Here is a 109,904-nt window from a genome sequence, read left to right on the forward strand (position 1 = left end):
GGGGGGGGGGGGGGGGGCGGCCAGTTCGAGCCCAGCCTATAGATGCCGTGCCATCCCGCTTCCCCTCCACCACTGGCCTTCGGTCAGCGGTCCCCCTCCCCGAGCCAAGCTCGGGGAGGATTTGAAGGCTCCCCACGCCAGCCCATGCATAAATCCTGCCAACACGTGAATATCGCCGGTTTTCATCGCATTGTTCCATGCTATGGGAGAACAAAGACAAAGCGGCGCCCCAAGCTGCGGTTTATGTTTGCAGGAATGTTGCAATGAACGATGTAGCCCCCCTTGGCCTGCTCAGCGGCACCGCGGCGGACCCTGCCGTGTCCACCGATGGCCTTAACGTCGTCTCGATCGCCAAGAGCTATGACAAGAAGGTCGTGCTCTCCGATGTCTCGCTGCAGGTCGCCAAGGGCGAGGTGCTGGGCCTGCTCGGCCCCAATGGCGCGGGCAAGACCACCTGCTTCTATTCGATCATGGGGCTGGTGAAACCCAATTCGGGTCGCATCATGCTTGATGGGGTCGATATCACCCCGCTGCCGATGTACCGCCGCGCGATCCTGGGCCTTGGCTATCTGCCGCAGGAAACCTCGATCTTTCGTGGCATGACGGTCGAGCAGAATATCAAGGCGGTGCTCGAACTGGTCGAGCCCGAAGTCGAGGCGCGCGCGGCGCGGCTGGAGACATTGCTTGAGGAATTCGGGCTGACAAGGCTGCGTGAATCCCCCGCGATGGCGCTGTCGGGTGGCGAACGCCGCCGCTGCGAGATCGCCCGCGCGCTCGCCGCCAGCCCCTCCATCATCCTGCTCGATGAACCGTTCGCAGGCATCGATCCGCTTTCGATCGCCGACATCCGTGACCTCATCATCGAGCTCAAATCGCGCGGCATCGGCGTGCTGATCACCGATCACAACGTCCGCGAGACGCTCGACATCGTCGATCGTGCCTGCATCATCTATGATGGCAAGGTGCTGTTCGCCGGCACGCCAGAGGCGCTGGTGGCCGATGAGAACGTCCGCAGGCTGTATCTGGGCGAGGGCTTTGCGCTGTGATCGCATCCGTCGCAGGTGACGAAGGACTGACCTGATGGCGCTCGGCCCGCGCCTTGACCTGAGGCAGAGCCAGTCGCTGGTGATGACGCCGCAGTTGCAGCAGGCGATCCGGCTGCTCGCGCTGTCGAATATCGAGATCGAAGCGTTCATCGGCGAGGAACTCGAGCGCAACCCGCTGCTCGAGCTGGGCGGCGAGGACACCGGCGGCGATGTCGCCTCGAGCGGCGTCGATGCTACGTTCGACGCGCCCGCTGCTCCTGCCGATGGCGATCCGGCGGGCAGCGACGAGCTGATCGGCGCAGGCATGGGCGAGATCGATCGTCCGCTCGATATCGACCTGGGCGGCGAGGTGTTTCATCACGACTGCGCCAGCGACGGCCCCGACCGGGTGGCGGGTGAGGCCAGCGGCGGGCTCGACGGGGCGCTTTCGCTCAACGATATTTCCACCGGCGGCGGTGCCGACAGCGACGGCTGGGAAGATTCGCTCGAATACGATCTCACGCTGCGCGAGCATCTGCACGCCCAGGCGGGGATGGCGATGTCCGGCGTCACATTGTTCATCGGCCGGCACCTGATCGAGCTGATCGACGAGAACGGCTATCTGCGCGGCGACCTGCTGCAGGTGTCGCACCAATTGGGCGTGCCTCTGGGCGAGGTCGAGACCGCGCTGGCGGCGATCCACACGCTCGAGCCTACCGGCGTCGGCGCGCGCGATCTGGCCGAGTGCCTCGCGCTGCAGGCAAAGGAAGCCGACCGCTACGACCCGTGCATGGCGCGGCTGATCGACAATCTCGAGCTGCTCGCACGCGGCGCGCTGCCCCAGCTGAAGCGGCTGTGCCGGGTTGACGACGAGGACCTTGCCGACATGATCGCCGAGCTGCGTCAATATGATCCCAAGCCGGGCAGCCGCTTTGGCGGGGCGAGCGTCGAGGCGGTTGTGCCCGATCTGTTCGTGCTCGAGCGCGAGGGCAAATGGATGATCGAGATCAACAGCGCGACGCTGCCGCGGCTGCTGGTCAACCGCAGCTATCATGTCTCGCTGTCTGGCGGGCGGCACGATGCCAAATCCAAGGCTTGGCTCAGCGAATGCCTTGCCGAGGCCAACTGGCTGCTCAAGGCTCTCGACCAACGCCAGCGCACGATCATCAAGGTGGCGAGCGAGATCGTCAAGCAGCAGGAAGGCTTCTTCCGCAACGGCGTCACGCAACTGCGCCCGCTCACCCTGCGCAGCGTCGCCGACGCGATCGAGATGCACGAATCAACCGTCAGCCGGGTGACCAGCCACAAATATCTGAGCTGCGCACGCGGTCTGTTCGAACTCAAATATTTCTTCACCAGCGCGATTCAGGCGACCGATGGCGGCGATGCGGTGTCGGCCTCGGCGGTGAAGAGCCACATCAAGACGCTGATCGACGAGGAGGACGCCAAGAACATCCTCTCCGACGACCAGCTGGTCGATCTGCTGAAGGAGCGCGGGTTCGACATTGCGCGGCGGACGGTGGCGAAGTACCGCGAGGCGCTCGGCCTTGGCTCATCGGTCCAGCGCCGCCGCCAGAAGAAGCTGCAGGGCGCACGGTGAGCTGGTCTCCCGTTCCGCTTGCGGGAGGGGCAGGTCCGGCCTACCGGACCGGGGTGGGCCTGAAAGCACGACGTTGGCGCAGGCCCACGCCGTCTTCGCCTGCGGCTCAGCCACCCCTCCCGCAAGCGGTAGGGCAGAAAGAACCTACTGCAGCGTAACCCTTGGATCGTCGCTGTCGCGGCGGCCGAAGAACTGCATCAGCTGGACCAGCAGATCGGCGCGGGTAGTGAGGCCTTCGGCTTCGAGCAGCGCCTGTTTGGCGGCTGCATCGAATGGGGCGATCTGCGCGATGCCGTTGACCAGCGAGCGGTCGTCGAGCCGCGCCACCGAATCCCAGTCGACGCTATAGCCCTGCGCATTGGCGAACCGCTGCGATTCGCGTTCCAGGCTCGCGCGCTCGATGCTGGAGAGCGCCTGGTCGTCCTCGTTCTCGTTGATCAGCTCCGCCTCGATCTGGCGGAACGGCGTTGTCACGTCCAGTTCGCGCAGCACGCGGAACCGGGCAAAGCCCTCGAGCACAAGATTGTAGCGGCCATCATCGAGCGCTTCGACATCGACGATGCGGCCCACACAGCCCATGTCGAACAGCGCGGGCGGATCGCCGGGGCCGCGCGGCTGGATCATCCCGATCTGCCGGTCGCGCGCCATCGCATCGCTCACCAGCGCGCGATAGCGCGGCTCGAAGATGTGCAGCGGCACCTGCAGTCCCGGAAACAGGATCACCCCGGTGAGCGGAAAGATGGAGATGCGCTGGGCGACCATGACGGGCTTGCTGGTCATCCGAACAACGCGGCGGAAAGCTTGCGCCGCGTCGCTGATACCCAGGGATCCTCGAGCCCGACCGCCTCGAAGATCTGCAGCAGCCGCGCGCGGGCCGCGCCCTCGTTCCATTCCTTGTCGGCCTTCACGATGGCCAGCAGATGCTCCGCCGCCTCGTCGCGTTCGCCGCCGGCAAACAGCGCGACGGCCAGATCGACGCGCGCGGCGTGATCGTCCGGCGTGGCATTGGCGGCTGCACGCAGACCTGCGATTTCGCTGTCATCGGCCTTGTCGGCGACCAGCGCGATGGCTGCCTTGGCGCGATCGAGCGCGGGGTCGGCGGTGATTTCGGGGGGCAGATCGGCGAGCAGCCCCTGTGCCTCCTCCACCTTGTTGGCGGCGACCATTGCGCGCAGCAGGCCGGAAATGGCCGCAACGCTGTCCGGCACCATGTCCAGGATCTGCGCGAACATGCCCATGGCCTGCTCGGTGTCGCCCTCGGCCAGCACGTCTTCGGCCATCGCGATCAGCGGCGTGATATCGGGCGCGCCGGCATCGTCGCCATCACCCGCCTGGACGGGCAGCTTCTCGAGCAGCTGGTCAAGGATGCCGCCAAGCTGCGCCTCGGTGCGCGCGTTGGTGAGGTTGGCGACCGGCTGGCCCTGGAACATCGCATAGACGGTTGGGATCGACTGAATCTGGAACTGCGAAGCGATGAAGCGTTCCTCATCGACATTGACCTTGACCAGCATCACGCCCTTGTCGGCATAATCGGCCGCGACCTTCTCCAGCACCGGGGTCAGCGCCTTGCACGGCCCGCACCATTCCGCCCAGAAATCGAGGATGACCAGCTTGGTCATCGATGGTTCGACCACGCTGGTGCGGAATGCCTCGACGGCCTTGTGCTCTTCGGTCGTCAAACCCATGCTTGCCAAGTGAACTGCTCCTGCTGTTGCGCGTGCCGGGCGGTTCACCGCCCCGTCGCGGGTTGTGCCCCGCTTTGTCCTGGCACCTTATCCGAAACACCAAGATGGTGCGCAAGCCGCTTCTGCCAAGGGTGAAACAATGAATCGTCGCCAAATGCAAATTTGGGGCTTGCCGGACCCAAAACCCGATGCTAACTGCGCGCCTCACCTGCTGGATCGCACGTCGAACCAGCCGCCGAGCGGGCGTAGCTCAGGGGTAGAGCACAACCTTGCCAAGGTTGGGGTCGAGGGTTCGAATCCCTTCGCCCGCTCCATTTTCTTCCTAAATTTTCGACGTTTTGGCCTCAGGCGATCAGGCCTGAGGTGGGATACGAGCGCACCAAGGTGGCACTCGCGTATCCATTCGTATCCAATGCTTGCCAAGCCAGCGGCGATAGTTCGCGAGTGGGTATCAATACAATCGCCGCTAGGCTGCAATGCACCCGTCAAATGCCGCGCTGGCTGTCGCCGCGTTTCGTTCACCATTGCCGATGGGGATATGGCTGCATGGGGCGGGCAAGGGTGTCGGCCTTCAGGCGCGCTTCCGGTTTCACCACCCATAGGCATCAACGAAGCACGTTCGCTGTTCGTTGTCATGAGATCCGAGCAGGCGGAAAATGCCTCCTGCTTGAGGTCGGTGGCGCAAGGAATTTGCCTTGAAGAACCGACGTTATTTGAAACCTTTATCTACCAGCAGCGCGGTAACATCGGTGTCCGAGCAGGCCTCAAGGCTGAGCAGCGCCTGATAGGGATCGCCGACAAGGCCAAGCAAGGCCGCAAATGCGGGCTCGGTCTTCATGCCATTGCTTCGCTGCGCCATGACCGCGTCGCGAAAAACGCCTGTGCCAAGCGCAAGCAACCTCTGCTCCACAAGGAAATGCCGCCATCCATATTGCTCGGATACCGGAGACGCCTGACCAAACAGTTCGATCGTCCAGCCAGCGCCGGCAAAACTGGCGACGACGGGCCGATCATGCGCGATCCTCTGCCACATGCGGAACTCGGCGTGCGTGCCAAAAGCGTTCCACACCGCGCGCGTGAAGCCATCCGGATCGGGGGCGAAGCAGACAATATCTATATCGCTCGCTGGAAGGTCCAAGCCCAATGGCGGCGTTCCCACGACATGCGGATCGAAGGCAGCCAGCTCAGGCAAAACCCCCAATCGGTCCAGAGCCTCCAAATAGTGCGGTCGGATCATCGAGACACTGATACGACGAGCCCGCGTGTTCCGTAAAGGTCTGTGCCGGATGAAGTACGTCCGCCAGGGAGCAACCGATGGAACATCCATCGGCCGGTTTCGGGCGGCCAACCGATGCTGCATGCCAGGCGCGCAGTTCGAGGCCAGCAGGGACTGTGACGGACCATGCCAGCCAGAGAATTCCTGCGGCTCTGAAACAAGATTTTTGGTTTGCGGACAGCAAGCGGCCCGCGTCTAAAACAGGCTGAGCTTTATCATTACCCGAAGCGCCCCCGGGCGGGGCGGCTTGCTCAGGCATCGACTTCAAGCGTTGGGGCAACTGGATGCATTCTCTGTCGGAAATCCGGAAATACACGCAGGCGGCATTCATTTGTGCCGCGTTCTTGCTGTTGAGCTTGCAGGCGTGTTCATCGCCCAAATCCGCAGCCCCAGGTGCCGTTGATCAGGCGAGACTTCTCAATGCTTCATCCGAGCCGGACAACTGGCTCGCAGGTGGCGGCGGGTTCGATGAGCAGCATTACAGTGCGCTCGACCAGATCAACGCACAGAATGTTGCACGATTGGGTCTCGCATGGTCGTTTGAAGTCGATACCAATCGAGGACAGGAAGCGACCCCTTTGGTCATTGACGGCGTCATGTACACGTCAACGGCTTGGTCGAAGGTCTATGCTATCGATGCACGTACGGGCAAGCAGCTGTGGCAGTTCGATCCGCAGGTTCCCGGTGATGCAGCCTACAGCACCTGCTGCGATGTGGTGAATCGCGGCGTGGCTGTCTGGAGGGGGAAGGTTTTTGTCGGTACGATCGATGGGCGGCTGATCGCGATCGATGCGAGGACCGGCGATCAGCTTTGGTCCGTACAGACCTTCGACCGCTCCCATCCCTACGCGATTACCGGCGCCCCCCGGGTCTTCAAGGACAAGGTCATCATTGGCAATGGCGGTGCGGAATTCGGCGTGCGCGGCTATGTGACCGCTTATGATACCGAAACCGGCAAGCAAATTTGGCGTTTCTACACTGTGCCAGGCGATCCGTCGAAAGGGCCCGACGGTGCTGCATCAGATTCGGTGATGCCAATGGCGACCAGAACCTGGGCGGGCAAGTGGTACACGATGGGGGGAGGCGGCACCGCCTGGGACTCGATCGTTTATGATCCCGAATTCGACCAGGTCTATATCGGCGTGGGCAACGGTGCACCGTGGAACCGGCAGGTCCGCTCGGACGGCAAGGGTGATAACCTGTTCCTGTCCTCGATCGTCGCGGTCGATGCGGACACCGGCAAGTACAAATGGCATTATCAGCAGATACCTGGTGAAAGCTGGGACTTCACCGCGACCCAGCCGATGATGCTGGCCACGCTTTCGATCGGCGGAAAACCGCGCAGGGTGCTGATGCAGGCGCCGAAAAACGGCTTCTTCTATGTTCTCGATCGAAAGACCGGCAAGCTGCTCTCTGCCAAGGCATTCGTCCCGCAGACCTGGGCCGACCATATCGATTTGGCAACTGGGCGTCCGGTCATGAGCGAGAATGCCTATTACCAGAATGGCGCGAAAGTCATGTCCCCGGCTTCGGTCGGCGGCCACAACTGGCAGCCCATGTCCTACAGCCCCCGCACCGGGCTGGTGTACATTCCCACCGTCCGCTGGAGCATGCGATATGACCAGGACCCTGCGTTCAAGTTCCGTCCCGGCGCTGAACTGAACCAAGGGGCAGCGATCAGCCTCGATCCTGCTGCACCTTGGGGCACCGGCGCATTGATTGCCTGGGATCCGCTCAGACAGCGCGAAGTCTGGCGGGTCCCACAACCCGAGATGATCAACGGCGGCACGATCGCGACGGCAGGCGATCTGGTGTTTGCCGGCGATGCGCATGGCACGTTCAGCGCATTTGGAGCAAGGGACGGTAAAAGGCTGTGGTCGTTCAAGCAGCCATCGGGCATCCTCGCAGCGCCAGCCAGCTACAGCATCGATGGCGTTCAATATATTGCGGTGTTGGTCGGAAAGGGCGGTGGTGCCATGGGCCTGCCGGATGTCAATCGTCCCCGGATTCCGAGGCTTAACGGCCGGATGCTGGTGTTCAAGCTGGGCGGAAAGGCCGTGCTGCCCCGGGTCGATCTCGATCTTCCGCCAGCCAATCCGCCCGGGCAGACATTCTCCCTGGCCACTGTCGCCTTGGGCGGGCGGCTGTATGGCGATAAGTGCGCGCGGTGCCATGAGGGGGTCGCGGCGCCTGATCTGCGTCGCTCCAACGCGCTGTCCGATGCGGAAACGTGGAAGGCCGTCGTTTACGATGGCGTGCTGACCGACACCGGTATGATCGGCTTTTCAAAGCTGATGTCGCAGGCGCAGGTCGAAGCAATCCGGGCTTATGTCGGCGATCTGGCGCTCGAACTTCAGAAGGAAGCGAAGACAGCACCCGGCAAGGGGGCAACTGCCAAGGATATGGCACGCGCAAAACCGCAATAGGGCACTGCGGACCGCGCGGCGTCGATGAGCAGCTTGGTTTTCGCCTGAAGCCGGTCACCCCGCCTGATTTGAACATCGAGCCAACAGGACACATTGCCATGCCCTTGCCTTTGTCGAAGCGGCCAGCCTGGGCCGAAATTGATCTCGATGCACTTGCAAGCAATGTGCGCAAGATCAGAAGCCTGATCGGGCCCGATGTCAGGTTCTATGCGGTCTGCAAGAACAACGCTTATGGATGCGGCGCTGGCGAATGCGCAGCGACGATGCGTAACGCGGGTGTTGACGCTTTCGCGGTCTCTGACCCTGAGGATGCAGAGCGTATCCGCGATGCCGGCATAAATGCTCCGATCCTGCTGTACGGCGCGACGACACCCGATCAGGCCGAGGCGATTGCTGACCTCGGCTTGATCGTCACTATCCACGACCGACACGGGCTTGAGGCATTCGAGCAGCTGCAGCGTTCGGTTCAAGTCCATGTGGAAGTGGATTGTGGCTATGGCCGCCTTGGATTTGTCCCGGAAGAATGGCCCGCCGTGTTTGAACGGTTGAAGCAAGCACGTCACCTTGAGATCATGGGCCTGTACACGCATCTGGTCAGGGCCGAAGACAGGCTGGCGATCGATAGGCAGGTCCGACGATTGAAGCAGGCCATCTCAGCTGCGCGTGCGGCCGGCTTTCAGGACCTCGAGACAATGGCCGCAAGCAGCCGCGTTCTGCTGGGCTATCCTGAGCTCACCTGGACAGCGGTCAATCCCGGGCGTGCGCTCTACGGGATGATGGAGCAGCCCTGGCTTGACGGTCTGACTTTCGACCCCGTGATCCGGTCCATCAAGTCGCGCGTCTTGCAGGTCAAGACACTGCCTGCGGACTTCGAGGTCGATGATGCCCGGCACACGGCTGATCCGGGCAGGCTGAAAACAGCGGTGATTGCCTTCGGTTTCAAGGATGGCCTGCCTGCGCAGCCGGACGGGGGCACCGTGCTGGTGCGCGGGCAGCGCGCCCGCATCATTGCAGGGCGCGCGACAGAGCACACCATTCTCGACGTGACGGACATTCCCGATGTCGTCCCGGGTGATGAGGTCGTGCTGGTCGGCGTCCAGGGCGGCGACCGGATCACCGCAGCACAGGCGGTTCAATTCTATGGCATGCCGATGATCGAGCTGATGGCGCGCATGTCGCTCAGCGTCCCCCGGATATACTCCGGTGGTGCATGACGTTTTCTCTGCATGGCCTGGCTCGCGTGTGATTGTCTCGCGGCACGAAATCGACCAGACCTTTGGGTGACTTTCAAGGCAGTCGTTCTGACTGCCCGGATTTGGGTGACGGGAAAAAATGGCGAGAACAGCATTCATTACAGGCGCGACATCCGGCATCGGTGAAGCAGCGCTCAGGACGTTCGCGCGGGCCGGCTGGAACGTTATCGGCACAGGCCGCCGATCCGATCGGTTGCACGCTTTGCGTCAGGAGATCGGTGCGCAGATGCATGGCTGCGTATTCGATGTGCGAGATGAAGCCGGGCGCGATGCGGCACTGGCGGCATTGCCACCCGCGTTCAGCGAAATCGATCTGCTGATCAACAACGCCGGTCTGGCGCTCGGCACCAATGGCGCCGATCAATCGGATGTCGACCAGTGGAAGACGATGATCGATACCAATGTTACGGCTCTCGTATCGCTGACGCACAAACTGCTGCCCGGCCTGATCGGGCGGCGCGGCGCTATCATCAACCTGTCGTCGGTTGCCGGAAGCTACCCCTATGGCGGCGGCAATGTTTATTGTGGCACCAAGGCCTTTGTCACGCAGTTCTCGCTGGCGCTTCGCTCCGACCTGCATGGCAAGGGCGTTCGGGTCACGTCGATCGAACCGGGTATGGTGGAGACGGAATTCACGCTCGTCCGCACCGGGGGGAATGATGCCTCGTCCAGCGCCTTGTACCAGGGTGCAAACCCCATGACGGGCCAGGATATAGCTAACACCCTGTTGTGGGTCGCACAGTTGCCGCCGCATCTGAACATCAATCGCCTTGAGCTTATGCCCGTGAGCCAGTCGTTCGCCGGGTTTCAGGTTGCGCGGACCGAAGCGGGCTGATCGGGCGTCGCAGCGCTGAGTTCCCGACGTCGTCGGGGGCGCATCGCTGGTTGAAGAAACCGTGAAGGGAAACGTGTCATGATACGAACATTGCTGGTCGCCGGAGCAGCAGCTGGACTGGGTATTGTTCCAGCAGCCGCTGCGCCTGCCGAGCCGTCCGACCAGGCCATGTTGCGCCTTGCCGATGCACAATCCATCGCAACCCGCGCGCTGCAGGCTGCAACCGAAAAGCAGATGAATGTGGCGATCGTGATCGTGAACCGCGAGGGCCGGGTCATTTTGGCTCAACGCATGGACGATGCCTCGTTCATGAACATGGCGCTGGCCGAAGCCAAAGCAGCGACTGCTGCCGCTGCCGGCGTGCAGACGTCGTTGCTGGAGGATGCCGTGGACCAGGGCAAGCCCTCTTTGCTGTCCGTGCCCGGATCTGCGATGATCGGTGGCGGTGTGCCCATCGTGCGGGCCGACAGGATTGTGGGCGGAATCGGGGTCAGCGGCGGATCGCCGAAGGATGATGAAAGCATCGCAACGGAAAGCCTCGGCCCACAAGGATAAGGCCGGATCTGGCAAGCAGTGTTCCGCGCGGCAAGGTCCACTGGCGCATGGACGCGGGCGCCAGGATATGATCGGTTGCCGGCTTGGAAACGCTTGGTCCGATACCTGGCCCACATTCCTCTTCGATCGGGCGGGGCGAAGGTGACGGCCCCATTAGCCAGCTAGGAACCCAGCGTTAGATTATCTGGCGTCGAGCCCCAAAATTAGTGGTTTGCGCAGACGGGCACCTTTCCGACACAACCCTCAGCAGAGGGGAAATGGCCTCTCCTGCGCCAACGACAGGGGGTTTGCGGTCAGTCCTGGCGACGTCGGTATGCCCATGAGCAAACTCCGCTCGATGCAAGGCTTGACGGTCGGTGGGGGTGACGGACCATCTGCACCATCACATGGCGCCAACCACTTGATGTCGGGTTCGATCCGGACCCGACATCCGTCGATCGCAACAGGAACGCCACCATCCTGCCGGTGACCGCAAGCGAACACCGACGCGCTATCTGCGGTGCGCTGGGCTTGGTTTTCTGTAAGGAGAAGGACGAGGTTATGCTCAACAGAAGAGAGATCATTCAGGGGACCAGCGCAACCGCAGTCTTGGCCTGGGCGCTTCCCGCGTTGGGAAAAGCGGGTGACGTCCCGGCGCTCCTCAAGGACGCGGAAGCGCTTTACAGGGAATCGGTCGTCATCGACATGCTGTGCGACGAGTATCGGGACGCCAGCGGGCTCGAGCAGATCAAGCAGGCGGGCCTGACAGTCATGAGCACTACCCTGGGTGTACGCCGACCTGAAAAGCCTCGCGGTAGCTATATGAGCAATGGCTTCGAGCTCGACAGCGCAGTCGAGGATTGCGTCGAGTGCAACAAGTTCATCAAGGATAACAGCACCCTGCTAGCACCGGCGAGATCTGCGGCAGACATTTTGCGCGCAAAGCAGGAAGGGAAGACAGCAGTCATGCTCAATTTCCAGAACTGCCCGATCGAAGGCGAGCTGGACAATATCGACATGTTCCACAGCCTCGGCATCCGCGCGATGCAGGTCACATACAACGAGCGCAACCTTCTCGGCGACGGCGCGACCGAACGAACAAATGCCGGACTTAGCGATTTCGGTATCGCCGCCGTGCAACGGATGAACGAAGTCGGCATCCTCGTGGATTCATCGCACTCTGGACCTCAGACCACGATGGATACGATCACCTTTTCCAAGCGCACGCCAATCATCTCGCACGCAAACTGCGCCGCACTGAATGAGCATCCGCGCAACAAGTCCGATGAGATTATCAAGGCGCTTGCCAAGAAGGGCGGGGTCATGGGCCTGACAACGGTCAACACCATGGTGAAGCGCGATTTCCCAGTGACGATGGAGGACTGGCTGAATCATGTCGACCACGTCGTAAGGCTTGTCGGCGTGGATCATGTCGGCTTTGGCACCGACACGCTGGTGCGCGGCTGGCCGACCGACCCCAAGCTCAAGGAAGAGTTCCTCAAGGCGTATGGCGAACCACATTTCAAGGCGAGCTATCGTTTCCGCTATCCCTTCGGGACCGAGGGAATGAACGATGCCCACAAATGGAAATATGCAACTGCGGGCCTGATGAAGCGGGGATATAAGGACACAGATATCGTCAAGATTCTCGGCGGCAACTGGATGCGGGTGATTGGAGACGTCATCGGCTGATGCAAGTGCGCTGGCTGGTCTTGCCGCTTGCGACAAATGCCTGAGGTCGGACCGCCACCAAGGCTGATCAACTTCCCACGCGGAGCGAGGGGAACCGACGGTAGCATCTTGGGCACGCACGATGGCGCCCGGCCTGCCATGCAGCTTGCCGGCGTAACGCAGCAACAGCTCTCGGCCGATCCATCAGCGGTTTCTTGCGCCTGGTATTTCTAGATTGGCGCGGGGCACATAGAGCAGCGCGATCTCGATATCCCGACAGGCTAATGACCTTGCTGCCAACCGATATTTCCCTATAAAATCAATTCGCATCTCGGGGGATGCCGAGACGCGCAGGCTGTTGCAATTCAGCCAAATGTTGGCCGAGGGACAAGGTCTAATGCTCAGGGAAACACCCAATCTGGACTGGCTGCGCGTGTTCGCCGAAACGGCGGCAACCGAGAGCTTCGTCCTGGCAGCGGCGAGGCTGAGCGTAACGCCTGGCGCGGTCAGCCAGCGGATCAAGGCGCTCGAGGCCTTTCTGCGGGTCGAGCTGTTTCAGCGTTATCCGCAAGGAGTAAAGCTGACAGAGGCGGGAAGGCGTTATGCCCAGCGTATCTCTCCGGCGCTCGACCTTCTGGTGTCCGCCACCCGGGAAATCGCTTCGACCGGAGGCCCCAAGACGATCCGCATGTCGATCCTGCCAGCGCTGGCCCAGCTCTGGCTCGGCCCGAGGATGGAGAACTTTTATTCGCTCCATGCGAACATGAACGTCGAGATTTGGGCCGATGCGACCGTGATCGATATGCGCACGTCCAATTTCGACATCGCCATTCGCTATGGCCAGCCTCCCTTTCCCGGTTGCGAGTATCGCGCGTTGCTGTTCGACGAGCTTGTTCCCGTAGCCAGCCCCAAGCTGATGATGGCAACCGATGCCGACCATCTGGGCCTCCCGATTGGAGCGCCCCTGATGCTGGATATTTATTGGGAGCATGATTTTACCGATTGGCTCAATCGGACCAGCCAGATCCGACCGGAAAAGCTGAGCACGCAGACCTTTTCTTTGTATTCCATGACGGTCGATGCGGCCGTCCAGGGAAGCGGTTTCATGATCGGTCACACCGCACTGATTGGCGGGCTGCTGGAAGAGGGCAAGCTGCAACAGCTTTCCCAACTGCGTGTTCCTTCCAACAATCAGTTCTATCTGCTGACGAAATCAGGCGCGCCGTTGTCCGAGGCGGCCGAAACCTTCGTCACCTGGGTAGTGGAGCAGGCCAGAGCTGGGGAGGCCCAGCCATCGCCGGGCGTTGCAGGTCTGGAGAGTGATGGGGCTGCTGATGTCGCCGAAGCCGGGAACTGACAGTCCTGGCCGTGCAGCCGCCGGATCGCAATCCCGGCAGTACCGCCGCAATGGGCTGGTCCCGGCGGGTTCGTGAAGCCTTTCAGACCGCGATCTGCCCGAGCGATTGCAGCGCTGGCACATAAGGCCGGTTCAGCGCCCGTGCTACGGCAAGGTTGGTGACCTGCCCTGCGTGAATGTTCAGGCCCTCGAGCAAATGAGGATCGTGGCTGAGCGCTTCGAGACCCCTGGCGGCCAGCGCGAGTCCGAAAGGCAGTGTCGCATTGTTCAGCGCTTCGCTCGAGGTCATCGGGACGGCACCGGGCATGTTGGCAACGCAGTAATGAATGATGCCATCGACTTCGTAGGTTGGATTTTCATGCGTCGTCGGCGTTGAGGTTTCAAAGCACCCGCCCTGATCTATGGCGACGTCTATCAGCACGGCCCCTGGCTTCATTTTGCTGAGACTTGCGCGGCTGACCAGTCTGGGCGCACTGGCCCCCGGCACCAGCACAGCACCGACCGTGGCATCTGCCTCGGCAAGTTCTTCCTCTATGTTGCCAATCGTCGACATCCGTGTCCGGACCCGCCCGCTGAAGAGTTCGTCCAGCTGGCGCAGCCGTGCAACCGAGCGATCGATGATCGTAACCTCTGCGCCCAGCCCGACTGCCATGCGCGCTGCATGGGTTCCCACGACGCCACCGCCAATGATCAGCACGCGGGCCGCCTTGACGCCCGGCACGCCGCCGAGCAGCAGGCCGCGGCCGCCGGAATGCCGCCGAAGCGCTGAGCCTGCAGCCTCGATCGAGAGGCGGCCAGCGACCTCACTCATGGGTGCCAGCAAGGGCAGGGCACCGGAGCGATCCGTGACTGTCTCATAGGCGATTGCCGTGCAGCCCGAATCGAGCAAACCCTTGGCCTGTGCGGGATCGGGAGCAAGATGCAGATAGGTGAAGAGAATCTGGCCTGCGCGCAGCTGAACCCACTCAGACGGCTGCGGCTCCTTGACCTTGACGATCATCTGAGCCCTCTGGAACACTTCGCCTGCGCTGGCGACGATCGTCGCGCCCACTGCCGCGTAGGCATCGTCTCCAGCCCCGATGCCGGCACCGGCACCGGTCTCCACCACCAGCTGATGACCGTTGGCGACATACTCGCGAGCGGACCCGGGCGTCAGTCCTACGCGATACTCATTCGCCTTGATCTCACGGGGTACGCCAACCAGCATGTTGCTTCCTTCCTTGTGTGCATCCGCAGATGGCGCCGACTGTCATGGGCGCACCGAGGCTGGCTCGTGCGGTTCTCGCGTCGTGATCATCCGGGTTTGAAAACGCGCGCTGCCTGGCCACGACGCGACGCAGACATGGGGCAGCGCGGACGATCGCGCCTTTCAATGACGCATGAAATGCAAGGTCTGGAACCGTTGCCTGAACAGGCTTGTCCGCTCGGCCACCGAGGACGGGTCGCTGCAGGTGAGAGCCTCCGTCACGATATCCGCGAGTTCGGGCATGTCGGCTTCCGTCATGCCCCAACGGACGATTTCGGGTGTTCCGAACCGCAAGCCGTTGAAATCGCCTGCAACGGGCGCGATCGGCAAACCGATTCCGGACGCAAGCACATTCGCCAGACGCAGGCGTTGGGCTGCCTTATGGCCGCCCCCGAAACGTTCGGCGCACACAGCCAGCTGGTGCGAGTCCGTAAAGTTGCGCGCGGCCCCAAACACCGGAATGCCCTTGGCGTCGAGTTCCTTGGCGAGTTTCCGCGCGGTCGCCCGCATCTGCCTGGCATAGCCCGGACCGAACTCTTTCCAGTCGAGCAGCGACAGGGCCAGCGAGGCAGTCTTCGCCACATCGAAATTGGCCGTCAGGCCAGGATACGCGATCCGATCGATCCGAGCGGCCAGCTCGGCATCGTTGGTCATCAGCAGACCGGATGGCGGGCCCCCCAGGCTCTTGTAAGTGCTGCAGCCCATCAAATGGGCGCCCTCCTCGAGCGGCTGCTGCCATTCGCCACCTGCGATGATCCCGCACAAATGCGCCGCGTCGAACAGCACATAAGCCCCGACATCGTCTGCAATCTCCCGAATTTCACGTACGGGGTGCTTCCACAGGTTCAGGCTGCCACCGATGGTGATGAGCTTGGGCCGGATCTCCCGGGCAAGACTGGCAAGGCCATCGACATCGATCGTATAGGCATCTGCATTGATCGGCGCGGAATGAACCTGAAGCCCGTAGAGGCCGGCTGCTCCTGCGATGTGGTGGGTGACATGGCCGCCGATGGTATCGGGCGGCACAATGATCTTGTCGCCCGGTCTGCACGTGGCCATGAACGCGTAGAGGTTCGCCATCGCGCCGGAAGCGAGCCGGAATTCGGCATAGCGTGCGCCGAACACCTCGGCCGCCAGTTCGGCTGCGATAATCTCTATCTGCTCGATGGCCTCAAGGCCCATCTCGTATTTGGCACCCGGATAGCCGAGCGACGGGCGACTCCCAAGACCGCTGGACAGGACCTGCTCCGCCCGGGGGTTCATGACGTTCGTTGCGGGATTGAGGTTTATGCAGCCGACATCATGGATCTGCCTGTTTTCGGCGATCAGTTCGAACAGCCGTCCATCGATTGTGTCCGCCGTGCTTTCAAACACCTTGGACGCGACCTTCTGCACCAGGTCTTCGCTGGCGGCCCCGACCCAGGACCGTCTCACCAAAATAGCCATATCTTCTCTCTTTCGTGCGAATTGTCCACTCTGACACCGTCAGGCGGCGTTGACCGACGCATGCTGTGGGAGGGGGTGGCGCCTCAATCAGTCGGTGCGAGCAGACAGTCGTCCGCAAGCGGCTCGACAGCGGACAGGTCGCGGTGATGACGGAAGTCTTCCCGGCTGGTCTTGGTGTAGGCATTGCTCAGCGGGTTGAGGATCAGCGAGAATATGCTGCGGTTGGACGGCGAGATATTGGCGGGCGAACCATGGACGAGGCAGTCGCCGAAGATCAGAGCTGTTCCCGCTTCGCCCGTGGCCGAAACCAGCGAGCAGGATTTGGAGATTTCCCGGACCTTGTCTTCCTCGACGACCCACAGCGGGTAGCTCGTGGAGACCGTGTCGTGCCGGGTGGCGACGCTGCCGAATTTCTGCGACCCCTTGAAAAAATAGAGCGGGCCGTTGAATTCGGTCACGTCATCCAGAAAGATGTGCAGGTTCAAGGCGAGAGGTTCCGGACAGCCATCATCTTCATGATGGGTCGAAAAATCCTGGTGCCACTGCCAGAGCTCGCCGTCGAACGCGGCCTTCACGTTGATTTTGACCTGCTGAACGTACAGGTCCTTTCCGGCAATCTGCTGTGCCGGCGAGACCAGGCGGGGGTGCCGGACAAGCCGCGCGAAGGTTTCATCGCGCAGATGCAGGCCCATTGCAGTCCGCACTACACCGCTTTTCTTCTCCCGGATGTTCCCCGGATGATCTTCATCGAATACCCGGTCCATCGCACTGCGAATCTCGGCAACCTCTTCGGCCGAGAACAGATTGGGGATCACGAGAAATCCGTTATTGTTGAACTCCTCAAGTTGCTCCTGCGAAAGATACATGTCCTGCTCCTTTATAGGCACGTTCTGTTTCACTGACCGGTGCGCCAGAGGGTAATCCAGCCTGCGGTTAATTCTCATCGCACTTCGGCGTATCGGCGCATGTCATCAAGCCAGTAATACTGGTCCCTAGGATTAGACTTTATGATGCTTCGATCGCGGCAGGAACTGAGGCCGCTGCGTTGACCATATCGGAGGGAAAGGCAGCGCCGGGCTTTGGCTCGCCGAACAGGACGGTTGGCACATGCCGATAGCCCAATAGCATGCGCATGATGCCATGCGCACAATGGCTGGGCTGAAGGACGGACTGGAGCGCCGCTGGCGTCGCCTTCAACAGGTTGAACCTGCGGCAACTGACCCAGCGAGAGATTTTCTGAGGCTTTGAGCCAAGTTTAATGGTTTGCGGGTTGCCGGGGCTTCGACTTTGATTGACCCACGAAATGTCCCCTTGAACGGCAGGCCAGCTTGTGCCGCCTCAGGCTGCAGGATGTTTCGGAAGGTTACCATAAGGGGCGGCGGCTTGCCGGGCTTTGGCCGGAATGCGTCAATGGAGCCTGCCCGCGAACGGACTGTGCAAAGGAATGAGGATGACGAGTTCGATGCCTTGGGATGTTGCTGCGGCTGGATTGTCCGGGAGACGCACCCGGTCCGTTGCAACGCTGCGGCGCATGGCCTCAATGGGGGCACTTCTGCTGTGCGGAGCGGCGGTTCTGCCTGCTCATGCTGAAACTGCTCAGACCGAAGCGCCCTCGGCGCAGGCCGAAAGCGAGACGGCGCGGCTCAATCAATGGTTCGATGCGAAGTTCGAGGAGCAGATGGCCTTCAGTCCGATGTGGTATTCCTATCGGGGCGAGAAGACGGCCTATGACAAGATCGACGATCTTTCGGAGGCCGGAATGCTCGCGCCCGTCGAGTGGCGCCGCAAGTCCGTCGAAGAGATGAAGGCGAAATTCGACCGGGCCAGGCTAACCAAAGACGCACAGGTCTCGTATGATCTATGGATCAATCAGTACGAGCACGCGGCGCTCGCTTATAAATTCCGCAGAAATGAATATGTGTTCAATCAGATGAACAGCCCGCATGCGTGGCTCCCCCAGTTCCTGATAGCAATCCACAGGGTTGATGAGCTGTCGGACATGGATGCGTATGTCGCGCGTATTGGCGGGATTTCACGGGGGCTCAAGCAAAGTCTCGAGCGCGCAAAGCTGAACGCCGCAGCGGGCTCACGCCCTCCCCGATTTTCCTACGATCTGGTGCTCGACCAGTGTCGAGACCTGATTTCCGGAGCGCCGTTCGGCGGGGAGGGCAGCAGCGCTCTATTGACCGATGCCCAGGCCAAAATCGATGCGCTGGTAAAAAATGGGAAGCTGGATCGCAAAGGGGCCGAGCGCTATTCCGCGGCGGTGCGCGAAGCGCTGATCAAGGAACTGGCACCTTCGTATCGCGAGATCATAGCATGGCTGGAGGCTGACCGGTCGAACGCGGATACCATTGCAACAGGTGTGGGCAAGAACCCCGGTGGCAAGGAATATTACGAAGCCCAGCTCGTGATTTCGACCACGACGGATCTGAACGCAGACCAGATCCACCAGATCGGCATCTCCGAGGTGGCGCGGATCAAGAATGAGATGGAGGCCATCAAGGAGCAGGTCGGTTTCAAGGGATCGCTGAAGGAATTCTTCGCCTTCGTCCGCGACGATGATCAATTCTACTATCCCAACACGGATGAGGGGCGGCAAGCCTATATCGATGCCGCAACGAAGCATCTCAACTACATGACAGCCAAGTTACCGCAGTATTTTGGAATTCTGCCCAAGGCCGAAGTCGTGGTCAAACGGGTCGAGCCATTCCGCGAGACCGCTGGCGCAGCGCAACATTACCAGTTGGCTTCGCCCGATGGGTCGCGACCGGGGGTGTATTATGCTCACCTTATCGACATGAAAGCGATGCCGATCCCGCAACTGGAGGTGATCGCCTATCATGAAGGAAATCCCGGGCATCACATGCAGTTTTCGATCGCGCAAGAACTGACCAATGTCCCCAAGTTCCGGACGATGCTCTATTACAACGCGCTTCAGGAAGGGTGGGGGCTCTATTCGGAATATCTGGCCAAGGAGATGGGCGGATATAAGGATCCCTATTCCGACTTCGGGCGTCTGACGACGGAAATCTGGCGCGCCATTCGGCTGGTGGTCGACACCGGGCTGCACTCCAAGGGGTGGACCGAGCAACAGGCGGTCGCGTATTTCAGCGAGAACTCGCCAGCTGCCGAGGGCCAGATCCGATCCGAAGTGCAGCGTTACATCGTGATGCCCGGCCAAGCGACGGGTTACAAGATCGGCATGATCAAGATGCTGGAGCTGCGCAGGAAGGCAGAAGCCGCGCTGGGCAAGAAATTCGATATCAAGGGCTTTCACGACACGGTGCTGGGGGCAGGGCAGATGCCGCTCGATATCCTGGAGCGCCGGATCGACGATTGGATTGCGGCGCAACAGTCGGTTTGATCCAGAAGCGCTACGTCAGGCCAGAGGCCCTGCAAGCCTTGATGGCGGCAACCCGCGGCCCTGACCATTTGCGACAGATATTCCTGAAGAAAGGGGCCAAGATGATGATCGCATGGGTTTCTCGATTGGCGCTCGTCGCCCTGATGGCGACTGCGCCTGCCGTGGCGCAAGACAATGGGCCCGAAGCCAGACCCATCTACAAACGCGACCAGTGGCTTCCGAAATCGGTGCCCACCTCGGACGATGGCCTGCGCATCCCGGTTCCGGCTGATTTCAACGCGCCCAAGGGGTCGTTCGTGCTCGTTGGCGGGCGGTTGTTTGACGGCACCGGGGCACCTGCGCGACCGGCGACCATCGTGGTGGAGGGCAAGACCATCACTGCGGTCCTCAACCCCGGTGATCGTAACTGGCCCGAAGGCGCCGTTGTCTTCGATGTTGCCGGCAAGACAGTGATGCCGGGCCTGATCGACTTGCATACCCATCTCACCTTTCTGGATACTGCGAGCGCCAGCAGCGTTTTTTCGGCGGCGAATCTCAGCAGCGCGGAATCCGCCATGCGGGCCGTGCAGCGCATGGCTATCTATCTCCAGGCCGGGATCACCAGCGTGCGGGACGTCGGCTCACATGGCGATGTGCCGTTCGTGCTCAAGCGCCGCCAGGCGGAGGGTTTGATCGCCGGCCCCCGCATCTTTGCCGCCGGGCAACTGATCACCCAGACCGGTGGGCATGGTGCGATACATGCGTTTTCGCCGGGATCGCCCGAGGTGACCAACGGCAACCCGAACTCTATGGCGCGGATTGCAACCGGCCCTGACCAATGGCGCGAGGCGGTGCGCATCCAGTTCGCCAAGGGCGCCGACCTCATCAAGCTCGCAAGCGAGTATACCCAGGAAGAAGTTACGGCCGCAGTAGACGAGGCTCATTCGCTGGGCCTGCCCGTGACGGTCGATGCCGAGACCCAGTATATCGACATGGCGATCAAGGCTGGGGTTGATTCGATCGAGCATCCTTTGCCGCGCAGCGACGCTGCGGTCGCGCTGATGGCGAGGCGCGGGATCGCTTCGGTGCCGACGCTGATCCCCTATCGCCTGATTTCGCGCAGATCGGGCGGCTATTATGGCACGCCTTCGCGCCGGTTCCAGTTGAATGAGACCACCATCATGGAGATGGCCAAGAAAATGCACCGCGGCGGCGTCAAGATGGGGATCGGACTGGACCTGATCCTGGATGCTCCGGCTCATCTGCCCGGCGCCTATATCAACGAGCTGGAGAGCTTCGTCGATCTAGGATTTACCAAGCCAGAGGCGCTGGTTGCGGCGACCAGGACAAGTGCCGAGATCATGCACATGGGAGACCGGATTGGGACGATCAGAGCTGGAATGCTCGCGGATATCATCGTCATCGATGGCAATCCCGACGAGGATTTCGCAGCTTTGCGAAAGGTGACCACGGCCTTTGTCAACGGTCGCCTCATGTTGCAGGACGGCCGCATCTATGTTCCGGCCCATGAAGAGGTCCCTCTCCCTGGTGCCAGGTAAGCGGATCTGCGGACCAAAGCGCAAGACACCCCGTCTGCGTTTGCCGTGCGCCTGGGACTGACCGCTCGCTCGCTCTGGGTCCGTCGATACAACGCCGATCGCTTGACGATCCATTGCCTGGACGAACCGGATCGGAGCCCCGACACGATCAAGTATGAAGATGCTGCGAGCAACGGACGCCGTTTGGCGCTGGGGAGTTTCACCGCGATCATCGCGCGAAATGTGTCTTGCGGCGGGCCTGTAAAGGCGGCGTAGATTATCTGGCGCAAAGAGCCAGAATTACTGACTTTATAATAATAAAGGTCGGGCTAACTTTCGAATGATGTAGCAAAATCTCGCTCACCGATCGCATCGGGGCAGGATGTTCTGTTGTTTAAGCAGGGCACTGACAGCAACGGCGCGTATATAATAATTTGACAGAGCTTAAGAAGCTGAATGAATAAATAAAAATTAAGGGGATTGGGACCATGATAAAGACCAAAGCAAGTAACAGGCTTTTGGCTACCATATCGATGGGCGCATTTATGTGTTCGACCGCGGCACTCGCCAATGACCAAGTGCCGGAGCAGGGCGACGCGAGAACGCGCAATCCAAGCGAGATCGTCGTGACGGCGACGCGCCGCGACACTACGATCTTGCGCACGCCGGTCAGCGTCAGTGCCTACTCCCAGGAAGATCTCGATGTGAGGGGCGTGCGCAACATTGAGGACCTCGCGCGCATGACTCCGGGGCTTTCGCTCAACCAGGGGGCGTTCGGCGCCAGCTATCTTGTGATCCGCGGGCTCACCTCCGTGATCGGCGCGACGATGAACGGCGTCTATATCGACGACACGCCTGTCCAGGTTCGCTCATTGAGCACGACATCCAACTTCTATCCCGCCATGTTCGACCTTGAGCGCATCGAAGTGCTGCGTGGCCCCCAGGGCACCTTGTTCGGCGCTGGCGCCATGGGCGGTGCCATCCGCTTCATCACTGCAAAGCCGAGCGTCAGCGAGTATTCCGGTTATGGGCGTGCCGAGCTGGCGACGACCGAAGGCGGCGCGCTGAGTTACGAGGCGGGGGCTGCCGTTGGCGGGCCCCTTGTCGAGAACAAGATCGGATTTCGGGCAAGTGGCTATTATCGCCGCGACGGCGGCTATATCGATCGCGTCCCTTACATCCAGAATGGGGGCACACCCAAGCAAAACGCCAACTCGCGCGATACCTATGTCGGCAACTTCGCGTTGTTGCTCAAGCCGACCGAAGATCTGACGATCACGCCATCTGTCTTCTACCAGAAAGCCAACCGGAACGAGAGCGACCAATTCTGGGAATGGCGACCCAATGTCGATCTGCCACCATTTCCGGCATTCACCAGCGGCGAAAGCATTCCCTCCTTTGGCCGGGACCGCGCCGTTCTTTATGCGGTCAAGGCGGAAGCCGATCTTGGGCCGGCAAGGCTGATCAGCAATACCTCATACCTCGATCGCAAGGTCGTGAACAGCGACGATGGCACCGGTCTTCTGCTCGATATACTCGGTCTACCCGCCGCGGGATTCGGCTTGCCGGGCATCATTGATGAACGTCTGTCGGTCGACGTCACCATAAGGCAGCGGACGTTGACCCAGGAGCTGCGCCTGGTGTCCAACCCCAGCGCGAGCCCGATCAGCTATTCGTTCGGCCTGTTCTACCAGAACGCGCGTCAGAGCGCGGTCGAATTCAACAGGGCTGCCAGGCCCGATATTTTCTACATCCCTTCCATCAACGGCAATGTCAATTTTGGCAATGACAGAGCGCTGGACCGCCAGTTTGCCGTTTTCGGGCAGGTCGACTACAAGCTGACCGACAAGCTCAGTGTCAGCGCCGGTGCGCGCTATTCGTACATTGAATTCGATTTTCGCGGTGTAACGGGCAACAATGTGCCCACCGATGTGGTCACCAGCGGAAGCACTGCAGAAAGCCCGATTACGCCCAAGTTCGGGATCGAGTATCAGGCCACCGACGATCTGATGGTCTATGCCAGCGCAGGCAAAGGGTTTCGTCCGGGCGGCTCCAACGTCGTTCCAACGCTACCCGACCCCGCATGCACCGCCCAGCTCAGAAATCTGGGTTATGAAGATGTACCAAGGCAGTACCGTTCGGACAGCACGTGGAGCTATGAAGTTGGTGCGAAGGGGCGCGCTGGTCGCTGGCTGACCTTTGCGGCGAACGCGTTCCAGATCGACTGGACCGATGTTCAGCGAAGCCGGACCGTGGTCAATTGTGCTTCGCCGTTTATCGACAACCTCGGCAAATCGCGCGCCCGGGGCGTGGAGGCGCAGTTCACGATCACGCCTGTCACCGGTCTCTCGCTCGATGTGAACTTCAGCTACACCCGGGCGACCGTGCAGGAGACCCTCATCCGTCCCGCTATCCTCAATCCTGACGGGTCGGTGGCGAGCCCGGCGGCTAACATCGTCACCAAGGGGGATCGTTTCGCGCCACCCTGGATCGTTTCGCTCGCGGGCAATTACGAGACCAGCCTGGGGGCCAGCGGGTTGACGGGCTATGGCCGTGTGCAATGGGATTATCGCAGCGGCCTGGACAACCCATCGGGCAATCTCGGTTTCGATCCGCTGTATGCGCGCGTATTCACCCGAAACTTTGTGGCCGCAAGACTGGGAGGGCGTGCCGGCAATACGGATATCTCGCTGTTCATCAATAATGTCCTGAATTCACGCGACGAATTGTCGAGGCTGGGGATAGGTCCCGGCCAGCGGCTGCTGCGGCAGGTCTATCGGCCGCGGACATTCGGGGTCACCGCGAGCTACCGGTTTTGAGCCGATCCTGGCGCGATGCGGTTCCGCACGGCCTGGACGATCAGCGACACTCAGTGATTGTCTCGCAATCGAACGGTCAGGCTGGTCGGAATGGTCGCCGCCGTGGGAAGCAATATCTGCCAGAAGGATTGAAGATGGCACAAGCCCGTCTTGGTCGCGGCCACAGAACGAGCGTTGCATGATGGTCACGCAGCCCCCGGTCAATCTGAAGGACTGGCTGGTCTGGGACAATCACGGTTGCTTGCCTTTGCGGCCGTTCGATACCGTTTTCCTTCCGCAACTTGCCCGCTATCGGCAGGCGGGGGTCGATGTCGCCATCGTCAATATCGGCTTTGGCGACCATGGTATCGAAGACCACATCCGGATGATCGCCAATTTTCGTCACTGGCTCAAGCAACATCCCGAAAGCTATGTGCTGATCGCGACGGTGGACGATATCGAACGGGCCCGGCGCGAGGGTAAGCTGGCGATCGCGTTCAACATGGAAGGCGCCAACGGTGTGGCCGATCAGCCCAGCCTGATCAGCCTGTATTATGATCTTGGCGTCCGATGGATGCTTATGGCCTACAACCGCGCCAACCGGGTCGGCAGCGGCTGCCATGAGGAAGAGGACCGCGGGTTGACCGCGTTCGGGCGTATCGTATTGGACGAGATGGCCCGTGTCGGCATGGTGGCCTGCTGTTCGCACACTGGCCATCGTACGACGATGGACGTGATGCATTACGCGTCGCGACCGGTCATCTTCTCGCACTCCAACCCGCGGGCGCTGCACGACCACCCCCGCAACATCCGTGATGAAGCCATGCGGGCCTGCGCTGCGACCAAAGGCGTGGTCGGGATCAACGGCATCGGTATTTTCCTAGGCGAGAACGACAATTCGACTGAAACCTTCGTGCGCCACGTCGATTATGCGGTTCAGTTGATCGGTGCCGAGCATGTTGGGCTGGGGCTGGACTATGTCTTCGATGCCGCTGAACTGGATGATTATCTCGTCAGCATGGCCTCCACTTTTCCCGAAGGCTTCAGCTATCAGGCCGGTATGAAGATGATCGAGCCCGAGCGGCTGTCGGACATCGTCGAAGCTCTCGTGAAACTGGGGTACCCCGAAGCCGCCATTGGCGGGATTCTGGGCGGCAACTTCATGCGCGTGGCCCGCGACGTCTGGCGACCTGCCTAGGTCTCGGCGATGCAAAGCCGGGACACCCGGGGCTGGTGTCCACCACGGCAGCAACCCGCGTGAACACTGCCCCGGGCGCAGACTCCGCTTGTGCTAGTCGATCGCTGCCAGAGTGTAGAGGAACTCGGCATAGGCCATGACCGAGTCGACGAGGCCTGCCACCTTGGGGTTGGTGGACTCGATCAAGAGATATTCATCGGGCGCATGGGCATAGCCGCCAGTACCCAGCCCGAACCGCCCCACCGGAACGGATACGGGTGGCTGGGTGAATGTCCCGCCAGGCCAGCTTCCCGCAAGCCTCACGGTGAGATCCGGTCTGATGCCCAGCTTCCTGTACGTTGCCATCGCAGTGCGGATGAGGCGGCTGTTCTCGTCGGTTTCGGTGGGATCGTAACCGCCACTCACCTTCATCTCGACATCGGCAAAGCCTTGCTTGTCGAGATGCGCGCGCAGCTTCTGAACGGCCTCGGCGCGCGTCTGATTGGGCACCAGCCGGAAATCGAGCTTGGCAACCGCACGGTTGGGCAGGATGGTCATGCCGCCGGGACCGGTGTGGCCCGCGACCAGCCCTTCGATATTGACGGTCGGCGCCTGGGCCAGCCGGATAAGCGCATCCGGGAAGGGGAGGTCGTCGATCCAATGGGTGATACCAAAGGCATCTTTCATCTGCCCTTCGGTCACGGGCGATATCGCTTGTGTGATCAGGGATTTCTCGCGCTCGGTTAGCAGGCGGACATTCTCGAACCAGCCTTCGATCGCAGGGGTATTGCCGTCAGGCGTAACCAGTGTCTGCAGGGCCTGCACCAGTCGCCATACCGGAGAATCGACTATGGCCTTCAGGCTGGAGTGAATGTCGTTCTTCGGTCCTCGGCCCCATTTGTTGCCACTGGCGATCAACTCCAGCTCGATGATACCCTTCGCGCCCAGTTCGACTGCGGCATTTCCCTCCAGCCCCTGCATGGTGGTGGGCATGAAGACGCCGTCGCACGACCGCAGCGCGGCGAGCACACGGGGCGTTGTGACGAGCTGGCGGAAATTGGGAGAGCCGATCTCCTCCTCGCCTTCGCAAATGAGGACGAGATTGACCGGCAAGGTGCGCCCAGCCGCCCGGATGGCATGCAGAGCGGAGAGAAACGTCGCCTCGGGGCCCTTGTGATTGGCCGACCCCCTGCCGACCATCGTGGTGCCAAGCCCCTTTCGCTCGACAAGCCTGCCCTCAAGCGGGGGAGAGGACCATTCGGCGGGAGTGAATTGCTTGACGTCATACATGAAATAGAGACCCAAGGTGCGTGGCGCCCCCACGTCGATCTTGCCAAACACGCCCGGATGCCCGTCTGTCGGGATGATCTCGACATCGGTGAATCCTGCATCCCTCGCCAGTCCGGCGAAATAGGCGGCGCCCTCGGGCATGTTCAGGTTTTCGGCAGCGATCGATGGCAGTGCTATCCAGTCGCGGATGCGCTTGATGGCCGTATCCTTGCCTGCCAGCGCCGCAGCGCGCACATCCGATAATGCGCCCGATTGCGCCAGAAGGGGTAGCGGTTGAGCCAGGGCAATGCCGGCGCCCAGCAGTGCGCCGGTTTGGATCAGGTCGCGACGGTTGAGGCAGTCGAAGTCATCGAAGGTCATAGGAAGCCCCTTGGAAACACAGCAATGGGCACCTGGTTTCGGATGATCGGGCGGCCAATACAAACCTGAATGTCTCAGGCTAAGCCTGAGCTTTTCTATAGGCCTGGCCGCGCGATGACATCGACAGCAGAGATTTCGACGGCACAGGTCGATCATGCCGCTGACCGAATTCAGCCAGCCCACCGTTCCAGCATGAGAATAACTACCCTTGAGCGATAAGATTAGTGATTTGCGCCGTCGCTGGCTTTCTCCGAAACTCTGTCGCGATGGCAAAACAGAAACGCTGGTTCGACGCGCTCAGCCCAACCTAGCCCGGGGCCGTGGTTGACCGGCGGAGCGACCTCTCTGGCGCTGAGGAAGGCGCCAGGTTCGCTGGCAAAGGCTGGTCCTGTGAATTGTGTGCGGGCGAAACGCAGCTTCTTCGCGATGTGCTGCGGGCATATTGCGGCGTCATCCATGACGATGGGCAGCAAAGAGAATTTCCAGGAGGCAATATTGCTGCATTTGAATGGCGTTGAGCATGTTTATCCAAACGGAATGCGTGCACTCGATGGGGTCACAATCTCGATCGGCAAGGGAATGTTCGGGCTACTGGGACCAAATGGTGCTGGAAAATCCTCGCTGATGCGGACCATCGCGACGCTGCAGACACCGACCGCCGGCGCGATCAGGTTCGGCGATATCGACGTGCTGGCCGAGCCAGGCCGTCTCAGGGCGACTTTGGGCTATCTGCCGCAGGATTTCGGGGTGTATCCCCGCGTTTCCGCTTACGACATGCTCGATCACATGGCGTCGCTCAAGGGCGTCATCTCGGCCGCTGACCGGCGCGCGACAGTGGAATCCTTGCTGGTCCAGACCAACTTATGGGGTGTCCGCACCAAGGCGATCGCGGGATTTTCAGGCGGAATGCGCCAGCGCTTCGGGATCGCGCAGGCGTTGATCGGCAACCCCGAACTGATCATTGTCGACGAGCCGACCGCTGGTCTCGATCCGGAAGAGCGCAACCGCTTCTATAATCTGCTGGTGGAAATCGGCGAGAACGTCGTGATCATCCTGTCCACTCACATTGTCGAGGATGTCGCCGATCTGTGCCCGCGCATGGCGGTGCTTGCGGCGGGGCGCATCCAGCTTGAGGGCGCGCCCGGTGATCTGATCGCGCGCAGCCGCGGCACCATCTGGGCCAAGACGATCGAGCGCGACAGGCTCGACGACGTCAAGCTTGGCTATGAGGTCATCTCGACCCGGCTGTTTGCAGGCCGAACCATCATCCACATTCTGTCTGAAACGGACCCCGGCAACGGCTTTGCGCCTGTCGAGGGCGGGCTGGAAGACGTTTACCTGTCGACCTTGACGCAAATCCGCCGCGCCTCCGCGCAACCAGCCGTTTGAGGGGCACGTTGATGTTCGGTACGATCGCGCGCTTCGAGCTGCGTTACCAGTTCCGCAACCCGGTGTTCTGGGTTGCCACCGTCCTGTTCTTCCTGCTGACCTTCGGCGCAACGACGGTTGAATCGATCCGCCTCGGCAGCGGCGGCAATATCTTCACCAATGCGCCGACCGCGATCGCCCAGATCATGCTGACAATGTCGCTGTTCTTCATGTTCGTGACCACCGCCTTCGTCGCCAACGTGGTCGTGCGCGACGACGAGACCGGCTTTGGCGGGATCATCCGCTCAACCAAAGTCAACAAGCTTTCCTATATGCTGGGTCGGTTCAGCGGCGCGTTTCTCGGCGCTGCGGTGGCGTTTCTGGCGGTGCCGGCAGCGATCTGGATTGGCACTTGGATGCCATGGGTTGATCCGGAGTTGATCGGCCCCAACCGGCTGCAGGATTATGCGTTTGCCTTCCTCGTCATTGCTCTGCCCAACCTGCTGATCACCTCGGCGATCTTCTTTGCGGTCGCGATCTGGACCCGTTCGGTCACCTACAGCTATCTCGCGGTGATCGTGTGCATGTTTGCCTATTTTGCACTCACGGCCATGCTGCGGAAATGGCCCGATGTGTCGCTTGCGGCCTATTTTGAGCCATTCGGCACGATCGCATATGGCCTGGGCATCCGCTACCTGACCCCGATCCAGGCGAACACGCAGTCACTGGAACTGACCTGGATGCTGCTCAGCCACCGCCTGGTGTGGATGGCCTTGTCGATTGCGCTGGTCATCATCGCCGTCTGGCACTTCCGCTTCGCCGAACGCGGCACGTCGCCGCGCGGCGCCCGGCGTCAGGCGGCGCGCGAGGCGAAGCTGGCCGCCGTCAGTCCCCTGGTCGTCCGGCAGCTTCCGGACAGCATGCCCGAGCGCGGAGTATGGCATCAGCTGCGCACGCGCACCCTGCTGGAAATGAAGCTCGTCTTCAAAAGCCCAGCCTTCTGGGTGCTTGCACTGGTCGGATCAATCAACCTGCTGCTCACGCTGACGCTTGCCGGCCGCTTCTACAATGTGCCTCCCTGGCCGCGGACGTTTGTGCTGGTCGAAACGGTTCGGGGTGCTTCGGCCCTGATCACGGTTCTGATGGCGATCTATTTTGCAGGGGAAGTCGTATGGCGTGAACGCGAGCGCCGGATCAACGAGATCATCGACGCGACAGCGGTCCCCAATTGGGTTTTTCTGGTCTCCAAGCTTTGCGGGGTGGCAGGTGTCCTGATCGCGCTCAGCGTCGGGGTGGTGCTCGTCCAATCGATAGCGTTTCAGCTGGTGCGCGGGGTCGCCGATATCGAACTTGGCCAGTGGTTGGCGTGGTTCGCCGCGCCCAACATCTTTTATGTCATCCATCTGTCTGTTCTGTCGATCGTGGCCCAGGCTGTCAGCCCGAACAAGTTCGTCGGCTGGGGCATCATGCTGCTGTACCTCGTATCGACGATCGTTTTCGCCGGTCTGGGCCTCAGCCACCCGCTGCTCAATTACGCCGAAGCCTCAAACCCGCTATCGGACATGAATGGCGATGACTACGGCGGCGCCACCGCCTGGGCGCTGCGGTTCTATTGGACCGCCTTTGCCGCAATTCTCGTCATCATCGGTCATCTGATGTGGCGTCGTGGTACCGCCGTGACGCTTGCCGGGCAGTGGCGCACGCTGCCCGCGAGATTGCGCGGCATGCCCCTCGCAATCATGGCCCTCGCGCTGGCGATAACCGCGGGGATGGGCAGCTATCTCTATTACAACATGAACATCGCCAACCATTATTGGGCAGGCGGCGATGCCGAAGACATGCGCACGGCGCGGTATGAGAAGGCGTATGCGCGCTATCTGGGGCGACCGGAGCCGACGCTCACGGATGTCAGGCTCGATGTGGAATTGAGGCCTTCCCGGCGATGGGCACAGTTTGACGGACGCTATCGTTTCAGCAACGCGACAACCAGACCGATCGAACTGCTCCACGTTCGCATCCCCGCCCCGACCTTGCGTGTCGAGGCGATACACGTGCCCGGCGCAACGCTGGTGAGCGACGACAAGGAAAATCTCCACCGCATCTACCGATTTGCCAAGCCTTTGCAGCCGGGCGACCAGGGGACGCTGACCTTCAGAACCGTGCAGGAGAAGCGCGGGCTATATGCGCTGCCTTCAAACCTTCAGGCGTATGAATTCGATGCGCAGCCTGCGGCCAACGGGGCGTATCTGACCAATTTCGCCTTCGCACCGGCGCTCGGGATGAGCGGTGCCAATTTCCTGCAAGGCAACAAGCAGCGGCGCAAATACGGCCTGTCAGCCGGAAAGACAGCGCCCAGGCTCGGCGATCCAGCGGCCCGCAACAGGAACTTCGCGAGCGTCGATCGCGTGAACACGGACATTACGGTCACAACGGATGCAGACCAGACACTGGTGGTGACAGGGGCGCGGGTATCCGAGACTGTCGCCAACGGCCGTCGGACAGCGAGGTTCGTATCTCCCATCCCATCGCTGAACTTCATCACGATCCAGGCCGGTCGCTACGCGCAGAAATCTGTCGATGCCGGTCGCGGCGTCCGTGCCAGCGTTTATTATCACCCCGAACATGCGATGAACATTGACCGGATGCTGAACGCGATGGTCGACTCGCTCAATTACTATCGCGATAATTTCGGTCCCTACCAATATGGCTACGCGCGCATCATCGAACGGCCCGATTACGGTGGTGGCGCGAACTCTGCACCCGGGACGGTGGGCTACTCCGAAAAAGTCGGCTTCATCATGGATTTCCGCGATCCACATCGGCTCGATTTCCTCGCCTACCTCACCGCGCACGAACTGGCGCACCAGTACTGGTTCCACCAAGTGATGCCCGCGGACATGCAGGGAGCCGAGGTTCTTACCGAGACATTGGCGCAGTATTCGGCGCTGATGGTGATGAAGAAGAACTTGGGGGCCGATCAGATCCGCCAGTTCCTCAAATACGAGCAGGATATCTATCTGCAGGGCCGCCGGCTGGAAGCAGCCGAGGAACAGCCGCTCGCCAAAGTCTACAGGCAGGGATACATTCACTACAATAAGGGCTCGCTGGTCATGTATCTTCTGCAGGATCGTCTGGGCGAGGACCGGGTCAATGGGGTGTTGCGCAGTCTGATAGAGCGGTATCGGTCCAAACCTGCGCCTTTTGCCAGTTCGAGCGACCTGGTGGATGGGTTGCTTGCGATTGCCCGCACGCCTGCCGAGCGCGAACTTATCCGGGACCTGTTCTACCGTATCACCCTCTATGACCTCAGGGTCAGCCAGGCGACGGTCCGAAAGATGCCGGACGGCCGCTATGAAACTCTCATCACGGTGGCAGCAGGAAAGTCCTATGCCGATGGCAAGGGCAATGAGCGTGAAGCAACGTTCAACGAGCAACTCGATATCGGCGTATTCCGCGCCAATCCCGACGATCGGGGATTCACCCGCGAGAAGGTGATATCATTGCAGCGCCTGCCGATCCGCTCAGGCCAACAGAACATCCGCATGATCACGACGAGCAAGCCAGCCTATGCCGGTATCGATCCGTACCTCACGTTTGTCGACCGCAACGTCAGCGACAATGTGGTGGCGGTGACGGAAAGAGGTCGATAGCCTCACTTCGGCGGAACGACATCCGCATCCAAGGGTTCCACCGCCGTTGAAGCTCAATGCCGGCATGCGCGGAGCCCTGCTTGTCGAGGCACGTCAATCGTCTGCGCGCAGGGCAGAGGCGAGCATTCGGGCAAGGCGTGCGATGTGATCCTTGTCAGATCGCCCACCCACGACCGACAAACGCCAGTATAGCGGAGCTGCGATAAGGTCCGCCGCGGTTTCGCGGTCTACGGATGGCGAGAGCTCGCCTCTCTCGATGGCTCGATCGAGCAATCCGTTGATTCGTTCGCGTCGTGCGCGCTGGAATGGCCGTATGGCCGTTTCGAGCGCTGGAGTTCGCTCGATCTCGGCATGGAGGTCCGTAATGATCCGCCGCATCTTTGGGTGTCGGAGCACCCGGCGAAGCGCGAAGAGCAACGCCTTCAGATCGGCTTCGAGAGACCCCTGATCGCCAACATCGGTGATCGTCAACCCGACACGCGACAGAAGGTCGCCTGCCATCACCGATTTTTCGGGCCAGCGCCGATAGAGTGCGGCCTTGCCGACGCCAGCCGAGCGGGCAACACGCTCGAGGCTTAGCCCTGAATAGCCAGTGCGGGCCCATTCCTGGAAAAAGGCGCGGGTCAGCGCGTCCGTGACGTCAGCACGCATGACTGCTGCGCCGCTCAGAGTGCGGATTCGGGTTCCGACATCGTCGGAACGGTTGCGTTCCATCCACAGATCCCTAAATATGGTCGGAACGCAATCGTTCCGACCAACTGGAGATAGATCATGAGTGAAGATATTGAAAGCTTTTCGGCCATGCTTCGCAAGGCGCTCGGGGACCGGATCGACCGGGACGCCAGGTCGTTCCCGGACATGATGGACGAACACGCCGTGATGGAGTTTCCCTATGCGCTGCCCGACCTGCCTGATCGGCTCGATGGCCGAGAGGCCGTCGCCCGCCACCTTGAAGGGCTGGGCGGCCTCATCGCGTTCGACAGGATGGGCGAACCGACCGTGCATCCCACGACCGATCCCGCCGTGGTCATCATCGAGTTCGAGGGCTTCGGTCGCGGGGTGGCGACAGGCGCGCCCTATGATCAGCGCTATATCTCAGTGATCCGCACCGAGAACGGCCGCATTGTTCTCTATCGCGATTACTGGAACCCGATCGCCGTGCTCCGTGCAACAAAGGGCGCGGCGTTCGTCGATGCCCTTGTGGGGGGAGGCGCCGGCCATGAATGAGCGGGTTCTCGTAACCGGCGGCACGGGGAAGACAGGTCAGCAGGTCGCCAGCCAGCTTGCGCTGCGCGGGATCGAAGCGCGCGTCGCCACGCGCGACCCATCGTCAGCGAACCAGGTCCGGTTCGATTGGGGTGACGCGACGACATACGGTCCTGCGCTCGAGGGCGTTGGCGCGGTCTACCTTGTTGCGCCGACCGATCAGACGGAACAGCTGTCCGCTATGCATCCCTTCCTCAAGCGGGCGGTATTGCAGATCCCGGGACGACTGGTGCTGCTGAGCGCTTCTTCGCTCGAGGCAGGTGGGCCGATGATGGGTGAGGTTCATGCCTGGCTGGACGCCCATGCGCCGCTCTGGACGGTCTTGCGCCCAAGCTGGTTCATGCAGAACTTCACGACCCAGCATTTGCATTCGATCCTTCATGAGGGGTGCGTGTACTCCGCGACGGGGGACGGACGCGTGCCGTTCATCGATGCCGCCGATATCGCTGCCGTTGCAGTAGAGGCCCTGACCAGTTCCGCGCTTCCTTCCAGCGAGCATGTGTTGACAGGTCCGGAAGCCCTTACCTACGCCGAAGTGGCAGATGCGATCAGCGCAAGAATCGGCAGACCTGTCCGTCATTGCCGTCTGACGGTGGACGCGTTGGCGGACCGGTACGCCGGATCTGGTATCCCCCGATCCTATGCCCTCACGCTTGCCGGCATGGACGAGGCAATCGCGCAAGGGTCCGAGGACCGGATCACTCTGGAGGTGGAGCGGATAACGGGGCGGCCAGCGAATAGTCTTGCAAGCTTTCTGAAGGGTCAAAGCGCTTTGGCCTGAAAAAACTTGGGACAGGCGCGGCCGCGGCGTCTGCTATCCGCTCGCCCGCCCGCGCCGTCTTGCTGCAGCCCGGGCCGCCAGCGCGCCCCCCAGTATGAAGAGGGGCGAAATCAGCATGAAGATTCCAAGCCCTATATTGGCCCCGCCTTCGCCCTTCCGCACAAGCTGGTCCAGACTTGGCAGACTCCACACGATTGCGGTGAGGATGCCGGCTGTCAGCCATGCAGCCCTGCCTGCGTTGGGCAATATCGAAATGGCAATGAAGGGCAAGGCCACCAGAACGACATGAACCGCCAGAACCGACCGGGTTATCCCCCATGTTCCGTCCCCGCTCGCAACGATTGCATCGGCATTCGTCAGGGCAACGGTGCCGAGCCCGATGAGGACGGCGACCAGGCATCCAGATAGGATCTCGCCGAGCCGTGATTTCGGTGATCTCTTCATATTTCCATCCTGTGATTGGCGAAGTGCCCCGTTCCGGGCTGCTGCACAATGACCGAGGCTAGCCAGGGCCTTCAGTCGTCTCGCGCTGTGTTCCGCGGCATATCTCTCGCGATTGACGACAATCGGAAGCCATTCTCCTCGCTCGCCCCGAACCAGCGGCCTCTCACCGTTCGCGCGCTCGTAATGGAAATATCGCTCGGTCGGTCCAGAGGCGAGGGCGTGCCTAGCAAGGGCCTGAAATCGGAGCCACCAGAGCATGGCATATCGTTTCTGGCGTACGGCCAGACGCGGATCGCGGTTCGGCGCAAAACCGGCACGGCTGGGGTTTTGCAGCGATGCGCATCCCCGACAGCAGACCATATCCCGTCAACGCAACACGTGGAGATTACGCCGTGCAATGGGAATACAAACTTGTCACCGAAACCCTGAATGCCGATCAGCTGAACGAATTCGGTGCGGATGGTTGGGAACTTGTCATGGTCGTCTCACCCGCCCATTATGTCTTTCATTATTTCTTCAAGCGCGGATTGAGGGACTGATATGATCCCGCTCCTTTCTCCCGCACCACGGCATGCCCCGATTCAGGTTGCACGCGTGAGGGCCGCACTCACATTGTCGATGAAGGTGCGGACCCGCGGGTCGACGAGGCGTCTGCTGGGATAGAGACAAAGGATGCGCACGGTTTGGACGCCGAGCTCAGGGAAAAGCCGGACAAGGTGCCCGGCTGAAAGATCGTCATCGACAAGGAAGGCTGGAAGCAGCGCGATCCCGAGGCCCGAAAGGGCAGCCATGCGGATTGCTTCTGCGCTGTTCATGCGCAACCGCCCGTGGGCCAGCACCTTGTCGGCGTGTTCGCCGCCCGGATGGTCAAACCATTCCTGCGTTCGTGTGCGGGAACGAAACAGGATGCAATCATGCCCGCTCAGAGCTTCCACGTGTGGAGGATTGCCCCGGCGCTCGAGATAGGATGGGGCGGCACAGATCCACACCGGATATTCGGCAACGACCCGCGAAACGATACCGTCCGGCGCGCTTTCTCCTCCTATCCGAATGGCAAGATCGAAGCCTTCTTCCACGAGATCGACGGGACGGTCGGAGAAATCGATATCGATGCGGACATCGGGCCAGCGTTCAAGATACTCGCCTACCAGCGGCATGATCACGCGCCGGCCAAAGGCGTCCGGAACACTCAGGCGCAGCAGTCCCCGCGGCTTGCCGTCCGGAACGGCGATGCTCGCTTCAGCCTCGTCCATGGCTTCGAGGATGGCCCTTCCGCTCTCGCGGAATCGCTCGCCTTCTGATGTGAGGCTTACAGCGCGGGAGTTACGATGCAGCAGTCTGACACCGAGCCGGGCCTCGAGACGGGCGACAGCCTTGCTGGCGGCCGACCCGGTGAGGCCCATCGTCCGGCCGCCACGGGCGAAGCTTCCCGCATCAGCCACCGCCATGAAGATGACGATCTCGTTGAGGCTGCGTGCGGTCACAATCCGCGTTCCGCGCTACTGATATCGGTCATCACAATCCATCCTTCACCTCTCGTGATCCTGCCGCTGCTGCTGCCATGTGTCTACTGATGTGGAACTCAAAAGCAGCGGTGATCCGTGCCGATCGGTCACAGTTGAGCGGACATCCGTTCACGGCGCGAGCGGCTAATCGGGGCGGGTGACATGGCATGGGCCATGTGGCCTGACGAGGAGCAAATCGACATGACCAGACCTCTAGTACGCCTCAATCCGCCGGCGCTTTGGGACGCCACTGGAAACCATCATTCGCAAGGGACACTGATCGAGACCGGACGGCTGGCCATCTTCTCGGGCCAGATCGCCGCACAAAAAGGCACTGATCACGTGCCTGCTTCGCTCAGAGAACAGACCGATATCGTTTGCCGGAACCTCAGGCTGTGCCTTGAGAGCATTGGGGCATCGCCTTCCGACATCGTCAGCCTGCGCGCCTATATTGTCGACTGGACACCGGATAAGGCTGCAGAGGTGTTTGAGCCGCTTGTTGCCTTTCTCGGCGATACGATGCCGGCAATGACCGGCATCGGTGTAAACGCCCTGTTCTCACCCGAACTCAGGATCGAGATCGAGATGGTTGCCCGTGTTCCTGATCAAAGCTGAACGGGCCGGCCCAAGCCGAGCGATGTATGCGACTGCTCCGGCAGCCTTTGAATGAGGGCGCTATGGGGTGCCATTGCCAACTTGCTGCAAGGCGCCGGGTCAAGGGCATCCATCGATTGCCAGGCGGCCAAGCGCGGCGCTGCCAGCGTATCGGCAGCCGGTTGTAAGGCTTGCCTCCGGCTTGCCAGCGATGTGTCCACCGGCCTTTCGTTGAACAGGCGCAATGCCGCCGCGGAAAGCAGGACTTGCAGCAAGAGCTCTATCGACGCAGGGAATGTCGGACAAAGCGCACCACCTCGTCCAGCAGTTCGGCATCCTCCGGCGTCCCGCCAAAGCCGCCATGCGGCATAGCCTCGAACACATGCAGGTCAGCGGATATGCCCGAGCGCCGCAAGGATCTGTGCAACCGCACGGCGTTCGACAGAAACAGGTCGCGGGTCCCGCTCTGGATGAACGTCGTCGGGAAGCCATCAAAAAACTCGGCAAAGAGCGGGGAAAGGTAAGGGTGGGCCAGATCCGCGCCATGCGCATACAGCAGGTTTGCCGGCATCAGAGGGTTTGGCAGAACGACGTCCACGGTGCTGTTCACGTTGAAGCTGTCGCCGGATTCCGTCAGATCGATCTCCGGCGAAAGCAGCACCAGCCCTGCAGGCATCGCCTTGCCCTCGTCATGCGCACGCAGAACCGTCGCCAGCGCCAGGTTTCCACCTGCGGATCGGCCGCCGATCACGACCCTATGCGCGCCATACCGCGCGACTGCGCTTTCATAGACTGCGAGACAATCATCAAGGGCCGCCGGGAAAGGATGGTCGGGCGGTGTGCGATAGTCGATACCGTAGCAGCACATCCCGTGCGCGATTGCCTGGCTGCGTGCGCTCTCGCGGCAGGCTTCTCCGCTGCCGAACACAAAGGCACCGCCATGCAGGTCAAGGTAGACGCAATTGTCGAAGGCTTCCTCGGACGGTGTCGCGATATGCACCGTCGCACACCCGATCTGGGTTGTTTCGACCTCGACCGCTCCTGATTGGCCGCGATCCCTGATCGCAGCGGCATAATGGGAGTCGGCAGCATGTTTCATGCGGCGCCAGGCTTCGGGATCATTTGCGCTCGGCATGGCATACAGAGCGTTAAGCGGAGTGCCATCCGGTCCGACAGCGGCGCGCAGCCGCTCTTGCGCTTCGGGACTGATGGAAGCGGGCACGGGGATAATGCGCTCCCCGACCTTCACACCTGGCTGTTCGGCGGCATTTCGGCTTTTTGACATCATATGCTCCAAATGTTTGCGGGACGGTCCGATCGTCAGTCACCGCAACCGGTAATCTTCGGGGGCGTCAGACAACTGCAAAACCCGATCATTCAGATTGTTCACTCGAAATCTCTGGCGTGCACGAGGGGCCCCGACTTGCGTGTCGTCCAACAGATACCTGCGGTAATGATCGCGAGCGCTGCGCTTGGCACCAGGTTGGCGGGCGTGCCGACAATCTCGCCGCGGCTGCCGAGATCGCCTCCAACGTCGAGGTGGAGCGTTGTTGCCAGGACGAGGGCGCTGACGTTGTAGACAGCGTGCAGCACGACGGCCACCTCAAGGCCTCCCGTCCTCCACGTAATGGTCGCCATCGCTCCGAACAACACAAGGTAGGAGCCCAGGATGTAAGGGTCGAGCGTGCCGTGAAAGAGGGAGAAAAGAACGGTCGTAAGGGCGATGCCGAGGATTGCACCGGGCAGGGAGCGTCGTGTCCAGCTACCGATAACGCGAAACATCAGGCCGCGCACCCCGTATTCCTCGCCAGCGGCGGCGAGCGGGATAAGCGTCATGCCGATGACGAAGAATGCGACGAGGTCGCCTGTGCTCCACGGGATCCTGTCGTCAGGAACCATTGGCCCGACAGACATGGCGACGAGAACAAGAGGACCAAAGACGAGCAACGCGCGACCAAAAACGCCGAACCGGAAGCAGCCTGCCACCGAGTGCAATGAGCGCGCGGGGACTCCATAGAGCCAGCGCTGGAGCAGCATGCTGTACGGAATGAGAAGGGCGAGCGAGATCGCCCCGGCAGCGAACTGCACAGGGGTAAAGCCTGTGCGTCCAAGGATGTGAGTGTCGATTGCAGCAGCCATTGCGAGGCACGCCTGCGCAAAGATGATCAGGCCTGCCAGGAGCAGGACGATCGCGGCAACTCCGCGGTTAAGGCGTCGTCCTTCACCTGCGTAGATACGATGGTACTCAACGCCCTCAGGCACTCCGCTCGCTTCGACGGCCTTATCGGGTCGCGTTAGCCAGCTCTCACCTCGTCCGGACATTTTCTCGTTCCCTTTCATGCATCCGACGCAGCTACCAAGCGACGCCATGCGCTACCGCAGCGTCGCTTTCCAACCCTCGGCCGGGGTCGTCGAAACAACGACCGGCAGTCTGCCGAAAAGTTTGCGTGCGCTCGCGACCAGTTTACGCCCGTCGAGGCGACTGGCCTGATCGGCAAACCGGAAGACGCCTGAGTCATTTCTCAATGGTCGTTTGTGCGTCCTCAATGTTGCGTGAACATGGCGCCTCGGGGAAAGCCATCACGGCGTGTCGGACATTGTCAGATCGCCTTGCGACCACGGTATCGGCACCTGTACGGCGCCGCGGTGCGACAGGGCCTGTTTGCGGGCAGAGGGCAGTCACCACCAATCTGCCGTGCGGTGTGTTGCTCACGTCAGAGTGGCTTCACCTTCCCTCAGCGTGAGCACCTCGACCCCGTCCGCCGTTACTGCCACGGTGTGTTCGAACTGGGCAGAGAGGCGACCGTCACTTGTTCTGACAGTCCAGCCATCGCTGTCGGTGACCACCTGCCGCCGCCCGGCATTGATCATGGGCTCTATTGTGAACACCATGCCTTCGCGCAGCCTGAGCCCGCTGTTTGGGCGGCCGAAATTGAGCACCTGCGGTTCCTCGTGCATCTCGCGGCCAATTCCGTGCCCGCAATAATCCCTGACAACCGAACATCTGTTTCGCTTCGCATGTCTTTCGATAGCGAAGCCAATGTCGCCGAGGCTGGCGCCGGGGCGCACCTGACGGATGCCCGCCCACATGGCCTCATTGGCTATGCGGACGAGCCGTCTGGCAGCCCCCGAGGCATTTCCGACGACCCAAGTCTTGCTTGAATCGGCAATATAGCCGTTCTTTTCCAGCGTGATGTCCAGGTTGATGATGTCGCCGTCACGAATGATCTCATTCGCATCGGGCACGCCATGACAGACGACATCGTTGAGCGAGCAGTTCAGCACGAAAGCAAAACCGTACTGGCCCTTGCTGGCCGGGCGGGAGGCGAGGTCGACAGTGATATATCGCTCGACCAGATTATTGACTTCGAGTGTGGACATGCCCGTCAGATCGAGACCGTCGAGCATCTCGAACACTGACGCCAGCAAGCGCCCTGAAATACGCATCAGCGCAAGTTCGTCAGGTGTCTTGACCATGTCAGGCCGCCGCGCGCTCGTCTAATTCGGACACCTGAACGCTCGCCAGCTCACGACTGATGATATCATTGAAGGAAAGTGCTGGGTTGGCTTCGGCGAGCCTGCCGATCTTCATCCAGAATTCGGCTTGCGCGTTGATCGACCGGCACATCACGGCGCTGGCCCGCCGCACCTCTTCGTGCAGTGCGTCATCGATTTTTACTATACCCACGCTTGTCTCCATTTATATACGAATCATATACGATCTGTATGCTCTATGGTCAACCGAGTCTGGAGCCGATCGCGACCGCTTGTTTCGGCACCGGAACACTCTCTGGTGCCGGGAGGCTCGTTCCGAGTGCTTGCCGGGACGCTGGCGAGCCATTTTCCTGCACCGGATAAAGCGTGCTCACCCGTCATTCAGGCTCTGGCCAGATCGGGATCGCCAGATGGCCGCGTATGGCGGCGAGACCACTCCGCTGATCAGAGCCAACACAGGTCTGCGCGCGGCAAGGTCCGCTCGAGTGCATGACCCGAACCGATGGTTGAACGCAATTCGTTGAGCGCATTTGCCGCTCGTTGATGCAATGGGAAACGCTGTGAGAATCTTGCTGATCGAGGACGAGCCGCGACTTGCCGAATCGGTATGTGCGGTCCTCAGAAAGGAGCGATTTGTCGTCGATCATGTCGATCGGTTGTCGACCGCCAAAGAGGCCAGTCAGATCGCCGGATTTGATCTGGCATTGCTGGACAGAAAACTGCCGGATGGTGAGGGATTGTCGCTCGTCCCTGCCTTGCGGGCCCGCAATCCCGGTATCCGCATCATCGTTTTGAGCGCGTGCGGCGAGATTGCTGACCGTGTGGCCGGGCTTGACGAGGGAGCGGACGACTATCTGGTCAAGCCGTTCGCGATGGACGAGATGCTTGCGCGCATCCGGGCTGTTCGCCGGCGCCCGGCAGAGCTGGAGGGTGCCGAGATCCGGGCGGGGTCCGTGGTCTTCGATCTCGCGAACGAGGAGGTCGAGGTAAAAGGGGGGCGCCTCGACCTTCCTCGCCGCGAACTGCGCGTCCTTGCCGCACTGATGAAACGGCGCGGCAGGACAGTGCTGCGCGAAACGCTCGAGCAGGCCGTGTTCGGGTTTGATGACGAGGTCCAGTCCAACACGTTGGACTCGCATATCTCGCGACTGCGGAAGAAATTGACGAAATCGGGAGCGGAAGTCGAAATCCACGCGATCAGAGGTGTCGGCTATCTGCTGCGGGAGGCAGCATGACACGGCCTTCATCTCTCAGGCGCCCACTGATCATTTACCCCCTCGCCGTCAACTTTGCGATCCTCACTATCTCTTTCGCCATCATCATTGCGATAGCGATCCGCTTCGACAGCGGCGGCCCCTACACGGACGAGCAGATCATCCCGGTCATAGCCCGCGCGATCGAGCGCGATGAGAACGGGCAGCTTGCGGTCGAAATGACCCCTGAACTGGCCCAACTGCGCGCCGAGACGCCACAGTTATGGTTCCTGGCGGAGGACGATACCGGTCGCAGTGTCAGCTTCGGACCCGTTCCGCGGCATTATGATTCCCTCATCGGACGACTGAGCGATCTGTCCTTCGCTCAGTTGCGCGATCGAAACCCGCCCTACAAACTTGCTGCCGTTGTCAGAAGGCAGACGACCGATATCGGAGTACTCACGATCCTTGGGCACGGTGCCCTTTCGGATCTGAACCTGACAGTGATCCTCGCTTCAAACGTCATTGTCCTGCCGATTTTCGTGGTGCTGGCGCTGACCTCGCTTCTGGTGACGCCATGGATAGTGCGGCGGTCACTTGCAGGGGTTCATCGCATCGCCCGCGAGGCGGAGGCGATTGATGCGCATGCGCGCGGGCGTTCTCTGAGCGAAGATGAGGCCCCTCGTGAAGTTGCGCCATTGGTGAGTGCATTCAACGCAGCCTTGCGACGGCTTGACGAGGATCATGAGCGCCAACGGCGCTTTTTGGGCCTGGCAGCGCATGAACTGCGCACGCCGGTCGCAGTGTTGCGCAGCAAGGTGGAAAGCTCCGAGAACTCCGAGACGCGTTCGCTCGCGGGCGATATCCAGCGCCTCGCGACGCTGGCGGAGCAGTTGCTGGACCTTCAGCGCATGGAGAATGACGAGCGCTGCGATCGTATCGATATCGCAGCGCTCATACGCAACACGGTTGCGGACCTCGCTCCGCTCATGATCGCCAGAGGTAAGACGGTCGCGGTGGAGGTCGCCGCAAACCAACCGGTGCTGGGGGATCCTGCGGCAATTGAGCGTGTGGTGATGAACCTCGTACAGAACGCGGCGCAGCATGGCGGACAGCATATCATCGTTCGTGTGCGGGACGTCGGGTTCGAAGTCGAGGATGACGGCCCCGGGATCCCGCCGGACGAGCGCGAACGCATCTTCGAACCGTTCTACCGGCTGCGGCCCTCTGCTGCCGGCAGCGGGCTGGGTCTCAGTCTCGTGAAAGAGGTGATCGCTCGCCATGACGGCCGGGTGGACATCCTCGATGCGCCAGGAGGCGGCGCGATCGTGAGGGTTGAACTGCGTGGCGGACACTCAGGGCGAGATACGCCCGAGGCGAAAGGCAGGGCTTAGGCTTTGCCTCTTTGGAAATGCCCAGTGGCGTGGCTGAAGTCAGGAAAGCGCCGAACCCGCGACCTGCAACTCGTTGTCGACCATTTTGAGCTGGACCCAATCCGCCACGCTCCGCCGCGAAATAAATGGCCTGCGAGACGTCTTTAGTACCGGTCAAACGTTGCGCGCACCGGCGGAGTGAACCGGAGGGAACGGGGCAAACCGCCCCCTCCGGCCTCGCACCGGTGTGCGCGATGAGCGAATTCACTGGCCCTGGCTTGCACAACAGCCGAGATGTCTGCCCTTAGCGGCGACGACATTCGCGGTGGCTCGGGTCACGGTCGCAGCGCCAGGCACGGTCGCGCTCCGCCTGCTCCCGATCAAAGCGGGGGCACTCCCGTCGGCTCGGGTCGCGGTCGCAGCGCTGGGCCCGCGCCCGGTCGGAAATGATCTGGGCGTTGAGAGCCGTCTCGCTGGCAAGGTTGGCTCTCGCGGCACTCCTCAGATCACCGCCATTGGCGTTGCAGGCAGCGAGAGAGGCGCCCAGCAAGGCAGCCAGGCCCAGGCTACGGACAGGTCGCAGGATATTCTCGTACAGATAGGGGGGCATCATTGATCCTTTCAGTTGACGCATCCTTGTCGCGGCGGTCGGACGACAGTCGCGAGATGCGGTTCGGGCTCAACTGAGAGGCGCAGATTGCGTGAACATTGCGTACTGCAGGTTTTGCGACGACATGGGGGAAAGCGGGGCGGGTGGTCGATCCCGGGCACAGATCGGGTCGATCAATGGAGATGGGCAGCGAGCCGGTCGGCCACATGGCGCAGCGCGGGATCGCTCTCGCGGCGCCGGAGCCATGCCAGTGAAAGGCTGATATTCGGGACAGCAACAGGTGGCCTGAAGACCGAGAGACCGGGTGTGCGGCTCACCAGTTTTTCCGGCGCCATGGCGATCATGGGCGTGCACCGCAGGAGCGGTATCACCATGCCAAAGGTCGGAACCACCACGCCAATGCGCCGCCTGAGCCCACGCGCGGCAAGTTCGCTGTCGAGTGATGTGCGCGCATCGCCCCGGCCCGAGACGACGATGTGGGGAAACGACATCCACTTCTCGAGCGTGAAACCGTGCGCCGCAGGATGATCATCGCGCATGGCGACCACATAGGCCTCTTCCGTCACAGGCGCGCAGAAGAGATCGTCGTCGCCGGTCTCGAACACCGAGACGGCAATGTCGGTTGAGCCGTCCTTCAGTGCACGTCTGGCGTGCGCCGCCCCCGTCCACGGCTGCAGGACGATGTTTATGCCGGGGGCGGACAGGGCGAGATCGGCGAGCAGGGGCTCAAGGACAAGCAATGCGGAGAGATCGGCCATCGTCAGTCTGAGTGTGGCCTTGAGCTCGTCAATCGGCACTACAGGAGTTGCGATGATCGTTGTCGCTGCCGCGAGCAGTTCCTTCAGCGGCTGCCGCAGACTGTCGGCTTTTGGTGTGGGGCGCATCGTTCCACGGCTTCGCTCCAGAAGCTGGTCGCGAAAAAGGTGGCGGCATCGCTGGAGCGCTGCAGACATTGCCGGCTGCGACAGACCAACGCGCTCGGCCGCGCGCCCGACGTGGTGCTCCTCCAGCAGGACATCGAGGAGCACGAGCAGGTTCATATCTACCGACCGTAAATTCATGCTCTCGATAATAGGATAGAATCAATATCGATTGGAAGGATCGATTGCGGTTGGCCATATGCCGCACTTGTTGTGAGGTTGCCGTCCTGCAGAGCAACAGACGCAAGGCGAGTTTCGAGCAATGCATGAAGACGATGAGCAGACAGTCACACAGATCCTGCTCTTTCATCCGAATATCGAGCGATCAACGGCCAACGCAGCGCTGGCACGAGCGGCAGCTGGCCTGCGTCATGTCGAAATTGCCGACATGGCCGCCCTGTACCCGGCAGGGATCGAGATGGAGCGCGACAGTGAGCGAGAAGCAGCCAGGCTCCTGCGCGCCGACCGCATCGTACTTCAGTTTCCGATGCAATGGTACTCGACCCCCGCATTGATGAAACAGTGGCAGGACATCGTCCTCACCCGGATGGCGTACATCTACGGGGACACTGAAGGCGCCGGTCTTGCCGGCAAACCTCTCATGGTCGCTGCGACAATGGGGGCCGAGGAGTCCACATACCGGCCGGAAGGGCGCAACCGCTTCACCGTCGCCGAGCTTCTGGCGCCCTTGCAAGCCTCTGCGAACCGCTTTGAAATGGACTGGCGAGATCCCTTTCTCGTGTTTGATGCAGATGGCTTACCCGCCGATGACCTTGCCGAAGCCGGCCGCGCCTATGGCCGCGCCCTGTCACGCCTGGCCAAAGCGGCGTTCGGCGCCTGGCCATACGGATCCAGCTCTGATTGCCAAGAGAATGGACACGCGGCCAGAGCGAGCCGGGCCTGAACTGGTGAGCAAGCCTCCGCATTCATAAGCCTGCTTCGCCACGCCTGAACACATCCCGATGTCACCGGGCGCTGGCGGAACGGTCGGCCAGTCCCCGGGCCGGCCCGAAAAAACCTGGAGCACGCTCCGGCAAAAGGAAAAAATGCAATGAACAATCTGATCGGCCTTGCCCGGCTCATTCCGACGCCGGAGGCGACCCTGGCCGCTTCCTTCAGCCCGATATCGTTAGCGATGCCCGGGCGCCCGCAACCGTTGCAGCTTCGCGTCACGGCACCTGTCCAGGGCGACGCGTTGCCGATCGTGCTTCTGTCACATGGTCACGGCCCCTCGCTCTATATCCCTTCGAAAGACGGCTATGGGCCGATTGCGAACTTTCTTGCCGAGCGCGGCTTCGTGGTGATCAAGCCCACCCATGCCAACAGCAAGGTTGGCGGACTGCCTCGCGACATGTCCGGCGCCCCTGTGTTCTGGCGCGAGCGTACCGAGGAAATGACCGCCATTCTGGATGAACTGGGCGCCATTGAAACGGCGTTGCCCTTTTTGAAAGGGCGGCTGGATCACGAACGGATCGGCGCCGTTGGCCATTCGCTTGGTGGCCATACGGTTGCTTTGCTGCTTGGCATGCGGGTCACGATTGAAGGAGCCGAGATCGATCTGCGCGAGCCACGGATCAAAGCCGGAGTGCTGCTTGCATCGCCCGGCGCCGGCGGCGACAATCTCAGCGAAAACGGCAAGAGTTATGGCCCGGCTTTTTCTCCCGACTTTGCACATCTGGCAACCCGCACCCTTGTCGTCTTCGGTGATATGGACGTCAGCCCTCACTTGACCGTCCGCGGTGCCGACTGGCACGCCGACCCCTACCATCTGGGTCCGGGTGCCGATGCGCTGCTGACGATTGCCGGCGGCAGGCATGGCCTCGGCGGTATCGCCGGTTATGATGCGAAGGAGACCGATGATGAAGATCCCGACCGGCTCGAGCTCACCTGCCGAATGGTCTGGGCGTATCTGCGTTCGGCCCTGATCGAAGACGACCAAGCCTGGGACGATGCCAGTGCCGCCTTTGCGGGGCCAGCGGGCGCGCTGGGCCGTCTTGATCGAAAGGCACGGGAGGCAGTCTCTGGCTGAGACGTGATCAGTTGAGCCCGCTGATATCGGCACGCGGCGGAGCACCGAAAAGCCGGCGGTACTCTCGGCTGAACTGCGATGGGCTGTCATAGCCCACCGCAAATCCGGCAGAACCAGCATTTATTCCCTCGGCTATCATCATCTGGCGCGCTGCCTGCAATCTCAACTGCTTTTGAAACTGAAGTGGTGTCAGACCGGTGATTCTCTTGAAGTGATGGTGCAGCGAGGAGATGCTCATCCGCGCCGCACCGGCAACGTCACGGATGCGAAGCTGCTCGTGCGAATGGTGACGGATCCAGCCGATAGCGCGGCTCACCTGTCCCAGATGGCAGTCGCCCGAGGCGGCATGGCGAAGCATGGCACCCTGAGGTCCATTGAGGAGATGGTAGAGGATTTCCCGTTGCACCAGCGGCGCGAGAACCGGGATCGAATGAGGCCGGTCAAGCAGGCGCAGCAAGCGGGTCGAGGCATCGAGCAGTTCAGGCCCGATAGGGTGCACCGCCAGCGGCGGTGGATTGCCCGGCGGCAACGCGTTGCCATCGGCCGTGATCAGATCGGCCAGCACAGTCTGGTCGATATCGATCTTACAGCAAAGGTACGGATGATCGGGTGAGGCAGCGGTGACCTGCCCGATCAGCGCAAGATCCACGCCAGCCACGAGGCAATGCGCGTCATCGTAGTGCAGCGTCTGCGCGCCGAGCGACACGGTCTTGGCGCCTTGGGCGATAATGCAAAGCGACGGCTCGTAGACTGTCGGCATGGGCATGCCCGGATCATCCGCCCGGATCAGCGATAGCCCCGGCACAAGTGTCTGGAACACCCCCTCCTGCGGCGTGTTTCGGGCAATGATCCGAGCGAGGTCCGGAGTGTCTGACATGGGCATCTTGTTGCCGATAGCGAATCAGCGCGCAAGCAAAACTACGTAAGGTTTGGAGAATCGTGCAAGCAATTCGGATGATCGGGCTAACGCCGGGAGATCGGTTCTGGCACCTTGATCGCACCGGACAAAAGGAACGAAACATGGCTCAGCTACACAACAGGACCATCCTCATCACAGGCGCATCAAGCGGAATTGGTGAAGCCACGGCCCGAGAACTTGCACAAGCCGGCGCCAATCTGTTTCTTGGCGCGCGGCGTACCGATCGGCTTGCTGCGCTGTCACGGGAACTCGGTGACCGAATCGGGTGGTGCGCCCTCGACGTCACCGACGCGACCAGCTTTGATGGCTTTGTCGATGCAGCCGAGGAGCGGTTCGGCCGTATCGATGCGCTGGTGAACAACGCCGGCGTGATGCCGCTGTCGCCTCTGGCATCGGTCAAGCGTGACGAATGGAAGCGCATGATCGACGTCAACATCAATGGCGTGCTCAATGGCATCGCGTCCGTGCTGCCGCGCTTCACGGCGCAGCGTTATGGACATGTCATCAACGTCGCCTCGATCGGGGCGCATATGGTTGTGCCGACAGCAGCAGTCTATTGCGGCACCAAGCACGCCGTGCGGGCAATCACCGAAGGCCTGCGGCTCGAGCATGACGACATCCGTGCCACCTTGATCTCGCCCGGCGTGGTCGCCACCGAACTGGGCCATGATATCAGCGATCCGGCGCTGGCCGCCGATTTGTCGGAATGGCGCAAGAAGTCGCTGACCCCAGATGCTATCGCTCGCGTGGTGCGGTTTGCCCTCGAACAACCGACGGGCGTCGACATCAACGAAATCATCGTACGCCCGACGGCAGCGGGATTGTGACGTGTATCGGAGAGGGTTCACAGTTCCCTGAGAACCCTCTCCCAACATAGCACGCGAGCGCCCTGAGAGCGGGTTGCATGACCTTCCACGCGCCGCCCGCTCTCGCCATGTCCCGGTGCTGCTCACGCACAGCGCGCTGGCGACACCTGTGTTCATCCAAACCAGTCTCTTTGGATATCGGCGCCGCCGAAAACGATCTGGTTGCGCGTTTCTGGCGTGAACAGGGTGTAGAGGAAAGCTTGATCGCCTCCGCTGACAGCATCGAGCGCCGCGCGGTGCGCCGCTGGAAGATCGAGCGCAAGAGCCAGGACGTTGTCGGTTACCTGCCCAGGACGGCTTACGCCCATCAAGGTCGATGCGACCCCCGGCGTGCCGACCACCCAGGCTAGTGCGACGCGCGCAGGCGTCTGGTCCATCTTTGCAGCGACGTCACGCACCACGTCGACAATTTTCCAGTTTCGCTCGGTAAACAGCGTGTCGCGAAAGGGATTGTCGCCATCGAGGCGCTTGTCGGATTCCAATCGTGCGGTGTCTTCTGCGGCGCGTGTGTTGGGCACGCCGCCCTCCCGTTTCGGCGATGCTTCGACAACCTCGCGATCGTATTTGCCGGTCAGCAGTCCATAGGCCAGCGGACTCCATGGCACCAGACCCATGCCTGCGGCACGCGCGAGCGGAAGGTGCTCGCTCTCCGCCCCGCGCTCGACCAGCGAATAGAAATATTGCAGTCCGATCGGTCCGGCAGACCCGAGCATCTTGGCCAGGGTCGCGACCTGGGCGACATACCAGGCCGGGCTGTTGGAGATCCCCCAATAGCGAATCTTTCCGGATGCCACGAGCGCGGTCATCGTCCGCAGCAATTCGTCAGCCGGGGTCAGCCCGTCCCAGATGTGGACCCAGTAAAGATCGATGAAGTCGGTCCCCAGGCGTCGCAGCGAGGCATCTACCGAAGCCAGTATATGGCGCGCACCATTGCCCCCCGCATGATACCCGCGGCCTGTCGCGAAGCCGGATTTGGTCGATATCACTGTCCGATTTCGGATCGAGCGCTCAGCAATGAATGCGCCGACCATCTCTTCGGATCGACCACCGGCATAGACATCGGCAGTGTCGATGAAGTTTCCGCCGAGTTCGGTATAGCTTTCCATCACAGCGCGGCTGCCTGCTTCGTCCAAGCCCCAGCGTGGCGTGCCAAACGTCATGGTACCAAGCGCCAGCGGACTGACAAGCAGGCCAGAATGGCCCAGCGGTCGGTAGGTGTCGAGATTCATGGGTTGGAGATCCTTGCATTGGCGTCCGCAGTAGATGGACGTAAAGTCCTGGCATGATTAGATAGCAATCGGCGCATGGGTCGCTGAAGGATTTTCAGTAATGGATCGCGATCGTTGGTCAGGCCTGGCGATATTTGCCGAGATCGTCGATGCCGGGAGCTTTGCGCGAGCTGCAGAGCGCTTGGGGCTGTCAGCGTCGGCGTTGAGCCATGCAATGCGATCGCTTGAGACGAAGCTGGGAGTCCGCCTTCTTGATCGCACCACTCGGTCGCTGGCGCCCACGTTAGCGGGAGAGGCGCTTCTGGCCAGCCTGAGACCCGCGATCGCGTCGGTCACACGCGCGCTCGACGATCTCGATAATGCGCGCGATACCCCGGCGGGCCGTATCCGGGTGAGTGCCCACCGGGTTGCTGCGGTCTACGCCATACTGCCTCGGCTGACGGACTTCGCGCGAAACTTCCCAGACATTGCAGTCGAACTAGTGGTGGACGATGGCTTCGTCGATATCGTGGCCGAGCGCTTCGACTGCGGAGTTCGGCACGCACAGGCGCTGCAAGGAGATATGATCTCGGTGCGCCTGGGCGATCCCGTGCCGCTGGTTTATGTTGCTTCCCCTGCTTATCTCGACGGGCAAGCCGCACCGACGTCTCCTTCTGATCTCGATGACCATCGGTGCCTCTGCTACCGCTATACATCTTCCGGGGTAGTCCACCGCTGGGGTTTTGAACGCGATGGCCGGTCTTTCGAGCGGACGATCCGCGGTGACTTCACCACCAATGATATCGATGTCCTGCGCGACGCTGCGGTCTCAGGGCTCGGTATAGCCTGCCTGCCGCTGCCGCATGCCGCCCTGCAGTTAGCGGCCGGGACGCTGGTTGAAGTTCTGTCAGGTTGGGCACCGACGTTGCCGCCAAACCACCTGTACTATCCAAGCCGCCGACAAGCCACTGCGGCATTCCGGGTGTTCGTGGATGCCATGCGCGCCGATCCTGCGGATGGATGAACGCCGCCCGGGCTGCGCAAGCGTTTTCGTGAGGTAGGCTGGCGATCAGCATCGCGCGAAAAGCTGACTGCGTCTTAGGCTCATTCGTCCCATGGGCCGGGTTCAGACGACGTTGTCCTTGTCCTGACCAAGGCCGAGATGGCAGCCGCATCCTCTGGGCAGGTCGGGTGATAGGTAATCATCGACAGATCAGGGCGCCCGTCCACGGCAAACGCCGAATACTCCAGGGGAACGAGCCCGAGAATTGGGTGACGCAACATCTTCACCCCATCACCATGCGAACGCACGTCATGGGCCTCCCACATCATGACGAACTCGGGACTTGACCGGCTCAGTTCCGCCACCAGCGGCGCGGCCAGTTCGGTTGCGCCGGCGCGTGCCACCTCGGCGCGGAAAACTGCAACGACAAAGCGGGCAACATCGTCCCACTCGACCTGCGCAGCGCGTGCTTCGGCATCTAGGAAGATCAGGCGGAGAATGTTGCGCCGGTCTGGCGGAAGTGCCGCATAGTCCGTAAGCACTGCAGCAGCTGCGGCGTTCCAGGCGACCACATCCCATGTCATGGTGCGCAGGATTGCTGGCGTCGCCTCCATCGCATCGAGCACGCGCTGCAGCCGCGGGGTGACACCCTCAGCCGGCTTGTAGCGCACGTCGGGCAAGCGTCCCAGCGCCATCAAGAAAACATGCTCGCGCTCCGCATCGGTAAGCAAGAGCGCAGACGCAACGCGATCCAGGACGTTAGCAGACGGTGCACCGCCGCGTCCCTGTTCGAGCCAGGTATACCAGGTGGCACTGATATTGGCCCGCTGCGCGACCTCTTCGCGCCGAAGCCCTGGTGTGCGCCGCCGTGAGGCTGAAAAGCCAAGCGCTGCGGGATTCAACCGTCTCCGCCGCGCTTTGAGATACGCACCCAAGGAGCCTTCGTCGGTCCTTTCGATTGCCATGCTGGTATTCCTTATACCATGATAAAGTCTCATCTTTACCCGGAAAGATTTTCGACCTTTAGCGCTTGCTTAGCAATCAGGGGAGCAAGAAATATGCGGGTTTTCGTAACCGGAGCCACGGGGTTTGTCGGGTCGGCTATTGTCGCTGAACTTCTGGGGGCGGGTCATCAGGTGGTCGGCCTCGCCAGGTCAGACAAGTCAGCCAAGGCGTTGGAAGCGGCAGGCGTCGAGGTCCGTTTGGGAAGTCTCGAGGACTTGGGCGGCCTGACGGAAGCGGCATCGGCTTCGGATGCAGTGATCCACACGGCGTTCGGCCACGACTTCACGCGCTTTGCCGAAAGCAGCGCCGTGGATCGCCATGCGATTGCCGCACTCGGCGAAGCCCTGTCAGGCAGCAGCCGCCCGCTGCTCGCAACAGCTGGAGTAGCCTTCCTTGCGCCCGGCCGCACAGCGGTTGAATCGGACACGCCGCCTGTTGATCCCGGCTATCCCCGCCAGTCCGAAGCTGCGATCGCGGCTCTGGCTGCGCGCGGTGTGCGCGCTTCCCTCGTGCGTCTGCCACCGTCTGTGCACGGACCCGGTGACCGGGGCTTCGTGCCGATGCTGGCCGACATTGCCCGACAGAAAGGCGTGTCTGCATATATTGGTGAGGGCAACAATCGGTGGACGGGGGTTCACCGAAGCGATGCCGCGCGTGTCTACCGGCTCGCGCTGGAACATTGTGCGACCGAGCGCGCCTACCACGCTGTGGCCGAGGCGAGCATTCCGTTTCGCGCCATTGCCGAAAAGGTCGCCGCCGGGCTTGGCCTGCCGATCCGGTCGATTTCAGCGGACGAAGCGGCAGACCATTTCGGCTGGTTCGCTCCGTTCGCTGCAATGGACACGCCAGCTTCGAGCGAGCGGACGCGCGCAGTGCTCGGCTGGCAGCCGGACCAAGTCGGCTTGCTCACCGATCTGTCATCCCCAGGCTACTTTGACGGGGAGACTACAGGATGAACGCCAGAGTGAGGGTTGTGTCGGTGCCGTCACGTGCAAGAGAACCGCTCATGGTGCAGTTTGCCAAGCGTCTGCGAGGGGCGCGCGGGTCCCGATGGAGGCGTGATCGGCCTTGAACGATCGGATCGGGCCCCACCACCGCGCGGTCAGTGGCCGGCACCTTGCTGCCCAGCCTGCCAACTCATCCTGCGAAACCCGTTTGGAGGGCGCGCGAACGATCATCGCACAGGCGCCGGCTTCGGCAGCCACAGCAGCATCGCGGCAGCGAGCAGCGATCCACACGCCATCGCCAGCCCAACCGAGGCCAGGCCCAGGTCGATGCTGAACAGGAACCCGGCGAGGATCGGTCCGACGGCGGCGCCGCCTCGGCCGAAGCCGATGACGAACCCGGTGCCGCTGGCGCGCACCGCGGTGGGGAAGGCCTGGGCAATCAGCGCGTACAGCCCGACCACACCGGCGTTGGTGCAGAAACCTGCCGCTGCCGCGACCGCTGCCAGCATGGCGATGTCGCTCTGGCCCTGGCCGAAGATGGTGACCGTCACGAACGACAGCAGCATCGCGCCGATCACCAGATTGCGGATTGGGAACCGCCAGCTCAAAGCGCTCAGCAGCAATGCGCCGATCAACCCGCCGACATTCGCCCAGACCAGTACCCCGCCCGCAGCCGATGCGGCGTATCCCATGTCGACGACGATCTTGGGCACCCATTTGAGGATGAAGTAGAATGTCATGATGTGGCAGAAATAGGCCAGGGTCAGGAAAACCGTGGTTTTCGCGAGACCGGGAGCGAACATCTGGCGGAAGCCCGCCTTGGGCGCCGCAGGGTCCGGGTCGGGCAGGGCATCAACCTGGTCGTGGCCCATCCGCGACAGGATCGCATTGACCCGCGCCAGCGCGCCCGCTGGTCGCTTGTGCACCAGAAACCCGATCGACTCAGGGAGCAGCAGGAAGGTGACAGGCAGGAACACGGCGGTTATCACCGCGCCGAAGGTGAAGACGTCGCGCCAGTCGCCATCGACCAGCAGCTGCGATGCGAACGATCCGCCCAGGATAGCGCCCATCGGATAGCCCGCCGCCATGATCGCGACCGCGAGGCTGCGCGCGCGGGCGTTGGCGAATTCAGCGACCATCGCGTTGGTGCACGCCAGCATTCCGCCGATGCCGAGGCCGGTGAACAACCGGTAGGCAGACAGCTCCTCGACCGTCCCGGCAAATGTCGCCGCCGCCATGCCCAGCGCCATGATGACCAGGCATATCAGCGTTGTCGGCCTGCGTCCGATCCGGTCTGCGACCGACCCCAGAACGATCGATCCTGCGGCCATGCCGATCAGTTCCATCGACAGCACAAGGCCGAGCGCGGCGCGGTCGATGCCCCATTCGGCGGCAATTCCGGGCGAGGCAAAGCTGATCGCCAGCACGTCGAAGCCGTCGAGCGCGTTGAGCAGAACGCACAGCACGATGGCCGCGATCTGCAGCCTGCCCATCGGTGCCCTGTCGAGAGTGGCCCTCACGTCTGCGGTCATTCTCTCGCCCCCTCCGATGCCATTCTCGTCGTTGCGGTCGTCACTCGTGCTGCGCGGCCGTTACCATCAATGCATCGAGCGCGATCACGCCTTTGCCGCAGGGATAGATGACGACGGGGTTGAGGTCGATCTCGGCGATGCCGGGCTCGCTCAAGAGGATGCGCCCAAGGGTGGCAACCAACCGTGCGACCGCATCGACATCGAGCGCAGGCGATCCGCGAAACCCGCGCAGGATTGCCGCGCTCTTGAGCAGATCCAGCTCGCGCAGGATCGCCTCGTGCGTCAGGTCTGGCGGCAGCAGCCGAACATCCTGCAGGATCTCGGCGGTCACCCCGCCAAAGCCGACCAGGATGACCGGCCCCCAATCGGGATCATTCCTGGCGCCGATAATCAGCTCGGTGCCGCGCTCGCCCATCCCCTCGACCAGAACACCATCCAGCGCCATGCCCGGATCGTAAGCGGCGACATTGGCGTGGAGCCGATCCCATCCTGCCCGCACAGCGTCCGCATCGGCCAGGTTCAGGATCACGCCACCGGCATCGCTCTTGTGGCTGAGCTCAGCCGACTGCGCCTTGATCACCACCGGAAACCCGATGCTGGCCGCTGCGGCCACCGCTTCGTCGGGCGAGGTGCAGAACGCGCCGCGCGGGAACGGCAGGCCGACCGCGCCGAGAACCTGCTTGGCGCGGTATTCGGGCGCGATGGCATTGCCGCTTGGCAGGCCGGGAGCGAGAAGGGGGCTGACATCGCCGATCGCGAAATCGCGAAGGGCAAAGGCGTTCAACCGCCGCAGCGCCCGCAATGCGCGTTCGGTCGATGGGAAATAGGGGATCCCGAGCGCGCGTAGCTGATCGATATAATCGGTGCCGATCGGAGCGCCTTCATCGAGCCCGGCAAAGATCACCGGCTTGGCGGGCGAAAGCTCGCGCACCGCCCGCAGGATGGGCGGCAGCTTGATCGCCATCGTCACCGGGTCGGTCTGGATGATCCCGGCCAGCACGCTGCCGAAGCGATCGTCGTCGAACAATGCGGCGAGGGTGCGGTAATACAGGTCCGGTTCGACCAGCCCCTGTGCGGTCAGATCGAGCGGATTGCTCACACCGACAAACGGGGGCAGCGCCGCACGCAGGGCGGGCGCGTTGTCGTCGTCGATCTTCGGCAGATCGAGCCCGAGCCCCTCGCACAGATCGAGCGTCAGCGCCTTGAACGCGCCCGATTCGCCGAGCACCGCAACCCCGGCTGCCGGGATGATCGGACAGCGCAGCGCGATCTCGGCGATGTCGCCCAGCTCTTCCAGCGTTTCGGCGAAGATCGCACCTGCGCGTTCAACCTTCACCCGCATCAGTTGATAATCGCCCGCCATCGCGCCGGTATGGGTGGCAGCGGACTCGCGTGCGGCGCTGCTCTTGCCGGGGTGGAGCAGCACGATCGTCTTGCCCAGCGCCCGCGCCCGCCGCGCCGCCGCCATGAAGCGCTGCGGATGGCGGAACTGCTCGACGATCATCGCGATGACCTTGGTGGCGGAATCGTCCAGCAGATATTCGACATAATCCTCGACGCCGCTCGCGGCCTCGTTGCCGGTCGAGATCGAGAACGACAGTCCGAGGTCCCGGCTGGCCAATGTGGTGCACAATACGCAGGCCATCGCCCCGCTTTGCGAGACGACACCGATGCCGACGCGCGCGCCCAGCGCCTTGGCGTCGGTTTCGACGAAGGTCAGCGGAACGCGGTCGATGAAGTTGGTCATCCCAAGGCAATTGGGCCCTTCGATCACCATCCCGCTAGCCGCAGCGACCTGCCCGATGGCGCGCTGCTCGGCCAACCCCTCTTCGCCGCCCTCGGCAAAGCCTGCGGAGAAGATGATCGCCGAACCGACCCCGCGCCCCGCCAGCGCGCGCACCGTGTCCAGCACAGCCGCGCGCGGAATGGCGAGCACGGCGCAATCGACCCCATCGGGCAACGCCTCGACCGAGGGAAGGCATGGCCGTCCCTCGATCTCGGCCCGCTTGGGGTTGATCAGGTGGATATCGCCTGAAAACCCGTTGCGGACCAGATTGGACAGCACAGAGTTGCCCAAGGCACCGGGCTTTTCGGAAGCACCGACGATCGCCACCGAGCGGGGGCGCAGCAGGCGATCAAGCGATGCGGCGCGGGTGGCCGGGACAGGCGGAGCGAGGGTGTCGGCTGACATGGCAGGGCGTTTCCGGCTTTGGTCTGGGGCTGATCAGGCAGAGGTTTTCGAGCGGTCGTAGGCGCCCAGACCCGGCTTGTAGGTCTTGTCGTCGATGAACTGCTTGATGCCTTCCTTGCGGCCATCATTGTCATAGCTGTTGGCGGCCTCCTGCGCGCGGATCAGATAATCCTCGGCATTGTCATAGCTCATCTCGCGAACCCGGCGGATGGCGTCCTTGGTGGCCTTGAGTGCGATCGGGTTCTTCTTGAGCAGCACGTTGGCGACCTCGGTCACGCGCGCCCTGAGCTGGTCGAGCGGCAGCGATTCGTTGACGAAGCCCCATTGTGCTGCGGTCTTTCCATCGACATTCTCGCCCATCATCGCGTGGTACATCGCGTTGCGGAAGCTGGTGAGCTCGGTGGCGACCTTGGCTGCGCCGCCGCCGGGCAGGATGCCCCAGTTGATCTCCGACAGCCCGAACTGCGCGTCGTCCGCAGCAAACGCCAGGTCACAGGCGAACAGCGGGCCATAGCCGCCGCCAAAGCACCAGCCGTTGACCATCGCGATCGTCGGCTTCTGATACCAGCGCAGGCGGCGCCACCAGCCATAGCTCTCGCGCTGGGCGCCGCGCGTCCCGCGCAGGCCGTCAGCCTCGGTCTCGCGGAAATACTCCTTGAGGTCCATGCCCGCCGACCAGGCGGTGCCTTCGCCGGTCAGCACCAGCACGCCGACATCCTCGCGGAACTCCAGCGCATCGAGCACGCGCATCATCTGACGGTTGAGGCGCGGCGACATGCAGTTGCGCTTGTCGGGGCGGTTGAAGTTGACCCAGGCGATGCCGTTTCCGACCGAAAAGGTCACCGTGGCGAGTTCAACCGGGTCGATTCCGTCGATATTCAAGGTGTTGGTCATGTCAGGCGCTTTCCGAGATTGTCGTGATGGACATGTCATGACGGACATGTCGTGTTGGAAAAGGGTTCAGATGGGAAAGTGGCCGGGCTGGGTCTCGATGGTGATCCAGCGCAGGTCGGTGAAGCTGTCGATGCCGGCCTGGCCGCCGAACTTGCCGTAGCCAGATGCCTTGGTGCCGCCGAAGGGCATCTGCGCCTCGTCGTGCACGGTGGGGCCATTGACGTGGCAGATGCCGGACTTGATCAGCCGCGCAACGCGAAGCCCGCGCGCGATATCGCGCGTGAAGACCGAGGCGGACAGCCCGTATTCGGTGTCGTTGGCAAGCTCGACCGCATGCGCCTCGTCGGCTGCGCGGACGATGGCGACGACGGGGCCGAAGCTTTCCTCGCGGAACAGCCGCATGTCCGGCGTGACCGCGTCGATGACATGCGCGGGCATCAGAACGCCATCGGATGTGCCGCCGTTGATCTGGCGTGCGCCCTGCGCGACCGCCTCATCGACCAGCGCCTGGACGTGCGCGACCGTCTTGGTATCGACGACAGCGCCCAGCGGGGTCTTGCCTTCGCGCGGATCGCCCACCGACAACGTCGCGACCTTGGCGCGGAATTTTTCGGCAAAGGCATCGGCCACCGCATCGACGACGATGATCCGCTCGGTCGACATGCAGATCTGGCCCTGGTTCATGAACGCGCCGAACGCTGCCGCCTTGACCGCCTCGTCGAGGTCGGCGTCGTCTAGCACGATCAGCGGCGCCTTGCCGCCCAGTTCGAGCAATACCGGCTTGAGATGCTCGGCCGCGCGCTTGGCGATGATCCGGCCCACGGCAGTCGATCCGGTGAAGTTGATCCGCCGCACCGCAGGGTGATCGATCATCGCGCCGACGACATCGCCTGCATCTTCGGGCGCATTGGTAACCAGATTGACGATGCCATCGCCGAAGCCGGCCTCGACAAACGCCTCGACGATCAGCGCATGGGTGCGCGGACACTGTTCGGACGCCTTGAGCACCACGGTGTTGCCGCAGGCGAGCGGCACCGCGATCGCGCGCACGCCCAGGATGATCGGCGCATTCCACGGCGCGATGCCCAGCACGACACCGGCGGGCTCGCGCACGGCCATCGCGATGCAGCCGGGCTTGTCGGAAGGGATGACCTCGCCGCTGATCTGGGTGGTGATCGCGGCCGCTTCGCGGACCATGCTGCTGGCCAGCATCAGGTTGAACCGCGCCCAGCCTTCGGTTGCGCCGACCTCGTTCATCATCGCGTCGATGAATGCATCGGCCTTGGCGTCGAGTGCATCGGCCGCCTTGGCGAGCTTTGCGCGGCGAGCGTTGGGGCCGAGCGCGGACCATGCGGGGAAGGCGGCAGCGGCGGCATCGACCGCGGCACAGGCGTCCTGCGCAGTCGCGGCCGCCGCAGCCGTTGCGGCAGCGCCGGTAACCGGGTTATGGCGGGTGAACGTCGCGGCTGTCGTCATCGGTTGACCACCGATTGAAAGGGAAATGGTGTGCATCATTCAAGTTCCTCTCACTCACCGTTATTGCTATAAAGCATAGCTATGTTGATTGTTATGCACAATAGCGGTTTTGGACGTTCGTGATGGATGCAGGCTCCCCGGACAAGGATGTTTCTCGGGTCCCCGATCCGCTGGAGGATCTGCTGGGCTACTGGCTGCGCCGCGCATCAACAGCGATGATGGCCGATCTGGGTTCGTCGCTCGCGCCGGCGGATCTGCGCCCGACCGAGGCGACGATCCTGATCCTCATCCGCGCCAATCCGGGTCTGACCCAAAGCGACATCGGGCGGGTGCTGGGGATCGCGCGTGCCAATATGGCGCCGTTGATGGGCGGGCTGCTGAAACGGGGGTTCATCCAGAAATCACGGGTGGATGGCCGATCGCAGTCGCTGGCTCTGACGGAATTGGGGGTCGACAAGGTCTGCGCCGCGCAGACGATCATCGATGCGCACGAAGCCCGGTTTCGAGACAGGCTCGATGTCGCATCGTTGCCCGACATGATCACTGCGCTCAGGACTCTGGCGGGCAGCGAGCCCTAGACCAGGCTGTTCGATCCGGTAGCGCTCTTCTCGGGCTTATCGCACGCTGAAAGGCGCGCTGCCCCCCCGACGGGGATCACCGCGGCCTCTGCGCCTCCATCAGCCGGATGATATCTGCGAGCGTCGACGTCACCGGCGTCGCGATGCCCGCCTGGGCGGCGGCGAGCACGACGGCACCGTTGATCGACTCGATCTCCGTTGCGCGGCCGGCCAGCATGTCCTGCAGCATCGATGCCTTGTGGCCACGATGATTGGCTAGCGCAAAGTCGATCTTGCCCCAGATCCGCGTGGTATCGATCTGCACCCCCCGGGCAGCGGCGGTTGCGACGACCTCTGAGACCACGGCTGCGATGATGCGACGACCCGCGGGATGGTCCATGCCGCCCACCGTTGCTCCGCTGACCGTGGCAAGTGCATTGAGCGCAGCGTTGAACGCCACCTTCTCCCAGATCGCCACCTCGACCCGGGCGTCGGCTTCGGCGTTCATCCCGCTCAGGGTTAGCAGCTGCGCCACCTGCTCGGCGACGGGATGCATCCTGGCCGCCATGCTGCCCAGCCGGACATGCCCCAGGCCATGCGAAGCCACGCAGTTGGGGCCTTCGAGATCGGCGGGAATGTCAGTGACCCCGATCAGCACCCGCTCGGGCGTGAAGACCTCTGCGAGGATTTCCGCATTGCCGATGCCGTTCTGCAATGTCAGCGCAAAGCTTTTGCCATCTGCAAGATGCGCGACCGATTGCGCGGCTGCCGCGCTGTGCATACCCTTGGTGAACAGCATGACGAGGTCCACCCCGGGCGCTACATCCTGCGCGCGCATGGCACGGGTGGCGACAACCCGCTCTCCCCGATCGTCGCTCACCTTGATGCCTTCGCGCGTCAGCAGCTCCAGCCGCACCGGGTCGATGTCGACCAATGTCACGGACAACCCCGCCTCCCCGAGGCGCGCGGCGAAATAGCAGCCCATGGCACCTGCTCCGACGATCACGATATTCTGCATGGCGCTCTCCCCTGTTCCGCGAGGTTGAAGCGCTACTCGCGATGACGCAGCGCTGCAAACGGGCCCATTCAGGCCGTCTCCGCGACCTGTGGCAGCATTTCGAGAAAGCGCCGCGCCGCGTCCGGCAGCAGGCCACGCGACCGCCGATAGACGTAGAAGCTGCGGTGCAGCGACAGTTCGGGGATGGTCAGCAGCTTGATCGTCCCGTTGCCGACCTCGCTCTCGATCAGCGGATGCGGCAGCCAGCCCAGCACCCTGCCGTGCACGACACAGGCGACCTGCGCGCCCACCGATGTGGCTTCGATCGCAACGGTCGGAAGCGATTGTCCGCTTTTGCGAACCAGCGCATCGAACAAAGATCGCGGCGTCGATCCGGCAGGGGGCATCACCCAGTTCTCCTTCAGCACCCTTTCCAGATCGACATCGCTGGCGCGCGCCAGCGGATGCTGTGTCGAGCAGAAGACGGTGAAGACATCATCGAACTGGCACTGGCTGATCCGCACCATGTCGGGATGATCGGGCAATTGAGGGGCAATCATCAAATCGATTTTCCGCGCAAGCAAAGCCTCGGTCAGCGTGCCCTGAGGCGCTTCCAGAAGCGCAATGCGCAGCGCGGAAGCGGCCTTGAGCAGGCGGGCTGATGCCTTGGGTACCAGGCTGCGCGTGGCTGCGGCGACCGCCCCCAGACGGACCGTGCCCCGCTGGATTCCTTGCACCGCGTCGAGCGCCTCGCTCGCCTGCTGCATCTCGAACAGCAGCATGCGGGCATAAGGGGCAAACACCTCTCCCGATGCGGTCAGCGTCATGCCCTTGCTGTGCCGCTCGAACAGGTCGACCCCCAGCCGCTGTTCCATCTCTCGGATCAGCCTGCTCAGGGTCGGTTGCGTCATGTTGTTGACTATCGCGGCGCGCCCGACGCTGCCGGTGTCGACCACAGCCACGAAGGCTGCGAGCTTGCGTTGATCGAAAGTCATGCAAAAAACGTATGACATTGCCGATAATTTGCAATGGTTGAAATGTCCGTGTTCGCTCAATGCTGCTGCAACAGGAGAGAGCACCGCGCCATGACAACCGTGAGAGAGGCCACGATAGCGCTGCTGCGCGCGCTGGACATGCAGACCATCTTCGGCAACCCCGGATCGACCGAGTTGCCGCTGTTTCGCGATTTTCCGGACGATTTCCGCTATGTTCTGGGGCTTCAGGAATCGATCGTGGTGGCCATGGCGGATGGCTATGCGCAAGCCACGCGCAACGCGGCGCTGGTCAATCTCCATTCGTCTGCCGGGACCGGCCATGCGCTGGGCAATCTGTTCACCGCATTCAAGAACCAGACACCGTTGGTGATCACCGCCGGACAACAGGCGCGATCGATCCTGTCGTGCGAACCGTTCCTGTTTGCCGAGCGCGCAACCGAATTTCCGCGACCCTTTGTCAAATGGGCGTGCGAGCCTGCGTGCGCGCAGGATGTGCCGGCCGCTATCGCGCGCGCGTATTACGTCGCGATGGAGCCGCCGTGCGGGCCGACGTTCGTTTCGATCCCGGTCGATGACTGGGACAGGCCCTGTGAACCGATCAGGGCGCGCAGGGTTTCCGCCATCAATCCCGGCGATCCGGCCGCACTCACGGATGCCGCCGACGCGCTGGCGATTGCCGATCGACCGGTGATCGTGGTCGGCGCTGGCGTCGCACGCGATCAGGCCTGGGACGAGGTGATCGCGTTGGCCGAACGGCACAACGCGCCGGTCTGGGTGGCACCGATGTCGGCGCGCAACAGCTTCCCCGAAGACCACCGGCTGTTTGCAGGCTTTCTCGATGCCGGCCGCGAAAAGATCGTCGCCCGCCTCCAGGGTCACGATCTCATCCTGGTTCTGGGAGGACCGCTGTCGCTCTATCATGTCGAAGGTTTTGGGCCACATGTGCCCGAAGGCGCGCGTGTCATCCAGATCGTCGACAACCCTGCCCAGGCTGCCTGGGCACCCGACGGCATGGCCGTTGTCGCCAACACCCGGCTTGCGATCCTTAGCCTGCTTGCCGGACCGCTGCCGATGGAGCGTGCCACTCCGCCGTTGCGGCAACCGGCGCCCGTGCTGCAAGGCATGGAATTTTCGGATTCGTTCGTGATGCAGCAGATTGCCAGACTCCGCCCACGCGGCGCCATTGTCGTGGAAGAGGCACCGTCAAGCCGCGGACCGATGCACGACCATCTGCCGATGCTTGAGCGTGACACGTTCTATACCTGCGCCAGTGGCGGCCTTGGCCATGGTCTTCCTGCCGCGGTCGGGGTCGCGCTGGCACGCCCATCCGAAAAGGTGATCGCGGTCCTAGGCGATGGATCGAGCATGTACGCCATCCAGGGGCTCTGGTCGGCGGTGCAACTGGGCCTGTCGATCAGCTTCATCATCATCAACAACGGCGGCTATGCGGCGCTGGCCAGTTTCGGCAAAATTTTTGGCCTCGACAAGACCGTCGGGACGCAATTGCCCGACATCGATTTCTGCGCGCTGGCCGAGGGCCAGGGATTGAGCGCAGTCAGGGTCACAGATGCCAATGGACTTGATGCTGCGCTGGCCGCATCCTTCATTGCCCGTGGCTCGACGCTTGTCGAAGTCGTGGTGTCCTGATGCGCACACGCCAAAGGATCGCACAATGTTGAAAGGCCGGCTTGCCGAACTCATCGATGACCGTCCGGATGATGGGGTGTTCCGCGTCAGCCGTGCGATTTTCGATGATCCCGATGTTTTCGATCTCGAGATGCGCCACATCTTCGAAGGCGGCTGGGTGTTTCTCGGGCTGGCGGCGCAAGCCCCTGGGCCGTATGATTATTTTACCACCACGATCGGGCGCGTTCCGGTTCTTGTCAGCCGCGATGGCGATGGAAAGCTGCACGGGCTGGTCAACAGCTGCCCCCATAAGGGGTCGCGCGTTGCCCAGAGGTTGCACGGCAATGCCCGTTTGCACGTCTGCCCCTATCACAGCTGGTCGTTCGACAGTGCCGGCCAGAACAAGGCGATCAAGTGGCGAAAGGCCGGTTGCTATGCCCACAGCTTCGACGCATCGAGCCATGATCTTCCCGCGCTTCCCGTTTTCGGAGAGTATCGCGGATTTCTGTTTGGCAGCCTGAACGCCGCGGTGCCATCGCTCACCGAACATCTGGGCGAGGCCGCAATCCTGCTCGATCTGATCGCCGATCAAAGCGAGGAGGGGGTCGAGCTGGTCCCTGGCGAGGTGACGTTCACCTACGACGCCAACTGGAAGCTGCAGCTCGAAAACTGCTCGGATGCCTATCATTTCACCTCGGCGCACCCGTCCTACATCCGCGTGCTCGAACAGCGCAAGGAACAGACCGATGCCAGCGTGGTGCGCTCGGTCTGGGAAAGCAGCGAATACTGGACGGGCGACGCCGAAGGTATCCAGGGTGGGAGCTACAGCTTTCAGTACGGCCATGTCCTCAACTGGGGCCGGTTTGAGATATCGGACGCTCTGCCGCTTTATGACCGGGCGACGGTGCTGGCAGAGCGGCACGGTGAGGCCAAGCGCGACTGGATGTTCAACATGCGCAACCTGACGATCTTTCCCAATCTGCAGATCGCGGAGAACGCCTCGAGCCAGCTGCGCGTGATCCGACCGGTCGGGGTCGGCAAGACCGAAATGCGCACCTGGTGCATCGCTCCCAAGGGCGAGGCGGCCGAGGCTCGCCGCCAGCGCATCCGCCAGTACGAGGATTTCTTCAACCCCAGCGGCATGGCCACGCCCGATGACACGGTGAGCTACGAAAACTGCCAGCGCGGCTTTGCCAGCCGCGTTGAGCCATGGCTGCAGGGCTATGCGCGCGGCATGACGGCGAGCCGGCCGGGAGGCAATTTGTTCTCTCAGCCTTTGGGCATGGAACCCCAGTTCAGCGTGCTCGCGGATGCCCAGCTGTGCGACGAAACGCTGTACCACAGCTACTATCGCGAATGGGCGCGCCGCATGCTGGAGGGATCAGCGTCGTGACCGGCCCCCTGTCCCGCAACGACGCGGAAGAATTTCTCTATACCGAGGCTTTGCTGCTCGATGAAAGTCGCTGGGAAGAATGGCTCGAGCTGTATCTGCCCGAGTCGGTGTTCTGGGTGCCGGCGTGGCGCGATGAGACGACCCCGACGCAAGACCCGGAACGCGAACTGTCGCTGATCTACTATCGCGGGCGCCGCAATCTCGAGGACCGGGTCTGGCGGGCCCGATCGGGAATGTCCGTGGCTTCCACGCCACCTTCGCGCGTCGTGCACGCCATCACCAACGTGCTGGTCGAACGCGCCGACAGCAGCGAAGCCAACATCTCGTCGTGCTTTACCGTCCACCTCTACGACCGCCGCAGCGATCGCACCCATGTGTTCTTCGGGCGCTATCACCATGCCCTGCAGTGTGTCGATGGAGCCTGGCGCATCGCGGCCAAGAAAATCCTGCTGCTCAACGATGTCATCCCCACCGTCGTCGATTTCTACTCGATTTAGCAGCGGATCGCACAGGCAGCCGTGGTTTCGAGACCATCCTGACCCGTGACGCGTGCGATGATGGCGCTGGCGGACGTGTCCAGCCGATCGCCCGCCCAGGCAACGAAACCGTCGGGGCGCAGCAAGACCAGCCGCGCGCCATAGGCCTCTCGTCCATTGTCGAACGTGTCATGCAGCACCGCCAACGGAACACGGCAGGCGTTTGCTGCGGTCTCGAAGGCCGCCACGTCGTCCGCAGCGGCGTCGAGCGCCAGCAGCGTCAATCCAGCCCTGGCGATATCCGGCGCGGCGCTGCCGTTCGACATTGCTCTTGGCGCGAGATGATGGCCGGGCCGCGCGGCAAAGCTGTGCGCACCGACCGCGCTGCATACCGCGCCATCCGGTCCGAACACGATCGGCGAACCAGCATAATGCGTTGCAAAGCTCTCCACTTCGGCCTTTGCGCCCGTACCGCGATTGCGCCACTCCGCCTCGAAGGCGTCCTGGTCCCTGGCAGGCGAGTACCGGGCAAGAAACCGGCTGTCTTCGCGGATCGATTTTTCGATGAAGTCTCGCGCGGTGGATTCAAACACCGGATGGCGTTCGGCATGGTAGCTGTCGAGCAGATGTGCGCCGCCCCAGCCGTGCAGAACTGCGGCCAGCTTCCAGCCCAGATTGCGCGCATCTTCCAGCCCGGTGTTGATGCCATAGCCGCCATAAGGCGGATGGCTGTGCGCCGCATCGCCAGCCAGGAAGATCCGGCCGGCCCGGTAGGCGTCTGCCTGCGCAAAGCGCAGATCCCAAAAGCCGGTGTATTCGATCGCCACGTCGAACTCGGCCCCCACCGCGCGGTGAAGATAGCCTGCAAAATCGAAGGCCTCGGTTCGCGCGCTGTCCGGAACCGGGGCGTGGAAGAACCAGTTGCCGTCAAGATCGACCCGGCCAAGGAACATCCAGTAGCCCTCAAGCTCGGGTGTGAGGACATTATAGAAGGATTTGCCGGGAAACCGCTCGAGCAGCTGGTTGAGGCCATCGGAGCGAAAGACGATCAGCGCCATGGTCCGGTCGTGGTCGGACCGCGTCTCGGTGATTTGGGCCCCGCGACGGATCAGCGACCTGCTTCCGTCGCAGCCGACCAGATACTGCGCGCTCGCCACATGTTCGGTCCCAGCGGAATCCCGATAGCGTATCCTTACGCCGCCCTCCTCTTGCGAAACGGCCTGCGCCGTACAGCCCAGCGCTGTAACGACAGAGGGCAGGGCGGTGACCCGATCGCGCAAGACCCGCTCGGTGCAATATTGTGGCAGCCTCTCGTTGTCCGTCCGGTAATACTCACGCACCCGTTCGCGGGCGAGCCAGTCGTAACGATATTCCCCCAGCAGGGTGCCATAAGCCGTGAGCCCGCCGATGCCGTATTCCCGGGGGATTGTGCGCGCATTGCGCAGGGCAGCTTCGGCGTCCCACGCCTGAAAGTGCTCCATGGTGCGCTGCGTGAGATTCTGCCCCTTGGGCACCCGCACCGGGGTGGCGTGGCACTCGACGAGCAGGACCGAAATCCCGGCCTGGCCCAGTTCCACCGCAAGGCCGAGGCCCACTGGTCCGCCGCCGATAATCACGACGTCATAGGTATCGCCCACGCCTCACCCTCCAGATATGATAAGACGTCGTATCATTTTTTCCGGACCGGTCAAGTACAGGATCGGCCGGGTTATATGATGATTTGTCAACGACCCAATCTGCGGTTACGACGGTGCTGCAAGCGGCCTGGCAAGAGAGTCGCGGATGGGAGAGCAAGGTGATGCAGTCCTTTGACGTTCAACAGTTTATCGACCGCCAGCAATTGAAGCCCGTGCATTTCAGAGTGCTGGCCATGCTGACCGTGGTGATGTTCATCGACGGGTTCGATATCTTCGTCGTGGGCAAGATCGCCCCGGCCATCGCTGCGGACTTCGGGGTCACGCCTGCCGCCATGACTCTGGTGTTCCTGTTTCAACAGATCGGGCTTGCGGTCGGCGCGTTTCTGGTCAGCCCGCTGTTTGACAAGTTCGGCCGCAAGCGGTCGCTGATGCTGTGTTGCGCGATCTTCGGGATATTGTCGGTCGCGACGACCTTCGCGACGTCGATCGTTGCCCTCGCCGTCCTGCGCGGACTGGCCGGACTGTTTCTGGCGGCTGTCCTGCCGGGGGCCGTGGCTCTCGTTGCCGAATTCACGCCGGAACGGCGGCGATCGACCTTCATCGCGCTTTCGATCGCGGGCTATAGCGCCGGCAGCGCGGCAGGGGCCGCAGCCGCGCTGCTCATTCCCGACTATGGCTGGCAGGCCGCGTTCTGGATCGGCGGGCTGCTGCCGCTGGCTCTGGTGCCGCTGCTTGGGCTGTTCCTGCCCGAATCGCTGACCTTCCGGGTGGAACGCAACGCCAGCGATCCGGGAATCGCGCGCACCATCGCGTTGATCGAACCCGATCTCCAGCTGACCGGCGAGGAGCGTTTCATCACACCCGATCGGCCCGGCAAGGGCCGCAAGACGCGCGTCGTCGATGTGTTTCGCGATGGGCGCGCGCGCACGACGACCCTGGTCTGGCTGGCCTGCCTGCTCAGCATGGGCAACATTGCGCTGCTTGCCGCCTGGCTGCCGACTTTCTTCCAGGAGATGGCCGGCATCAGCATCCAACGCTTTGCCATCGTCTCGATGATCGGATTTCTCGGCGGCATGGTGGGCACGGTAACCATCGGGTTCCTGATGGACCGGTTCCCACCCAACCGGCTGATCCCGGCTTATTATCTGGGCATTGCAGTATCGCTGACGCTGATCGGCACGGTGCCGTTCGAATCGCCGTATTTCGTCCCGCTTCTCCTGGGCTGGAGCTTCTGCCAGTCGGGCGGGCAGGCTGGCCTCAACATGCTGATGACGCGGGTCTACCCCACCGCCATCCGGTCCACCGGAATTGGCTGGGCGGGCGGAGCAGGGCGCATCGGAGGCATCATAGCCCCGCTGCTGGGCGGTTTTGCCCTGGCATCGGCGTTTTCGCTGCAGTTCACGCTTGCGATCATCGCGATCTCGCCCGTGATCGTCGCGCTGCTGGTGGCGAACCTTCGTCCCATGCGCGAGGAACCTGCCGCAGGCGAACCTGCCGTCGCCTGAACCGAGCGGCGCAACCATGCGGCAGGCGGTTCGTCCCGCCTGCCGCAGCCGGTCAGGTCAGACGGCTTCGGCCATCTCGCCAGGCGCGTGCGCGCGCAGTTTTTCGCCATCGACCCAGGTGCCGTGGAACGTGGAGCGCACCCGCACCGGCAGATGCAGCCGCGCCACCGGGCCGCGCGTGATGTCCTGCGCATCAAGGATCGCAAGCTCACTGTGGCCGGCATCCAGTCGGTTGACGATGACGAGCAGCCAGCCGTCCCCTTCGGCAGACCCCTTGTAGCGGGGCACAAATTGCGGCTCGTGCACCGAGGCGAGCGCTCCGGGTGCCCAGCGGGTGAGTTCGCCGGTCGCCAGATCGACGCACCCGATGCCGCTTGATCCATCCGGCTGACGTCCGACGATCAGATAGCCCTTGCCGCACGCCTGGCCCTGATAGCGATCATCGGCGCGAGGCATCTCGCCGGGCGTGTTGATCAGCGGACGCCGGTCGAAGCCATCATCGTTGCGGCTGAGGTCGAACGTCAGCCGGGACAGCATCGGCGGGCAGCCCTCCACATGCTTTCCTTCGGGCGTGGGGAAGAACGGGAAGCAGTTGCCGTCATAATAGCAGGCGTCGAGGTGAACCTGGTCGCCGTCCTCGAAGGCATTCATCATGTGCGAAAGCGACCCGGCGGGGCCACGGAACCAGCGGATATCATCAGCAGTGCCTCCGCGCTTCACCAATGCCACGACGACCTGCTTGTCGGGATGCCATTCGTAGAAGGTGGTGCCGCGCTTGATATTGTCCAGCGTGGTCACCAGCGGCATGAAGGGAAAGATCGCGTAATGGGGCGTCACCGCGAAATCGTGGCAGATCGATGCCCATGGCATCTCGAACCAGATCTCGTCGTGAATGTTGCCCTGGTCATCCATGTCATAGAACACGACGTCGTTGCTGCCGTCGCCCTTGGCCTGATAGCTGTAGGTGAGCAGGCGGCCGTCATCGGGAAACCATTTGGGATGCGCGCTGAGCGAGGTGGCGCGGACCTTGCCATCGAAAGCGTAAATGCCCATCGGGTCGAGCGTATCGGGGTCGACCTCGAACGGCAGATCGTCCTCTTTCAGCACCAGCAATCGGCCGTTGTGAAAAATGACATTGGTATTGGCGGTACCACCGCTGATCCCCTCGACCGATGGATCGTCGGTGAAACGGTTGCGATATTTGCCGAACAGCGACCGGCCGGCTGCGGCCTGGGCGTTGAACCGGGCGTTGCGCACCCAGCGGCTGCGATAAGACACGCTGCCGTCGCGGATCCGGATCATGTGCGCCATGCCTTCACCGTCGATGAAGATGTCATCGCCCAGCATCGGGGCATATTGGCGATCGGGACCGGCGCGATACCATGTCCCGTCCAGCTCGGCAGGCACTGTGCCCTCGATCAGCTCCAACCCGTCGACGGTGGATTCGGTCCGCAACGGCTTTCCCCAGCCGGTGTAGAGCGGTAGATCAGGGAAGCGAACTTCCATCGTTTCTCTCCTTGGTGGCTGCTGCCCTCATCGCGGGGCGGCTGAACGGGGATCGCGAACATCGATTGCAGACATCAAATTCCACGCCCCAATTTCATTGATTGTTCAACATACGGCCGCCAAAGTCAATCTTGGGCCTTCGCGCGGGCGGGCAGAATGACGGCGTCTGGCAGGCAGCGGTTGCGCCTGGCGCCCTTGCACCCGGCTCGCCAATCGCAGCATGACGTGATAGCGATTGCGTCATGAAACCTGACGATGGATTGGACAACGGCAGTCTCGCCGACCTTTACGGGCGCCCCGGCTTTTTGATCCGCCGCGCGCATCAGATCACCAGCGCGCTGTTTGCCGAGGAAACCGACGATCTGGCGATCACCTCGACCCAGTTCGGCATGCTGATCGCATTGCAGGGCGGCATATCGATCGACCAGGCCAGTCTCGCGCGCCTCCTGGGCCTTGATCGTTCGACGACCGGGCTGGTGGTCACCAATCTCGAAGAGCGCGGGTTCATCGAGCGCAAGACAGATCCGGGCGATCGCCGCCGCAGGATGCTCACGATTACGCCCGCCGGCGAGGCGATCCGGGCGCAGGCAGAAACGGCTTCGCGCCGGTCGCAAGCCCGCGCGCTAGACGTTTTCAGCGAAGACGACGCGGCCGCGTTCGTGCGGCTGCTCGGACATTTCGTGGACGCTTTCAACACCAGCATCCGCACACCCATCACCGACACTTGACCTCCCCTTGTAAATAAGTAAGACGTCTTACTTGTTTGAGGGAGACTCGGTTATGGCATGCGACGTTCTCGTTATCGGTGGCGGTCCCGTCGGCATGCTGCTGGCCATAGACCTGGCGGCGCGCGGGGTGACGGTGACGCTGGTAGAAGCGCGGCCAGCCGGTCAGTTGCCCAGCGTCAAATGCAACCATATCGCATCGCGCACGATGGAGACATTCCGCCGGCTGGGGCTTTCGCGGGCGGTGCGCGCGGTCGGCCTGCCCGATGATTTTCCCAACGACATCGTCTTTCGTACCCGGATGACGGGCAAGGAGATGGCCCGTATCCGCATTCCCAGCCGGCAAGACCGATATACGGCAACGGGCGGACCGGACACCGACTGGCCCACGCCCGAGCCGCCGCACCGGGTCAATCAGATCCATTTCGAACCCATCCTGTTCGCGCGCGCCGCTGCCGATCCCCGCATCACGATCCTGTCGCACTGCCGCTTTGTATCGGCAACGCAGGACCCAGACGGCGTCAGCGCGACCATCGAGAGCCTCGATGATGGCAGAACGATCACGGTGCAGGCCCGCTACATGGCCGGTTGCGATGGCGGCACCTCGACTGTGCGCAAATTGATCGGCGGCCAGCTCGAAGGCGATGCGGTGATCCAGCGGGTGCAGTCGACATTGATCGATTCCCCAGCGCTGCTTGGAGCACTCGGCAGCGGCCCGGCGTGGATGAGCTACAACTACAATCCCGAACGCGCAGGGACCGTGCTGGCGATCGACGGCATCCGTCGCTGGCTGGTACACAACTATCTGCTGCCCGACGAGGCCGACTTCGATTCGATCGACCGCGACGCCGGGATACGCGCGATCCTCGGCGTGGATGGCGACTTCCCCCTCGAGATCGTGGCGCATGAGGACTGGATCGGCCGCAGGCTGGTCGCCGATGTCTTCCGCAAGGACCGCATTTTCATCGCGGGCGATGCGGCGCATCTGTGGGTGCCGTATGCAGGCTATGGCATGAACGCCGGAATTGCCGATGCGATGGACCTGTCCTGGCAGCTGGCCGCGGTGATCCAGGGATGGGCCAGCCCCGACATTCTCGATGCCTATGTCGCCGAGCGCAAGCCGATCACCGAGCAGGTGTCGCGCTTTGCCATGAGCCACGCCGCACGCGCGATCCGCGAGCGTACCACGCTGCCGCCCGAGATCGAGGATGATACGCCTGAAGGCGAAGCTGCGCGCGCGCAGGTGGGGGAGGCGGCCTATCGGCTCAATGTCCAGCAATTCGCCTGTGCCGGGCTGAACTACGGCTATTTTTACGATGCCTCGCCGATCATCGCTTATGACGGTGACGCGCAGCCGGCCTACACCATGCACGATTACGTGCCGTCGACCGTGCCGGGGTGCCGGGTGCCGCATTTTGTCGTTGCCGATGGCCGCCCGCTCTATGACCTTTTGGGAGCGGGTTACAGCTTGCTGGTCTTCGATCGATCCATGGAAACGGCCCCCATCATCGAGGCCGCCGCGCGGTGCGGACTGCCCCTGTCGGTGCTGCATTTCGACCGAACGCTTGACCGTGTGCCCGCCGAGTATACACACAACCTGTTGATCGCTCGGCCAGACGGACATGTCGCATGGCGCGGCAACGCCATCGAGGATCCGTCCGGCCTGGTCGATCGTCTGCGCGGCGCGGCTAGAGAACCTTGAAATAATGGATGCGGTTGGCGCCGGGGATCTTCTCTGCGACGCCGACGAACACGTGCTTGGCCATCCAGTCGTACGGACCTTCGGGCACGTCGAACTTGGGGCTGACGCGCATGTAATATTCCGACGGGTCGGCAGGTTCGTTGCGCGCCATGCGCTCGGCGACTTCGGGGGTGAACGCCCAGCGGAAGCCGCGGTTCTGCATGTAGATCAGGGTGCCGTCATCGGTTTCGAGCAGATAGCGCGCATCGAAATCGATGACGCCGTCGGGGCGCTGCAGTGGCCAGTCGCCGCCGCTCATGGGTACAACCTTGCCCTTGATGTTGGGACCCTCGACGGTGCCTTCTGCGGCATAGACCGCTGCGCGGGTGGCACCCATCGTGGTCGGACGCAGCCAGTGCGCCTTGGTCAACGTGATGGCGATGGAAAAGGCATATTCCATCTGTGGGGCAAAAGGGTGGGGGGCTTGCGTCATGGAGATCCTCTCAAGCAGGGTGAAGCTCGGGCTGCCCGGCGCGGGCGACCTTGATGTGGCTGATGCGTCCGGCGGTAAGTGTGTAATGAACGAACACTCGCACCGAGACCGCCTGTCCGGCCTGCAGCGGCATGACCTGAAAGTCCGGCGCGTCGGCGTGTGCGGTGAAGGTGCTGATGATGTCGGCGGCAATCCCGCCATCATCGACGACCAGATGGTTGATGCTGAGCGTTTCGCGGACCCGTTCGAACATCGCGGTGTAAAAGCCGACAATCGCGGCGCGGCCCTCCAGCAGCGGTGCAGACGGCAGGTCGAGCACGACATCGTCGGTGTAATAGCTGCCAAAGCGCGCGCCATCGCCGCCGCTGAACGCGGTGGCATAAGCGTGAAACGCCGCGCGCTGCCCGGCGTGGCTGCCCAGCATCGGGGCCTTGCTGACGTGATACTCCGCCGGCCAGGTCATCGATTTGAGCTGGGTGACCATGCCATCGCGCAGTGCGTACAGCACGAAGAACTTCACCGTCTTGATGTCGCCGGGCATCAGCGGGCCGAACGGAAAATCGGGCCGCGGCGCGGTGGCGACGAAATCCATGTCGATCTCGGCAAAGATGCTGTCGTCGGATTCCAGAACGGTGATCGGCCGGATGATCTCGCGCACCCCGTCATGCGCCCAGCGCAGGAAGTCGAGAAACTCCGCCCGGCTGTTGTACGCGCGGGTTGTGCCAATGAACTTGAAATCCTCGACGAAATAGCGATCGATCAGCGCAGCGTCATCGCCGCGATTGAACGCCTCGACATATTCGGCATAGTCGAAGCCGCTCATGCCGGGATCCCCTCGCCAATCGCGATGTGGGGCACCAGCAGATGGCTGTCATACGGCCCGCCGGACAGCAGCTTGTGGGTTCCGTGGTTGCGCAAATCCTCATGCCGCGCAAAGGCGAGATTGTAGCGATCCTCGGTGAAGAAATCGCTGCCCTTCACGGAAAGCTGCAGCGACTCGCCCGCATCGAAATGCACCGATGTCGGCCAGATCTCGATCTCCAGCGGTACAGGTTCGCCGCGCGGCAGCGGGTCTTCGGCATCATGGCGATGGACAGGCTGCCAGGGGGTGGACCGTGCATCGTCCAGGGCGCGGTGCGATGCCCGCAGCCAGCCCAGCGCCAGCGGGCCATCGTCATACAGCGCATAGAATGTGAAGGGAACTCGGGCGCCGTTGGCGTCGAGCTTTTCGAGTGCGATGAACAGATCCATGTCGTCGGCATCGTCGGATTGCACCCATAACCGCAGCTTGAAATGGCCGGTGAGTTCGGTGGCGGCGGCGAAGGTGTGAACGAATGTCGCGGCGGCTGCAGGGTCGTTCGAATCATATTCCATGCTAGATGCCGCTGTGGGCAGGCTTTCGGCCAGCGCCCCGTCGGCGGCACTCAGATAGAGCGGGCGATAATCGGTGCGCGCCAACGGGTACTCGCTCTCGTCTCGCCATTGGCCCTCGCTCCCTTGGGTGCGAACCTGAATGCGCACCTTGGGCCAGTCGGCCATCGTATCGGGCTGACCTTTCAGGAAATGATCGAAGAACTGGCGCTGCAGCACGACGTTTTCAGGTGTGTAGTAATGTCGCCATTTCTTCTGGCCATGGACCAGCAACCACTTCTGCTCGCTGGATATGGCCTTGTACGCTTCCAGCGTCCCGCGCGTGTGCAGCCCGTGATCGGACCAGCTGGCGACCACAAAAACGGGCAAGTCGATGGCCGAAAGGTTCACATCCTTGCTGCGCCAATAGGCATCGTGAAGCGGATGGAGCCGGGCGTTCTCGGCCGTATTTTCGGTGCGCGTCGTCGACCAGTTCAGATTGCGCGCTGCACGCTCGACAAAACAGGTCTCGCGCATTCCGCCGTGATAGCAGAACTCGCGATACCAGTCCGAAAAGCCCTCCCACGGATTGAGCGCGGCGAGGTGCGGGGGCTTCATCGGGCCGACCAGATACTGGATACAGGCCAGATAGGACACGCCCGTCATGCCGACCTTGCCGTTCGACCAGTCCTGCGTGCCCAGCCATTCGATCAGGTCGTAAACATCCTCGCCTTCACCCTGGCCGTTGTGGCGCAATTCGCCTTCCGACAGCCAGCTGCCGCGCGGATCGGGATAGCACACGGCATACCCTGCCCTGGTCCAGTAGACCGGATCGGGGGCCTCGAACGCCGTATGGCGGCTGATCCAGCCGTTCTCGATTCCCGCAGGTGGCCAAAGATTGTCCGCCTTGCCGTGCTTGCCATAAGGGCTCCAAGCTAGCAGCACCGGCAGGTTCTGCTCGCCTGCGGCGCCTTCAGGCCGAAACAGATCGACATAGATGGTGATGCCATCGCGCATCTTGACCGGCACGTTGCGTTCGAACAGCATCCCGTCGATGACTTCGCTGTGCACGCCGAGCGGGGGGAGGGGCGGCTTGTGGGGATTGGTCGCCGGATCCGTGCCCGGAAGCATTGCCAGCTCGAACGTTTCGGTCATGCCCTCGCCTCGTGATTTATTTGTTGATTAATCATGATAATGCGTCTTATCAATTGCGCAAGCCCAAGTTTATGCTGGGTGCCGGCAAACAACAAAAGGAGAGCCTGATGGACGAATCCGCACTCGCGCTGCGCCACAGCCACGCCTTCGATATCCGCATCAATTTCGACAAGCGCTGGTCGCTGGGCCCGATTTATGGTGGCGCGCAGCAGGGGTACACGTCGATCGGCGAGGGCAGCACCGTGACCGGTCCGCGGCTTAACGGCATGCTGGTCGATTACAGCGGCGCCGACTGGCCCGTCGTCCGCGCCGATGGCGTGGTTGAACTCAACGCGCATTACATGATCAAGACCGACGACGGCGCGCTGATCTACATCCGCAATCTGGGTTATGTTCATGGACCGCTGCGCGCGCACGGCCAATCGCCCGATGAAGAGCCCGCCATCGCGCGCTATTTTCGCTGCACGCCCTATTTCAGGGCGCCCGAAGGGCCGCATGACTGGCTCAACCGCACGGTGATCGTCGGCGTCGGCCAACGCCGCCCCAAGCTGACCGATGCGGACGAGCCCGACCATTCGCTGTTCCGCTATTATACGATCGATTGACGCGTCACCCGGTCGATAAAGCCGGCCAGGATCGGGCCGACGGCGTCGGCCGATGACCCGATCTGCTGAACCGGGGTGATGTGATTCTGCCCGGCGAGCCGATGAAACTCGGGCCAGGCACCGGTCGCAGCCACGCGCCGTGAGATCATCGCGGCGGCCTGCCGCTGGAAATCGGGCGGGTCGAACTCAGCGACGGTGTAAAGGCAGGGTAGCGGCGTGGCGGCCAGCCCCTTGATGCTCGACTGACCGGCGAACTGCTCGGGATTGTCGCCATAATAAGCCGACTGATAGGGATTGCGGTCGGCGTTTGCGACATCGTAGATCCCCGACAGCATTGCAGCGCCTGCCAATGCGCCCGTAGCGGCGTCGGTCGCTGCAAAAGCCGCGACATGGGCCGCGCCCGCCGATTGCCCGATCAGCACGATACGATCGGCATCGCCGCCGATGTCGGCTGCATGGGCGCGCAGCCAGCCGATCGCCGACGCCACGTCATCGCGTCCCGCAGGCCATGGATGTGCGGGTGCCAGCCGATAGGTGATCGTGCAGCCGATCCATCCGTGCCGCGCGGCCCATGCACCGACATTGTTGTAGAACGGTGCTCCTGCCGCGCCCTTGTCGCCACCGATAAAGCCGCCGCCGTGCACGAACGCGACGATCGGTCGTGCGATACCGGGCTTGCGCGCGCCGAACAGGTCAAGCCGGTGGCGCGGGTCAGGCCCGTAGGCGATATCGCGCTCAACGATGGTTTCGTCGCATGCAGGCAGCAAAGGCGCGAATATCGCCGCCGACCCCTGTATCTGTTCGAGGCTGAAGGCGGTGCCCAGCGCGCGGATACGGTCAAGAACGTCTGTCATGCTGCCTCCATCGGCAGGTTCGGCTTGATGGCGGAGCCTGCGGCACTTTCCACGCCGCCAGCCGGTCGAAGGGAAAGCGACCTTGCTTTCAGGAGCCGATCGGCAAGGGGATGCAGTGTGCCGGGGCGCGGATTGGCCGCCGCGAGTCTCACCACGGGTCTTTCGACTGAACGCTGAACGGTCTGCAATCAGCCGCAGGGGCATTGTTGATCGGTCGTGGCGTCATCGTCCGTTTAGCTTTCCAGGGCACCTGATCGGCCTTGGTCCACGCATTCACGAACAGCCGGAAGAACTTCCAGCGGCCGTCGCGCTTGACGAGGCGGTCATCTCGCGTTCCGATGCCAAAGATGAAGTTGGTGCCATAATCGGCATTCCACTGAACGATCTGGAAGAAGCAGCGCACCCGCGCGCCTTCGGGATGCGGCTCCATGATGAAATGGTTGAACAGGTGCTGCCTGCCGAACCACCAATGCTGCCGGTCGAACCACAGCCCGTGCAGGTGTGCCCTTATCGCCTCATGGCCGGAGGCCTTTCCCTGCCAGAGATGATCGAATTCGCCATCTTCAGCAAATGTGTCCAGCACCTGCTCCTCGTCGGCAAGATCGATGCCCCAGGCATAGCGCGCGAAAAGCTCGGTGATTTCGGCGCGATCCTCCGCCGGCATGATGGCCGGCACGCCATTGGGCCATGCGCATTCCGACATAACGCTCTCCTTGCCAATCAACTGCAGCCTGCTCGCCTGCTTTTCTTTGATTGTTCAAGGAAAGTTGCGCAATGTCAATCGGGCGCGCGGGTTGAGTCCCGGAAAATGTCGAGCAGGCGCTGGCCCACGCGCAACAGCAGCGTGTCGAGCAGCGCGCGTTCGGCATCGGTGAGGTCGACCAGAAGGGCTTCGTGAAAGGCACTGCGCTCTGCCAGATTAGTGAAGTAGAGCTTGCGTCCGACCGGGGTCAGAAACAGGATCGGCTTGCGGCGGTCCTGAACATTTTCGCGGCGAGACGTGAGTCCACGCCGCTCGAGCGCCGCCGCCGCCCGGCTGACTTCGGCACGATCGACCCAGGCCAGTTCGGCAACATGACCCACCGTGCCGCCTTCGGGCAAGGTGCCAAGGCGAGAGAGCACGCGCCACTCGGCATAAGTGAGATCACCCTTGTCGGTAAATTGACGAATCGTCAGCCGATCCATGATCTTGGCGAGCAGGGTGATGCGGAAAGTCGGGTAATCGAGGTTGTTGAGCTTCCAGCCCGAGAGGTCCTCGATGGAACTGACAGCCGACGCTGTGCCTTCCACAATCGCTTTGGCTTTGCCATTATCAGCTTCTAAGCCTGGGTCGTGTCTGCTCATCAATCTTCCGCTTGTGATCCGTCCGCCTTTTCCCGGCGACCTTTGACTTATCATAGCGCACCAATCGTCGCTGTCACCCCGCCATTTGTGGCGAGGGCATTCAGCACCGAAGCGCCGACATTGCGAAACCGGCCTGCAACCCTTGCCAGTCGGGGAGCAAAGCGGGGTCTCCGCAGGAGCCTGGCGCTCCGCATCACGCGTAAAAATTATTGGGACGCGACCCGCATTATCGTTGACTTATCAATTTGATTGTTGATAGATCAATGAGAAGGACGCGCCGCCAAAGGCGCGCCGCGACTAGGGAGATACAGGATGATGACACGGCCGAAACGTCGCCCCTTTGGCACAGCGAGCATGGCGGCAGTAAGTGCGGCGCTGCTCTGGGCACCGAGTGCACATGCACAGGATGCACAGCCGGTCGAGTCGCAGCCTGAGGAGGCTCCGGCAACCGAGATCATCGTCACCGGCTCGCGCATTGCGGCCACCGGCTTCACCGCGCCTACGCCCGTCACCGTCATCGGGCAGCAGGACCTGCAGCAGCAGGGGTCTTCGAACATTGCCGACCTGCTCAACACCATCCCGGCCTTTCGTCCGCAATCGACCCCCGCCACGGTGGGCATCTTCTCGAGCAACGCCGGTGCCAACCTTGCCGATCTTCGCGGCCTGGGCGCCAGCCGCACGCTGGTGCTGATCGATGGCCGTCGCGTTGTCGCCGGTACCGTCGCAGGCGGCGGCTTCTCGCCAGCCGGTGCCGTCGATCTTTCGCTGATCCCGACCGTCCTGATCAACCGCACGGAAGTGGTGACCGGTGGTGCATCGGCTGCATACGGGTCCGACGCGGTTGCAGGTGTCGTCAACATCCTGATCGATACCCAGCTGCAAGGGCTGCGCGGCAGCGTGCAGTACGGAATTTCGCAGCAGAACGACAATGAGGAGTTCTTCGCGACGCTGGCGGGCGGCACGCAGTTCGCTGACGGGCGCGGCCATGTCGTGCTGGGCGTCGAATATTCCGACAACAAGGGCGTGGGCGACTGCTACACCCGCGACTGGTGCTCAGTCAGCTACAACACGATCTCCAACCCCACCCCTCAGACCAACGGCCTGGCGCGGCAGGTGCTGCTGCCCAACACCCGCACGTCGACGTCCAACTTCGGCGGCCTGATCACCAGCGGCGTTCTGCGCGGAACGACTTTCCGCCCCGATGGCAGCAGCTTTGCGCACGACTACGGCACGTTCTTCGGAACCGGGCCGACCTTTGCCAATGGCGGCATCTTCCAGTCCGGTGGCAGCGCCGATCCGGTCAACGGCTTCTACAACAACTTCCCGCTGGTGGCCCCGGTCGAGCGGATCGTCGGCTTCGGGCACGTCAAATTCGACATCAGCGACAATCTCCAGATTTTTGCCGAAGGGTCCTATGGCCAGGTCAACTCCGCAACGCTGGGCGCAGCATCGCGCAACACCGGCAACATCACGATCCAGCGGGACAATGCTTTCCTGCCCGCAGATCTGCGCGCCAGGCTGGTGACGGCCAACCAGACAAGCTTTTCGTTCGGTCGCGTGTCGAATGATATCGGGCCGCCGGTGGCAGATGTTCAGCGTGAAACCTATCGCGGCGTTGTCGGCCTGTCGGGCAGCTTCGGCAGCACGTTCAAATGGGACGCCTATTATCAATATGGCCGCACCAATTATTCGCAGGACACCACCAATACCCAGATCACCGACAATTTTGCCCGTGCGGTGGATGCAGTCGATCAGGGCTTGTTTCAGACCGGCGTCGCCAACGGCAACATCGTCTGCCGCTCGACCCTCACCCAGCCGACCAATCCTCTGGTCGCAGGGTGCCGCCCGCTTAATCTGTTCGGCGAGAACCGGTTCAGCCAAGCAGCGGTGGCCTATGCCTATGGCACCGCTTCGCAGCGCACCAGCCTGACCCAGCACGTGGCCGCACTCAACGTCCAGGGGGACCTGTTCGAACTGCCGGGTGGATCATTCTCTGTCGCCGCCGGCGCTGAATACCGCGTCGAAGATGCCGAAGGTACGGCAGATCCGATCTCCACCGCGCTGCGCTTCATCACCAGCCCGGGCCAGGCGATCACCGGTCCAGCGATCAAGGTCAAGGAAGCCTATCTCGAAGCGGCTGCACCGCTGCTGGCCGATGTCCCGTTCTTCTATTCGCTTTCGCTCAACGGAGCGGTGCGCATCACCGATTACTCCACCAGCGGTTCGGTCACCTCCTGGAAGGTCGGCGGGGTGTGGGAACCAGCCGAAGGCCTGCGGATCCGGGCTACCCGGTCTCGCGATATCCGGGCGCCCAATTTCTTCGAGCTCAACGCCCCAATCAGCACCAGTTTCCAGTTTCTCACCGATCCGCGCAACTCGGGCAGTTTCCTGACCTCGGTGCAGCTCGGCGGCAACCCCAATCTGGTGCCCGAAGTGGCCGATACCTTCACCATCGGCGCGGTCATCAGCCCGGCGCGCAATGTCAGCCTGTCAGTCGATTATTACGACATCTCGCTCGACGGGGCGGTCTCGACGCTGGGCGGACAGATCATCGTCAACCGCTGCCAGGCCGGTGCAGCAGAGTTGTGCAACCTGATCACGCGGGATGCCGGCGGGCTCCTGAGCAGCGTGCGCAACGTCAACCTCAACCTCAATTCGCTCAAGACCCGCGGTGTCGATGCCGAGTTCAGCTATACCACCGAACTGTCAGGTGTCGGGATCTCGGTGCGGGCTCTGGGTACCTATGTTCTCGACCTGATCACCATCGATGGCACCGGTACGTCGGTGAACCGTGCGGGCATGAACGGCGGCCCGGTTTCGCAACCGTCGGGTCTGCCCACCTTCACCGGCAGCCTGACGCTTGGTCTTTCGGCCAAGCCGATCAGCGCCGCCATGCAGATCCGCTACATTTCGTCGGGTGTCTACAACGCGACCCAGATCGGGCCGCACCAGCAGGGCTATAGCCCCACTTTGGCCAACAGCATCAGCGACAACTCGGTCGACGAGGAATGGCGTCTGAACTTCAACGTTCAGTACGACCTGTTCGAGCGCGGCAACACCAAGGTGCAGCTGTTCGGCGTGATCAACAACCTTTTCAATCAGGACCCGCCCAACGACCTCCCCTCCAGCTTCGGGGTGACCAATCCGGTGCTGTATGATGTGATCGGGCGATCGTTCAAGTTCGGCGTCCGTTTCGCCTACTGATGCCACTCAAGGCCCGGGAAGCGGCTGTCGCTCCCCGGGCAGGTGGCCAAATGAATGGATAAGCAATCTGTGGCGGTCATCGACCCAGCAAGCAAGACGATGCCAGCGAGCGAAAGTGCGACCAGTCTCCCCGCAGAACGTGTCTATGGCCCTGTGTACCGCGCAGTTCTGCTGACCCTCATCCTGTTGACGGCAGCATTTGCCTATATCGACCGTGTCATCGTCCAGACGCTGGCCGAGCCGATCAAGCAGGAGTTCGGGCTGAGTGATTTCCAGCTGGGGCTGCTGGGCGGTCTCAGCTTTGCGATCCTGTATTCCTCGCTCGGCCTGCCGATCGCGCGGCTCGCCGAACGCAAGGATCGCGTGACGATCATTTCGGTCTCGATCGGCATCTTCTCGATCATGAGCGCGCTGTGCGGTTTTGCCACCAGCTTCTGGCAACTGTTTGCCGCGCGTGTCGGTGTCGGCATCGGCGAGGCCGGCGTGCAGGCGCCCAGCGCATCGCTGATCGGGGATCACTTTCCCCCGCATCGCCGGGGCTTTGCGCTTACCATCATGCGGCTTGGGGCGCCGGTCGGCTCGGTGATTGGATCGGTCGCCGCCGCCTCGATCGCCGCGGAATATGGCTGGCGCACGGCGCTGATGGCGGTTGGCGTGCCGGGGCTGGTGGTGGCGTTGCTGTTCCGACTGTTGCTGACCGATCCGCCGCGTGGAATGAGCGATCCTGCCGCACAGCGGGCAGAGGCTGCCAAGCCGCCGCCGATGATGGCGGTGTTCAGGCTCCTGCTCACCCGGCCTGCGTTTCTGCATATGCTGATCGGGCTCGCGCTGGCATCCATGGGGCTCTACGCTGGCGGTGCCTTCACCACCCCGTTCTTCATGCGGGTGCACAGCCTGACGCTGGCGGAGGCGGGTGGATATCTTGCGTTTCTTTCCGGCATTGCCGCCACCGCGGGCATGAGCCTGGGCGGCTTCGGCATCGATTTCATCGCGCGGCGCGGCGAACGCTGGTATGCGTTGCTGCCGTTCTGGGGGCTGGCGCTGAGCCTGCCGCTGTATCTGTTCGGCTATATCGCACCCGATCCGCGCGTCAGCCTGGTCTGCCTGACGATTGCCGGCATCTTCCTGTTCTTCCATTCGGTACCGACGCTGGTGGCGTTCCAGAACATGGTGGCGGCCAACATGCGCACCACCGCAGCGTTTGTGTTCTTCTTCGTCTCGACGCTGATCGGCGTGGGCTTCGGACCGCCGATCATCGGCCTGGTGAGCGATCTGTACACCGGCTATGCGATGGATGGCGCGGGGCTGACCGCACGATGCGCCGCTGACGCAACGGCCGCAGGCTGCGCCGCAGCATCGGCATGGGGCGTGCGTGCCTCGCTGCTCACCAGCCTGAGCCTGTATGCCTGGGCCGCAGTCCACTACTGGATTGCGGCGCGCGCCATCGCCAGGGATGCGGTGGCGGCATGAGCGAGAGCGCAACCCGCGAGGTGCTGGACCAGCCGATGCACGCGCCGGGCTATCGGGCGTGGATGATGACGCTGCTGGTCGCGGTTTATGCCTCGTCTTCGCTCGACCGGCTGATCATCGCGGTGCTCGGCCCCGCGATCAAGGCCGATCTGAGGATCAGCGATCTGCAATTCGGTCTGCTCGGCGGGATCGCCTTCGCGTTTCTCTACACCGCGTTCGGCATTCCGGTGGCAAGATTGGCCGACCGGCGAAACCGGATCGTGATCGTCTCCATCGCCACCGCGGTCTGGTCGGCCATGACGGCCTTGTGCGGGCTCGCCGCCAATTTTACGCAGCTTTTGCTGCTGCGCATCGGCGTGGGCCTGGGGGAGGCGGGGTGCTCGCCGCCATGCTATTCGCTGATTTCTGACCAGTATCCTCCGCGGATGCGCGCAGGCGCGATTGCGATCCTGGGCCTGGGTGTGCCGCTGGGTTCGATGGTCGGTGCGTTTCTGGGTGGCTGGGCGTCCGAGTTCATCAGCTGGCGCAGCGCCTTCGTGATGGCGGGACTGCCTGGCCTGCTGCTCGCCGCGCTCGTGTTCTTCACGCTCAAGGAGCCTGCGCGGGGCATGTTCGATCCTGTAGCCTCGCGTATCGGGACGCCGCCAACGTTCGGTGCCGTGCTGCGCGCGATCGCTGCCAAGCCCGCCTTTCTGCACCTCACCGCAGCGGCGGCCTTGTGCATCTTCTGCAATCTTGGGCTCAACCTGTTCATCCCGACGTTTCTGGTCCGGTCGCACGGGCTGTCCTATTCGCAGGCGGGCTTTTACTTTGGACTGGTCACCGGAATTTCCGCAGCGATCGGCACCACCGGACTGGGGTTGCTGATTGCGCGCCTCGCCAGGCGCGATGTGCGCTGGTACGGATGGGGACCGGCTTTGGTGCTGGTGGCAGGCGCGCCATTCTACATCCTTGGGCTCGTGCAGACCGACTTCGCCGCTGGCTATGGCTTGATCCTCGCATCATCGTGCATCGGATTTGCCTTTCTCGGCCCCTCGATCGGTGCGACGCAGAACATGATGGAGCCGCGCATGCGCGCATCGGCGGCGGCGGTGCTGCTGTTTGCCATGCACATGGTCGGCGGTGGCCTTGGGCCAACATTCATGGGCTGGGCCAGTGACCTGTTCGCCGCGCGCGCCTTTGGGGTGGGCTATGCGGCAAGCTGCCCTTCCGGGCTCGCGCCGGTCGATGCCTCGTCTTCGGTCGTCAGCGCTTGCAATGCCGCGTCGGAAGAGGGGCTTCGCTATGCGCTGGTCGCATGCGCGCTGTTCTTCTTCTGGGCTGCATTCCACGCCTTCATGGCAACACGCACAATGGCCCGCGATCTTATGCCCGCCGTGCCGCAACCCGTTCAAACACCCGCTCTTTCGCAGGAGGTATCACCTTGAAATTCCCTGAAACCCCCAGCTTCACCGGCTTCTTCGCGCCTTCTGGGGTGGAAGCGACGGTGCACGACCTGACCGTGATCGATGGCGAAGTGCCCGCCGATCTCGATGGCGCGTTCTACCGCGTCGCACCCGACCCGCAGTTCCCGCCGCTTTCGGGCGACGATATCTGGTTCAACGGCGATGGCATGGTCACGCAGTTCCGCTTCAGCAAGGGCAATGTCTCGCTGCAGCAGCGCTGGGCCCGCACCGACAAGTTCGTGGCGGAACGCGAAGCGGGCGGGGCGCTGTTCGGTGCGTATCGCAACCCGCTGACCGATCACCCCAGCGTCGCTGGCGAAGTGCGCGGCACCGCCAACACGAATGTGCTGGTCCATGCCGGGCGGCTGTATGCGCTGAAGGAAGACAGCCCGCCGGTGGTGATGGATCCGCACACGCTGGAGACGATCGACTCGAAATTCGATTTCGGCGGCAAGATGACCAGCCAGACCTTTACCGCACACCCCAAGATCGATCCCAGAACCGGCGAGATGCTCGCATTCGGCTATGCCGCTAAGGGGCTCTGCACGCGCGACATGGTTTTCTACACGATCAGCCCGGACGGCGAGATCACCGACGAAGTGTGGTTCGAGATTCCGTATTACTGCATGATGCACGACTTCGGCATCACCGAGGATTATGTCGTGTTCCACGTCGTCCCGATCGTCGGATCGTGGGAGCGGCTCGAGGCGGGACTTCCCCATTTCGGTTTCGACCGCGGACGGCCGGTGCATCTGGGCGTGCTTCCGCGCGGCGGCCGGGCAGAGGATATCCGCTGGTTCAGCGCCCCGACCTGCTTTGCCAGCCATGTCATGAATGCGCACAACGAAGGCGGCCTGGTGCATTTCGATGTGCCGATGGCCAAGGGCAACATGTTTCCCTTCTTCCCCGACACCGAAGGCCGTCCGTTCGAACCGCACGAGGCTGCCGCGCAGATGACCCGCTGGACGGTGGATATGCGCGCCAACTCGGACGAGATTACCATGACCCCGCTGGCCGATTTCATCGGCGAGTTTCCCCGCATCGACGATCGGTTTGCCGGGCTGAAGAATCGCTATGGCTGGCAGCTGGTGCAGGACATGACCAAGCCGGTCGATCTGCCCGGCGGGCGCAGCGCATCGGGCATGATGATGAACACGCTCGGCCTGATCGATCTGGAGACGGGCGAGACGCAGAGCTATTGGGTCGGCGCGACATCGTCGTTTCAGGAGCCCGCCTTCATCCCGCGCCCCGGATCGACAGCAGAGGGCGACGGCTATCTGATCGTCATCGAGAACCGGCTGGCGGAAATGGGTTCGCGGTTGCTGCTGTTCGATGCGCTGCAGATCGCCTCCGGGCCGATTGCAACGATCGCGCTGCCCTTCCGCATCCGTCAGGGCCTGCACGGCAACTGGGCAGACGCCGCAACGCTGCGCGCCGCTGCCTGATCACAATCCAGGAATCCTAGAAAGGTCCCTCATGGCTGACTATGAAAACACCGGCTATCCCCAGCTGGGCATGTACATCGATGGCGAGTGGCTGACCGCCGCCGGTCGCCGCACCCAGACGGTGATCAACCCGGCAACCGGCGATGCGCTCGGCGATCTTCCGCTGGCCGATGCCTCTGATCTGGACCGTGCGCTCGAGGCGGCCGAGCGTGGCTTCCGGCTGTGGCGTTCGACGCCGGTCGAGGAGCGCGCGAGGGTGCTGCGCGGTGCCGCGCAGTTGCTGCGCGACCGGATCGACATCATCGCCGCCAACGCCACGCGCGAGGAGGGCAAGACCCTGCTGGAGACGCGGATCGAGACGATGGCGTGCGCGGGGCTGTTCGATTTCTATGCCGAAGAGGCCAAACGCAATTACGGGCGCGTGCTGGTGCGGCCGGTGGGAACCCGCTCGATCGTGACGCGCGAGCCTGTGGGACCGGTGGCGGCCTTTGCTCCGTGGAACTTCCCGATCCACAATCCCGGCCGCAAGCTGGGCGCGCCGATTGCCGCAGGCTGTTCGGTCATCCTCAAACCGGCCGAGGAAGCCCCGGCCTCTGCCATGGCGGTGGTGCAGGCGCTAATTGACGCGGGGTGCCCTGCAGATGTGTGCCAACTGGTGTTCGGCGTCCCCGATGAGGTGTCGCGCCATCTGCTCGCCAGCCAGGTCATCCGCAAGGTCAGCTTTACCGGGTCCACCGCGGTCGGCAAGCATCTGATGAAGCTGGCCGCTGACACAATGAAGCGCACCACGATGGAACTGGGCGGTCATGCCCCGGTGCTGATCTTCGACGATTGTGATCTGGACAAGGCGGTCGATCTGCTTGCCACCGGCAAGGTGCGAAACGCGGGCCAGGTATGCGTGTCGCCGACCCGTTTCTATATCCAGGAAGGCATCCACGACCGGTTTGTCGCCGCATATACCCAGCGCATGGCTGCAGTGCAGGTCGGCGACGGGCTGCTGCCGGACAGCCAGATGGGGCCGATGGCCAATCCGCGCCGTCCCGCTGCCATCGCCGATCTGGTGGCCGATGCCGTCAGTCATGGCGGAGTGATCGGCACCGGCGGCGAGCGCATCGACCGCGATGGCTTCTTCTTTCAGCCCACGGTGCTGTCGAACGTCCCGCTGTCGGCCAGGATCATGAACGAAGAGCCGTTCGGACCCGTGGTGGTGACCAGCCCGTTCCGCACCTTCGATGAAGCGATCGAGCAGGCGAACCGGTTGCCCTTCGGGCTGGCAGCCTTTGCCTTCACGGAAAACGGGCGCCAGGCGAACCTGCTGGGCTCCGCGATCGAGGCCGGGATGATCGGCATCAACACGACCTCGCTCGCCGCCGCCGATTCACCGTTCCAGGGAATCAAGGAAAGCGGCCACGGCTCGGAGGACGGCCCCGAGGGGCTTGCCGCCTGTTACGTCACCAAATCGATCCATCAGGTCTGAGAGGAAAACGACCATGAACGCACCCCAGACCGGCGGCGCGCAGGGCTATCTGCGCATCGCGACGGAAGAGGCCTTTTCGACGCCCGAGCTGATCGCGGCGTTCCGCGACGAGCTCGCCGCGCCCGATGTCGACCCAGGTTTCCAGAGCCTGATCGGCTTCTATCTCGATCATCCGGCAGAACGGCCGCAGTTCATTGCCAATGCCCTGGTCGATCTGGGCGAACAGCGGATCGCGGATATGGACATCCGGGGCATCGACCGACAGGTGCTGGCGCTCACCGCGCCGGCCACCAACGCGCTGCGCGACCCCGATCGCGCGGTGATGGTGGCGCAGACCGCAAACGACCGGCTGGCCGATGCCTGCCGCAAATATCCCGACCGGTTCAGCGGGATGGCGGCCTGCGCGGTGCAGGTGCCCGATGTTGCGGCCAGGGAGATCGAGCGCTGCGTGACCAAACTCGGTTTCACCGCCGTCGTGATCAACAGCCACATCCTGGGCGAATATCTGGACAATCCCAAATTTTCTGCGGTGCTCGAGGCGGCAGAAGCGCTCGACGTGCCGATCTATATCCATCCCAACACACCGCCTGCCAACATGATCGGCCCGATGCTCGAATCCGGGCTGGATGGTGCGCTCTTCGGCTTTGGCGTGGAAACCGGGATGCATGCGCTGCGGGTGATCACCAGCGGGGTGCTCGACAGGTTCCCCAAACTCCAGATCATCCTCGGCCATATGGGCGAGGCTTTGCCATACTGGCTCTACCGGCTCGATTTCATGCACCAGGCGGGCGTGCGCGCTGGCCGCTACGAGTGCATGAAGCCGCTGAAGAAGGGCAAGGTCTCGAACTATCTGCGCGAGAATTTCCACTTCACCAATTCCGGCATGGCCTGGGAACCGGCGATCAAGTTCGCGCAGCAGGTCATCGGTGAAGACCGGGTGCTGTACGCGATGGACTATCCCTATCAGTGCCCTGTCGAGGAGGTCAGCTATCTCGACGCGATGGACATGCCGATCGAGACCAAGCGCAAGTTCTTCCAGACCAATGCCGAACAGCTGTTCAAACTGGCATGAACCAGCCAGCGGCAGAGTATGACTATATCGTGGTGGGCGCGGGCTCTTCGGGCTGCGTGCTCGCCGCGCGTCTGTCGGAAGACCCGGGCTGCCGAGTCCTGCTGATCGAGGCAGGCGGCAGCGAAAAGCGCGCGATCGTGTCGATGCCGCTGGCGTGGTTCGAGGCGATGAAAACGCCGGGTATCGGCTGGGGCTATCTGTCCGAGCCCGAGCCCCATTGCGACGATCGGCGCATCCCCGCGCCGCGTGGCAAGCTGATCGGCGGCTGCTCCTCGATCAACGGCATGATGTATTCGCGCGGGCATCCGGGCGATTACGACCAATGGGCGCAGATGGGCGCACGCGGCTGGAGCCATGACGAGGTGCTGCCCTATTTCCGCAAGTCGGAGAGCAACTGGCGAGGTCCTTCGGAGCACCATGGGGGCGATGGGCCGATCACCGTCGCGCGTCACGCCAGCGATGCGGTCGTCTACCCCGCGCTGCTGGCCACCGCGCAGAAGCGGGGATGGAAGCAGCTTGGTGATTTCCACGGCGAGGATCGCGAAGGCTGGAGCGCGCCCGATTTCACCGTCCACCGTGGTCGCAGGGCGAGCCCCGCCGCGCGGATGCTGCGCCCCGCGATGGCGCGTGCCAACCTTACGGTCATCACCCATGCGCTTACCCATCGCATCGTCATCGACAAGGGCAGGGCGACCGGCGTTGTCTATGAACGCGACGGGCAGCTGCAAACGGTAAACGCTGCAGGCGAGGTCATCGTGTCTGCAGGCGCCTTCAACTCGCCGCACCTGCTGATGCTGTCGGGGATAGGCCCCGGCGATGCCTTGCGCGAACACGGCATCGACGTCGTCTGCGATCTGCCGGGCGTGGGCGCCAACCTGCAGGATCACGCGTCGATCGGCATGGTCCACAAGGCAAGCGGAGCCTTTTCATTCGATCGCGAGCTGCGGCTGGACCGGTTTGCGCTTTCGCTGCTGCGCTGGCAGCTGTTCGGCACCGGCCCTGCAGGCGGGCTGCCGGTGGGTGCGCAGGGGTTCCTGCGCACCCGCGAAGGGCTCGACCGGCCCGACCTGCAGCTGCTGATCAACCCGCTGGCGATGGACTCGCGGCTGTGGTTCCCCGGCTGGCGCGCGCGCAAGGGCGATTATCTGTCGCTTTCGGCGGTGCTGCTGCACCCGGAAAGCCGTGGCCGCGTCGCGCTGAAGAGCGCCGATCCGCGCGCCAAGCCTGCGATCCATCTCAACTTGCTCGCCACCGATGGCGACCGCGCCAGCTTCCGCAGGTTCGTCCGGTTCACGCGCGACTTTCTGGCGGATACTCCGGCGAGCGACCTGATCGACTACGAGGTTGTGCCCGGCCCCGATGTCCGGTCGGATGCTGAGATCGACGCCTTTGTCCGCCAGCGTATCGGCACCGCGATGCACCCCACCAGCACCTGCGCAATGGGCACAGGTGAAATGGCCGTCGTCGATCCCCAGCTGTGCGTCCATGGCGTGCAGGGGCTGCGCGTCGTCGATTGTTCGGTGATGCCAATCATCCCGGGGGGCAACACCAACGCGCCTGCGATCATGATCGCGGAGAAGGCCGCCGACATGATCCGCCATGGCCAGGCAGCGGCGATCGCGGCATGAACGTCTTCGACTATGTCATCGTCGGTGCCGGCAGCGCAGGCTGCGTGCTCGCCAATCGGCTGAGCGCGGATCCTGCCAACCGGGTTCTGCTGGTCGAGGCTGGCGGCACCCACAAGAAGTTCCTGCTGACGATGCCGCTGGGCTTCATGCGCGCGCTGCGCGATCCGCGCTATACCTGGCCCTATATGTCCGAGCCAGAGCCGCATCTGGACGGACGCTGTATCCCGATCCCGCGCGGCCGGGTGCTGGGGGGGTCGTCCTCGATCAACGGCATGTTCTACATGCGCGGCCATTCCAGCGACTATGACCAGTGGCGCCAGATGGGCTGCGAGGGGTGGAGCTTTGCGGAGGTTCTGCCCTATTTCAAGCGGATGGAAACCAGCTGGCGCGGGGCGGGACCCTGGCATGGCGATCGCGGTCCGCTGCACGTGGCCCCCGTCGATACCAAACGCCTGTTGCACGATCCGCTGATGGCAACCGCCGCTGCTGCGGGATTTCCCGTATCGCCCGATCTGCAAGCCGAGCAGGAAGAGGGGTTCGCGCGCGGCGAACTGACCATCGACCCGAAGGGCAGGCGCTCCAGCACCGCACGCGCCTATCTGGAGCCCGCGCTGGGTCGGCCGAACCTGACCGTTGTCACCGGGGCGATCACCGAGCGCGTCGTGCTGAAAGCGGGCCGCGCCACCGGCATCGTCTATCGCGCCGAGGGCCGGACGCACGAAATCCAGGCAGAGCGCGAGGTCATTCTGTGCGGGGGATCGTACAATTCTCCGCAGCTGCTGATGCTCTCAGGCATCGGCCCAGCCGACGAACTTGCCCGGCACGACATCGCGGTTGTCCATGATCTGCCCGGCGTCGGGAAGAACCTGTCGGAACATCCGCGCGTTCCGGTGCATTTCACGCTGCAGCGACCCGTCAGCTTTCTGAACGAACTGCGGTTCGACAAGGTGGCGTTGGGCGTGGCGCGTTGGGCGCTCACCGGCAAGGGGCCGTTTGCCAGCCAGGTCAACAGCTGCAACATCGTGCTGCGCACCCGGCCGGAACTGGACCGCCCCGACATCCAGCTGTGGAGCAACCCGGTGCGGATGGACGCGCAAATCTGGTTTCCCGGCGTGCGTGCCCGCCAGCGTGATGCGATCACCGCAGATGTCATCCTGCTCCATCCGTTCAGCCGCGGGCAGCTCACGCTGCGCTCGGCCAATCCGGGCGACCCTCCCGCCGTGCTGCTCAACAATTTCTCCGATCCTGCCGATCTGCGCACCGCGATCGACGGCATCCGGCTGGCGCGGCGTATCTATCGTACCCAGCCGCAGGCGGCGCTCACCGGAGAGGAGCTTTTACCGGGACAGGACCTGCAGAGCGACGAGGAGCTTGTCGGCCACATCCGTCGAAGCGCGCAGGTCACCCAGCATCCGGTGGGCACCTGCACGATGGGCCACGGCCCGATGGCCGTGGTCGATCCGCAATTGCGGGTGCACGGCATCACAGGGCTTCGCGTCGTCGATGCATCGGTGATGCCCACCGTTCCGGGCGGCAACACCAACGCGCCCACCATCATGATCGCCGAAAAGGCCTGTGACATGATCCTGGGATTGCCCGCGCTGGCGCCGGAAGACCCGCGCGTGTCGGGCACCAGCGCAAGGAGAGCGGCATGACGAAAGAGGATTTTCAGACCTATATCGCCGCGTTTAACGCCAAGGATTTCGAAGGCTTCGGGCGCTTTTACCGCGACGACGTCACGCTCTCCCTTTCGGGCAAGCGCGTGCTGCGCAGCCGGGACGAAATCCTGTCCTTCTATCGCGACGTGGCAAAGCGCTGCGACGAAAAGCTGGATCTCAGGCGCATCGTGCTCGACGACACCGGCATCGCGGTGGAGCTGGACACCGAGTTCAAGGGCTTGGTCGACGATCCCGGCTTCATCGCCGGGCCGCTGGTCACGGGCCAGTCGATCTTCATCACCAGCGTCATCTTCTACACCATCAAGGACGGTCGCTTCAGCGAGATACTGGCGCGCCGGGTAGGCGATGCGCGAACCGGCCCTGCCACATTCTGACGGAGAATGCTTGAATGAACGCCCCCTTTTCGCCCGAAGCTCTGACTGTATTGCGGGCAGAGCTCGCGTTCGGCGCGCGCCCGCTGTTCATTGACGGGGTGTTTGGCCCTGCTGCTGCGGGAGCGACGATCGACGTGATCGATCCGGCAACCGGCGATGTATTTGCCACCGCTGCCTGCGGCGATGCCGGCGACATCGATCGTGCGGTGCAGGCGGCGCGGCGGGCTTTCGACGGCGGGGCATGGCCTGCGACCACCCCGGCGATGCGGGCAAGGCTGATGACCCGGCTGGCTGATCTGATCGAGGCGCATGGCGAAAGGATTGCGCTGACCGAAAGCCTCGACAACGGCATGCCGTTCATGATGGCCAAGTTCGGCGGCGTGATGGGCGCATCGGAGCAATTGCGTTACAATGCCGGCTGGGCGACCAAGATCACCGGAGAAACGGTAACGCCGTCCGCTCCCGGAGAATGGCACGCGTTCTCGCGGCGCGAGCCGGTGGGTGTCGTCGGCGCCATCGTGCCGTGGAATTTCCCGTTCGTGATGGCGGTGGCCAAGATCGCGCCTGCGCTGGCGGCGGGATGCACCGTGGTGCTCAAGCCTGCCGAACAGACGCCGCTGAGCGCGGTGATCCTCGCCGAGCTGATCGCCGAGGCGGGGTTCCCTGCGGGCGTAGTCAACGTCGTCAACGGCTATGGCCAGACCGCAGGCGCGGCGCTGGTCGATCATCCGCTGGTCGACAAGATCACCTTCACCGGATCGACCAGCGTCGGCAAGGCCATCGTCCGAGCCGCGACCGGCAATCTCAAACGGGTGACGCTGGAGCTGGGCGGAAAATCGCCGGTGGTGATCTTTGCCGATGCCGATCTCGACAAGGCGATCCCCGCCGCTGCCATGGGCATATTCGGCAATGCCGGGCAGATCTGCGCTGCAGGCTCGCGGCTGTTCGTGCACGACGGCGTGTACGACCGCGTCGTCGAAGGCATCGTGGCGCGCGCCGGAAGTCTGCGGGTCGGCAACGGCCAGGCTCCCGGCACCGAGATGGGGCCGCTGGTCAGCCAGGTACAGTGCGACAGGGTGATGGGCTATATTGCAAGCGGCGCAGACGAGGGCGCGACTGTTGCATGCGGCGGGCAGCGCGTGGAGGGTCCGGGCTATTTCGTCCAGCCCACGGTGCTGACCGGCACCATGGCTGGCATGAAGGTGGTCGACGAGGAGATCTTCGGGCCGGTGCTGTGCGTGATGCGTTTTGGCGAGGATGACATCGATTCAATCGCGGCAGCCGCCAATGAAGGCAGCTATGGTCTGTCGTCGTCGATCTGGACGCGCGACATGTCGAATGGGCTGAGGCTGGCAAATCGTCTCAAGGCAGGGACAGTGCGGATTAATGGCGGCGGCGGCGTGGACCCCGCACTGCCGCTGGGGGGCTTCAAGCAATCCGGCTGGGGTCGGGAAAACGGTCGGGCCGGGGTCGAAGCCTTCACCGAGCTCAAATCGGTGACGGTCGCGCTGTAGCTTTCAGCACCGCCATTCGCCGAGGGGGCTGCCTCTGCACCCATTGTCGCCGATCGCAAACCAGCCTCAATGCCGGTTGCTGGCGCAGACGTTCACGCAATGTCGCGGCGCTAGAGGATCGGGGCGAGCGCGAGGCGGCCGTTGGCGAGCGGGGCGCGGGCGTGCTGGCGCATCAACTGCTCGGCCTCTTCCGCCTTGCCCGCCAGGATGGCGTTGCACACCGCCACATGCTCGCGATGCGCGGCGGACAGCTGGTCATAGGTCGCGGGCAGATCTTCCCAGTCGAGCGCGAGCGCGGCAGCCGATCCGAACGGCAGGTGATTGTTGCGCGACAGCGCATAGGCGATCGCGGCATTGTCGCTGGCAGCCACCAGCAGATCGTGGAACGCACAATTATAGGCGTAGAACCGCTCGAGATCGGCCTCTTCGAGATGCCCCTTGGCGAACAGCGTCTCGCCTTGGGCCAGGCAAAGCTCCAGCTTTCGCGCGAGGGCAGGCGGGGCGGGGGTGGAGGCGACGATCCGCGCCGCAAGCCCCTCAAGCACCCCGCGCACCTCGATGGCATCGGTCACCTGCCCCATCGTCGGGCCTCGCGCGGCATAGCCGCGGGCACCGATCCGGGTCACCAGCCCTTCCTGCTCGAGCGTTCGCAGCGCCGTGCGCACTGGCATGCGGGACACGCCAAGCCGTTCCGCGGTCGGAATTTCCGCAATGCGCTCGCCATCGGCGAGCTCGCCAGACGCGATCATATTGCGCAGCGCGACGATCACGCGCTGTCCCGGCTTCATCCGCTTTTCCATGCGGGTTTCTTAAAGTCTCGAGGTCGCCCGGCAAGCCCCAATCGCGCTTGACGGCGATCAGCCATCATGCTTATTGGATCCAATAGCGCGTCGGAAAGCACCGCGACCAAGGATGTGGGGAGAGCAACATGACCAATGCAGCATCGGCTTCATCGACCGGAAGCGCGCCGACATGGCCGGTCAATGCTTGGTATGTCGCCTGCACGCCCGACGAGATCGAGGGCAAGCCGCTGGGGCGCCAGATCTGCGGCGAACACATGGTCTTTTTCCGCAATGGCGAGGGCAAGGTTGCCGCGCTCGAGGATTTCTGCCCGCATCGCGGTGCACCGCTGTCGCTCGGTTTCATCCAGGACGGCGCGCTTGTGTGCGGCTATCACGGGCTGGCGATGGGCTGCAATGGGCGGACGGTCGGCATGCCCGGCCAGCGGGTCAAGGGCTTTCCCCCGATCCGCACCTATCCCGTCGTCGAGCGCTACGGCTTCATCTGGGTGTGGCCCGGCGACGCTGAAGCCGCCGATCCTGCGAAGCTGCGGCATCTGCCATGGGCGCAGAACGACGAATGGGCCTTTGGCGGCGGGCTGTATCACGTCGCGTGCGATTATCGGCTGATGATCGACAATCTGATGGACCTCACGCACGAAAACTATGTCCATGCCAGCAGCATCGGGCAGAAGGAAATCGACGAGGCGCCGGTCAAGACCCGGATCGAAGGAGACGAGATCGTCACCAGCCGCTTCATGGATGGCATCATGGCGCCGCCGTTCTGGCAGATGGCGCTGCGCGGGGCGGGGCTGCCCGACCAGCAGCTGGTCGACCGCTGGCAGATCTGCCGCTTTTCGCTGCCCAGCAGCGTGCTGATCGAGGTCGGCGTCGCGCTGGCGGGCAATGGCGGTCATGAGGCCGACAATGCGCACAAGGCGTCTGCGATGGTGGTCGATTTCATGACGCCCGAAACCACGACGTCCCACTGGTACTTCTGGGGTCTTGCCCGCCGGTTTGCCGTTCAGGATGCGGCGCTCACCAACACCATCCGCGAAGGCCAGACCAAGATCTTCGCCGAGGACCTGGAAATGCTCGAGCGCCAGCAGCGCAATCTCGAGCTCCATCCGGAGCGCAGGCTGCTGCTGCTGAACATCGATGCCGGCGGCGTGCGTTCACGGATGCTGATCGATCAGGCGATCGCCGCCGGCCAGGCCGGGCAGGCACCCGCCGATCAGCGCTCGGTTGCTGCGGTCTGATCAGGGGTCAGAACGCCAGCGAGCCGCACCGCTCGGCAAACAGCCACACGCCGTCGTGCAGCTCCATGCGGTCGTGGAAATCGCCGATCAGCGTCTTGTCCGCCATGTACAGCACAACATAGCTGTGCGCGCGCACTTCGCGATCCGACAGGATGTCGACGATGGTGTTGGCCATGACATGCCTGGTCACCCGCCTGGGCCGGTCGCGGAAGAAGGCGCAGATTGCCTCCCGGCCAGCTACCGGCGCGTCGGGCTCGCTGGGGCGGGCAAAGCTGCCATCTGCGGTGAACATCGCCGCCAGCCCATCGGCGTCGTGCGCATCGTTGAGCATGGCAAAGCGCCGGATCTGCCGTTCGACCGCCCATTCGATTTCCATCATGCCGCTTGTCCTTCAGGTTCGTGCATCCATTGCCAAAGCGCGTCGCTGACCGCTTGGGCTGCCTCCATCGGCGCCATGTGGCCGCTGCCTTCAAACACGACATAGCGCGCATGGGGAATGGCAGCGGCGATCTCCTCGTGCTGCGCAGGCGGGCTCCAGCGGTCGAGCGCGCCGACCCCGATCAGCACCGGGCAGCCGATCAACGGCAGCAGCGGGCGCGCATCGGGTCGGCCGAGGAGTGCCGTGATCTGCGCGCGGTGGATCGCGGGCGACATGCGTTCGACCATCGCATACAGCGCCGCGCGCACCGCGAGCTCGGCATCGAGCAGACCGTCCTTCACCATCGGTGGAAGCCAGGCATCGGCGAGCGCCGTCATGCCGTGGTTGGCGCTGATGTCGAGCATCGCCTGGCGCTTTGGCAGTTCGTCTGGCCCCGCCGGGTGCACGGCGGTATCGAGCAAGGCGAGCCGCTCCACCCGCTCTGGCGCCTGCTGCCAAACCTCCAACGCCACGCGCGCGCCCATCGAATGCCCCGCGATCGCAAAGCGCGGCGGGGCATCGGCAAGCACGTGCGCTGCCATGGCGGCAATCGAATCCTGCCCGGTCAGGTCGGGAATGCGAACGTCGTAATCTGCCGACAGCGCCGCAATCTGGTGCTGCCAAATCGCCGCATCGCACAGCAGCCCGGGTACGAGGATCACCGTCTCACGGGCGGGCGTACCCGTCGTGTCAGGGTTCGACATCGGGCAGCGCTGCTCCGTTGACCACGACCGGCGCGGCCTCGATCAGCACAAAGGCGATCCGGCAGACGGTATCTGTCGAAGGGTTGCGCCACAAATGGATGGTGCCGCGCTGGATGATGATATCGCCAGCAGAGGCGCTGGTAACCGCGCCGTCATCGAGCTCGAGCTCGACCGTCCCTGCGAGCACGATGCCGTAATCGATGCTGCTCGACCGGTGCATCGGCGATGTGCCGCCCGGCAGCATGTCGACGATGCGGATCACCGAGCCCTGGTGCAGCGTCAGGCCGGCATCGCGCAGCCGGCCATCGGTCTCGTCGTTGTTGTCCGCAGGTACGCTCGCGGTGGTCCACACCAGGCTGAAGGCCGCGTCACCCGAGGGGATCGGTTCCACCGGCAGCAGGTCGTCGCTGCGGATGACGGCCTTGCCTGCGGCATCATGCCCGGTGACGATGCGACGGACGGGGGGAGAAGCGGGCGCGCTCATCCCCTGATCACCTTCTGGTCGATTGCGCCGAACAGCACCCCGCCATCGGGCATGCGCGCTTCCATCCGCACGGTATCGCCAAAGCGCATGAACTCGGTGCGCGGCTTGCCCTCGTCGAGCATTTCGATCCCGCGCCGCTCGGCGATGCACGACGATCCGATCTCGCGGAAATTGCTGTTCGAAACGGTGCCCGATCCAATGATCGTGCCTGCGCACAGCGAGCGCGTGCTCGCGGCATGCGCGACCAGATCGTGGAAGCCGAACTCCATCACCCCGCCCAGAGCATCGCCAAAACGCTTGCCGTTCCAGTCGACGCTCAGCGGCAGGTGGACGCGGCCCTCGCGCCAGGCATCGCCCAGCACATCGGGGGTCACCGCGAACGGCGCGATCGAGCAAGCGGGCTTGGCCTGCACCCAGCCGAAGCCGGTCTTCATCTCGATCGGCGCCAGTGCGCGCAATGACCAGTCGTTGATCTGCACGACCAGCTTGATGTGCGCAATCGCCTGCTCAGGCGTCACGCCCATCGGCACGAAGTCGGTGATGATGCCGAACTCGCCCTCGAAATCGATGCCGTCTTCCTCGCGCGGCAGCGGTACGTCGGCGGTGGCGGAAAGGAACTGGTGCGACAGCCCCTGGTACATCAAGGGGCGGCCCGCAGGCGGCGGCTCGGTGCCGAACAAGGTCTCCATCAGCTCGCCATGGCTGCGGAAGGCCGAGCCATCGAGCCATTGCCACGCGCGGGGCAGGGGCGCGGCAAGAGCGAGGTTCGAAGCACTTTCGCCTTCGCCCGCAGCCAGCCGGTCTGCCAGCGCCCGCAGCGCAGGTTCGGTGCTGGCCCAGCCATCGAGGGCAGCCTGCAGCGTGCCAGCGACATCCGATGCGCCGAGGAAGCGGGTGCCATCGGCGCTGACGACGACCAAAGCGCCGTCGGGGGTGCCATTGTCCTGGGTTGCGAGTTTCATGCGGGGTCCTTTCAAGGGATCAGAGATCGGCCAGCGCCTGCGCCACCAAAGCGCCAAGGCTGCCATCGTGGCGAAGCCCCAGCGCATCGGCGCGGGGCGTGGCGAGCGGGGGCTGGCGTCCGAACGCCGCCTCGATCGCGGGATCGGGCGCATAGTCCACCAGGGCAGGGTCGTGCCCCGTCTGGCGTGCAACCTCGGCGACGAGATCGCGCAGGATCACGCGCTGTGCAGGAAGGTTGAGACGAGCATCGGCCGGGTCGGCGGGCAGATCCAGCGCCTGGCACAGCTGCGCGATCAGCCCGCGCCGCGACAGCAGCCAGCAGCTTGCCCCGGCGGAAACCGGCAGGCTGATCGGCTCGCCCGCCTTGAGCGCGTGGAACAGGTTGCTTAGGAACGCCGATTTCATCCCCGATGGCCCCAAGGGCCGAGCAACGATTCCGGGGAGCCGCAGCGAGAGCCCGCGGATCGCACCGCGCCGCGTCATCGTCGCGATCCACTCCTCGATCATCGCCTTGTGTGCGCCATAGCGCAGCATCGGGCGCGCAGCCGTGGCATCATCGACATAAGCGGGAAGGGGGTCGCCGAACACCGCGATGCTGCTGGCAAACAGGACGCGAGGGCGGTTGCCGTGCGCGGCGGCGGCATCGATCAGAGCCATCGATGCTGCGACGTTGACGCGCGCGGCAAGTGCGGGATCGGCTTCGGCGGCGCCGCCCGGAACGGTCGCCAGGTGCACGATGGCATCGAACGGCGCTGCGGTCAGCACGGCTAGCAGTGCTGGGTCATCCAGGTCACCGGGCACACCCGTGACCCCGGCAAGTTCTGCAAATTCCAGCCCGCTGCGGTCCGTCGCGGTCACGCGGCAGTGCTGCGCCAGCGCGCGCACCAGCGCCTGGCCGACAAAGCCGCCCGCGCCGGTGACGAGCACTTGGGAGGACCGGTCAGCTGCCATCGGTGATCGACGTTCCGCCATCAATGGCGATCTGCTGGCCTGTGATGAAGCCGCTGGCGGGCGAGGCGAGGAAGACGCACGCTGCAGCGACATCCTCAACCGATCCCACCCGGCGCAGCGGCGTCATCTGCAACCGCCGCGCCATGAAGCTCTCGTCGGCCATCAGCGGCTCGGACAGGGGCGTGGCGATCAGCCCGGGGGCAAGCGCGTTGACCCGCACGCTTTTGGGGCCCCACTGCACCGCCAGATTGCGCGCGAGCTGCGCGACGCCAGCCTTGGCGAGGGCATAGGCGTTGATCGCGCCGTTGCCGCGCAGCGCCGCCAGGCTCGACATCAGGATGACACTGCCATCGCCGCTTGCCGCGATATGCGGCAGCGCCAGCGCCGTCAGCGCAACGATGGACCTGAGGTTCACCGCCATCACGCGATCGAAATCCCCGAGGTCCCAGCTACCTGCCTCGCCGGTGATCCCGGCGTTGCAGACCAGGATATCAAGACCGCCAAACCTGTCGACCGTGCCCTCGACAAGCGTCGCGAGCGCGGCGGCATCGGTGACGTCACAGGCGATCCCATGGACATCATGGCCCGCTTGCGCGAGCGATGATGCGGCGGCCACCACCGCCTGCGGATCTTCGCTCGATATCACGACCCGCGCGCCGGCCTGCGCCAGCGCCCGCGCGATACCCAGCCCGATCCCCTGCGTCGATCCGGTGACGATGGCCGTCCGGCCCGACAGACAGAGGGTATCGAAAGCCATGGTCAGTCTTCGATGATCGCCACAGCCCGCGTCCAGCCAGCCGATGCGCCGCGGATCTTGTGCGGGAAGCAGCTGACGGTGAACCCGTGCGCGGGCAGGCTTTCGAGGTTGTGCAGCTTTTCGAGATGGCAGTAACCGATGTCGCGTCCGGCCTTGTGGCCTTCCCAGATCAGCGACGTGTCGCCGCTCTCGGCGACCTTCTGGGCGGTGTAGCTGAACGGGGCGTCCCAGCTCCAGGCATCGGTGCCGGTAACGCGGATGCCGCGCTCGAGCAGGTACATCGTCGCCTCATAGCCCATGCCGCAACCGGTATCGACGAAGTCGGGCTTGCCCACCGCGCCGCCTGCAGCGGTGTTGACCAGCACGATATCGAACGGCTGCAATTCATGGCCGATCCGCGCGAGCTCGGCTTCGACATCGGCGGCGGTGACGACATAGCCGTTCTCGAAATGGCGGAAGTCGAGCTTCACGCCGGGGTTGAAGCACCATTCGAGAGGTACCTCGTCGATCGTGATCGCGCGCTGGCCGCCATCCATCGTCGGGTGAAAATGCCAGGGCGCATCCAGATGCGTGCCGTTGTGCGTGGTCAGCGTCACCCATTCGGCAGCGGCAAAGCCCGCGCCATCAGGCAACTGCTCGGCGGTGACTCCGGGGAAGAAATGGCCGAGCTCGGTGACCGTATCGGCATGCTGCTGATAGGTGATCTTGGGCCGCATGAACGGCGGATCGGTGATCACGTCGTTTTCCAGATAGATCGACAGGTCGATGAAGTGACGGGCCATGGTCTTATCCTCTTGTCAGTACGGAGCGAAGGGCCAGGGGTGTGATGATCAATCCCAGAAGCGCGCCGAATGCAACCTTGATAGCAAATGCGGTCCCCCAAGCGAACGTCGCGATACCGTTGAGTTGCAACGCGCCGATGGCCATGCCCGCCAGCCCCAGCGCCAGCAGCGCGAGCATGATCGCGCGCACGACGATCGATCGAACCGTGGGCGGCGTGCCGGGAAGCTTGCCCTTTATCATCGCGGCGCGCGTCTGCAGCGCGGGCATTAGCGCGGCCATGAACGACGCTGCGCCCGCTTGCGGCAGGAAGTCGAGCGCGAGATTGTCGGGCGCCCACACCGCTATGGGGTCGGTCCGGCCGAAGACAGCCAAGAAGAACCCGGCGCTGATCGCCATCGTGATCACAATCGAGATCAACGTCTGCCTGCGCACATAGCCGCGCGCTTCGTTCATGCGTCGGTCCAGTTGTACGCCAGCGGTACTTCGCGGAAAGCGAAGCGGTCGATATGCCGCTCGAGCGCGCCCTTCAGCCCGTCGCGCTGGCCCTCGGCGCTGGCGGTGATCGTGCAGACCAAAGTATCGGCCTCGGCATCCAGGGTCACCACCGCATCGGCAGGCCAGTTGGCACCACGCGCATCCTTGGCAAAGGTGATCTGTCCGTGATCCTTGTCGAAGCTGACGGGCAGGGTGTGTTCCCAATGCTTGCAGACCTGCTGCAGGTACTTACTGGCGCTGGCCGTGGGGATGCGCGCGGTGGCGACGAAGCTCATGGCCTGGCCGCCGATGTGCGACCGCCCAGCGTCTCGGCGAACCAGTCGGCGATGTAATCGCGCCCGAACGACATGTTGTCCGCGCCGACATGCTCGACCCCGCCTTCACGCGCGGTGAAGATCTTGAGTTCGCGTTTGGGGCAGTTGGTCAGCTGCTCGAAGCTCTGGTGCGCGTATTCCAGCCCGATCTGGCGGTCCTTCTCGCCGTGCGTGACGAGGAACGGCACCGTGATGCGGTCCATCACGCCATTGAGCGTCATGTCTTTCGACTTGGCGTGGAAATCATCCATGTCGGTCGCGCCGAACACCCACATCACATGCGCCCAATAGTGTGGCACGGGGTTCTCGCCCTCGCGGCGCAGGCGCTTCTGCTGGACTTCGGCCCAATTGTGGTTGGCGCCCCAGACGGCTCCGCTCGCAAAGCGTGGCTCGAACGCCACCGCACGCGGGGCGAAATGGCCGCCCAGCGAGATACCGGTCATGCCGATGCGCGCCGGGTCGACATCGGGCTGCTTTTCAAGCCAGTCGACCGCAGGCGAGGCCCATTTTTCCGAATGCGGCGTGGCAGGAAGGTTGTTGAGGCGCAGCGCCTCGCCGGTGCCCGGCTGATCGACGCACAGGCTCGAGATGCCGCGCGCAGCCAGTGCATGCGGCAGCTTCGACCAGTAGAGCAACTCCTTCGAGCTATCGAGGCCGTTGCAATAGACGACCACCGGCTTGGGGCCATCGCCCGGCGCACGGCAATACAAAGCGGGGAAGGTGCTGCCTTCATAGGGGATTTCGACCCGCTCGACGGCGTGATCGCCCAGGGTCATCGCGCGCTTGAAGGTGTCGAGCGCCTTGGCATAGGTCGCAGCGCGGTCGGGGCTGCCCTGGCCCTGCATCCGTTCTGCGACCAGCAGATACAGCGCCGCGCGCTCGAGCTTGGCGGCAGCGGAGAACGCGCGGCCGCGTTCCTCGTCCTCGCCCGCCAGGCCGATCAGCTTGTCGCCGGTTTCCACCCAGGCCCGCATGAACTGCGGCGTGCCGGCATCGGCGCCATTGGCCGCGGCATCGCGGATGGGCTGGCACATGTCGATGATCTCGCCGATCTGCCCGCCGCTTTCGATCGCGATCGCGACCGAGAGGTTCCAGATGTAGTTGGGAAAATACTCAAACAATGCCATGGCTTATACTCCCGCCGGCTGGAACAGGCCCTTGTCGGGGGCAGGGTGTGGCATGGTCTGCGGACCGCCGGTGCCGATGCCCCACTGGTCCATGACCAAAGGAGCTGGCGCGTGCACCGTGGCCACCCAGGTGGCATCGTCGACCTCTTCGAGATCGGCGGTGTATTCGACCGCAAAGCCGCCCGGCGTGGTGAAGTAGCTGAAAGTGTTGTTGCCCGCGGTGTGGCGGCCGGGCCCCCAGCGGATGTCGGTGCCCTGCTGCTTGAGCCGGTGGATGCCGCGCATCATGTCATCGACGCCAAGCATGTCATAGGCGACATGGTTGAGGCACGGCGGCCCGGGGAGCAGCGCGATACGGTGGTGCCACTGGTTGCAGCGCAGGAAGCACATGAAGTCGCCCAGCCAGTCGCTGACCTTGAAGCCCAGCACGTCGGTGAAGAACCGCACCATCTCCTGATGATCGGGCGAATGCAGCACGATATGGCTGATCTTCTGCGGGATGCCTTCCCAGCGGACCAGCTCGCGCGAGGTGCCGCGCGCGACATCGCTGGAGATTTCGAAAGGCAGGCCGTCCTTGCTGAAGAAGCGGAAGCCATAGCCGCCGCCCAGCGTGTCGAGCTCCCTGGGCGCAAACACCACCTGGCAGCCATAGGCCGCGACCTTGTCGTGCAGCGCATCGACATCGGTGCGGCAGTCGGCAGCCAGCGTGATGATGTCGATCTTCTGCACATCGGCCTGGCGCAGGCGAACGACGTACAGCTCGTCGTTTCCTTCGGCGGCGAAGTGCAGCATGCCGTCCTTTTCACCGGCGTCCTTGAGACCCCAGGTGTCGCGATAGAATGCAGCCTCTGCTGCCAGATCGGTGACAGCGTAGCCGACGTGGCGAATCTCGCTTACTCTGGCCATGATGAATTTAACTCCTTGAAAGATGGGGGAAACGCCGACCTCAAATGGGCTCGGCAACCTTCATGAACATTTCCCGGGTCGCAGTGGCGTTATCCACCAGCGGGCCCTTGCCGATCTGGCCAAAGCAGATCGCCTTGGACGACTCGACGATATAGCGGCAGCGCTCGAAGCGGCGGTCACGATAGGCGGCAAGCGCGGTCTCGATATCGTTGGCGGCCTCGAGCTCTTCGGCGAGCACCAGCCCGTCCTCAATCGCCATGCCGGCGCCCTGCCCCAAATGCGGGGTGGTGGCGTGGACCGCATCGCCGAGCAGCGCGACGCGGCCCTTGTGCCACGCGCCTTCAAGCAGCAGCCATTCGAGCGGCTTGTAGACCACCTCGTGGTTGTCGGTGATCTGGTCGACCAGTACGGCGATGGCGGGAGAGGGGACCCCGGCGATCTTGGCGCGCATCGCTGCTGCCAGCTCTTCGGTGGCGTACCAGGGGTTGCCCGGCTCGGGCGTGGTCACATACATGTACATCAGCTCATCGGAGAGCGGGACCAGCCCGATTCCGGTCTGCCCTTCATAAGCCTGCAGCCCGATGACATCGGGCGTCCGCCGGAAATTGTAGCGCCACACTGATTGGCCGGTGAATTCGGGCCTTGGCGCGTCGGGGAAGATCGTCTGGCGGGTCTGCGAATACAGGCCATCGGCACCGATCACGATATCGTAACGGCCCGTGCTTTCATCGCTGAAGGTGACCGAAACACCCGCGCCGTCATCGTCCAGGCTGGCGACGGTCAGGCCCAGCCGGACGGTCGCGCCCGCGCCGATGGTCCGGTCGCCCAGCACCTTGTGCAGCGCGCGGCGGCCGATGCCGACATTGCCGGGATAGCCATCGACCAGCCGCGGCGTGGGGATATCGGCGACGCACTGGCCAGTGGGGATGTACACCTGCACCCGGTCGAAGCCGAACCCGGCGCTGATGTAGTCGTCGATCAGGCCAAGCTCGGTCATCGCGCGGACGACATTGCCCTGCTGGATAATCCCTACCCCATAGACCGACCAGTCAGGATCGCGCTCGATCACATCGACGGCATGGCCCTTGCGTCGCAGCGCAATGGCCGATGTCAGCCCGCCGATTCCGCCGCCAACGATCAGAATTCTCAAGTCTTTCACGCGTCCGCTACCTCTCCGACACCCCCGTTCAGCCGGTGGGCGCATCATGGTGCTGAAATAGAGGGTTCGGCGTAAATCTGTAAATTTTATTGTTTGGATTGATGTCTATCAGCACTGTCGATGCTTCGCAGTGCAATCACGGCAGCGCGCTGTCGTGCCGGAGCTGGTTTCGCAGCCATTTGAGCCCTTCATCGCTGGCGCGGGCGCGGTTGAACTGGAGCATCTCGCGCATCATCGGAAAGGGGAAGGGGATCGGCGCGATCGCCAGCGGGAACATCCGCGCCATCCGCCGCGCCAGGCGTTCGTGCATCAGCGCCAGCCGCCCCGTCTCGATCACCAGCCACGGGACGACGGTGAACGACGATGCCATCACATCCATCCGGCGGAACCGGCCGAGCTGCTCCATCATGCTGTCACCGAACGCGCTGGTGCGCTGATTGCCCATGTGCACCCCGACATGGCTGGCCTGCATCAGCGCCTCTTCGGTGAGCACGTCGGCGAACAGCGGGTTGCGATCCCAGCCGACGACAACATGGCGTTCCTCGAAGAACAGTTCTGCCGGCTGGCCGGGATTGATGAAATCTTCGGGCGTGATCAGCAGATCGAACGCGCCCTGCGCGAGCAGATCCGAGCTGCCGTCCGAGGGGAGCACCGATTCGAGCCGGATGCTCGGCGCGATATCCGCCAGCCGGCGCGACAAGGGTGCAATGATGGCGGCGGTGATATAGTCGGATGCGATCAGCCTGAAGGTGCGCTGCGAGGTGGCCGGATCGAACGCGGTCGAGGTCGTGATCAGCGCATCGACCTGCCGCAGCGTCTCCTGCACCATCGGCAGCAGCGACTCGGCATAGGCGGTCGGAAACATCCTTTTGCCCTGCAGCACCAGCAGGTCATCGCCGAAATATTCGCGCAATCGGCTCAGCGCCGCACTCATTGCCGGCTGGCTGAGATGCACCTGCTCGGCCGCGCGCGAAACGCTGCGAGTCTCCATCAGGCAGCTGAACGCCACCAGCAGATTGAGATCGAGACCCTTGAACCGCATGAAATTAACCTATCGATGGCGTGATTGGATTACCATTAAAACAAAAGATTTAACCTATGGCTAGCCCCTGCCTTAAAAGGTCCGTCAATACAGCGGGTGCCCGTGCAGGCAGTCGCGCCTTTTTGGGGAGATGAATGATGAGACCTTTGCTGCTGGCAACCACCGTATTGGCCGGGCTGATCGTCCCGGGTGCCGCATGGGCGCAGGACCAGGCCGATACCGCCCAGACCACCGAGAACCAGGAAAACACCGGTCTTGGCGAGATCGTCGTGACCGCGCAGCGCCGCGAGGAAAGCCTTCAGCGCGCCGCGGTTGCCGTTTCCGCGGTGACCGGAGACGATCTCACCAAGTCGGGCATCACCGAAACCGCGGGCCTTGGCCGGCTGGTTCCCTCGCTCGTCGTCCAGCCCACCGGCGGCACGACCAGCTTCTTCCTGCGCGGCGTCGGCACCAATTCGCAGAACTCGTTCGCCGAGAACGCCGTCGCGTTCAACTTCAACGGCATCTATGTCGGCCGCCCGACGGCCCCTGCCGGCGTGTTCTACGATCTGGAGCGGGTCGAGGTGGTCAAGGGGCCGCAGGGCACGCTCTATGGCCGCAACGCCACCGGCGGCGCGATCAACGTCATCCCCAAAAAGCCGGTGCTTGGCACGTTCAGCGGCGAGGGATTGTTCGAATACGGCAACTACGACAGCAAGAAGGCCTCGCTGGCGCTCAACATTCCGATCGGTGACACGGTGGCGTTGCGACTGGCCGGGCAGATCGTCGATCGCGACGGCTATATCTCGGACGGCTATGACGACGACAAGGGCGAGGCGTTCCGCGCATCGCTGCTGATCGAGCCCTCGGACCGCTGGTCGATGACCCTGGTCGCGGACTATTACAACCAGCGCGGCAAGGGTGCCGGCGCGGTGCTGCTGCCCGAAGCTCGCTACACCGTGCCTCCGCTCGAAGACCGGGTCAGCATCTCCGATCCGCGCGCGCAGGCTGCGGTGCGCAGTCTGGCAAGAGGGATCTTCGCGCCGCCGTTCTGCGGAGGGCCCGGCAATTTCGTCAACAGCGGCTGCGTCGCGCTGGCCGGCACCGATGGCTTCCTCGACAACCAGTTCTTCGGCGTCAGCGCCACGGTCGTCGGCGATATGGGCTTCGGCACGCTGACCGTCATTCCGGCCTATCGCCGCTCGGACGTCAACGTGCTCACCTATCTTCCGGGCTTTGCCGGCACGATCAAGGATGTCGCGGAGCAAAGCTCGCTCGAAGTGCGGCTTGCGTCCAACGAGGATCAGCGGCTGCGCTATGTGCTGGGCGTCTTCTACTTCGGCGAGAACCAGGTCACCGAGAACTTCTTCCGCCAGGGCAATATCTCGACCACCCGCTTCACCCCGCGGCTGAGCACCGAGAGCATCGCCGCCTTTGGCCAGCTGACCTTCGACATTGCCGATACGCTGCGGCTGGTCGCCGGTGGCCGCTACACCCGGGAAGACAAGGAGCAGTTCACCTCGGTGGCATCTGGCGGTCTGCCCGGCCCGGTGGCGCCGCCACTCAGCGCGCCGTTCACCGGTGACCTGTCGTTCGAGAAATTCACCTGGAAGGCTGGGCTGGAATGGGACGCTGGTCCTGCCTCTTTGGTCTATGCCAATGTCGCCACCGGCTTCAAATCGGGCGGGTTCTTTGTCGCCCAGCCGCCCAACAACACCTTCGCACCCGAAGAGCTGACCGCCTTTACGCTGGGCGCCAAGAACCGCTTCTTCGACAACAAGCTGCAGCTCAACATCGAGGCGTTCTACTGGGACTACAAGGACCAGCAAATCACCTTCGTCGGCGGCGTGCGGACGGCAGGCGGCATCTTCGCGCAGGGCTCGACCACGGTCAACGCGGGCAAGTCGCGCATCTACGGCGTAGAGTTCGAGGCCCGCTTCGCCCCGAGCCGCAACGATCTGTTCAATCTCAACGTCCAGTATCTCAACGGCAAGTACGACAGACTGCAGACCGCCAACTTCTCGCCCACCGGCGCGCCGGTGACGACGGGATGCACCACGCTGGGCAGCCGGCTCGCCAATCCGGGGGTCAACGGTGCGCGCTTCTTCGACATCGATTGCTCGGGCAACCCCACGGTCAATTCGCCCAAATGGGCGGTCAACCTGGGCTATGAACGCACGTTCGAGCTGACCGGCGATCTCAACCTGGTCTTCGGTGCGCGCGGCAACATCGAAAGCAGCCGGTTCCTCAACTCGAACTTCCGGCCCGAGGAACGCCAGGGCAGCTTTGCCATGGCCGATGCCTATCTGACGCTGGAAAGCGCGGGCGGATGGAATGTCACCGGGTTCATCAACAACATCACCGATGAAGAGGTGCTGGCGCGTGCGGGAACGCGGCCGATCCTCGACTTCCCGGTGGCGACGCTGCGCCCGCCGCGGACCTATGGCGTGCGCGTCGGATTCAACTTCTGATGCGCGCGGCCTGGCTGACGCTGGCGCTGGCGGTCTCCACGCCGGCGCTGGCGCAGCCCGCTGCGCCCGCAGCGGATGCGTTCATCACGCTGGGCACCATGGGTGGCCCTGTTCCCTCGCCGGACCGGTCGCAGCCCGCCAACGCGCTGCTGCATGCAGGCCAGGTGTATCTGGTCGATGCAGGCGATGGTACGGTGCAGCAGCTCAGCCGGGCCGGCATCATGCTGCCGCGAGTGCGCGCGGTGTTTCTCAGCCATCTCCATGTCGACCACACCGGCGGGCTTTCAGCGGTGCTGGGGCTGCGCAATCAGACCAATGTGCGCGAACCGCTGACGGTCTATGGTCCGGCAGGAACGCGCGAACTGGTCGCGGGGATGGTCGCATCGATGCAGCCTGCCGCGCGGGCGGGATATGGCATTCCGGGCAAGCCCTGGACGCCGCCTGCCGATACGGTCACCGTCATCGAACTGGCCAATGGTGAAAAGACCACGCTGAACGGCATGACCGTCACCGCAGCGCAGAACACGCATTATGATTTCGCGCCCGGAAGTGTCGAGGATCGCAACTACAAGTCGCTCAGCTTCCGTTTCGACCTGCCGGGCCGGTCGATCGTCTACACGGGCGATACCGGGCCCAGTGCTGCAGTGGAAAAGCTTGCCAAAGGCGCGGATCTTCTGGTCAGCGAGATGATCGACATGGCTGGCACGATGGCCAATGTCGCGCGCAATTCCCCCAACATGCCGCCAGAGGCCAAGCGCGATCTCGAGCAGCACCTGTCGACCCATCACCTCACCCCCGAGGCTGTCGGGCAGCTTGCCGGCAGGGCAGGGGTGAAGGCGCTGGTGATCACGCACTTTGCGGCCGGCACTCCCGATCCGGCGGGTACAAAGGGCTATGTCACGCAGATCGCGAAGAGCTATTCCGGTCCGGTCACGCTGGCAAACGATCTCGACAGGTTCTGATCCGCGCTCAATCGGACCAGTAAAGCCGCATCGGATTGCCGACCAGCAGCTTGTGCTGCAGCTCTGCCGTCGCGGCGATGTGCGGGATGGTATCGACAAGCGCGCCGTCGTCGGGCAGCACGCTTTCCATGTTCGGATGCGGCCAGTCGGTGCCCCACAGCACGCGGTCGGGATAGTCCTCCACCAGCGGGCGCACCGCGCGCACGAAATCGGCATAAGGCGGGCCTGAAGGATCGAGCCGGTCGGCGCAGGTGACCTTGGTCCAGATGTCGTCGCGGCTGTCGAGCAGCTTGCGGAACGCGGTCATGTCCGCGCCATCTGGCCCTTGGCGGACATCGGGGCGACCCATATGGTCGATGACGATCGGCACCGGGATCGCGGCAAGGAACGGCAGCATCTCGTCCAGGATGTCCGCCTCGAAATACACCACGACATGCCAACCCAGCCGCTCGATCCGGCGTGCGACGTCGAGGAACCTGTCCTTGGGCGCATCGTCGACCAGCCGCTTGAGGAAGTTGAAGCGCACGCCGCGAATGCCGCCCGCATGCAGCGCATCGAGCTCGGCATCCGAAATCGCCGGATCGACCACGGCGACGCCGCGCGCCATGCCGTTGGAGAGCGCGATGGCGCCCAGCGTCGCGCGGTTGTCGGTGCCGTGGCAACTCGCCTGGACGATGACGTTGCGCGCAAAGCCCAGCCGGTCGCGCAACGCGAACAGCGCGTCAGGACCGGCATCCTGCGGCAGGTACTTGGCCTTGGGGCTGAACGGAAACTGCGCCATCGGCCCGAAGACATGACAATGCGCATCGACCGCACCCGGCGGCGGGGTGAAGCGCGGCTTCGAGGGGGTCAGCGTCCAGCTGCGGACGCGGCCCTGGGCGTCGGTGCTCATGCGAAGATATCTCCATCCATCAGCTTGCGCGCGGTGCGCAGCATCCCGGCTTCGACCGGCTGACCGTTCTCGTCGACCGTCACCACGCATTCGGTGACGCCGCTGGGGTGCTCGACGCCCAACGTCTTGATCTGCCCTTCGCCAATCTGCGCCATCGCGGCGGCCGGCGACCCCTCGATCAGGCAGGCAGTGGCGACGCTGACCGCGCCGAGCACGCCGATCGAGGCATGCACCCGATGCGGGATCAGCGAGCGCACGCTGATCGCGCCGCCCTCGCGCGGGGCTGCGACGAGCATCATCTTGGGCACCGACTTGGCGCTGACATCGCCCAGGTTCATCATTGGCCCGGCCTTGAGGCGGATCGCCTCGACCTGCGCCTTCATCGCGGCATGGCCGTCGAGCGTGTCGCGGTCTTCATAGCCGGTGATGCCGACATCGGCTGCGGCCATCACCACACAGGGCATGCCGTTGTCGATCAGGGTGACGCGCACCCCGTCGATTTCGTCCGCCGCATGACCGGTGGGCAGCAGCGCGCCGCACGACGAGCCTGCGGTGTCGCGGAACGCGAGCGGGATCGGCGCCGCGCTCCCGGGCACCCCGGTGATCGTCGCATCACCATCGTAAGTCACTCGCCCGCCGGGCGTCTGGACGCTGGCGACTGCGATCTGGCCGGTATTCTCCATATAGACCGCGACCCGCGTCACCCCGTCCCGCGCTGCAACCAGCCCGCGCTCGATCGCGAACGGGCCGACCCCGGCAAGGATGTTGCCGCAGTTCTGCGCATCGGTGACGATCGCCTGATCGACGAACACCTGCAGGAACAGGTAATCGACGTCGACCCCGGGCCGCTCTGACTTGCTGATGACAGCGACCTTACTGGTCAGCGGATCGGCGCCGCCCATGCCGTCGATCTGGCGCGGATCGGGCGAGCCCATCGCGCGCAGCAGAAACGCGTCGCGCGCAGCCGGATCGGCGGGCAGGTCGTCCTTCAGGAAGAACCCGCCCTTCGAGGTGCCGCCGCGCATCCACATGCAGCGGATGGCCTTCACATTCCCTCTCCCATCGGGAGAGGGAGGGAGGCGCGCAGCGCCGGAAGGGTGAGGGTGGCCGGGAGGGCGTC

Annotated in this window: 94 protein-coding genes and 1 tRNA gene; 47 read left to right on the forward strand and 48 right to left on the reverse strand. The window is 63.1% G+C overall.

From position 1 onward, the window contains the following. Positions 1–263: 263 nt before the first annotated feature. Positions 264–1,046, forward strand: coding sequence for an LPS export ABC transporter ATP-binding protein (lptB, locus tag IP68_RS04020; RefSeq protein WP_054133699.1), 783 nt, complete (start codon positions 264–266; stop codon positions 1,044–1,046). Between the two features lie 34 nt (positions 1,047–1,080). After that, positions 1,081–2,625 (forward strand): RNA polymerase factor sigma-54, encoded by a 1,545-nt coding sequence (rpoN, locus tag IP68_RS04025; RefSeq protein ID WP_054133700.1) that lies wholly within the window; start codon positions 1,081–1,083, stop codon positions 2,623–2,625. A 144-nt stretch (positions 2,626–2,769) separates the two neighbouring features. Here the strand turns inward: rpoN and IP68_RS04030 are convergent, their stop codons facing one another. Both IP68_RS04030 and IP68_RS04035 read right to left on the reverse strand, forming a co-directional pair. Then, positions 2,770–3,405, reverse strand: coding sequence for an LON peptidase substrate-binding domain-containing protein (locus IP68_RS04030; protein WP_231683721.1), 636 nt, complete (start codon positions 3,403–3,405; stop codon positions 2,770–2,772). Beyond that, positions 3,402–4,310 carry a tetratricopeptide repeat protein gene (locus IP68_RS04035; protein WP_054133701.1) on the reverse strand — a complete coding sequence of 303 codons (909 nt, stop codon included), beginning with the start codon at positions 4,308–4,310 and terminating at the stop codon, positions 3,402–3,404. Before IP68_RS04035 ends, IP68_RS04030 begins: the two co-directional genes overlap by 4 nt. Positions 4,311–4,549: 239 nt before the next feature. Between IP68_RS04035 and IP68_RS04040 the strand changes: the two genes are divergently transcribed. Continuing rightward, positions 4,550–4,624: transfer RNA gene (locus IP68_RS04040), tRNA-Gly, on the forward strand. A gap of 395 nt (positions 4,625–5,019) precedes the next feature. Here the strand turns inward: IP68_RS04040 and IP68_RS04045 are convergent. Further along, positions 5,020–5,670 (reverse strand): DUF4269 domain-containing protein, encoded by a 651-nt coding sequence (locus IP68_RS04045; RefSeq protein WP_231683723.1) that lies wholly within the window; start codon positions 5,668–5,670, stop codon positions 5,020–5,022. A gap of 200 nt (positions 5,671–5,870) precedes the next feature. On the opposite strand from IP68_RS04045, the gene IP68_RS04050 reads away from it, so the two are divergent. The 6 genes from IP68_RS04050 to IP68_RS04075 all read left to right on the forward strand — a co-directional run bounded on the left by IP68_RS04050 (position 5,871) and on the right by IP68_RS04075 (position 13,662). Further along, positions 5,871–8,012: a PQQ-dependent dehydrogenase, methanol/ethanol family gene (locus IP68_RS04050; protein ID WP_082382110.1), complete on the forward strand. Its 2,142-nt coding sequence runs from the start codon at positions 5,871–5,873 to the stop codon at positions 8,010–8,012. 98 nt (positions 8,013–8,110) lie between these two features. Continuing rightward, positions 8,111–9,226 (forward strand): alanine racemase, encoded by a 1,116-nt coding sequence (gene alr / locus IP68_RS04055; RefSeq protein WP_054133703.1) that lies wholly within the window; start codon positions 8,111–8,113, stop codon positions 9,224–9,226. A gap of 118 nt (positions 9,227–9,344) precedes the next feature. Then, the gene (locus IP68_RS04060; protein ID WP_054133704.1) at positions 9,345–10,100 is read left to right on the forward strand and encodes an SDR family NAD(P)-dependent oxidoreductase; all 756 of its coding nucleotides are present in this window, start codon (positions 9,345–9,347) and stop codon (positions 10,098–10,100) included. Positions 10,101–10,190: 90 nt separating this feature from the next. Further along, complete coding sequence (locus IP68_RS04065; protein WP_197275721.1) at positions 10,191–10,655, forward strand: heme-binding protein; 465 nt, start codon at positions 10,191–10,193, stop codon at positions 10,653–10,655. A gap of 540 nt (positions 10,656–11,195) precedes the next feature. Next, positions 11,196–12,326, forward strand: a complete 1,131-nt coding sequence (locus tag IP68_RS04070) for a dipeptidase (protein ID WP_054133706.1) — start codon at positions 11,196–11,198, stop codon at positions 12,324–12,326. Positions 12,327–12,702: 376 nt separating this feature from the next. Then, a complete protein-coding gene (locus IP68_RS04075) occupies positions 12,703–13,662 on the forward strand; it encodes a LysR substrate-binding domain-containing protein (RefSeq protein WP_054133707.1) in 960 nt (319 codons plus the stop codon). Between the two features lie 82 nt (positions 13,663–13,744). On the opposite strand, the gene ald is transcribed toward IP68_RS04075, so the two are convergent. The 3 genes from ald to IP68_RS04090 all read right to left on the reverse strand — a co-directional run bounded on the left by ald (position 13,745) and on the right by IP68_RS04090 (position 17,220). After that, positions 13,745–14,869 (reverse strand): alanine dehydrogenase, encoded by a 1,125-nt coding sequence (gene ald, locus IP68_RS04080; RefSeq protein ID WP_054133708.1) that lies wholly within the window; start codon positions 14,867–14,869, stop codon positions 13,745–13,747. A gap of 162 nt (positions 14,870–15,031) precedes the next feature. Next, a complete protein-coding gene (glyA, locus tag IP68_RS04085) occupies positions 15,032–16,354 on the reverse strand; it encodes a serine hydroxymethyltransferase (protein ID WP_054133709.1) in 1,323 nt (440 codons plus the stop codon). An 83-nt stretch (positions 16,355–16,437) separates the two neighbouring features. Then, entirely contained in the window at positions 16,438–17,220 is a 783-nt protein-coding gene (locus tag IP68_RS04090; RefSeq protein WP_054133710.1) for a phytanoyl-CoA dioxygenase family protein, read from the reverse strand. A 584-nt stretch (positions 17,221–17,804) separates the two neighbouring features. Here IP68_RS04090 and IP68_RS04095 point away from each other — a divergent pair. The 4 genes from IP68_RS04095 (at position 17,805) to IP68_RS04110 (ending at position 25,234) form a co-directional block, all read left to right on the forward strand. After that, the gene (locus IP68_RS04095; RefSeq protein WP_231683725.1) at positions 17,805–19,721 is read left to right on the forward strand and encodes a DUF885 family protein; all 1,917 of its coding nucleotides are present in this window, start codon (positions 17,805–17,807) and stop codon (positions 19,719–19,721) included. Beyond that, the gene (locus IP68_RS04100) at positions 19,718–21,259 is read left to right on the forward strand and encodes an amidohydrolase family protein (RefSeq protein ID WP_082382114.1); all 1,542 of its coding nucleotides are present in this window, start codon (positions 19,718–19,720) and stop codon (positions 21,257–21,259) included. The genes IP68_RS04095 and IP68_RS04100 overlap by 4 nt, the downstream gene beginning before the upstream one ends. Positions 21,260–21,726: 467 nt before the next feature. Further along, the gene (locus tag IP68_RS04105; protein ID WP_082382115.1) at positions 21,727–24,057 is read left to right on the forward strand and encodes a TonB-dependent receptor; all 2,331 of its coding nucleotides are present in this window, start codon (positions 21,727–21,729) and stop codon (positions 24,055–24,057) included. A gap of 178 nt (positions 24,058–24,235) precedes the next feature. Then, entirely contained in the window at positions 24,236–25,234 is a 999-nt protein-coding gene (locus IP68_RS04110) for a dipeptidase (RefSeq protein ID WP_082382116.1), read from the forward strand. 93 nt (positions 25,235–25,327) lie between these two features. Here IP68_RS04110 and IP68_RS04115 read toward each other — a convergent pair whose 3' ends face one another. Next, the gene (locus IP68_RS04115) at positions 25,328–27,046 is read right to left on the reverse strand and encodes a M20/M25/M40 family metallo-hydrolase (protein ID WP_369814818.1); all 1,719 of its coding nucleotides are present in this window, start codon (positions 27,044–27,046) and stop codon (positions 25,328–25,330) included. 354 nt (positions 27,047–27,400) lie between these two features. Here IP68_RS04115 and IP68_RS04120 point away from each other — a divergent pair, with 354 nt between their 5' ends. Together IP68_RS04120 and IP68_RS04125 are read left to right on the forward strand one after the other, a co-directional pair. Continuing rightward, positions 27,401–28,252 (forward strand): ABC transporter ATP-binding protein, encoded by an 852-nt coding sequence (locus IP68_RS04120; RefSeq protein ID WP_231683728.1) that lies wholly within the window; start codon positions 27,401–27,403, stop codon positions 28,250–28,252. A 194-nt stretch (positions 28,253–28,446) separates the two neighbouring features. Then, positions 28,447–31,881, forward strand: a complete 3,435-nt coding sequence (locus tag IP68_RS04125; protein ID WP_197275722.1) for a M1 family aminopeptidase — start codon at positions 28,447–28,449, stop codon at positions 31,879–31,881. A 93-nt stretch (positions 31,882–31,974) separates the two neighbouring features. Here the strand turns inward: IP68_RS04125 and IP68_RS04130 are convergent, their stop codons facing one another. Then, positions 31,975–32,595 carry a TetR/AcrR family transcriptional regulator gene (locus IP68_RS04130; RefSeq protein WP_054133716.1) on the reverse strand — a complete coding sequence of 207 codons (621 nt, stop codon included), beginning with the start codon at positions 32,593–32,595 and terminating at the stop codon, positions 31,975–31,977. A gap of 57 nt (positions 32,596–32,652) precedes the next feature. Here IP68_RS04130 and IP68_RS04135 point away from each other — a divergent pair, with 57 nt between their 5' ends. Beyond that, positions 32,653–33,108 (forward strand): nuclear transport factor 2 family protein, encoded by a 456-nt coding sequence (locus tag IP68_RS04135; RefSeq protein ID WP_231683730.1) that lies wholly within the window; start codon positions 32,653–32,655, stop codon positions 33,106–33,108. Then, complete coding sequence (locus IP68_RS04140; protein ID WP_054133782.1) at positions 33,101–33,928, forward strand: NmrA family NAD(P)-binding protein; 828 nt, start codon at positions 33,101–33,103, stop codon at positions 33,926–33,928. The genes IP68_RS04135 and IP68_RS04140 overlap by 8 nt, the downstream gene beginning before the upstream one ends. Positions 33,929–33,961: 33 nt before the next feature. Here the strand turns inward: IP68_RS04140 and IP68_RS04145 are convergent, their stop codons facing one another. Further along, entirely contained in the window at positions 33,962–34,372 is a 411-nt protein-coding gene (locus IP68_RS04145) for a hypothetical protein (RefSeq protein ID WP_054133718.1), read from the reverse strand. 335 nt (positions 34,373–34,707) lie between these two features. Between IP68_RS04145 and IP68_RS04150 the strand changes: the two genes are divergently transcribed. Further along, complete coding sequence (locus IP68_RS04150; protein ID WP_054133719.1) at positions 34,708–34,911, forward strand: hypothetical protein; 204 nt, start codon at positions 34,708–34,710, stop codon at positions 34,909–34,911. Between the two features lie 42 nt (positions 34,912–34,953). Here the strand turns inward: IP68_RS04150 and IP68_RS04155 are convergent, their stop codons facing one another. Further along, positions 34,954–35,856 (reverse strand): LysR family transcriptional regulator, encoded by a 903-nt coding sequence (locus IP68_RS04155; protein ID WP_156317936.1) that lies wholly within the window; start codon positions 35,854–35,856, stop codon positions 34,954–34,956. A gap of 183 nt (positions 35,857–36,039) precedes the next feature. On the opposite strand from IP68_RS04155, the gene IP68_RS04160 reads away from it, so the two are divergent. Further along, positions 36,040–36,492 carry a RidA family protein gene (locus IP68_RS04160; RefSeq protein ID WP_197275723.1) on the forward strand — a complete coding sequence of 151 codons (453 nt, stop codon included), beginning with the start codon at positions 36,040–36,042 and terminating at the stop codon, positions 36,490–36,492. A gap of 259 nt (positions 36,493–36,751) precedes the next feature. On the opposite strand, the gene IP68_RS04165 is transcribed toward IP68_RS04160, so the two are convergent. The 4 genes from IP68_RS04165 to IP68_RS04180 all read right to left on the reverse strand — a co-directional run bounded on the left by IP68_RS04165 (position 36,752) and on the right by IP68_RS04180 (position 40,159). After that, on the reverse strand, positions 36,752–37,756 hold the full coding sequence (locus tag IP68_RS04165) for an alpha/beta hydrolase (protein ID WP_054133785.1): 1,005 nt from the start codon (positions 37,754–37,756) through the stop codon (positions 36,752–36,754). Between the two features lie 101 nt (positions 37,757–37,857). After that, positions 37,858–38,610: a CPBP family intramembrane glutamic endopeptidase gene (locus IP68_RS04170; protein WP_197275724.1), complete on the reverse strand. Its 753-nt coding sequence runs from the start codon at positions 38,608–38,610 to the stop codon at positions 37,858–37,860. 570 nt (positions 38,611–39,180) lie between these two features. Continuing rightward, a complete protein-coding gene (gene map, locus IP68_RS04175; RefSeq protein WP_054133720.1) occupies positions 39,181–39,948 on the reverse strand; it encodes a type I methionyl aminopeptidase in 768 nt (255 codons plus the stop codon). Between the two features lies 1 nt (position 39,949). Then, a complete protein-coding gene (locus IP68_RS04180; protein ID WP_054133787.1) occupies positions 39,950–40,159 on the reverse strand; it encodes a ParD-like family protein in 210 nt (69 codons plus the stop codon). Between the two features lie 376 nt (positions 40,160–40,535). Between IP68_RS04180 and IP68_RS04185 the strand changes: the two genes are divergently transcribed. Both IP68_RS04185 and IP68_RS04190 read left to right on the forward strand, forming a co-directional pair. Next, positions 40,536–41,201 (forward strand): response regulator transcription factor, encoded by a 666-nt coding sequence (locus IP68_RS04185; protein ID WP_231683732.1) that lies wholly within the window; start codon positions 40,536–40,538, stop codon positions 41,199–41,201. Next, a complete protein-coding gene (locus tag IP68_RS04190) occupies positions 41,198–42,553 on the forward strand; it encodes a HAMP domain-containing sensor histidine kinase (protein ID WP_054133721.1) in 1,356 nt (451 codons plus the stop codon). Before IP68_RS04185 ends, IP68_RS04190 begins: the two co-directional genes overlap by 4 nt. 762 nt (positions 42,554–43,315) lie before the next feature. On the opposite strand, the gene IP68_RS04200 is transcribed toward IP68_RS04190, so the two are convergent. Next, on the reverse strand, positions 43,316–44,182 hold the full coding sequence (locus IP68_RS04200) for a LysR family transcriptional regulator (protein WP_197275725.1): 867 nt from the start codon (positions 44,180–44,182) through the stop codon (positions 43,316–43,318). Positions 44,183–44,324: 142 nt separating this feature from the next. On the opposite strand from IP68_RS04200, the gene IP68_RS04205 reads away from it, so the two are divergent. Together IP68_RS04205 and IP68_RS04210 are read left to right on the forward strand one after the other, a co-directional pair. Next, a complete protein-coding gene (locus IP68_RS04205) occupies positions 44,325–44,966 on the forward strand; it encodes an NAD(P)H-dependent oxidoreductase (RefSeq protein WP_082382118.1) in 642 nt (213 codons plus the stop codon). Positions 44,967–45,113: 147 nt separating this feature from the next. Further along, positions 45,114–46,091: a hypothetical protein gene (locus tag IP68_RS04210; RefSeq protein ID WP_054133724.1), complete on the forward strand. Its 978-nt coding sequence runs from the start codon at positions 45,114–45,116 to the stop codon at positions 46,089–46,091. A gap of 7 nt (positions 46,092–46,098) precedes the next feature. On the opposite strand, the gene IP68_RS04215 is transcribed toward IP68_RS04210, so the two are convergent. Next, a complete protein-coding gene (locus IP68_RS04215) occupies positions 46,099–46,968 on the reverse strand; it encodes an AraC family transcriptional regulator (RefSeq protein WP_054133789.1) in 870 nt (289 codons plus the stop codon). Positions 46,969–47,111: 143 nt separating this feature from the next. Between IP68_RS04215 and IP68_RS04220 the strand changes: the two genes are divergently transcribed. Then, a complete protein-coding gene (locus tag IP68_RS04220) occupies positions 47,112–47,837 on the forward strand; it encodes an SDR family oxidoreductase (RefSeq protein WP_054133725.1) in 726 nt (241 codons plus the stop codon). 152 nt (positions 47,838–47,989) lie between these two features. Here IP68_RS04220 and IP68_RS04225 read toward each other — a convergent pair whose 3' ends face one another. Beyond that, positions 47,990–49,105, reverse strand: coding sequence for an aldo/keto reductase (locus IP68_RS04225; RefSeq protein WP_054133726.1), 1,116 nt, complete (start codon positions 49,103–49,105; stop codon positions 47,990–47,992). Between the two features lie 100 nt (positions 49,106–49,205). On the opposite strand from IP68_RS04225, the gene IP68_RS04230 reads away from it, so the two are divergent. Next, positions 49,206–50,108, forward strand: coding sequence for a LysR family transcriptional regulator (locus IP68_RS04230; protein WP_054133727.1), 903 nt, complete (start codon positions 49,206–49,208; stop codon positions 50,106–50,108). Between the two features lie 80 nt (positions 50,109–50,188). Here the strand turns inward: IP68_RS04230 and IP68_RS04235 are convergent, their stop codons facing one another. Next, positions 50,189–51,052, reverse strand: coding sequence for a helix-turn-helix transcriptional regulator (locus IP68_RS04235; RefSeq protein ID WP_054133728.1), 864 nt, complete (start codon positions 51,050–51,052; stop codon positions 50,189–50,191). 93 nt (positions 51,053–51,145) lie between these two features. Between IP68_RS04235 and IP68_RS04240 the strand changes: the two genes are divergently transcribed. Continuing rightward, positions 51,146–52,048 (forward strand): SDR family oxidoreductase, encoded by a 903-nt coding sequence (locus IP68_RS04240; protein ID WP_054133729.1) that lies wholly within the window; start codon positions 51,146–51,148, stop codon positions 52,046–52,048. Between the two features lie 218 nt (positions 52,049–52,266). Here IP68_RS04240 and IP68_RS04245 read toward each other — a convergent pair whose 3' ends face one another. From IP68_RS04245 to IP68_RS04260, 4 genes are all read right to left on the reverse strand, one after another. Further along, positions 52,267–53,571 carry an MFS transporter gene (locus tag IP68_RS04245; protein ID WP_054133730.1) on the reverse strand — a complete coding sequence of 435 codons (1,305 nt, stop codon included), beginning with the start codon at positions 53,569–53,571 and terminating at the stop codon, positions 52,267–52,269. Positions 53,572–53,611: 40 nt separating this feature from the next. After that, positions 53,612–55,762, reverse strand: coding sequence for an acetate--CoA ligase family protein (locus IP68_RS04250; RefSeq protein ID WP_054133731.1), 2,151 nt, complete (start codon positions 55,760–55,762; stop codon positions 53,612–53,614). Positions 55,763–55,795: 33 nt separating this feature from the next. Further along, positions 55,796–56,656, reverse strand: coding sequence for a p-hydroxycinnamoyl CoA hydratase/lyase (locus IP68_RS04255; RefSeq protein WP_054133732.1), 861 nt, complete (start codon positions 56,654–56,656; stop codon positions 55,796–55,798). A 66-nt stretch (positions 56,657–56,722) separates the two neighbouring features. Then, a complete protein-coding gene (locus IP68_RS04260; RefSeq protein WP_369814819.1) occupies positions 56,723–58,168 on the reverse strand; it encodes an aldehyde dehydrogenase in 1,446 nt (481 codons plus the stop codon). An 86-nt stretch (positions 58,169–58,254) separates the two neighbouring features. Here IP68_RS04260 and IP68_RS04265 point away from each other — a divergent pair, with 86 nt between their 5' ends. Then, positions 58,255–58,710 (forward strand): MarR family winged helix-turn-helix transcriptional regulator, encoded by a 456-nt coding sequence (locus IP68_RS04265; RefSeq protein WP_054133734.1) that lies wholly within the window; start codon positions 58,255–58,257, stop codon positions 58,708–58,710. A 76-nt stretch (positions 58,711–58,786) separates the two neighbouring features. Here IP68_RS04265 and IP68_RS04270 read toward each other — a convergent pair whose 3' ends face one another. Then, positions 58,787–59,707: a ketopantoate reductase family protein gene (locus IP68_RS04270; RefSeq protein WP_054133735.1), complete on the reverse strand. Its 921-nt coding sequence runs from the start codon at positions 59,705–59,707 to the stop codon at positions 58,787–58,789. 68 nt (positions 59,708–59,775) lie between these two features. Continuing rightward, entirely contained in the window at positions 59,776–60,681 is a 906-nt protein-coding gene (locus IP68_RS04275) for a LysR family transcriptional regulator (protein ID WP_054133736.1), read from the reverse strand. A 90-nt stretch (positions 60,682–60,771) separates the two neighbouring features. Between IP68_RS04275 and mdlC the strand changes: the two genes are divergently transcribed. From mdlC to IP68_RS04290, 3 genes are read left to right on the forward strand one after another with little or no spacing between them, the layout of a single operon-like run. After that, a complete protein-coding gene (gene mdlC / locus IP68_RS04280) occupies positions 60,772–62,328 on the forward strand; it encodes a benzoylformate decarboxylase (protein WP_054133737.1) in 1,557 nt (518 codons plus the stop codon). Between the two features lie 25 nt (positions 62,329–62,353). Then, complete coding sequence (locus IP68_RS04285; RefSeq protein WP_054133738.1) at positions 62,354–63,700, forward strand: SRPBCC family protein; 1,347 nt, start codon at positions 62,354–62,356, stop codon at positions 63,698–63,700. Continuing rightward, positions 63,697–64,197 (forward strand): aromatic-ring-hydroxylating dioxygenase subunit beta, encoded by a 501-nt coding sequence (locus IP68_RS04290; RefSeq protein ID WP_054133790.1) that lies wholly within the window; start codon positions 63,697–63,699, stop codon positions 64,195–64,197. Before IP68_RS04285 ends, IP68_RS04290 begins: the two co-directional genes overlap by 4 nt. Here IP68_RS04290 and IP68_RS04295 read toward each other — a convergent pair. After that, positions 64,194–65,813 carry an FAD-dependent monooxygenase gene (locus IP68_RS04295; RefSeq protein ID WP_054133739.1) on the reverse strand — a complete coding sequence of 540 codons (1,620 nt, stop codon included), beginning with the start codon at positions 65,811–65,813 and terminating at the stop codon, positions 64,194–64,196. The two genes, IP68_RS04290 and IP68_RS04295, sit on opposite strands and share 4 nt — an antisense overlap. 161 nt (positions 65,814–65,974) lie before the next feature. Between IP68_RS04295 and IP68_RS04300 the strand changes: the two genes are divergently transcribed. Further along, positions 65,975–67,318, forward strand: a complete 1,344-nt coding sequence (locus tag IP68_RS04300) for an MFS transporter (RefSeq protein WP_082382120.1) — start codon at positions 65,975–65,977, stop codon at positions 67,316–67,318. A 57-nt stretch (positions 67,319–67,375) separates the two neighbouring features. On the opposite strand, the gene IP68_RS04305 is transcribed toward IP68_RS04300, so the two are convergent. Next, the gene (locus IP68_RS04305) at positions 67,376–68,824 is read right to left on the reverse strand and encodes a carotenoid oxygenase family protein (protein WP_054133741.1); all 1,449 of its coding nucleotides are present in this window, start codon (positions 68,822–68,824) and stop codon (positions 67,376–67,378) included. Between the two features lie 242 nt (positions 68,825–69,066). Here IP68_RS04305 and IP68_RS04310 point away from each other — a divergent pair, with 242 nt between their 5' ends. Together IP68_RS04310 and IP68_RS04315 are read left to right on the forward strand one after the other, a co-directional pair. Continuing rightward, positions 69,067–69,552, forward strand: coding sequence for a MarR family winged helix-turn-helix transcriptional regulator (locus IP68_RS04310; RefSeq protein WP_054133742.1), 486 nt, complete (start codon positions 69,067–69,069; stop codon positions 69,550–69,552). A 52-nt stretch (positions 69,553–69,604) separates the two neighbouring features. Continuing rightward, positions 69,605–71,251: an FAD-dependent oxidoreductase gene (locus IP68_RS04315; RefSeq protein ID WP_054133743.1), complete on the forward strand. Its 1,647-nt coding sequence runs from the start codon at positions 69,605–69,607 to the stop codon at positions 71,249–71,251. Here the strand turns inward: IP68_RS04315 and IP68_RS04320 are convergent. From IP68_RS04320 to IP68_RS04330, 3 genes are read right to left on the reverse strand one after another with little or no spacing between them, the layout of a single operon-like run. Further along, on the reverse strand, positions 71,238–71,723 hold the full coding sequence (locus IP68_RS04320; protein ID WP_069051432.1) for a DUF3237 family protein: 486 nt from the start codon (positions 71,721–71,723) through the stop codon (positions 71,238–71,240). The two genes, IP68_RS04315 and IP68_RS04320, sit on opposite strands and share 14 nt — an antisense overlap. Positions 71,724–71,733: 10 nt before the next feature. After that, positions 71,734–72,546, reverse strand: a complete 813-nt coding sequence (locus IP68_RS04325) for a nuclear transport factor 2 family protein (protein WP_054133745.1) — start codon at positions 72,544–72,546, stop codon at positions 71,734–71,736. Then, entirely contained in the window at positions 72,543–74,228 is a 1,686-nt protein-coding gene (locus IP68_RS04330; protein ID WP_054133746.1) for a CocE/NonD family hydrolase, read from the reverse strand. Before IP68_RS04330 ends, IP68_RS04325 begins: the two co-directional genes overlap by 4 nt. Positions 74,229–74,335: 107 nt before the next feature. Here IP68_RS04330 and IP68_RS04335 point away from each other — a divergent pair, with 107 nt between their 5' ends. Next, positions 74,336–74,833, forward strand: coding sequence for a DUF3237 domain-containing protein (locus tag IP68_RS04335; protein ID WP_162892510.1), 498 nt, complete (start codon positions 74,336–74,338; stop codon positions 74,831–74,833). Here IP68_RS04335 and IP68_RS04340 read toward each other — a convergent pair. The 3 genes from IP68_RS04340 to IP68_RS04350 form a co-directional block, all read right to left on the reverse strand. After that, positions 74,818–75,687, reverse strand: a complete 870-nt coding sequence (locus tag IP68_RS04340; RefSeq protein WP_054133748.1) for an alpha/beta hydrolase — start codon at positions 75,685–75,687, stop codon at positions 74,818–74,820. The two genes, IP68_RS04335 and IP68_RS04340, sit on opposite strands and share 16 nt — an antisense overlap. A gap of 148 nt (positions 75,688–75,835) precedes the next feature. Then, positions 75,836–76,390 carry a nuclear transport factor 2 family protein gene (locus IP68_RS04345; protein ID WP_054133749.1) on the reverse strand — a complete coding sequence of 185 codons (555 nt, stop codon included), beginning with the start codon at positions 76,388–76,390 and terminating at the stop codon, positions 75,836–75,838. 74 nt (positions 76,391–76,464) lie between these two features. Then, positions 76,465–76,977: a MarR family winged helix-turn-helix transcriptional regulator gene (locus tag IP68_RS04350; protein WP_054133750.1), complete on the reverse strand. Its 513-nt coding sequence runs from the start codon at positions 76,975–76,977 to the stop codon at positions 76,465–76,467. 408 nt (positions 76,978–77,385) lie between these two features. Between IP68_RS04350 and IP68_RS04355 the strand changes: the two genes are divergently transcribed. The 10 genes from IP68_RS04355 to IP68_RS04400 are packed head-to-tail and all read left to right on the forward strand — an operon-like array spanning position 77,386 to position 92,339. Continuing rightward, the gene (locus tag IP68_RS04355) at positions 77,386–80,235 is read left to right on the forward strand and encodes a TonB-dependent receptor domain-containing protein (protein ID WP_054133751.1); all 2,850 of its coding nucleotides are present in this window, start codon (positions 77,386–77,388) and stop codon (positions 80,233–80,235) included. Between the two features lie 54 nt (positions 80,236–80,289). Further along, positions 80,290–81,705 carry an MFS transporter gene (locus IP68_RS04360; RefSeq protein ID WP_082382124.1) on the forward strand — a complete coding sequence of 472 codons (1,416 nt, stop codon included), beginning with the start codon at positions 80,290–80,292 and terminating at the stop codon, positions 81,703–81,705. Next, positions 81,702–83,132 carry an MFS transporter gene (locus IP68_RS20575; RefSeq protein WP_054133752.1) on the forward strand — a complete coding sequence of 477 codons (1,431 nt, stop codon included), beginning with the start codon at positions 81,702–81,704 and terminating at the stop codon, positions 83,130–83,132. The genes IP68_RS04360 and IP68_RS20575 overlap by 4 nt, the downstream gene beginning before the upstream one ends. Further along, positions 83,129–84,595, forward strand: coding sequence for a carotenoid oxygenase family protein (locus IP68_RS04370; RefSeq protein ID WP_054133753.1), 1,467 nt, complete (start codon positions 83,129–83,131; stop codon positions 84,593–84,595). Before IP68_RS20575 ends, IP68_RS04370 begins: the two co-directional genes overlap by 4 nt. A 31-nt stretch (positions 84,596–84,626) precedes the next feature. Continuing rightward, the gene (locus IP68_RS04375; RefSeq protein ID WP_054133754.1) at positions 84,627–86,072 is read left to right on the forward strand and encodes an NAD-dependent succinate-semialdehyde dehydrogenase; all 1,446 of its coding nucleotides are present in this window, start codon (positions 84,627–84,629) and stop codon (positions 86,070–86,072) included. 13 nt (positions 86,073–86,085) lie between these two features. Further along, positions 86,086–87,144 carry an amidohydrolase family protein gene (locus IP68_RS04380; RefSeq protein ID WP_054133755.1) on the forward strand — a complete coding sequence of 353 codons (1,059 nt, stop codon included), beginning with the start codon at positions 86,086–86,088 and terminating at the stop codon, positions 87,142–87,144. Next, on the forward strand, positions 87,141–88,772 hold the full coding sequence (locus IP68_RS04385; protein ID WP_054133756.1) for a GMC family oxidoreductase: 1,632 nt from the start codon (positions 87,141–87,143) through the stop codon (positions 88,770–88,772). Before IP68_RS04380 ends, IP68_RS04385 begins: the two co-directional genes overlap by 4 nt. Beyond that, positions 88,769–90,427, forward strand: coding sequence for a GMC family oxidoreductase (locus tag IP68_RS04390; protein ID WP_082382127.1), 1,659 nt, complete (start codon positions 88,769–88,771; stop codon positions 90,425–90,427). The genes IP68_RS04385 and IP68_RS04390 overlap by 4 nt, the downstream gene beginning before the upstream one ends. Next, positions 90,424–90,825 carry a nuclear transport factor 2 family protein gene (locus IP68_RS04395; RefSeq protein ID WP_054133757.1) on the forward strand — a complete coding sequence of 134 codons (402 nt, stop codon included), beginning with the start codon at positions 90,424–90,426 and terminating at the stop codon, positions 90,823–90,825. Before IP68_RS04390 ends, IP68_RS04395 begins: the two co-directional genes overlap by 4 nt. 14 nt (positions 90,826–90,839) lie before the next feature. Then, complete coding sequence (locus IP68_RS04400) at positions 90,840–92,339, forward strand: aldehyde dehydrogenase family protein (RefSeq protein ID WP_054133758.1); 1,500 nt, start codon at positions 90,840–90,842, stop codon at positions 92,337–92,339. Positions 92,340–92,449: 110 nt separating this feature from the next. Here the strand turns inward: IP68_RS04400 and IP68_RS04405 are convergent, their stop codons facing one another. Further along, positions 92,450–93,139, reverse strand: coding sequence for a GntR family transcriptional regulator (locus IP68_RS04405; protein WP_054133759.1), 690 nt, complete (start codon positions 93,137–93,139; stop codon positions 92,450–92,452). A 128-nt stretch (positions 93,140–93,267) separates the two neighbouring features. Here IP68_RS04405 and IP68_RS04410 point away from each other — a divergent pair, with 128 nt between their 5' ends. Next, positions 93,268–94,377, forward strand: a complete 1,110-nt coding sequence (locus IP68_RS04410) for an aromatic ring-hydroxylating dioxygenase subunit alpha (RefSeq protein ID WP_054133760.1) — start codon at positions 93,268–93,270, stop codon at positions 94,375–94,377. 7 nt (positions 94,378–94,384) lie between these two features. Here the strand turns inward: IP68_RS04410 and IP68_RS04415 are convergent, their stop codons facing one another. From IP68_RS04415 to IP68_RS04475, 13 genes are all read right to left on the reverse strand, one after another. Next, positions 94,385–94,756 carry a nuclear transport factor 2 family protein gene (locus IP68_RS04415; RefSeq protein ID WP_054133761.1) on the reverse strand — a complete coding sequence of 124 codons (372 nt, stop codon included), beginning with the start codon at positions 94,754–94,756 and terminating at the stop codon, positions 94,385–94,387. Continuing rightward, complete coding sequence (locus IP68_RS04420) at positions 94,753–95,499, reverse strand: alpha/beta fold hydrolase (protein ID WP_054133762.1); 747 nt, start codon at positions 95,497–95,499, stop codon at positions 94,753–94,755. The genes IP68_RS04415 and IP68_RS04420 overlap by 4 nt, the downstream gene beginning before the upstream one ends. Then, the gene (locus IP68_RS04425; RefSeq protein WP_054133763.1) at positions 95,486–95,983 is read right to left on the reverse strand and encodes a cupin domain-containing protein; all 498 of its coding nucleotides are present in this window, start codon (positions 95,981–95,983) and stop codon (positions 95,486–95,488) included. The genes IP68_RS04420 and IP68_RS04425 overlap by 14 nt, the downstream gene beginning before the upstream one ends. Further along, positions 95,980–96,945: a fumarylacetoacetate hydrolase family protein gene (locus IP68_RS04430; RefSeq protein ID WP_054133764.1), complete on the reverse strand. Its 966-nt coding sequence runs from the start codon at positions 96,943–96,945 to the stop codon at positions 95,980–95,982. Before IP68_RS04430 ends, IP68_RS04425 begins: the two co-directional genes overlap by 4 nt. A 19-nt stretch (positions 96,946–96,964) precedes the next feature. Beyond that, a complete protein-coding gene (locus IP68_RS04435) occupies positions 96,965–97,897 on the reverse strand; it encodes an NAD-dependent epimerase/dehydratase family protein (RefSeq protein WP_054133765.1) in 933 nt (310 codons plus the stop codon). Next, on the reverse strand, positions 97,887–98,654 hold the full coding sequence (locus IP68_RS04440; RefSeq protein WP_054133766.1) for an SDR family NAD(P)-dependent oxidoreductase: 768 nt from the start codon (positions 98,652–98,654) through the stop codon (positions 97,887–97,889). Before IP68_RS04440 ends, IP68_RS04435 begins: the two co-directional genes overlap by 11 nt. Before the next feature lie 2 nt (positions 98,655–98,656). Beyond that, positions 98,657–99,436, reverse strand: a complete 780-nt coding sequence (locus IP68_RS04445; RefSeq protein WP_054133767.1) for a cyclase family protein — start codon at positions 99,434–99,436, stop codon at positions 98,657–98,659. Positions 99,437–99,440: 4 nt separating this feature from the next. Beyond that, positions 99,441–99,890: a hypothetical protein gene (locus IP68_RS04450; protein ID WP_054133768.1), complete on the reverse strand. Its 450-nt coding sequence runs from the start codon at positions 99,888–99,890 to the stop codon at positions 99,441–99,443. Then, positions 99,887–100,207: a DUF2218 domain-containing protein gene (locus IP68_RS04455; protein ID WP_054133769.1), complete on the reverse strand. Its 321-nt coding sequence runs from the start codon at positions 100,205–100,207 to the stop codon at positions 99,887–99,889. Before IP68_RS04455 ends, IP68_RS04450 begins: the two co-directional genes overlap by 4 nt. Next, the gene (locus IP68_RS04460) at positions 100,204–101,373 is read right to left on the reverse strand and encodes a S9 family peptidase (RefSeq protein ID WP_054133770.1); all 1,170 of its coding nucleotides are present in this window, start codon (positions 101,371–101,373) and stop codon (positions 100,204–100,206) included. Before IP68_RS04460 ends, IP68_RS04455 begins: the two co-directional genes overlap by 4 nt. A gap of 3 nt (positions 101,374–101,376) precedes the next feature. Continuing rightward, entirely contained in the window at positions 101,377–102,279 is a 903-nt protein-coding gene (locus tag IP68_RS04465; protein ID WP_054133771.1) for a VOC family protein, read from the reverse strand. 40 nt (positions 102,280–102,319) lie between these two features. Further along, complete coding sequence (locus IP68_RS04470; RefSeq protein WP_054133772.1) at positions 102,320–103,438, reverse strand: FAD-dependent oxidoreductase; 1,119 nt, start codon at positions 103,436–103,438, stop codon at positions 102,320–102,322. 136 nt (positions 103,439–103,574) lie between these two features. Beyond that, positions 103,575–104,480: a LysR family transcriptional regulator gene (locus tag IP68_RS04475; protein WP_054133773.1), complete on the reverse strand. Its 906-nt coding sequence runs from the start codon at positions 104,478–104,480 to the stop codon at positions 103,575–103,577. 134 nt (positions 104,481–104,614) lie between these two features. Here IP68_RS04475 and IP68_RS04480 point away from each other — a divergent pair, with 134 nt between their 5' ends. Both IP68_RS04480 and IP68_RS04485 read left to right on the forward strand, forming a co-directional pair. Next, positions 104,615–106,930: a TonB-dependent receptor gene (locus IP68_RS04480; protein ID WP_231683735.1), complete on the forward strand. Its 2,316-nt coding sequence runs from the start codon at positions 104,615–104,617 to the stop codon at positions 106,928–106,930. Further along, positions 106,930–107,892: an MBL fold metallo-hydrolase gene (locus IP68_RS04485; RefSeq protein WP_054133775.1), complete on the forward strand. Its 963-nt coding sequence runs from the start codon at positions 106,930–106,932 to the stop codon at positions 107,890–107,892. The genes IP68_RS04480 and IP68_RS04485 overlap by 1 nt, the downstream gene beginning before the upstream one ends. A gap of 7 nt (positions 107,893–107,899) precedes the next feature. Here IP68_RS04485 and IP68_RS04490 read toward each other — a convergent pair whose 3' ends face one another. Further along, positions 107,900–108,784 carry an amidohydrolase gene (locus IP68_RS04490; RefSeq protein ID WP_054133776.1) on the reverse strand — a complete coding sequence of 295 codons (885 nt, stop codon included), beginning with the start codon at positions 108,782–108,784 and terminating at the stop codon, positions 107,900–107,902. After that, the gene (locus IP68_RS04495) at positions 108,781–109,815 is read right to left on the reverse strand and encodes a 4-oxalomesaconate tautomerase (RefSeq protein WP_054133777.1); all 1,035 of its coding nucleotides are present in this window, start codon (positions 109,813–109,815) and stop codon (positions 108,781–108,783) included. Before IP68_RS04495 ends, IP68_RS04490 begins: the two co-directional genes overlap by 4 nt. Positions 109,816–109,904: the final 89 nt, after the last annotated feature.

It is taken from the genome of Blastomonas sp. AAP25 (assembly GCF_001295965.1).
Classification (GTDB): domain Bacteria; phylum Pseudomonadota; class Alphaproteobacteria; order Sphingomonadales; family Sphingomonadaceae; genus Blastomonas; species Blastomonas fulva.

Bases quoted from the DNA above. Each gene is read 5' to 3' on its own strand.
- lptB (WP_054133699.1), top strand. From the start codon at position 264: ATGAACGATGTAGCCCCCCTTGGCCTGCTCAGCGGCACCGCGGCGGAC.
- rpoN (WP_054133700.1), top strand. From the start codon at position 1,081: ATGGCGCTCGGCCCGCGCCTTGACCTGAGGCAGAGCCAGTCGCTGGTG.
- IP68_RS04030 (WP_231683721.1), bottom strand. From the start codon at position 3,405: ATGACCAGCAAGCCCGTCATGGTCGCCCAGCGCATCTCCATCTTTCCG.
- IP68_RS04035 (WP_054133701.1), bottom strand. From the start codon at position 4,310: ATGGGTTTGACGACCGAAGAGCACAAGGCCGTCGAGGCATTCCGCACC.
- IP68_RS04045 (WP_231683723.1), bottom strand. From the start codon at position 5,670: ATGCAGCATCGGTTGGCCGCCCGAAACCGGCCGATGGATGTTCCATCG.
- IP68_RS04050 (WP_082382110.1), top strand. From the start codon at position 5,871: ATGCATTCTCTGTCGGAAATCCGGAAATACACGCAGGCGGCATTCATT.
- alr (WP_054133703.1), top strand. From the start codon at position 8,111: ATGCCCTTGCCTTTGTCGAAGCGGCCAGCCTGGGCCGAAATTGATCTC.
- IP68_RS04060 (WP_054133704.1), top strand. From the start codon at position 9,345: ATGGCGAGAACAGCATTCATTACAGGCGCGACATCCGGCATCGGTGAA.
- IP68_RS04070 (WP_054133706.1), top strand. From the start codon at position 11,196: ATGCTCAACAGAAGAGAGATCATTCAGGGGACCAGCGCAACCGCAGTC.
- IP68_RS04075 (WP_054133707.1), top strand. From the start codon at position 12,703: ATGCTCAGGGAAACACCCAATCTGGACTGGCTGCGCGTGTTCGCCGAA.
- ald (WP_054133708.1), bottom strand. From the start codon at position 14,869: ATGCTGGTTGGCGTACCCCGTGAGATCAAGGCGAATGAGTATCGCGTA.
- glyA (WP_054133709.1), bottom strand. From the start codon at position 16,354: ATGGCTATTTTGGTGAGACGGTCCTGGGTCGGGGCCGCCAGCGAAGAC.
- IP68_RS04090 (WP_054133710.1), bottom strand. From the start codon at position 17,220: ATGTATCTTTCGCAGGAGCAACTTGAGGAGTTCAACAATAACGGATTT.
- IP68_RS04095 (WP_231683725.1), top strand. From the start codon at position 17,805: ATGACGAGTTCGATGCCTTGGGATGTTGCTGCGGCTGGATTGTCCGGG.
- IP68_RS04105 (WP_082382115.1), top strand. From the start codon at position 21,727: ATGATAAAGACCAAAGCAAGTAACAGGCTTTTGGCTACCATATCGATG.
- IP68_RS04110 (WP_082382116.1), top strand. From the start codon at position 24,236: ATGATGGTCACGCAGCCCCCGGTCAATCTGAAGGACTGGCTGGTCTGG.
- IP68_RS04120 (WP_231683728.1), top strand. From the start codon at position 27,401: ATGCGTGCACTCGATGGGGTCACAATCTCGATCGGCAAGGGAATGTTC.
- IP68_RS04125 (WP_197275722.1), top strand. From the start codon at position 28,447: ATGTCGCTGTTCTTCATGTTCGTGACCACCGCCTTCGTCGCCAACGTG.
- IP68_RS04130 (WP_054133716.1), bottom strand. From the start codon at position 32,595: ATGGAACGCAACCGTTCCGACGATGTCGGAACCCGAATCCGCACTCTG.
- IP68_RS04135 (WP_231683730.1), top strand. From the start codon at position 32,653: ATGAGTGAAGATATTGAAAGCTTTTCGGCCATGCTTCGCAAGGCGCTC.
- IP68_RS04140 (WP_054133782.1), top strand. From the start codon at position 33,101: ATGAATGAGCGGGTTCTCGTAACCGGCGGCACGGGGAAGACAGGTCAG.
- IP68_RS04145 (WP_054133718.1), bottom strand. From the start codon at position 34,372: ATGAAGAGATCACCGAAATCACGGCTCGGCGAGATCCTATCTGGATGC.
- IP68_RS04150 (WP_054133719.1), top strand. From the start codon at position 34,708: ATGCGCATCCCCGACAGCAGACCATATCCCGTCAACGCAACACGTGGA.
- IP68_RS04160 (WP_197275723.1), top strand. From the start codon at position 36,040: ATGGCATGGGCCATGTGGCCTGACGAGGAGCAAATCGACATGACCAGA.
- IP68_RS04165 (WP_054133785.1), bottom strand. From the start codon at position 37,756: ATGTCAAAAAGCCGAAATGCCGCCGAACAGCCAGGTGTGAAGGTCGGG.
- IP68_RS04170 (WP_197275724.1), bottom strand. From the start codon at position 38,610: ATGGCTGCTGCAATCGACACTCACATCCTTGGACGCACAGGCTTTACC.
- map (WP_054133720.1), bottom strand. From the start codon at position 39,948: ATGGTCAAGACACCTGACGAACTTGCGCTGATGCGTATTTCAGGGCGC.
- IP68_RS04190 (WP_054133721.1), top strand. From the start codon at position 41,198: ATGACACGGCCTTCATCTCTCAGGCGCCCACTGATCATTTACCCCCTC.
- IP68_RS04200 (WP_197275725.1), bottom strand. From the start codon at position 44,182: ATGAACCTGCTCGTGCTCCTCGATGTCCTGCTGGAGGAGCACCACGTC.
- IP68_RS04205 (WP_082382118.1), top strand. From the start codon at position 44,325: ATGCATGAAGACGATGAGCAGACAGTCACACAGATCCTGCTCTTTCAT.
- IP68_RS04210 (WP_054133724.1), top strand. From the start codon at position 45,114: ATGAACAATCTGATCGGCCTTGCCCGGCTCATTCCGACGCCGGAGGCG.
- IP68_RS04215 (WP_054133789.1), bottom strand. From the start codon at position 46,968: ATGTCAGACACTCCGGACCTCGCTCGGATCATTGCCCGAAACACGCCG.
- IP68_RS04220 (WP_054133725.1), top strand. From the start codon at position 47,112: ATGGCTCAGCTACACAACAGGACCATCCTCATCACAGGCGCATCAAGC.
- IP68_RS04225 (WP_054133726.1), bottom strand. From the start codon at position 49,105: ATGAATCTCGACACCTACCGACCGCTGGGCCATTCTGGCCTGCTTGTC.
- IP68_RS04230 (WP_054133727.1), top strand. From the start codon at position 49,206: ATGGATCGCGATCGTTGGTCAGGCCTGGCGATATTTGCCGAGATCGTC.
- IP68_RS04235 (WP_054133728.1), bottom strand. From the start codon at position 51,052: ATGGCAATCGAAAGGACCGACGAAGGCTCCTTGGGTGCGTATCTCAAA.
- IP68_RS04240 (WP_054133729.1), top strand. From the start codon at position 51,146: ATGCGGGTTTTCGTAACCGGAGCCACGGGGTTTGTCGGGTCGGCTATT.
- IP68_RS04245 (WP_054133730.1), bottom strand. From the start codon at position 53,571: ATGACCGCAGACGTGAGGGCCACTCTCGACAGGGCACCGATGGGCAGG.
- IP68_RS04250 (WP_054133731.1), bottom strand. From the start codon at position 55,762: ATGTCAGCCGACACCCTCGCTCCGCCTGTCCCGGCCACCCGCGCCGCA.
- IP68_RS04255 (WP_054133732.1), bottom strand. From the start codon at position 56,656: ATGACCAACACCTTGAATATCGACGGAATCGACCCGGTTGAACTCGCC.
- IP68_RS04260 (WP_369814819.1), bottom strand. From the start codon at position 58,168: ATGCACACCATTTCCCTTTCAATCGGTGGTCAACCGATGACGACAGCC.
- IP68_RS04265 (WP_054133734.1), top strand. From the start codon at position 58,255: ATGGATGCAGGCTCCCCGGACAAGGATGTTTCTCGGGTCCCCGATCCG.
- IP68_RS04270 (WP_054133735.1), bottom strand. From the start codon at position 59,707: ATGCAGAATATCGTGATCGTCGGAGCAGGTGCCATGGGCTGCTATTTC.
- IP68_RS04275 (WP_054133736.1), bottom strand. From the start codon at position 60,681: ATGACTTTCGATCAACGCAAGCTCGCAGCCTTCGTGGCTGTGGTCGAC.
- mdlC (WP_054133737.1), top strand. From the start codon at position 60,772: ATGACAACCGTGAGAGAGGCCACGATAGCGCTGCTGCGCGCGCTGGAC.
- IP68_RS04285 (WP_054133738.1), top strand. From the start codon at position 62,354: ATGTTGAAAGGCCGGCTTGCCGAACTCATCGATGACCGTCCGGATGAT.
- IP68_RS04300 (WP_082382120.1), top strand. From the start codon at position 65,975: ATGCAGTCCTTTGACGTTCAACAGTTTATCGACCGCCAGCAATTGAAG.
- IP68_RS04305 (WP_054133741.1), bottom strand. From the start codon at position 68,824: ATGGAAGTTCGCTTCCCTGATCTACCGCTCTACACCGGCTGGGGAAAG.
- IP68_RS04310 (WP_054133742.1), top strand. From the start codon at position 69,067: ATGAAACCTGACGATGGATTGGACAACGGCAGTCTCGCCGACCTTTAC.
- IP68_RS04315 (WP_054133743.1), top strand. From the start codon at position 69,605: ATGGCATGCGACGTTCTCGTTATCGGTGGCGGTCCCGTCGGCATGCTG.
- IP68_RS04320 (WP_069051432.1), bottom strand. From the start codon at position 71,723: ATGACGCAAGCCCCCCACCCTTTTGCCCCACAGATGGAATATGCCTTT.
- IP68_RS04325 (WP_054133745.1), bottom strand. From the start codon at position 72,546: ATGAGCGGCTTCGACTATGCCGAATATGTCGAGGCGTTCAATCGCGGC.
- IP68_RS04330 (WP_054133746.1), bottom strand. From the start codon at position 74,228: ATGACCGAAACGTTCGAGCTGGCAATGCTTCCGGGCACGGATCCGGCG.
- IP68_RS04335 (WP_162892510.1), top strand. From the start codon at position 74,336: ATGGACGAATCCGCACTCGCGCTGCGCCACAGCCACGCCTTCGATATC.
- IP68_RS04340 (WP_054133748.1), bottom strand. From the start codon at position 75,687: ATGACAGACGTTCTTGACCGTATCCGCGCGCTGGGCACCGCCTTCAGC.
- IP68_RS04345 (WP_054133749.1), bottom strand. From the start codon at position 76,390: ATGTCGGAATGCGCATGGCCCAATGGCGTGCCGGCCATCATGCCGGCG.
- IP68_RS04355 (WP_054133751.1), top strand. From the start codon at position 77,386: ATGGCGGCAGTAAGTGCGGCGCTGCTCTGGGCACCGAGTGCACATGCA.
- IP68_RS04360 (WP_082382124.1), top strand. From the start codon at position 80,290: ATGGATAAGCAATCTGTGGCGGTCATCGACCCAGCAAGCAAGACGATG.
- IP68_RS20575 (WP_054133752.1), top strand. From the start codon at position 81,702: ATGAGCGAGAGCGCAACCCGCGAGGTGCTGGACCAGCCGATGCACGCG.
- IP68_RS04375 (WP_054133754.1), top strand. From the start codon at position 84,627: ATGGCTGACTATGAAAACACCGGCTATCCCCAGCTGGGCATGTACATC.
- IP68_RS04380 (WP_054133755.1), top strand. From the start codon at position 86,086: ATGAACGCACCCCAGACCGGCGGCGCGCAGGGCTATCTGCGCATCGCG.
- IP68_RS04385 (WP_054133756.1), top strand. From the start codon at position 87,141: ATGAACCAGCCAGCGGCAGAGTATGACTATATCGTGGTGGGCGCGGGC.
- IP68_RS04390 (WP_082382127.1), top strand. From the start codon at position 88,769: ATGAACGTCTTCGACTATGTCATCGTCGGTGCCGGCAGCGCAGGCTGC.
- IP68_RS04395 (WP_054133757.1), top strand. From the start codon at position 90,424: ATGACGAAAGAGGATTTTCAGACCTATATCGCCGCGTTTAACGCCAAG.
- IP68_RS04400 (WP_054133758.1), top strand. From the start codon at position 90,840: ATGAACGCCCCCTTTTCGCCCGAAGCTCTGACTGTATTGCGGGCAGAG.
- IP68_RS04405 (WP_054133759.1), bottom strand. From the start codon at position 93,139: ATGGAAAAGCGGATGAAGCCGGGACAGCGCGTGATCGTCGCGCTGCGC.
- IP68_RS04410 (WP_054133760.1), top strand. From the start codon at position 93,268: ATGACCAATGCAGCATCGGCTTCATCGACCGGAAGCGCGCCGACATGG.
- IP68_RS04415 (WP_054133761.1), bottom strand. From the start codon at position 94,756: ATGATGGAAATCGAATGGGCGGTCGAACGGCAGATCCGGCGCTTTGCC.
- IP68_RS04420 (WP_054133762.1), bottom strand. From the start codon at position 95,499: ATGTCGAACCCTGACACGACGGGTACGCCCGCCCGTGAGACGGTGATC.
- IP68_RS04425 (WP_054133763.1), bottom strand. From the start codon at position 95,983: ATGAGCGCGCCCGCTTCTCCCCCCGTCCGTCGCATCGTCACCGGGCAT.
- IP68_RS04430 (WP_054133764.1), bottom strand. From the start codon at position 96,945: ATGAAACTCGCAACCCAGGACAATGGCACCCCCGACGGCGCTTTGGTC.
- IP68_RS04435 (WP_054133765.1), bottom strand. From the start codon at position 97,897: ATGGCAGCTGACCGGTCCTCCCAAGTGCTCGTCACCGGCGCGGGCGGC.
- IP68_RS04440 (WP_054133766.1), bottom strand. From the start codon at position 98,654: ATGGCTTTCGATACCCTCTGTCTGTCGGGCCGGACGGCCATCGTCACC.
- IP68_RS04445 (WP_054133767.1), bottom strand. From the start codon at position 99,436: ATGGCCCGTCACTTCATCGACCTGTCGATCTATCTGGAAAACGACGTG.
- IP68_RS04450 (WP_054133768.1), bottom strand. From the start codon at position 99,890: ATGAACGAAGCGCGCGGCTATGTGCGCAGGCAGACGTTGATCTCGATT.
- IP68_RS04455 (WP_054133769.1), bottom strand. From the start codon at position 100,207: ATGAGCTTCGTCGCCACCGCGCGCATCCCCACGGCCAGCGCCAGTAAG.
- IP68_RS04460 (WP_054133770.1), bottom strand. From the start codon at position 101,373: ATGGCATTGTTTGAGTATTTTCCCAACTACATCTGGAACCTCTCGGTC.
- IP68_RS04465 (WP_054133771.1), bottom strand. From the start codon at position 102,279: ATGGCCAGAGTAAGCGAGATTCGCCACGTCGGCTACGCTGTCACCGAT.
- IP68_RS04475 (WP_054133773.1), bottom strand. From the start codon at position 104,480: ATGCGGTTCAAGGGTCTCGATCTCAATCTGCTGGTGGCGTTCAGCTGC.
- IP68_RS04480 (WP_231683735.1), top strand. From the start codon at position 104,615: ATGATGAGACCTTTGCTGCTGGCAACCACCGTATTGGCCGGGCTGATC.
- IP68_RS04485 (WP_054133775.1), top strand. From the start codon at position 106,930: ATGCGCGCGGCCTGGCTGACGCTGGCGCTGGCGGTCTCCACGCCGGCG.
- IP68_RS04490 (WP_054133776.1), bottom strand. From the start codon at position 108,784: ATGAGCACCGACGCCCAGGGCCGCGTCCGCAGCTGGACGCTGACCCCC.
- IP68_RS04495 (WP_054133777.1), bottom strand. From the start codon at position 109,815: ATGTGGATGCGCGGCGGCACCTCGAAGGGCGGGTTCTTCCTGAAGGAC.